Raw genomic sequence first — 97,910 nt, 5'->3', positions numbered from 1 at the left:
AATCAAGCTCATCTACAATCAGAGAACTTAAAGAAGAGATGGAAGAATTATAATAAAAAATTTAACTATGAAAAAACAGTTGTATAGTAAGTTTAGGATTAAGAATTATATTTGTATAACTATAATAGGATTTATTTAATAATCTGTATAGTTATTTTAGGACGGGACAGTAAATAGTAAAACACACTTTTATGACGAGACAGCTTTATGGATAAAGCATAGATAGTGCATGAAAATTACATTTTCTTTTTTAGCAGATTAATTTTTTAATAATTCTGATACTAAGAAGATTTATAAGGTAGTGGCAGGATAAAAGAAGAGAAGCCAATAATAATTAGCTTTAATTAAATATAAAAAATAAAAAGAATAGTATAAGTTAATTTGTACGCATATACATTATGAATTTACTTAAATTTAGGTATTTTTGAAAAAAAAATACGTAAATATGATTCCATTATATTTTGATCCGGGAACGGGCGCTTTGATTGTTCAGTTTTTAGCGGCTGCTGTAGCAGGAGTATTACTGTTTTACAGAACAGTTATGCATAAAATAAAATCTGTTTTTGGAATCAAAAACAAAGCAGAAGATGATTTAATGGATGATACCGATACTAAGGAAGATCAGCAATAAATGGAAAACACAAGAACGACCTCTTCATTTAGAGATCCGTCCGGATATGTTTTTGTAGAAGACGGAAACATTAAAAGAGTAATAAAACCGGTTTATTTCAGTCAATACAAATCTTTAACGGAAAGTTGTTTCTATGATACTCTTTTTGAAAAAAAATATTTAATTCTGCACAAAACAGTTCAGGAAAATCAAAATCAGATCATTATAGAAGCACAAAAGATTCCCTTTGTAACTTATCCTTACGAATGGAGTTTTTTACAATACAAACACGCGGCTTTGCTGACTTTGAAAATCCAAAAGCTGTCTCTGCAAAATAATTTTACGTTAAAAGATGCTTCAGCGTTTAACATCACTTTTCATGAAGGAAAACCTGTTTTTATAGACACCCTGTCTTTTGATTTTTATAAGGAAAACAATCCCTGGCTGGCCTACAAACAGTTTATAATGCACTTTTTAGGTCCTTTAGTCCTGGCAAAATATTTTGGACAGGAGCATTTAAAAATGCTGTCTCAAAACCTTGACGGTCTTTCGTTACAAAAACTATCACTGTTACTGCCTGTCAAAAGCTATTTTAGTCCTACATTATTGACCAACATTCATTTATTGGCTAAATATGATAAGAAATACGAGTCAGATAAAAAAACAGTAAACAATAATTTATCGAAAGCTTCTCAAATTAAACTAATTGACGGTTTGTATGATTACATTCTAAATTTATCGGTTAACGAAAAAACAGAATGGGATCATTATTACAATCAGATCAATTATAATGATGTTGCATATCAATTTAAGAAAGAGTTTGTCAAAGATTGGTTTTTATCTATAAAAGGAAAATCTTTAATTGATATTGGAGGCAATGATGGTACCTTTTCGCGCGAGTTAAAAGAGCAGGCAGAGTTATTAATTGTAGCAGACGTTGACGCTAATGCAGTAGAACAAAATTACAGGCAGGTACTAAAAAATAAAGAAAAAAACATATTACCGCTCGTTGCAGATGTATTAAATCCGGTAGCAAATTATGGTTTTAATAACGCAGAGCGTTTTTCTTTTGTTGATAGAGTGAAAGCGCAAAATCTTGATGCTTGCCTCGCTTTGGCCGTAATTCATCATATTACTTTATCCGGAAATATTCCATTTTCATTTTCGGCTCAGTTTTTCTCGAAAATGGCTTCGAACCTTTTGATTGAATTCCCTACAAGAACAGATTCGTGGGTTCAGTTTTTATTGGACAGTAAAAGAGAATTTTCAGGTCATTTTGATTTTTATAACGAAGAAAATTTCGAAAAAGAATATACTGTTTATTTTGAAATTATAAAGAAAGAGAAAATTGAGTCTTCTGAAAGAATTTTATATAGTTTGAAAACCCGCAATTTATAAAATGAATATAAAAGAGAAATTTGATGGTTTTATAAATAATGATAAAGATTACCCATTTTTGGTTGGTTTTTTATCGGGCTTTTATCCATTAGTTTTTTTTTATTCAAATAACTTTGAAGATATTAATTCATTAAGACATGTGGTTTACTTTTCTTTTTTGTTTTTGATATTGCCATCAATCAGTATATTTTTATTATATCATTTATTCATCCGCTTCAAAAAGTTACAGCTTTACAGAAAACACTTTTTATTTGTTGTAGTTGTTGAATTAACGGCTGCTTATTTTTCACAAGTATATTTTTTAACAATTAAGAAAAAGCTTTTATTAGGATTGTTAGTTTTTGTTTGCTTTATTTCTTTAAAGCTTTATAAGCATTACAAAAAAATTATAGTTTTTATTTTATTACTTTCAGTAATTCCAGTTTTAAAAGTTTCTGAAATAATTTGGGGCAATCTTAGAAATTCTGCTTCATGGCAGCAACAGCCTGATTATATTCTTAATACCAGTTTTAAAAAGAAGCCTAATGTATATTACATTGAGCCAGATGGGTATGCAAGTAACGAAAACCTTAAAGGTATTTTATATCGTTTTGATAATTCAGAGTTTGATGAATGGTTAAAAGAAAAAAAATTTACATTATATAATGATTTTAGAAGTAATTATGAATCGACTTTAACGTCAAACAGTTCTTGCTTTTTCATGAAGCATCATTATTATAATATAAATTCGAATTTTAAATATTCCAGAGATTTAATTACAGGAAAAAATCCGGTTTTAAAAATATTTAAAAAGAATACTTATAAAACATTTTTTTTAACAGAAAGTCCTTATTTACTTGCTAATAGCCCAAATGTTGAGTATGACTATTGTAATTTTAATTCAGACGAAGTTCCTTATTTTAATGTTTTTGAGTCAAAACGAAATCTTTTAAGTGATTTAAAACATCAAATATTAAAAAATAAAGGGACTAATAATTTTTTCTTTATTGAAAAATTTGCACCTAATCATATATCAGTTTATAAACAACAATCTTTGGGTATTGAAAAAGAAAGAATATCTTATATAAAAAGATTGCGAGAAGCAAATAAGTGGTTAAAAGAAACAGTTTCTTTTATTGAAAAAAATGATTCAAATGCTATTATAATCATAGGAGCAGATCATGGTGGTTTTGTTGGATTTTCCCATACTTTAGAAGCTTCAAAAAAAATATCAGATAAAGTTCTTTTAAAATCAATTTTTGGCGCTAAACTCGCGATAAAATGGAATACTTCCCAATATACAGAATATGATTCAAAATTAAAATCATCCGTAAATTTATTCAGGATCTTATTTTCTTTTTTGAGTGAGGACAAGGAATTGCTTAAAAATCTTCAGCCAGATAAAAGTTATAATTTATATCAGCCTAATGACTTCTCTAAAATTTATATAGCAATAGAATGATTTTAGATTTCTTTAGTTTATTGTGAACTCCATATGATTTTCTTAAAGAATAATAATTACCTTTTTTATTGTTTTTTTCAAAAAACAGGTAATTCTGGAGAAAGAAATATTTATCAAGTTCGTCTCTTTAAGAGAAGTAAAGTTGTTAAAATTTAATTATTTTCCCAGATTTTTAAATACTTCTGGGCAATTTTTATATAGTCATGTTCTTTTTCAACAAATGATCGGGCACGTATCCCCATAGCTACTATTTCTTGTGGATTTTCTATTAAAAAAGACAATTCATTGACCAGATAGTCAACGTTAGGAATAGCATTGACACAAACTCTTTCTGATAAATTATAATATTGCGTAAATTCTGTTTCAGCTCCTGTAAAAACTACCTTTCCCTTAGCCATTGCTTCGAGTGCATTATATCCCTGATCACGAGAGGTGCATTGATCTAAAAGAATATGTGATTTGTTATAAAGATTTATATATTCTGGATACGGAATAGTATTTACGATAATTATCTCGACTCTTTCAGCATATTTTTTTTTAATCAATTCCAAAGCCTTTTCAAAGTAAATTATTCCTTTCTGGTGGTAACTATATCGGCCTATTCCAAGAAAAATCACAATTTTATTTTCAATGAATAATTTTTCGAATTTCAGTTTCTTTATATTAACAGGATAGGGTATAAAACCTTTATAAATAGGACTATTTCTGTTTGCTTCGACATAGTCAAAATCAGTTGGTATCAACCCGTTAAAATTAGTTGTGATAAAATTGTGGATCTTAATATGATCTTTGCTGAAATAATCAAAAAACTGTAGATGTTCCTTTAGTTTTGGATTCTGAAAAAAAGGAATCATAAGTGATTTGTAATTTTTATTTTCCATGTAAAATTTTAAAGTCAAATAATCAATGCCTGCAGATAATACAAAACATTTTTTATTCGAATTAAAAATCTTTCTGATAAAAAAATATTCTAAAGATTTAGAAGTTTTAATTGGGGCTTCATTAACAAATTGAACAACATCAAAATTTTTCAATTTTGATAAATGAAGATAAAAGCGAATTCCATATTCGATACCTAATAATTCAAACTTAAATAAACGGAAAAATATTTTTCTCGGAATTATAAAGATTTTTTTTGTTAGAAATTTAGCTTCGTGATCATAATCAACAGGATATGATCTGTAGCCGTTGCTATTTCCAATTAAAGTTACATTATGTCCTAACTCAATTAATGCACTTTTTAAGGAATTATGTAATAAACTATATTCTCCAACAAGTAAAATATTCATTATCATTATATTTGTTGCTAAAATAGTAATAAATGAACAAATTAACTAAGCAAAGACGTATTTGCATTGTTTCTGACCAGCTCGCAGGTGGAGGAGCTGAACGTTGTTCGGCATTGCTTTCTGTTTTCTTTGAAAGAAATAATATAAATGTTTATCATATTATTGTTGTAGATAAGGTCGAATATGAATTTTCGGGAAAACTTATCAATCTTGGAAAGCTAAAGAATAAAAGAAATGATTTTTTTAATAAAATTAAAAGATTTTATATATTGAAAAAGTTCCTTAAAGAGAATAAATTTGATTTTATAATTGACACCAGAGTCAAAAATCATAATTTTCAAGAGGTTTTTATTTCTAAATATATATATTCTTCACCTCTGATACAGATCATTCATAGTTATATGGTTAATTTATATTTTCCAAATATTAAATTTCTGGCAAAATACATTTACAAGCATTGTTATAAAATAGTAACCGTATCTGAAAAAATTAAAGATAAAGTAGAATTTGACTATAAATATCAGAATGTCAAAACAATATATAACCCTGTTGATTTTGATTATATAAACAGGAAATTGATTGATGGTAAAATATTTTCTTCAGATCAATACATTTTGGCTGTTGGAAATATGGGAAATATGGTCAAGCAGTTTGATAAATTGATATATTGTTATTCTAAATCAGATTTGGTAAATAAAAATATAAAATTAATTATTTTAGGAGAAGGGGTTTTCAGATGTGAATTAGAAAAGTATGTCAGGGAAATTAAATTAGAACATTTAATTATATTTAAAGGTAAAATTGATAATCCATTTCCATATTACAAGAATGCTTATTTTACTGTTTTGTCAAGTAAAAACGAAGGATTTCCAAATGTGTTATTAGAATCATTAGCATGTTCTACACCAGTTATAGCATTTGATTGTTTATCTGGGCCTAAAGAAATTATTTTAAATAATGAGAATGGATTACTGGTAGAAAATCAAAATCTTGAAAAATTAACAGAAGCAATTAATTTGTTTGTAGAAAACGAAAAATTATATAATTATTGTAAAAAAAACGCATTCGATAGTATTCAGCAATTTTCTTTAGACAATATAGGAAAACAATGGTTGGATTTAATGAAAATTGATCTTAATTTAAAAAAATGACAATATTAAACAATGTAAAGCATATAAAATTTCCTGTGGTTGAAGATACCAGAGGAAATTTAGCATTTATCCAAAATGATATTTTACCATTTGAAATCAAAAGGATTTATTATCTTTTTGATGTTCCAAGTAATGCTTTTCGAGGAGGACATTCACATATCAATCAGGAGGAGATTTTAGTTGCATTAAGCGGTAGTTTCGAAGTTACAGTTAATGACGGAAATTCTAAAAAATCATTTCTGTTAAATAAACCAAATATTGGATTGCATATTTCAACAGGAATTTGGAGGGAATTAGAAAATTTTTCTTCAGGAGCAGTATGTTTAGTTATTGCTTCAGATGTATTTAAGGAAGAAGATTACATAAGGGATTTTGATGAATTTCGAATGTCTAAAAAATGAAAATTCTATATATAACACCGGATATCAAAAACTCTGGTGGAATTGCGAGGGTTGTTGCTTTAAAAACGAATTATTTAGTTTCAGTTTTGAATTATAAGGTTGATGTTCTGACTGTAAATGACTGTAATGGAGATTTTTTTTATCAATTTGACTCTAAAATACAATGGTTTACGATTGATAAAAGTAAAAATAAAGCCTTGTTTTTGTGGAGATATTTACAGTTAATCAAAAAAACAATTTATGATCAAAAACCCGATATCGTGATTGTTTGTGATGCTGTTTTGTGGATTTTTATACCTTGGATAATAAAGTCTAAAACACCATTAATTTTCGAAACACATGTTTCTGTTAATCTGAAGCAAATACAGAAAAAAGGATTCTTAAATAAGATAAGATCTGAAATTATTTTATTCTTAAAAAGAATTACCTCCAGAAAATTTGACAAATTTATTGTACTAACAGAAAAAGGAGCTAAGGAATGGAAGATTAACAATTCTAAAGTAATTCCAAATCCGGTCAGTTTTATTTCTGAAAGTCAGGCAAGTCTACAAAACAAAAAGGCAATAGCTGTTTGCAGACATAGTTATGAAAAGGGCTTAGACAGATTATTGTTGATCTGGAAAGAAGTACTTAAAAATCATCCAGACTGGATTCTTGATGTATATGGGCAGTGGGATGCGGATTTAAAGTATCAAAAAATAGCAGAGGGAATAAAAATTTCTAATAGTGTAAATTTCATCTCTCCTGTTGCTGATATTGAAAATTGCTACAAGCAGTCATCCGTTTTTTTAATGACTTCACGTTCAGAAGCGTTTCCTATGGTTCTTTTAGAAGCCATGAATTGTGGTTTACCCTGTATAGCTTATGATTGTAGTTCTGGTCCTGGAGAAATTATCGAAAATAACCAAAACGGCTTTCTAATTGAAGATGATAATATTGGTTTATTTGTAGAAAAATTGGAGCTTTTAATGAAAGATAAAGACCTGCGTTTAGAACTTGGTGAAAACGCAAAAAAAACTACAGAACAATTTGAAATTCAGTTAATAATGGATACCTGGATTGCTCTTTTTGAAGATTTAAAGAAAACATCATAATTTTTTTTCAAGCTTAGACATATATCCCAAACGATATAAATCAAAAATATATAATGATGGATTTTTGCCGGCCAGGTTTTTTAGAAAAAGGTATTTGGTCAATTTATGAAATAATACAAGAATAGGAATTAGATTTAATTTCTTAATCTTCGAAAATAATTTAGAAATCCGAACGTAATCTTTTGATATCAGCTTATTATCGATTAAGTATTTTAAAGCGGTTAAGGATTCATTTTCTTTTTTGATGGCAATTTCAAAATCATCCATTCCATAATGGTATACAGGGTTGCCAATATGTTCAATTGTAATGTTTTTTTGCATCAGGTTATACGAAAACAAAGTGTCTTCATGTCTAAGATTGGGTATTGTTTCATTAAACGAAACCTTTTCAAAAACAGATTTATTTATTAAAAAATTGAGTGTTAAGAAACTTAAATAAGGATTTTTTTTTCTTTTTTCGAAGGGTAATGCTTCTCTTCTCTTTCCATAGATCCAACGAAAAAGTTTGTTTCTTTCTGGTTTTTTTTCAGGATATAATAAACCTCCATTAACTGTTTTCTCTTCGTTATTTATACATTGAATGTAAGCTGAGATAAAGTTTTTGTTTTTAGGAAATACATCTGCATCGAGAAAAAGTAACCATTGATAATTTCCTTTTTGAGCCAATAAATTCCGGATTTTACTTCTCCCAATATTAGAGTGTAACATTTCGTAGCGAGAATATTGTAAAGTATTTATTTTTTCATTTTCTAAAATACTTGTATTTGACCCGTCATCAATTACAATAATTTCAAAAATAATCCCTAATTCCATACATTGTTTGTGTAATTCTAAAACCAGATTATAAACATTGTAATTATAGGTCGGAATAAGAATAGACAGCATTAATGAAAACTATTTAGTGATATATTTGTAAAGCAATAAAACATTCAAAAATATGGAATTTATAAATAGAATTGAGCTTGCTGAAATTATTTATAAAAGAGTTAATGATGAAAAAGTTCATCTTTCAAAGCAGTTTGCAGAATCAAAAGAAGCGATAGGCTATTTTTTTCTGGACAATTTGCTTCCTGAAGAAATGGCAGCTGACTTGCATAAAGTTTTTCCTAAACAGGACCAAATGGTTCTCAAAAAGAGCATTAAGGAAGATAAATTTGTTGCAGTTCAAATGAATTTATATAATCCTGTTTTAGAAGAAATTATTTATGCTTTTCAGGATAGAAAAATTGTAGAGCTAATTGGTGAAATTTGTCAAATTAAAGATCCAATTCCAGATGAATTTCTTTATGCCGGAGGGCTTTCTATGATGGGAAACAAACAATTCCTAAATCCGCATTTGGATAATTCACATGATAAAGACCGTGAACGCTGGCGTGTATTGAATTTACTATATTATGTAACTCCCAACTGGAAAGAAGAATATGGAGGTAATCTTGAATTGTGGCCTAATGGTTTGCAAAAAAATCAAATTACAATTCATAGTAAATTCAACAGATTGGCGGTAATGGTTACTCATAATAAATCGTTACATTCAGTTTCACCGGTTGTATATGATGGATTTAGATGCTGCATTTCGAATTATTATTTTTCAAAAACCCCGGTTTTAGCAACGGATAAATTTCACGTAACTTCTTTTAGAGCAAGACCTGAACACAAGTTTACCGATATGCTTTTGAAAATGGATACTTTCTTAAGAATGAATATTAGGAAAATATTCAAAAAAGGTATTAAAGAAAATCCACATGTTTACAAGAAATAATTTAAACAGATCGTTGTACAACTTCAAAAATTCGCTCATCCTCACATTTCAGTGTTTTAGATGGAAATTTCATCAACAAAGCATAATCGTGAGTAGCCATGATAATGGTTTTTCCGTTGGCGTTGATTTTTTTCAATACTTCTAAAACTTCAGAACTTGTTTGAGGATCAAGGTTTCCTGTTGGTTCATCGGCAAGGATAAATTCAGGATCGTTTAACAAAGCTCTTGCAATGGCAACTCTTTGTTGTTCACCTCCGGAAAGCTGATGTGGCATTTTGTTAAGGAAATCTTTCATACCAACCTTATCCAGAACTTCGTCGATTTTATGCTGCATAGCCTCTTTTTCTACCCAGCCTGTTGCTTTAAGTACAAATAACATATTGTCTTTTACAGTTCTGTCCGGAAGTAATTTGAAATCCTGAAACACGATTCCTATTTTACGTCTCAAATACGGAATCTCACTTTCCTTTAAAGCAGCCAAATCAAATTCAACAATATGTCCTTCACCTTCAGAAAGGGGTAAATCACCATACAAAGTTTTCATGAAACTACTTTTTCCGGATCCTGTCTTTCCAATTATGTAGATAAATTCTCCATGTTCAACTTCTAAATTGATATGTGATAAAATTTTTCTTCCTTCCTGAAATATAGTGACATCTTTAAGAGATAGTACGGTTTCTGACATAATAAAATTGATTTGAATGTAAAAGTAATAAGTTAACGGTTGGATTCAAAATAAATTTCAATCATTTAAACAGAAAAAAAATATTAGTAGCCTGTGCACCTCATATTACTTTATCTGTAAACTATCTTATTCTAAACGAATTGGTTTGGATAATTTATAATCAGTATTTTGGGGCTTGTAAAGCTGAAAAAATTAAAAACTTAAAACTTTTGTTCATAATAAAAGCTTAAAACGTTTCGTTATAAACGGTATAAAATGATACATTTGAATACTAAATATAATAAAAATGCGTAAAATTTCCTGGTTCTTTATAATACCATTCGTCCTTTTTTCGGCTATGGTTTCGGCACAAAAATCAGCTATATATACCTACGACTTAAAGGATTTTGATAAAGCACTGGCTTTATATAATGACAAACAATATGCTTCGGCACAGCATATTTTTGAATCTGTAAAAAATCAGGCCGCAACAGAAGAAATTAAATCAGATTGTGCTTATTATATTGCCAATTGTGCGATAAGAACCAATCAGTCAAATGCTGACGAATTAATAGAAAAATTTGTTGAAGATTATCCAACAAGTACCAAACAAAATCAGGCTTACATTGAGGTTGCTCATTATTTCTTCGAACAGGGAGATTATCCAAAGGCACTACAATGGTTTGACAAGGTTGACGAAAGTTACATGAGTAAAACTGATTTGGATAAGTTTAATTTCCAAAAAGGGTATAGTTATTTCAATGCCAAAAAGAAAAAAGAAGCCACAACGTATTTTAACAAAGTAGTAAATTCAGAAGAGTTTGGTTCGCAAGCCAAATATTATTTAGGGTTTATGGCTTATGAAGGCGATGATTACAAAGAAGCCACCAAATATTTTGACGAGGTTTCCGGTGAAGAAAAATACAAGGAAAAGCTTTCGTATTTTCAGGCTGATATGAATTTTAAACTGGGGAATTTTCAAAAAGCAATTGAATTAGGACAAGCTGCAATGGCTAAATCAAATGCTGTTGAAAAATCAGAATTAAATAAAATTATCGGAGAAAGTTATTTCAATTTAAAACAATACGGCAAAGCGATTCCGTTTTTAGAGCAATATGCAGGAAGAAAAGGAAAATGGAATAATACCGATTTCTACCAATTAGGCTATGCTTATTACGAACAAAAAGAATACGAAAAAGCTATTTCACAATTCAATAAAATTATTGAAGGAAAAGATTTTGTGGCGCAGAATGCCTATTATCATTTGGGCTTGGCTTATCTGAACACAGGTAAAAAACAAGAAGCTTTGAATGCGTTTAAAAATGCTTCTGAAATGGATTTTAACGCACAAATTCAGGAAGATGCTGCTTTGAATTATGCTAAATTAAGTTACGAAATTGGGAATGCATACCAGACTGTTCCGGGAATTTTGCTTGATTTCTTAAAAAAATACCCAAACAATTCTAGCCGTTCTGAAGTAGAAAAACTATTGGTCGATTCTTATATTTCGACTAAAAATTACAAAGAAGCTTTGGTGTTACTGGAGAAAAACAGAACTCCGGAAAATAAATTGGCCTATCAAAAAGTACTTTTTTACAGAGGTTTAGAATTATACAACGAATCTAATTATGCTGAGGCTTTAAAAATGTTCAATGGTGCTGTTAAAGAACAAAAGAATCCAGAATTTACTGCCCGTGCCACTTTCTGGAAAGCAGAATCTGAATACGTAACGGATGATTTTAGAAATGCATTATTGAGTTACAAACAATTCGCAGGTTTAGCTGCTGCAAAAACAACTGACGAATATAAAAACATCAATTATAACATTGGGTACACGTATTTTAAACTGAAAGAGTATGATCAGGCAGGAAATTCATTTCAGGCTCAAATTGATAATGCTCCGGGTGATAAAGTTCGTCTGAACGATTCATATTTGCGTTTGGGAGATTGCCGGTTTGTAACTTCTAAATATGCCCAGGCAATGGAAGCATACGGAAAAGCAATCAGTGCAAAAGGTGTTGATGCTGATTATGCACAGTTTCAAAAAGCGATTTCTTATGGGTTCATGTCCAGAAACGACAAGAAAATTGATGAGCTGAATAATTTCCTTCAGATGTATAAAAAATCAGAATATCGTGATGATGTTTTGTTCGAATTAGCAAATACGTATGTAGCAGACAAAAAGAATGACCAGGCTATTAAAACCTACGATCAGCTTATTTCAGAATATAAAAATGGTTTGTTTACTTCAAAATCAATTTTGAGACAAGGTTTGATTTATTACAATTCAGATCGCGACGAACAAGCTTTGACAAAATTCAAAAAAGTAGCTGCTGAGTTCCCAAAAACGCCTGAAGCATTGGAAGCAGTTTCGACAGCGAGATTAATCTATGTTGATTCCGGAAAAGTAGATGAATATGCTACCTGGGTTCGAACGCTGGATTTTGTTTGGGTTACAGATGCAGAATTGGATAATGATACTTATGATGCCGCTTTCAAGCAATACAGTCAAAGTAACAATAAACAGGCAATCATTGGTTTTACAGGTTATGTGAGTAAATTTCCATCAGGATTACATTCTTTGGAAGCTAATTTTTATCTGGCACAATTACTTTATGCAGAAGGTTCAGAAACGAAGTCAGTTGCAAACTATCAATATGTAACCGCGCAGCCAAGAAATGAATTTACTGAGCAGTCACTAAATAAACTGGCTCAGATTTTTCTAAAAGCAAAAGATTGTGACAAGGCGATTCCGGTTTTAGTTCGCTTAAGCGAAGAGTCTGATTCGGCTCAGAATCAAAACTTTGCTCAGGCTAATTTGATGAAATGTTACTATGATAAAAAAGATTATAATAATTCGGTTGTGTACGCTGATAAAGTTTTGCAAAATGCAAAAGCAGATACCAATGTAAAAGCAGATGCACAAATCATTGTTGCACGAGCAGCAATGCAAACTGGTGATGAGGAGAAAGGAAAAGCGGCTTACGCAAAATTGTCAGCAACATCAAAAGGAGAATTAGCAGCTGAGGCTTTGTATTATGATGCTTACTTTAAAACGAAAGAAGGAAAATATGATGCTTCTAATGTATCCGTTCAGAAATTAGCAAAAAACTATTCTGCATATAAATATTACGGAGCGAAGAGCTTAGTTTTAATGGCTAAAAATTTCTACGGTTTAAAAGACAGCTATCAGGCAACTTATATTTTGGATAACGTAATCAATAATTTTACAGATTATCCCGATGTGGTTGAAGAAGCAAAAAGAGAGTTAACCGCAATCAAATTGGAAGAGTCTAAAACCAATTCATCAATTACAAAATAGTTTTATAAGTAAAAAGTAAGATGTTATCTGTAAAAGGAACATAAAGGAAATTACATTTTACATCTCACAAATCACATTTTATAAGTTATGAGTTTACCTTTTTATATAGTTGATGTTTTTACAGATAAAAAATATGCCGGGAATCAATTGGCTGTTTTTTTAGATGCCGGAAATTTAAGTTCAGAAGAAATGCAAAAGATTGCCCGCGAAATTAATTTTGCAGAAAGCACTTTTGTTACTAAGCTTGATAAAGAAAATAATAAAGCAGAAATTAAAATATTTACACCTGCTCATGAAATGCAGTTCGCGGGTCATCCAATAATTGGAACTTCATGGGTTTTGATGAATAAAATATTTGAAAATTCGCCTGAAAATATAAAGTTAAATGTCCCGATTGGACCAATAGCTATTAACCAATCTCAGGATTTGATTTGGTTAAAAGCTGCGCAGCCGAAATTTTGGGATGTATTTTCGAAAGAAGATTTTACATTGTTCAGTAATTTAAAAGTCAGCGATTTTGAGAATCAATTTCCAATTCAGGAAGTTACAACAGGAAGTGCTTTTGTTATGGTTGGATTAAGCAGTAAAAGGGCTCTGGAAAATTTGGTTTTAGATAAAGATAAAACCGATAAATGGCTGAAAAACAATTGTAAAACAGCTCACCAAGGTTTGTATTTTTATTATTTGGAAGGTTCAGAACTATTTAGCAGAATGTTGTATATCGAACACAATCAGTTAGTTGAAGATGCGGCTACAGGAAGCGCAAGTACATGTTTGCAGGCTTATCTTTTAAAAAATCACAAACCTGAATTAGAATTAATCAATTATCAGGGAGATTATATCGGCCGCCCTTCTCAAATTCATTTTAAAGGGAAATTAACCGAAAATGAGTTTGATATTAAAATAGGAGGAAAAGCCCAGTTTGTAGCTAAAGGTGAATGGGAAGCCTGATAATTTAGAAAATTTAAGAATTATAAAATTAGATAATTGTGAAAGTGAAAATGAAAAGTGAAATGTTACCGAGAATTGTTTTTTTACAGTTTACATTTCACACATCACAGTTTACATTTCACAAAAAAGTATAAAATATGAAAATTAATTTCCAGAATAAAACCATCATTTTGATTTTGCTGTTTGTTTTTCAGCTTTCATTTGCCCAAAAGAAAAATGAAAACATTGGAACAGAAACTGTAAACGTGGTAAAACCGTATTCACCAACGATATCAGATGCTAATAAAGTAAAGGAAACTCCTTCGCTGGACGATGAAGGGAATCAGCCAAAAGAAACTATTAAATATAGTATTTTATCAGTTCCTGTAGCTTCTACTTTTACGCCTTCAAAAGGGAAAGCGGCAAATGTTGAGAAATCAAAACAGGAACGTCTGTTTAATAATTATGCAACTGTTGGATTAGGGAATTACAGTACACTGAACGCTGAGTTATTTGTGAATCAGGATTTGGGAAATAACGATTTTGTATCTGGAATGTTACGTCATCATTCGTCACAAGGCGGAATTAAAGATGTGCTTTTGAATGATGAATTTTATGACACGGCATTAAATGTTGGTTATGGTCAAAACAACAGAGATATGTCATGGAATGTGGAGTTAGGATATCAAAATCAAATTTACAACTGGTACGGACTTCCAAAAGATTTTGGTGCGTCTTTGCTTCCTCAGGATCGTTTTGATTTAATAAACAAAATAAACCCTGGACATACATATAACACAATTTCGCTGGGAGGAAATTTTGAATTCAATGAAAGTGTTTTTAGCAAAATAGCAACAAAATTCACACACTTTTCAGACAATCTGTCTTCTTCAGAAAATCGTTTTTACTTAAAACCTACTTTTAAAGTTGATGTAATGGATCATTCAATTAATACGAATGTAGTTATTGACCATGTAAGCGGAAGTTTCGAAAATAATTATTTTAAAACAAATACAGATCCTGTAAAATATAGTCTGACCAATTTTGGAATTGAGCCAAGTTTTGTGGTAAATGAAAACGACTGGACTTTAGAGTTAGGCGCAGGATTATATTATGCACTGGATTCTGAAAATAGCGGAAACAAATTTTATATCTACCCAAAAGTAAATGCTTCATATAAATTGGTTGGAGATTTAATGATTTTCTACACAGGTGTAAATGGAAGTTTAAATCAGAATTCATATGCCGATTTTGTGACTGAAAATCCGTTTTTATCGCCAACTTTAAATATGACACCATCAAGTACTCAATATAATGTTTTTGCAGGTTTGAAAGGTAAACTGGCTAATAATGTAAACTATAATTTGACAGGTTCTTATCTGAATGAAAAAAATAAAGCTTTGTTTAAAAGCAATGATTACACAGAAGATTTTTCAAACGAGAGTTATGCTTACGGAAACTCTTTTGGAGTGGTTTATGAAGACATCAGAACATTTCGTTTCTATGCAGAATTAAAAGCAGATTTCTCTGAAAATGTTACTTTTGGAATCAACGGAACTTTTAATAGTTACAAAACTGATGCGCCAGCAGAAGCCTGGAACTTGCCAACAATGAAATTAAGTTCTAATCTGGATGTAAATATTACCAAACAATGGTATGCTGGATTGAATGTTTTTTATGTGGGTGAACGTAAAGACATGCAGGCTAATTTAGATTTGACGACTGATCCGGCATTGGTTACCTTAAAAAGCTATTTTGATGCCAATGCGCATTTAGGATACAAATTCAGCGAACGTTTGACTTTCTTCCTGAAATTAAATAACATTGGAAATCAGGCTTATGAAAAATGGCTTAACTATCCGGTACAAGGGTTTCAGGTATTAGGCGGTGCGAATTACAAATTTGATTTTTAAGAGAATTCATTAGTATATAAAAAAAAATAGCTTCCTGATCAGGAAGCTATTTTTTTGAATTAAAAAGTTATTATTCCGTAAAAGGAATCGCTACTCTTACTTTATCCCAGCCTAGGTTTAAAATAATTCCTTTGTCTGCTTTTGTAAAAACCATTGAGAAAGCTTCCAAAGACTCAGTTCCTTCTGTTACCGGTACTTTTAATCTTGCTGCATCATTTTCGGCTTTGTAATTATAAGAACCCCAAACATTCAGATCTTTGCTGATGATAACAGTGTAAGAATCTTTTTCAGGAATAGTGAATAAAGTGTATGTTCCTGCTTTAATTTTAGTGTCGCCTAATTTTACATCTTTGTAAAATGTAATTTCTGCAGCTTCATTTGCTCCTGTTCTCCAAACTTTTCCATTTGGAGCCAGTTCGCTTACACTGCGTCCTTTTAGCTGAGGTCTGCTGTAAGTAATTTTCGCAATTTTAGCACTTACTTTATAGTCATTTGGATAAGATGCCGCATCCATTGGACTTTTGTCTAAATCAGGAAACTTTTGAGCATTGACATTTGAAGATAAAAGCATTGTAACTGCAAAAGCAATTGTCGTGATAATTGTTGATTTTTTCATATTGATAGTTGAAATTAATGAGTGTTAAAATTATAGATTGTTTGTCAGAAAATAAAAAACATCGTGTTAATTTTTCTATACTAAAGAAGATCAGTGTAATCTGAGACCACAAAATAAATGAAACATGTTTTGCGGCTGCAAAAAACCTTTGCATCTTTGTGAATTAAAACCTCAATATCTTTAAAAAATGACTTTCAAGCAAAAAATACATTCTCACTATTTACAAATGGTTCAGGACAGAATTGATGTTTTCAAAGATATGATTTCAAACCTGACCAAAGATTCTAAAAATGATGCTAAAGGTTCTGCTGGAGACAAACATGAAACCGCTTTGTCGATGATGCATATCGAGCAGGAAAAACTGACCAATAAATTAAAAGAAGGAATTGCCCAGAAAGCGGTTTTAGATAAAATTGATTCCTCAAAAACAACTGAAAATATTATTTCTGGCAGTCTGGTAAAAGCCAACGGAATTTATTTGTACCTGAGTGTTGCGCTTCCTAAAATTGCAATTGACGGAATAAATGTTATTGCGCTTTCTCCGCAGTCGCCTTTGGGAAATCATTTAATGGGCAATAAAGTTGGGTTTCAGTTTGAAATTAATGGAACAAAGTATTTAATTGAGGAAGTTAATTGATGTCAGAAAATGGATTATTGGTATTTAGTATGTAGTTTTTCATGGTTTGTTGTGGCTTTTACATTTTATAAAATTCATAAACTTTGGTATAAAGATGTAACTGAAAATAATAAGCTATATAAGTTTCAAATACAAGCAGGGAAATTTAAGGCTTGGGCTGGAATTGTAATGTGTGTAATTAGTGGAATAGTTTATTTTTTTAAAGCATTGCCATAAGAATGTTTTAAGGCTTTAATGTCATAAAAAGCATTTTTGGGTACCTATGATTTCCTTGCTTTAAGAATATTTTAATGGTTTTGGAATATTGCTAAATTTACTTTAATAATATTTCGTAAAACTGATGTTTTAAATATCATTTAGGTATAAAATTAAAATTTTTAAGTTTCAGGCATTTTTTTATATTAAAATTTTACATTTAGTATGTAAAATGATATTTTTGATTGATATTTGTAACTGATATTGTTATTTGTGTTTTTCAATTGTAACTAATACTTCATCTTTGCCCTATCAAAATAAAATTAAAAGTTTAAAATATAAAATTATGTGTGGAATTGTATGTGCCTTTGATCTTAAACAAAAAGCCGAAGCGTTAAGACCTCAAGTATTAGAAATGTCTAAAATTATTCGTCACCGCGGACCGGACTGGAGCGGAATTTTCAGCAATGATAAAGCAATTCTTTCTCACGAGCGTTTGGCAATTGTAGATCCGGCTTCAGGAAAACAGCCTTTATTTACCGAAGATAAAAAATTAGTTTTAGCTGCAAATGGTGAAATTTACAACCACAGAGAATTGCGTAAACAATTTGAAGGAAAATATAACTTTCAGACAGAAAGTGACTGTGAAGTTATTTTAGCACTTTATAAAGAAAAAGGACCTCATTTTGTAGACGAAATGAACGGAATCTTTGGATTTGCAATTTATGATGTAGAAAAAGATGAGTATTTTATTGCTCGCGACCATATGGGTATTATTCCATTATACATCGGATGGGATCAGGATGGAACTTTTTATGTAGCTTCAGAATTGAAAGCTTTAGAAGGATATTGTACAAAAATCGAATTATTTCCTCCTGGACATTATATGACAAGCAAAGACGGTGAATTTGTACAATGGTACAAAAGAGACTGGACAGAATATGATGCTGTAAAAGACAACGAAACAAGTATTTCTGCTATTAAAGAAGCTTTAGAAGCAGCGGTTCACAGACAATTAATGAGCGATGTTCCTTACGGAGTTTTACTTTCGGGAGGTTTAGATTCTTCTATTACTTCTGCTGTAGCTAAAAAATTCGCTCAAAAACGTATTGAGTCAGATGATACTACAGATGCATGGTACCCACAGTTGCACTCTTTCTCAGTTGGATTGGAAGGTTCTCCTGATTTAGCAGCTGCTCAGGTTGTCGCAAAACATATTGGGACAATTCACCACGAAATTAAATTTACAATTCAGGAAGGTTTAGATGCTGTTCGTGATGTGATTTACAACCTTGAAACGTATGATGTGACTACGGTAAGAGCTTCGACTCCAATGTGGTTAATGGCAAGAGTTATCAAATCTATGGGGATCAAAATGGTCCTTTCTGGTGAAGGTGCAGATGAGTTATTTGGAGGATATTTATATTTCCACAAAGCGCCAAACGCAAGAGAATTTCACGAAGAAAACGTTCGTAAATTAGGGAAACTTCACATGTACGATTGTTTGCGTGCAAACAAAAGTTTAGCAGCCTGGGGAATAGAAGGTCGTGTTCCGTTCTTAGATAAAGAATTTATGGATGTTGCCATGCGCATCAACCCTCAGGATAAAATGATCAACAAAGAACATCCAATGGAAAAATGGGTTGTTCGTAAAGCTTTCGAAGATATGTTGCCGGAAAGTGTAGCATGGAGACAAAAAGAACAGTTTTCTGATGGAGTAGGCTACAGCTGGATTGATACTTTGAAAGAAGTGGTAGCAGAAGCAGTTTCAGACGAGCAATTAGCAAATGCGAGATTTAAATTTCCATTACAAACACCAACTTCAAAAGAAGAATACTACTATCGTTCAATTTTTACAGAACATTTTCCAAGTGATGCAGCGGCATTATGCGTGCCTCAGGAAGCAAGTGTGGCTTGTAGTACAAAAATTGCTTTGGAGTGGGATGAGGCTTTCAAAAATATGAATGATCCATCTGGAAGAGCGGTTGCAAGTGTACATGATGATGCTTATCAAAAATAATAAAGTTTAATCTAGAACTTAATATTACAGAAAACGTTCTCTCTGAGGGCGTTTTCTTAGTTTATAAAACTTGTTTAAAACGTTTTTTTGTGAGTTTAATTATTTGCAGGTTAAATGTTTATTTGAATTTTTTATATTTGGCTTTCGCCGAAAGAAGAAATTTTGCAGAATCAAGTCAGGAATAAATACATAATTAAAACAGAATAGTATGGGTGGGATATTAGCCGTTATAGGTAAAGGAAAAGACCCGCAACTCGTAAAAGAACTTTCTAAAAGAATGTCGCATCGAGGGGTTGATGATAGTGATTTGCATATTATGGAAAATGGAAGCATTCTGGCCAGTGAACGGATGTCTATTATGGATTTGCATTCAGGTAAACAGCCAATTCAGGGGTCAAAAAGTGCATGGATGGTTCATAATGGAGAAATTTATAACCATCAGGAATTAAGAGAAGGAATTTTAAAACATCATGTATTTAAAACAAAATCAGATTCGGAAGTAATAGTTCATTTATACGAAGAATTTGGTTATGATTTTTGTAATTTACTGGATGGGGATTTCGCATTTGTAGTTGTTGATGGCGATGATTATATTGCCGGAAGAGATCCTGTAGGTGTCAAGCCTTTGTATTATGGACTAGACGAAAGAGGAAGGATTTATTTTTCTTCCGAAATGAAATCAATTGCGGATCAGTGCAGGTCCTTTTCTACTTTTCCCCCGGGACATTATTATACAGCAAAAACGGGTTTTGTGAAATATTATACGCCTGAATATGAGGAGTATGAAAATGCAAATCAATCCCTTGATTTAGATTTGATCAGAGAATCTTTAATTGAATCTACTCGTAAACGTTTAATGGGTAATGTAACTGTAGGAGTTTTGCTTTCAGGAGGTTTGGATTCATCTTTGACTTCGGCTATTGCATCGCGATTATTAGCTGGAAGCAAAGAAAAATTACATTCATTCTCTATAGGTTTAGATGCTGATGCTCCCGATAATATTGCGGCAAGAAAAGCATCGGAATTTCTTGGAACAGAGCACCATGAAATTCATTTTACTGTTGAGCAGGGAGTTGAAATTCTAGAGAAATTAATTTATCACATTGAAACGTATGATATTATCTCAGTTCGTTCGGGTGTACCAATGTATTTGCTCGCTAAAGCAGTAAAAGAAAAAGGTATAAAAGTGATACTTTCGGGAGAAGGTGCAGATGAGGTTTTTGGAGGTCATTTGTATTTTAGAAATGCACCGTCTTCAGAAGAGTTTCAAAAGGAAACGATCGAAAGGGTTCAAAAGCTGTTTACTGCTGATATATTAAGAGCTGATAAATCGACAATGGCGCATAGTTTAGAAGCGAGGGTTCCGTTTTTGGACAAAGATTTTTTAGATGTTGCAATTAGAATTAAAACAGAAGAAAAACAGCCGAAAACATATGAAGCTGTTGAAAAATATATTTTAAGAAAAGCTTTTGATACACCAGAGGATCCCTACTTGCCATCAGAAATTTTATGGAGACAAAAAGAACAATTTTCAGACGGAGTGGGTTATAATTGGGTAGATCAGTTAATCGAATATTGTGCTTCTCAGGTTTCAGATGAACAATTGGCTGGTGCGAGTGTAGAATTTCCGTATAATTCGCCAACAACAAAAGAGGCATATTTGTACAGGTCTGTTTTTCATAAACATTATCCGCAAGTCAGTGCGGCACAAACAGTCAGAAAATGGATTCCGAAGTGGCAGGACAATCTTGATCCAAGCGGAAGGGCTAATGCAGCACACCTAAAAGCAGATGTAGAAATTGCAAAAGCCGGAGTGATTGTTTAGTTATAAAAAATGATTTTAGATTTCAAATTTAAATTTGGAATAGATAATTTGAAAGAAAACCGAAATGACGTTTAATGTTATTTCGGTTTTTTTATGTTATTCCTATTTTAGGAATTTCGAATTTATGAAGTTTGGAATTTTAGGATGCCTTTTAGAATTTATTTTCTGTAATTTTTAATAATTCTGTTAATAACTTAGGTGCTTTAAACAGTATTTTAAGAGGTATATAAATTGCGTTTTCATATATTTGCGTGTTAAGACAATAATTACATTTTTTAGAATAAATTATATGAGCGAAGAAATCAAGAAGAACAATTATTCAGCAGATAGTATTCAGGCATTAGAAGGAATGGAGCACGTAAGAATGCGTCCATCGATGTATATTGGAGATGTAGGAGTTCGAGGGCTGCACCATTTGGTTTATGAAGTTGTGGATAACTCTATTGATGAGGCGATGGGAGGACATTGTGATACAATTGGTGTTGCAATAAACGAAGACGGTTCGGTAACTGTTGAAGACAACGGTCGTGGTATCCCGGTTGATTTACATAAAAAAGAAGGTGTTTCTGCACTTGAGGTTGTAATGACTAAAATTGGTGCAGGAGGTAAATTTGATAAAGATTCTTATAAAGTTTCCGGAGGTTTGCATGGTGTTGGGGTTTCAGTTGTAAATGCACTTTCAGTTCATATGAAATCGACTGTTTTTAGAGAAGGTAAAATCTATGAGCAGGAATATGAGAGAGGAAAATCATTATATCCGGTAAAACAAATCGGAGAAACAGATAAAAGAGGTACGCGTCAGACTTTTTATCCTGATAATACTATTTTTACTCAGACTACAGAGTTTTCTTACGATACATTATCGGCACGTATGCGTGAACTTTCTTTCCTGAATAAAGGAATTACAATCACTTTTACCGATAAAAGAGAAGTGGATGAAAAAGGAGAATTCAGAAGTGAAGTTTTTCATTCAACAGAAGGACTAAAAGAATATATTCGTTATTTAGACGGAAACCGTGAGCCGATTGTTTCGCACGTAATCAGCATGGATCACGAAAAAGGTGAAATTCCGGTTGAAGTCGCCCTGATTTACAATACAAGTTATACGGAGAATATTTTTTCTTACGTAAATAATATCAACACACACGAAGGAGGGACGCATTTACAAGGTTTTAGAAGTGGTTTAACAAGAACCCTTAAAAAATATGCCGATGCTTCCGGGATGTTGGATAAATTGAAATTCGAGATTGCGGGAGATGACTTCCGTGAAGGATTAACAGCTATTATTTCTGTAAAAGTTGCTGAGCCACAATTCGAAGGGCAAACAAAAACTAAGTTAGGAAATAGAGAAGTAGTTTCTCCGGTTTCTCAGGCTGTAGGAGAAATGTTGGAAAATTATTTGGAAGAAAATCCAAATGATGCCCGTATCATTATCCAGAAAGTAATTTTGGCTGCTCAAGCCCGTCACGCTGCGAAAAAAGCACGTGAAATGGTGCAACGTAAAACCGTTATGGGTGGTGGTGGATTGCCGGGGAAATTATCAGATTGTTCTGAGCAGGATCCTGCAAGATGTGAAGTTTATCTTGTCGAGGGAGACTCGGCAGGTGGGACTGCCAAGCAAGGTCGTGATCGTGCTTTTCAGGCGATTTTACCATTACGAGGTAAGATTTTGAATGTTGAAAAAGCAATGCATCATAAAGTGTTCGAAAACGAAGAGATTAGAAATATTTTTACTGCGCTTGGTGTTACTGTGGGAACAGAAGAAGATAGTAAAGCATTGAACCTTTCAAAACTGCGTTACCATAAAGTAATTATCATGTGTGATGCCGATGTCGATGGTAGTCATATTTCTACCTTAATATTAACATTCTTCTTCCGTTTCATGAAAGAATTGATTGAAGAAGGTCACGTTTACATTGCAGCTCCACCTTTGTATTTAGTTAAAAAAGGAAATAAAAAAGAGTATGCATGGAATGATGTTCAGCGTGATCAGGCGAATGAAAGAATGGGTGGAAGTGCCGCTATTCAGCGTTATAAAGGTCTTGGAGAGATGAATGCAGAACAATTATGGGAAACTACAATGGATCCTGATTTCAGAACTCTTCGCCAGGTTAATATTGATAGTTTAGCTGAAGCTGACAGGGTTTTTTCTATGTTAATGGGTGATGAAGTGCCGCCACGTAGAGAATTTATAGAAAAAAATGCAGTTTATGCTAACATTGATGCCTAATAAAATTTAGTTGTAAATTCGTTTAATTGTTTAAATTTACTAAACGATTAAACGAATTTTTTGATTATAAATAAACGAATTAATTAATAACCAATAAAGTATAAAATATGAAAGTTACCATTGTAGGAGCAGGAAATGTTGGAGCCACTTGTGCGGATGTTATTTCTTATAGAGGAATTGCAAGCGAAGTTGTATTGTTGGATATTAAAGAAGGTTTTGCCGAAGGTAAGGCGTTGGATATTATGCAATGTGCCACAAATACAGGTTTTAATACCAAAGTATCTGGGGTGACCAATGACTATTCTAAAACTGCCGGAAGTGATGTAGTCGTAATTACATCAGGAATTCCAAGAAAACCGGGAATGACTCGTGAGGAATTAATTGGTATTAATGCAGGAATTGTAAAAACAGTTGCAGAGAATGTATTAAAGCATTCACCCAATACCATAATAGTTGTAGTTTCTAATCCAATGGATACTATGACCTATTTAGCTTTAAAGTCAACCGGATTGCCTAAGAATAGAATAATTGGTATGGGCGGAGCATTAGACAGTTCGCGTTTCAGAACCTACCTTTCTTTAGCTTTAGATAAACCAGCAAATGATATTTCAGCAATGGTAATTGGAGGGCATGGTGACACCACTATGATTCCGTTAACTCGTCTCGCTTCCTATAATGGGATACCGGTAACGGAATTCCTTTCAGAAGAAGTACTGCAAAAAGTTGCGGCCGATACGATGGTAGGAGGAGCTACGCTTACTGGACTTTTGGGAACATCGGCTTGGTATGCTCCTGGTGCTTCAGTTGCTTTTTTGGTAGATAGTATTTTGAACGATCAAAAGAAAATGATAGCATGCTCTGTTTTTGTAGATGGAGAGTACGGGCAAAAAGATATATGTATTGGAGTACCGTGTATAATTGGTAAAAATGGAGTTGAAGAAATTTTAGACATTCAATTAAATGAGAATGAAAGAGCGCTGTTTGCGAAGAGTGCAGATGCGGTTAGGAGTATGAATGATGCCTTAAAGTCGATTTTAATATAAAGATTTTCGAAAAAAAAGAAAAAGGCTGCACTTTTGCAGTCTTTTTTTTGAGATTAATTAATAAATAAATTGGTTAATCTTTTCGAGAATTATATATTTGCTCGGTTTAAAAAAAATGTGGTAATTCGTGATTTAGTTTTTTAGTTTTTAAAAATCATGTCAGGGCTTATTTTATGGGACTTTAAAACAAAATAAACAATAAAACATAATTAATTTTTAGTAATAATGCAGAATAAAGGACTTATTAAATTTTTCGCAATTCTATTTGCATTGGTAAGTATTTACCAACTTTCTTTCACTTTTGTGGCTAATAATGTCAAAAGTGAAGCTAAGGTTTTAGCAGGAAACAATCCTGATAAAGAATTAAAATATTTGGATTCTATTGGTAAAGAAAAAGTATTGAATCTTGGTTTTACTGATTTTACTTATAATGAAGTAAAAAATAAACAATTAAATAAAGGTCTTGACTTAGAAGGAGGAATCAATGTGATTCTTCAAATTTCTATAAAAGATGTTTTGAAAGGATTGGCTAACAATTCTAAAAACCCTGTATTTAATAAATCATTAGCTGATGCAAGTGCAAATTTAGAAGGAAACAAAACCTATTTAAATAAGTTTTTTGAAGCTTTTGAAGCGAATTCAAACGGAACTACAAAATTAGCCTCGCCAGATATTTTTGCAAACAGAAGTTTACAGGGTGAAGGTGGTATCGATTTTCAAATGTCTGATGCTCAAGCTCAAAAAGTAATTAAAAGAAAAGTTGATGAGTCTGTTGAAAGTGCTTTTAAAGTACTAAGAGAGCGTATCGATAAATTTGGGGTTACTCAGCCAAATGTTCAGAAATTAGGAGAAACAGGAAGAATCTTAGTTGAACTTCCAGGTGCAAAGGATGTTGACAGAATTAAAAAATTATTAGGAGGAAAAGCTCAATTAGAGTTTTGGGAAACTTTTAAAATTGAAGAAATCGGAAACTTTTTAGTAGCTTCTAACGAAGCATTAAAAAAGACTGAAATCAAAAAAACAGAAACTAAAGCTGTTGTTAAAGATTCATTGAATGCTTTATTGACTGATGCTAAAGATTCAGTTGATACTAAAAAAGGAAACAATCCATTATTTGACAAAATGATTGGTCAGGGTGGTGGACCGGTTTTAGGTTATTTTGCGCCAAAAGATACTGCAACTGTTAACGAGTATTTTAAAAGGCCGGAAATTAGAGTTTTATTGGCTGCTGACCAACACAATGCAAAATTTGTGTGGAGCAAACCAACTACTACAAAAGATGCTAAAGGAAAAGATATTGAAGCTGTAGAATTATATGCTTTAAAAGGAAACAGAGATAACGCTCCTGCTATGAGCGGAGGTGTTGTTACGGATGCAAAAGATACTTTTGACCAATTAGGAAAACCAGCTGTTTCTATGCAAATGAACAGTCAGGGAGCTAAAATCTGGGAAGAATTGACAGGAAGGGCTTTTTCTCAAAAAAGTTATATCGCTATTGTTTTGGATAATGTAGTCTATTCTGCACCAGGAGTTACAAGTGGACCAATTGCTGGAGGAAGATCTGAAATTACAGGTTCTTTTGATGTAGCTGAAACTAAAGATTTAGCAAACGTATTAAATGCAGGTAAATTACCAGCTTCTGCAGATATTATTCAATCGACTGTTGTTGGGCCATCTTTAGGACAGGCAGCAATTGATGCGGGAACAATTTCATCTATATTAGGATTCTTATTAGTTTGTTTATGGATGGTATTTTATTATGGTAAAGCTGGTTGGTATGCTAACCTTGCGTTATTGTTAAATTTACTTTTCTTGTTCGGAATTATGGCAAGTTTTGGTTTTGTATTAACATTACCAGGTATTGCAGGTATCGTATTGACATTGGGTACTGCGGTAGATGCGAACATTATTATATTTGAAAGAGCAAAAGAAGAATTACGTGAAGGTAAATCATTATCTGAAGCAGTTACTGCCTCTTACGGATGGCATGGAGCAATGCGTTCTATTATTGATGCAAACGTTACGCACGTTTTAACCGGAGCAATTTTGTTTATTTTTGGAACAGGACCAATCAAAGGTTTTGCTTTAACATTACTTATTGGTATTGTAACGTCATTGTTTACGTCAATCTTTATTGCAAGAATTTTTATTGACAGAAACATTGCCGGAAAAGGTGATTTAACTTTCTCTACAAATATTACTAAAAACTGGTTTACTAATTTTCACTTTGATTTTATTAAAATCAAAAAATTCACTTATATTTTCTCTTCAATTGTAGTGGTAGTAAGTTTAATTTCGATCTTCTTCGTGAATGGATTAGATGAAGGGGTTGACTTTGTTGGAGGAAGAACTTTTCAGGTAAAATTTGAGAAACCTGTAGATGCTACAGTTGTTTCAGATGAATTGTCTGCAGCTTTTGGAACTCCGGTTGAAGCTAAAATTTTAGGTGATGATGATCAATTGAAAATCACAACTAAATATAAAATTAAAGAAGATGGAGTAGCTATTGATGAAGAAGTGAATCAGATATTGTATAAATCATTAGCGAAATATTTCCCTAATGTGACTTATGATAAATTTACCAATACTTTTGACGGTAAAAAAGTTGGAGTTTTACAATCTTCTAAAGTTGGAGCTTCTATCTCTGAAGATATTAAAACAAACTCATATTGGGCGGTTCTTGGAGCGATGGCAGCAATTTTCCTTTACTTAATGGTTTCTTTCCGTAAATGGCAATATTCATTAGGTGCGATTGCAGCTGTAGCGCATGACGTAATCTTTGTATTAGGGATCTACTCTTTATGTTATAAGTTCATGCCTTTCCACATGGAAATGGATCAACACTTTATCGCTGCGATTCTTACCGTTATTGGTTACTCTATGAATGATACTGTAATTGTATTTGACAGAGTTAGAGAGTTTATTGTTGGAAACCGTAAAGGTAGCTTTGAAGATATCGTAAACGCTTCTATTAATACTACATTATCAAGAACATTGAATACTTCATTAATGATGATTATTGTGTTGTTAACGATGTTTATCTTTGGTGGAGAGTCAATTAGAGGATTTATCTTTGCAATGTTAGTAGGTATTGTGGTAGGAACTTACTCTTCGTTATTTATCGCTACACCGGTATTGGTTGATACGATTTCTAAAGATGAGAAACATACAATCGAAGACAAACATAATACTAAAGAATAATTACAAGTTTTAAATTATAGAAAGATCCAACGAAAGTTGGATCTTTTTTTTGTTCTAATTTTATGTGAGAAAGAAATTGTTTAGCTAAATAGTATGAGCGAATAATCCTGATTTATTCTTTTAGAATAAAGAATAGTTGTTTTTTTGTATTTGCGAATAGCTATTTATTTCTGTGTAAAAGCCTTTTTTATAGTTTTTTTGTTTTGTACAGACTTACAGTAAGGTCTTTTGGAAAATAAATTTCTAATCTAGCCCCATGGGAGCGGTATCCTTTTTCTGGCTTTTTTAGCCAGAAAAAGATATAGCGGACAGCAGGACTGAAAGTTATATGATATGATAAATTTCAGCTTCTAAATATAAAGATTAAGAGAGTTAGCAATTGGATAGGAGAGAAGGATAACTATAGGTGTAAAACAAAAAATTGCCCAATACTTAAAACTGTATTGGGCAATTTTATATTGGATTGTTTTTTTAAGATGTTGCTAAAGGATTTCTTTGTGCTCTAATGATAAAGAAAAGCCCAATTATTATAAACGGAATACTCAACCATTGTCCTGTTGAGAAGTATCCTAATTTGTTTTCGAAACCTCCCTGACTTTCTTTTACGAATTCGACAATGAAGCGAACAACAAATAAAAGCACTAAAAATAATCCGAATAAGTATCCTGATTTAAGTCTCGCATTTGTTTTCCAATATAGAAAGTATAAGGTAGCAAATACAAAAATGTAACAAAACGCTTCATACAATTGTGTTGGATGCTTTGCAGGAACCTGAGCTAATAAATCAGCAAATTTTGGATCAGTTGCAATGGTCGTATATGCGTCTTTTGGATTTGCAATTCCAGTAGCTTTTACAGCTTCCGCTTTGCTGATTTTATCGTGAAGAAAACGAATTCCGAACGAGGAAGTAGTTTCGTTACCTATGATTTCAGAATTCATAAAGTTTCCGATACGTACTAATACTGCACCACTGGCAACAGGAATAACAATTCTGTCTAAAATCCATAAAACAGAGCGGTGTAATATTTTTTTATTGTAAAGGTACATGGCAATAATAATTGCAATTGCTGCACCATGACTAGCTAAACCTTGAAAACCTACAAACTCCCAGCCATTGATGAAGCCGAAAAGTGTAGATCCGTTATTTTCCCTAATTGGTAAAAACATCTCTAAAGGATGGTTTCTGAAATAATTATCTTCATCGTAAAAAAGAACTTGTCCCAAGCGGGCGCCAATCAAAGTTGCTAAAACGGTCCAGACAAATAATGAATCCAGTTTGTCAATTGATTCGTTTTCGCGTTCGAAAATCTTTTTCATCAGGAACCAACCTAAAACAAAAGCAATTACGAACATTAAGCTGTAGTAGCGAATCATAAAAAATCCTAAATCGATTCCTTCTGAAGGATTCCAAACGATGTTTAAAGCGTGTGTCATGTAGTATTATAATTTTTAGATACAGTAAAAATAAATATTTAAAGCAGAGTAAGTCTTTATTAAAAGTTAATGTTTGTGCGAACATTTCTTTTCAGGAACCGGATCATAGCCTGTTCTTCCCCATGGATGGCAGCTCAAAATACGTTTGATTCCGAGGTATCCTCCATAAAATAGTCCATGTTTTTGCAAGGCTTCAATCATATAACTTGAACATGTTGGTTCAAATCGGCATGACGCTGGAGTAAATGGCGAAATAGCGTTTTGATAAAAGCGTACTAATAAAACAAATGGAGTTATGACTTTCAATTTATTAGAAATGAATTGGTTTATATCGAAAAGCTGGTGCCCTCTTTTCCGTCTTTTAATTGAATGCCTAAAGTAATTAACTGATCTCTGATTTGATCAGAAAGAGCGAAGTTTTTATCAGCTCTTGCCTGATTTCTCATTCCGATAAGCATGTTTATAACACCTTCTAATTTGTCATTATTACTGTCGGCAGCCTTTTCATCACTTAAGCCTAAAACATCAAAAACGAAAGCATTAATTGCCGTTGAAAATGATTTTAAATCTTCGATAGAAATGGTCTCTTTACCTTCTTTGAGTAAATTAATATAACGAACTCCTTCAAATAATTGTGCAATTAAAATAGGAGTGTTGAAATCATCATTCATTGCGTCGTAGCACAATTGTTTCCATTTATTAAAATCAATAGAACTTACGTTGCCTGCTGAAATTGCTGGCAAAGTATCAAGTGCTTCCATTAATCGTTTATATCCTTTTTCGGCAGCTGTTATGGCGTCATCAGAAAAATCGAGGATACTTCTGTAATGCGCCTGTAACATAAAAAATCTAGTTACCGAAGCAGAAAAGGCTTTGCTTAAAACTGTATTGTCTCCGCTTAAAATTTCTCCCGGCAAAATATTATTTCCGGTTGATTTTGCCATTTTTTTTCCGTTAAGGGTAAGCATATTGGCATGCATCCAGTAATTTACAGGAGACTGACCTGTACAGGCCTCATTTTGGGCGATTTCACATTCGTGGTGTGGAAACTTTAAATCCATTCCGCCACCGTGAATATCAAAGTGATTTCCAAGATATTTGGTGCTCATTGCGGTACATTCCAGATGCCAGCCTGGAAAACCATCGCTCCATGGAGAAGGCCATCTCATGATATGTTCAGGCTCTGCTTTTTTCCAAAGTGCAAAATCCTGTGGATTTCTTTTATCTGATTGTCCATCCAGATCCCGTGTATTAGCCAGCATGTCTTCGATATTTCTGCCGCTTAAAATCCCGTAATTGTTCGTTTCGTTATATTTGACAACATCAAAATAAACGGAACCATTAGCAACATAGCCGATTCCGGTATCAATTATTTTTTTGATGATTTCGATTTGTTCAATAATATGTCCCGTTGCAGTTGGTTCAATACTTGGCGGTAAAAAGTTAAAGGCTTTTAGAATGTCATGAAAATCAACAGTATATCGCTGTACAACCTCCATCGGTTCTAATTGTTCTAAACGTGCTTTTTTGGCAATTTTGTCCTCGCCTTCATCAACGTCATCCACAATATGGCCAACGTCTGTGATATTACGCACATATCTTACTTTGTAATCCAAATGCAAAAAATACCTGAATATAACGTCAAAAGACATAAAAGTCCTCACATTTCCTAAGTGTACATTGCTATAAACTGTAGGGCCGCAAACATACATTCCAACATTTCCTTCATGGATTGGTTTGAAATTTTCTTTTTCACCCGAAAGTGAGTTGTATATTTTTAAGGGTTGTGATGTATATAATGGCATAGTTTTACTGTTTAATCGTTTAATCGTTAATTTGTTTAATTGTGATTATCGGATTTGTTCTTTTGAAAGATAATATTTTTTTAGATTGTTTATTTGATTACAAATTTTTTCAAGTTTTTCGCGACATTGAATGTATTCTTGTTCTGAAATGTAGTTTAAATCTTTTGAAAGAATTAAATGATTTAATGTTTCCATTGCTGAAGAATATGAAATTGTTAAAAAATGAGCCTTGTCTTTATTTGTGTTTCTTGATGTTCCTTCAGCAATATTCGTAGCAATCGAAGAAGAACTTCTCTTTATCTGAGAGGTTATTCCAAATAATTCGTGAGAAGGAAATGCAATTGTCAATCTATAAATTTCTAAAATAAAAACTCGAGAATTTTGCCAGACTTCTAATTTTTCAAAAGAAAAGAGATACATGTTTTTTATTTAATTGTTGATTTGTTTAATCTAAAATTAGACTTGTAATGAAGCGATTAAACAAATTAATGATTTACCGATTAAACTTAAAATTGCGTATCTAACTTAATATAATCTAAAAATTCTCTTTTCGTTTGAGGATCTTTGAATTTTCCACCGAATTCCGAAGTTACGGTACTGCTTTCGATATCTTTAATTCCTCTTGAGTTTACACAAAGATGTTTAGCATCAATGACACAGGCAACATCTTCTGTTCCTAAAGCTTTTTGAAGTTCCTGAACAATCTGCATCGTTAAACGTTCCTGAACCTGAGGTCTTTTTGCATAATATTCTACAATTCGGTTCATTTTAGATAATCCGATAACTCTTCCGCTGGATATATAAGCTACGTGAGCACGTCCGATAATTGGTAATAAGTGGTGTTCGCATGTAGAATAAACAGTAATGTTTTTTTCTACTAACATTTCACCATATTTGTAGTTATTGTCAAAAGTAGAGGCTTTTGGTTGTTTTGCAGGGTTTAAACCTCCAAAAATTTCTTTTACAAACATTTTTGCAACTCTGTTTGGAGTTCCTTTTATGCTGTCATCTGTCAAATCCATTCCAAGTGTCTGCAGAATGTTTTCGACATCTTTTTTTATTTTTTCTATTTTTTCTTCATCAGTGATATCAAAAGCATCCTCTCTTAATGGGTTTTTTGCATTGCTGCTGAAGTGATTGTCACCTATTTCGTCTAAAAAATCTTCGTTATTTATCATTAAAAACTACTATTATAATGTGGTATATCTTTTTAAGGCGGTAAAGATAATTAATAAAAAGGAAACCTTTTCTATCGTTTTTACTATTTAATTACTCCTTTTTGGATATAATCTAAATTAAAACCAAATGTGTGTTTATTAAAAACACAAAAGACAATAACTTAGTCAGTTATTGTCTTTTGCAAGTTTATAATTAGCTCTTATTATTTTTTATTGTAAACAATAAGTGCTTCTTTTAATATGTTAACTGCGGTAATTAAATCTTCTTTATTTAAGACATAAGCAATTCGAACCTGATTTAATCCCATTCCCGGAGTTGAATAAAAACCAGCCGCAGGTGCAACCATTACGGTTTGTCCGTTTAAATCATAACTTTCCAAAAGCCATTGGGCGAAATCTTCAGAATTTTGTATTGGCAATTGTGCAATGCAATAAAATGCTCCTTTAGGTTTGGTTACGATTACGCCATCAATTTTGTTTAGTTCAGTAATCAAAGTATCACGGCGGCTTTTATATTCTGAAATTACTTCATCAAAGTAACTTTGAGGAGTATCTATGGCAGCTTCACAAGCAATTTGTTCAATTGTGGGCGGACTCAAACGTGCCTGAGCAAATTTCATTACCGTTGCTAAAACCTGCTTGTTTTTTGTTACTAAACACCCAATTCTGGCGCCACACATGCTGTAACGTTTAGAAACAGAATCGACCATGATTACATTTTGCTGTACATCATCCAAATTCATTACTGAAAAATGTTCATCATCTCCATCATATAAAAACTCACGATATACTTCATCAGCAATTAAATACAAATCATGCTTTTTTATTAAGCCTGCTAATTGTTTAATTTCTGCTTCAGTATATAAATAACCGGTTGGATTTCCGGGATTGCAAATTAAGATCGCTTTTGTTTTTGTTGTAATCAGTTTTTCAACTTCATCTATACTAGGCAATGCAAATGCACTCTCGATTGTAGAAACAAGAGGCACTACAGTTGCGCTTGTAGAGGATGCAAAGGCATGGTAATTAGCATAAAAAGGTTCCGGAATGATGATTTCATCACCAGGATCTGTAATTGTGGCCAGTGCAAAAAGTAAGGCTTCAGAACCACCAGTAGTTACAATGATGTCTTCTGTGTTAACGTTTACATTTTGGCGTTGGTAAAATTTCGCTAATTTTTTTCTATAACTTTCATATCCCGCTGAAGGGCTGTATTCAATAAGAGTTAAATCAATATTTTTTACCGCCTCGATGGCCACTTCGGGTGTCTTGATATCCGGTTGACCAATGTTTAAATGATACACTTTTTTACCTTGCTTTTTAGCACTATCTGCATAAGGAGCAAGCTTGCGTATCGGTGATTCGGGCATGTTTTTGCCTTTGTGTGAAATTGTTGGCATGAGTTTTATTATTGAAGTGCAAATTTGCATTTTTTTTTCGAATTTAACGTCAACAATACAGGGACTTATAAAAATGTAACAATAATCAATATTTTTAGTAATTTTATAATAAAAAAATGTCAATGAAAAAATATATTCTATTATTTTTTGGTTTTTTGGCATCTTTTGCACTAAAAGCTCAGGATGATTTTTTAATGGAAAAGCACAAAAAGAAAGTTGTAATTCCTTTTAAGCTGATTAATAACCTGGTTTTTATCCCAATAAAGGTTAATGGTATTGAACTGAATTTTTTATTAGATTCGGGTGTCGATGAAACAATTTTATTCAGCATGGAGGATAAAAAAGAGGTTAGTTTTAAAAATATTGAAAAAATTAAACTTCGGGGCCTTGGCAGTGAGGAGGAAATAGAGGGGTTAAAATCTACTAACAATATTCTGGAAACACATGGTTTGAAATCTGCAAATCATTTGGTTTATATTATTCTGGATCAGGGGTTTAATTTGTCTTCCCATATTGGAATTCCGGTTAACGGAATAATTGGGTACAAGTTTTTTAAAAATAATATTGTAGAGGTTAATTATCAAAAGAAAAGAATTTTTGTTCACCAAAATAATGAAAAAATAAGGATTGCTTTAAATAAAAAATTTAAGGCAATCCCCATTACCATTGAAAGATCAAAGCCTTATTTGATGGCATCTGCAATAGTGAAAAATGTAAATATTCCCGCAAAATTACTTGTGGATATTGGAAATAGTGATTCATTCTGGGTTTTTGAAAATGATAAAATAAAGTTACCTGAAAAGAATTTTCCGGATTTTTTAGGAAAAGGATTTAGCGGGGACATTGAGGGGCACAGGGCAAAAATAGATGAATTTTCACTGGCTGATTTTGATTTTAAAAATCCTATTGTTTCTTTTCCCGACTCCAGTTCCATAAAAAATGTAAAAATGGTTGTCAATCGAATAGGTTCTGTTGGTGGCGAAGTTTTAAAACGCTTTACAATTGTTATGGATTATGCAGATAAAAAAATGTATCTGAGAAAAAACAGCAAATTTAATGAGCCTTTCACCTACAATAAAAGCGGAATTTCAATCCAGCATAATGGTCTGCAATGGGTTCAGGAAACGGTACACTTAGAAACGGTTAGGGTAAGTACTTCAAATGATGAAAATTATAATGGCAATAATAAAAATGATTTTAGGTATAAATTTCAATTAAAGCCTATTTATGAAATTGTAAATGTGCGCAAAAAGTCAGCGGCCGAAAAATGTGGTTTGTTAAAAGGAGATATAATTATCAGTATAAATGGAAACAAACCTTATAAGTATACCTTACAACAAATTAATAATCTTTTAAAATCAGAAGATGATATTTGGATTAATTTAGAAGTTGAACGAAATAGTGTATTGTTAAAGTTTCGGTTTCGATTAGAAGATGAATTGTAGTTTTTTACTTGATTTATTTTATTTTTTCGTTTGATAATTAGATAGTTATATTTTTGTTTTTTTTAGATAAGATAGTTTTGTTGAATAATTTAAGTATTTTTAACAAAATTTAATTAGTATATGATTAAAAACTACTTTTCTTTAATTGCTTTTAGCTCTTATCTTCTTATTTTTCTTTTACTTCCTACTAAAAGTTTTGCACAATGTGCGGGTCAGGACTCATTGACTCCTTTTGAAGTTTGTGATATACCCAATGTTAGTAGCCAGACAATAGATTTGTGTCCTTTATTAGGGGTTACTGCAGTTCCGGGCGGTACATGGTCAGATGATGATAATTCAGGAGGTTTAAATGAAACCACAGGAGTTTTAAATGCACAGGTGATTCCTGTTAGTGGTATTTATCACTATACTTATACAGTTACAGGAATCAATGGATGTACAGATAATTCAGCAACTATCGAAGTTATTATTGGCGGATATGCAGGTGTTGCAGAAAGAGCTTCAGCATGTAGTGATGATCATTCATTTAATCTTTTTCAGATATTCAATGCGAATAGTTATTTGAGTCCGCAATCTCGTGGAAATTGGTATGATATAAATGGAACTCCTGTGAATAGTATTGTTGATGCAGAAGTTTTAGGTATTGGAAATCATCAATTTACATATTCTATTGCCGCTATTGGAAATTGTCCAGCTGTTTCTTCAACAGGATTTGTAACTGTTTTTAGATCCCCGGAGCCAGGAAAGCCTTCACAATTAATATTATGTGAGGACAGTGATTTTTCAATATATTCTAATCTGGACTTAAATGACTGGGTTGCTGGTGAAGATTCAGGGGGAACATGGACCGATAATAACGGTACAGGGCAGATTACTTTTATAAAAGATCATAATATAAATGTTCAGCAAATATTTAATAATTATGGTATAGGAGAATATAACTTTACTTATACAGTTTTACCAACAAGTCCGGTGTGTAAAATAGAAACTGCTGTTGTAAGGATTAAAATTGAAAAGAAATACGATTTTACGGGCGCGACTATAGAAGTGAGAAAAGATATTTGCGAGTCTGACATTCAAACTGCAACTTATTCGGTCATATTAAACCAGGGAATTCAGAATATTCCAAATGGTCAATACTATATAGATTATACAGTTTCAGGACCAAATGGAGGTTCACATACAGTATTGTCAACATTTAATAATGGAGTTTTAATTTTTCCTTTAAGCCGGAATTATTTTCGGCAGTCGGGCAGTTTTACCGTATCCATCACAAAAATAAATGAATTTAGCAGTGAAGGCGGCTGTGTAAACATCATTAATAATTTATCAGATGTTTTGCATGTTTATAAAACACCGGTTTTAAACGGGGCGAATTTAACACCGGCTGTGACCTGTCAGAATAAAAGTTCTCAGGCATTAATATCAAATGCTTCCGGATTAGAAGATGGAGCGTATACTATTTTGTATAATGTTGCCGGATCAAACACAGCAACAGCACAAGTCGCTGCCATTAATGTAATAGGGGGAAATGGAAGTTTTACGATTCCTTCCAACTTAAATTCCAATAGTGGCAATTCAGTTATTACAATTACTAATGTTACCAATGCAGCTACTCCTTATTGTACAAATACTGCTAATTTGAGTGGAAATTTAATCATAAATAAACTTCCGGAAGTCCCGAATCTAAAAGTTGAAGTTTTGGATAATTGTTTTAACAAACCTTTTACAGCTTCAGTAACCGGTTTAGGATTACTTACGAATGTTACAGTTTCATATGTATTATCTGGTAGTAATATTGCCACCTCACAAACGGTTACTTTAGTGGTGGTTAATGGAAAAGCAGATTTTGTAATTCCGGCTATTTTATTACCAAATACAGGCTCAACCGCGATTTCGATAATAAATCTGGTAAATAATGATACAACTTGTGATGTGAATTTAACAACAGTTTCAGACGCTTTTGCAATAAATCCTATTCCGATAGCACCTGCTTCTGTTGATCAGCCTTTTTGTAAAGCCGATGGAGCAACTATTGCCAGTTTGGTTCCTAATGGATCTCGGTATAAATGGTATAATTCGGTAACACTTACTACACCTTTGGCTTCTAATTATATTTTAAAATCAGAAGATTATTGGGTAATCGAAACTTCTGCAGCCGGATGTACTTCACCAGCTACGATGATTACGGTAACAGTAAGCAATTTGCCTGCACCGGTTTTAGATACTGACGGTCAAAATTTTTGTGGTTTACAAAATCCTACGATTTCAGATTTGTCTAATAATACAAATGCTTCGTCTACGATAGTCTGGTATGATGCCATAAATAATGGTAATCTGCTATCTTCTACAACACCTCTGACAGATAATACAATTTATTACGGCTTCGATTTTTCTTCAGTAACAGATTGTCATTCTGAAGATCATTTAGAAGTGAAAGTTTCTCTGAGTCATTGTGATGATACTGAATATGAAACATTTTTTATTCCGGATGGTTTTTCGCCAAACGGTGATAATGTAAATGATACTTTTAAAATTCTTAAAATTGATTTTTTATATCCGGATTACAAAATTGAAATTTATAACCGATACGGAAATGTCTTATTCAAAGGAAATAAAAATAAGCCGGATTGGGATGGAAGGAATTCTGAAGGTGGAGGTATGGGTGATGGAATAGCACCAAACGGAGTCTATTTTTATGTTATCCATTTTAATAAAGAGAATAAACCGCCTCAACAAGGCCGTCTTTATTTAAATAGATAATCTTCATTTACATTTAATATATTTCAAATGAAAAAAATAATACTTCTTATAAGCTTCCTTTTTTATATCACATCAGCTTCAGCTCAGCAAGATCCTGAGTACACCCATTATATGTACAATATGAGTGTAGTAAATCCAGCTTACGCTAGCGGTACAGCAGCAATGCTAAATTTAGGAGGCTTATACAGAACACAATGGGTAGGAGCGGTTGGAGCACCAAAAACATTTACTTTTTTTGGACATACTGCTTTAAGCGAAAAGATCGAAGTTGGTGCTTCATTAATTTCGGATGATATTGGTGAAGGTGCGAAAAAAGAAAACAATTTCTATGCAGATTTTGCCTATGTGCTGCAATTAGAAGGCAAAAACAAACTTTCTTTAGGACTAAAAGCCGGATTTACTTCTTTACAGACTAATTTTAATGGATTTCGTTTTACGGATCCGGCAACAGATTTGGCTTTCGCCGAAAATATCAATGTGACTAAGCCAAATATTGGAGCAGGAGCTTATTACTTTACCGACAAGTATTATATCGGATTATCTGTCCCAAATTTATTGAGTTCAAAACACATCGAAGAAAAATCAGGAATAAACGCTTTCGGATCCGAACAAATACACACTTTTTTAACCGCCGGATATGTTTTTCAGATTAATGATGCATTTAAATTAAAACCGGCATTTATGTCCCGATTTGTTTCCGGAGCACCGGTGTCAGTTGATATCACAGCCAATGTTTTGTATAATGACAAGTTTGAAATCGGGGCTGCGTACAGGGTAAATGACGCCGTAAGTGCTTTAATGAATATCAATGTTATACCTTCACTTAGAATAGGATACGCTTATGATTATACGACATCAAATTTAGGACAGTTCAATTCAGGAACTCACGAAATTATGCTACTTTTTGATTTGGATTTATTAGGAAAAGGATATGATAAATCACCAAGATTCTTTTAAAATGAAAAATATGAAAAGATTATTTGTTATTATATTCGTATTTTCTATACAGTTTATAAACGCTCAGGATCAGGATTTGGCCAGAGCCAAACGTTTTTTTGACAGGACCTATTACGCCGAGGCAATTACATTATATGAAAAATTAGCTGAAGAAAAACCTTCTCAGGAGGTTATCAAAAACCTGGCAGATTCGTATTGTTATACCAATGATCTCATAAAAGCCCAGCGTTATTACAGACTTTTACTTAAAAACTATGATAAGGATTTAGACCGAAATTATTATTTCAGATACGCCCAAACCCTCAAAGCTACGGGGAATACGGAAGAAGCCACCGAATTCTTAAAAAAATATTACTCAAAATCTGCCAATAATGATGATTTGGCAAATTTTGAAAAAGACATCAAAACTTTAGAAAATGTTTCTGCAATTGGAAATCGTTTCGAAATAAAAAACTTAGCCATAAATACACCAAATTCAGAGTTTGGAGCAGTAAAATACAATGACAGTCTGGTTTTCGCAGGTGTAAAACTGAAACCTGGATTGTTTGATAAAAAATACAAATGGGATAATGCGACTTATCTGAATTTGGTTGCTGTTCCAATCAAAAATATAAATTCAAAGGATCAGATTACGCATTATTTTTCGAATGAATTAAAAACCGGAATGCATGAGTCGAACGCTGTTTTTACAAAAGACGGCAAAACGATTTATTTTACGCGTAACAATTCTAAAAACGGTACTAAAAGAAAAAATGAAGAAAAAATTTCAAACCTTCAGATTTTTAAAGCCGAATTGGTTAACGGAAAATGGATCAATATAGTTTCGCTTCCTTTTAACAGTGAGAATTACTCTGTTGAGCATCCCGCTTTAAGTGCTGATGAAAAAGTATTGTATTTTGCTTCTGATATGCCGGGAACATTGGGTTCTTTTGATATTTTTTCAGTAAATATAAATCAGGGTGCTTTTGGTACTCCAAAAAACTTAGGCCCTATTATAAATACAGATAAAAGAGAGCAATTCCCTTTTGTTTCAAAAGACAATAAACTTTATTTTTCATCAGATGGGCATTTAGGATATGGATCTCTTGATGTTTTTGTTTCTGAAATTAAAGGAAAAGAATATGACAAGCCTGTCAACGTTGGTATGCCGGTTAATTCTAATTTAGATGATTTTTCATTCTATTTTGATTCAGATACAAAGGAAGGTTATTTTGCATCCAATAGAAAAGGCGGAAAAGGCAATGATGATATTTATGAGTTAAAAGAAATTAAGGAGTTAATTGTTGAAGATTGCAAGCAGTTTATTACAGGAGTAATAACAGATGCTGATACTAAATTAGCCTTAGAAAATGCCACTGTAGAACTTCAGGATTCAGATAAAAAACAATTGAATGTAGTGACAACAACTGCCGACGGAAAATTTAGTTTTACCGTGCCTTGTGAAACTTTCTATACTGTTTTGGCTTCTAAGGAAAATTATGCGAGCAACTCAAAATCGTTAACATCAGGCAAGACCAGAAATACAAATAATGATGCGTCAATGACTTTAAAATCACTAGAAATCATTAAGCAGGAAGAAAAACAGATTGAAGAGAATAAAAGAAAACAGGAACTTATTATAGAAGAAGAAAATAAGAAAAAAGAAGCTTTAGCAGTAATAGCTTTAAAGGAAGCAGACAAAAAAGCTAAAGAAGATAAAATTACTGCTGCACAAGTTAAGAAAAAAGAGAAAGTTGATCAGATCCTGGCTCAGGAAAAAGATGTCGTAAAAGACAAAGACAGGCTGATTATAAAAACGGATCCTATCTATTTTGATTACAATATGTGGTATATCCGAAAAGAATCAAAAGTGGTTTTAGGAAGGGTTGTAGAATTGATGAAGAAATACCCCGGAATGGTAATTGAAATTGGATCACACACCGATTCGAGAGGAAATGCTAAATTCAATGAAGATTTATCTCAAAAAAGGGCAACCTCTACCAGAGAATTTATCATACAATCCGGTATTGATTCTAAAAGGGTTATGGCAAAAGGCTATGGGGAATCTGTTCCAATTATAAAATGTAAAACAGATGATGCCTGTTCAGAAGAAGAACACGAATTGAACAGAAGATCTGAATTTGTCATTAAAAATTTATAGATTTTGAATAATAAATTTAACTAAGAAGCCTTTTCGTTGACTTCTTTTTTATTATTTTTATGGGATAACCATGAAATTAAAAATACTCAATTATGAAAAAGTTAGTTTTATCCTGCCTGATTTTGTCTTTAGCCGGACTGCAAAGCTGTAAAAACGATGAAAAACAAAAAGCAGCTGAAGCAGCAAAAGCCGATGGAGAAAAGATTGTAAGTACACAATGCTATCAGGCAACTTATGAAAATGATATCATTGATTTAAAACTGAATACTTTAAAAAACGGAAAAATTAATGGTAATATGATAATGAAAGTTGTGGATACTCCGGAAAGAACGGGAGAAATTACAGGTGAATTTCATGGAGATACTTTATTTGCAGATTACACTTTTCATGATGCCACAAATAAAAATAATAAATTCAAAAACCCAATGGCATTTTTAAAAAAGGATAAACAACTTATTTTAGGAAACGGAACAATGCAGACTACAATGGGCGTAACGTATCTGGTAAAAGACAAACCGATTGACTTTGAACGTGTAAAATATAAATTTGTTAGTATTGACTGCGTTGATAAATAAAAAATTAAGAGAACAAAAATCCATAAAAAAGCCGTTTCACACTAATGAAACGGCTTTACTATTTTTCGTTGAAATTATTTTTATAAAACTTCACCTTTAATTTTAAGAGCTACTCTTCCGTCAGGGTAATTTACAGCATTGGTTTCAACGGTAATCGTTTTACGGATTGGTCCTGCAGTCATGTTGTATTTTACGTCAATTTTCCCTTTTTTACCAGGTAAAATAGCTGCGCTTGGTTTTGTAACGACTATCGTGCTTAGTGTTGATTGGGCAGAAATTATCGTTAAGGGAGCATCACCTGTATTTGTAAATTCAAAAGATCTGACAGGATTGTCACTTTTTGAAATTTTTCCGTAATCAATAGTGTTATCCTGAGCAGAAAATTCAATTTTAGGACCGTTTTGAGAATAACCCGCTACGCTAAACAGTACGATTACAATAAATTTAATAACATTTTTCATTTTGAAATTGTTTTTAAGATAGGAGTAAATATACTTTCTTTTAATTAATACACAAATTATTATTTCGCTTTTTATAGTGTACTTAATTATTTACTTTTGCTGTCAATTATAATTACAAAAATTGAACCAGTTTTTTTGTTTAACTGTTTAATCGTTTATTTGTTTAATCGTTGAGATTGATTATAAATGATTTTTTTAAACAGAAAATAAGAAAACAAATCAATTTGAAATTCGATGATCAAAACCGATTAAACGGTTAAACAAATTAACGATTAAACAACCCTAGTAAATGACAATTCCAGCACAATTTGACGCTAAGACGATTGAGAGTAAATGGTATGATTACTGGATGAAAAATAACTATTTTCATTCAGAACCAGATCATAGAACACCGTACACCATTGTAATTCCGCCGCCAAACGTCACTGGAGTCCTTCACATGGGACATATGTTGAATAATACGATTCAGGATGTTTTAATTCGTCGTGCTCGTCTTAAAGGTTTCAACGCTTGCTGGGTTCCGGGAACGGATCACGCATCGATTGCTACTGAAGCAAAAGTAGTAGCGAAATTAAAAGCAGAAGGAATCAATAAAAACGATTTGACCCGTGAAGAATTCCTAAAACACGCCTGGGAATGGACTGATAAATACGGAGGAACCATCTTAGAGCAGCTTAAGAAATTAGGCGCTTCATGCGATTGGGAACGTACTAAATTTACAATGGACCCTGATATGTCTGCTTCTGTAATTAAATCGTTTGTTGATTTATATAACAAAGGATTAATTTACAGAGGATACCGAATGGTAAACTGGGATCCGGAAGCGAAAACAACTCTTTCTGACGAAGAAGTTATTTATGAAGAACAACAAGGAAAATTATTTTTCTTAAAATATAAAATCGAAGGTTCGGAAGATTTTCTGACCATTGCTACAACACGTCCGGAAACTATTTTTGGAGATACTGCCATCTGTATCAATCCGAACGATGAGCGTTTTACACATTTAAAAGGTAAAAAAGCGATCGTTCCAATTTGCGGAAGAGTAATCCCGATTATCGAAGACGAATATGTAGATGTAGAATTCGGAACAGGATGTTTGAAAGTAACGCCTGCGCACGATATGAACGATAAAACTTTGGGTGAAAAACACAATCTTGAAATCGTTGATATATTTAATGAAGATGCGACTTTAAATAGTTTCGGATTACATTATCAAGGAAAAGACCGTTTTGTAGTTCGTACAGAAATTGCAAAAGAACTGGAAGAAATTGGAGCTTTGGCGAAGACTGAAATCCATTTGAATAAAGTGGGAACTTCAGAAAGAACCAAAGCAGTAATCGAGCCAAGATTATCTGATCAATGGTTCCTGAAAATGGAAGATTTAGTAAAACCGGCGATTAAATCAGTTTTAGAAACTGGTGATATTAAATTGCATCCAAAACGTTTTGAAAATACGTATGCACACTGGTTAAACAACATCCGTGATTGGAATATTTCCCGTCAGTTATGGTGGGGACAACAAATTCCGGCATATTATTATGGAGACGGAAAAGAAGATTTTGTTGTTGCTGAAAACATCGAAGACGCTTTAGCATTAGCAAAAGAAAAAACCAACAACCAACAACTAACAACCGACAACCTAAAACAAGACGTTGACGCCTTAGATACCTGGTTCTCATCATGGTTATGGCCAATGTCAGTTTTTGGAGGTATAATGGATCCTGAAAGTGCAGACTTCAAATATTATTATCCAACAAATGACTTGGTAACAGGTCCGGATATTTTATTCTTCTGGGTGGCAAGAATGATCATCGCAGGTTACGAATATGCAGGCGAAAAACCATTTACAAACGTATATTTGACTGGTTTGGTTCGTGATAAACAGCGTCGTAAAATGTCTAAATCATTAGGAAATTCTCCTGATCCTTTAGATTTAATTGATGCTTTTGGTGCCGATGGAGTTCGTGTTGGATTGCTTTTAAGTGCTTCTGCAGGAAACGATATTATGTTTGATGAAGAATTATGTAATCAGGGAAAAGGGTTTTCAAACAAAATCTGGAATGCGTTTAAATTGATTAAAGGTTGGGAAGTTTCAGAAACTATTCCCCAGCCGGAATCATCAAAAGTGGCAATCGAATGGTACGAAGCGAAGTTGCAACAAACTTTAGTTGACATTGAAGATAATTTTGAGAAATACAGAATTTCAGATTCATTAATGGCAATCTATAAATTGGTTTGGGATGATTTCTGTTCCTGGTTTTTAGAAATGATCAAACCGGCGTACCAACAGCCAATTGACAGTTTAACTTTTGCGAAAGCGATCGAAATGTTAGAAAGCAATTTGAAGTTATTGCATCCTTTCATGCCTTTCTTAACGGAGGAAATCTGGCAATTAATTGCAGAAAGAACTCCGGAAGAAGCTTTAATCGTTTCAACCTGGCCAGAATTAAAATCTTTCAATGCAAAATTAATTACCGATTTTGAAAATTCTATTGAAGTTATTTCAGGAATTAGAACGATCAGAAAAGACAAAAATATTCCGTTTAAAGATGCAATCGAATTAAAAGGAATCAACAGCGAAAATGTTTCAACTTATTTCGATTCCATTATCACGAAATTAGGAAACGTTTCTGCTTTCGAATATGTTTCTGAAAAAGTAGACGGCGCATTGTCTTTCCGTGTAAAATCAAATGAATATTTCATTCCGATTACTGGAAATATAGATGTCGAAGCTGAAATCAAAAAGCTAACAGAAGAGTTGAATTACACTAAAGGATTCCTGAAATCTGTTGAAGCAAAACTTTCAAACGAGAAATTCGTAAACGGAGCTCCGGAAAAAGTTTTAAATATAGAAAAACAAAAACAGGCCGATGCTTTAGCAAAAATTGCGACAATCGAGCAGAGTCTGGCTGGTTTGAAGTAAGAATCAGTCACATTTTAAAGAAAAAACCCGGAAAGAAATTTTAAATCTGTCCGGGTTAATATTTTTTATGAGTTATTTGTTTTTATTAAGCTCTTCTGCTTTTTGTTCCCAGTTTGCTTCAAGTGCACCGTAGTCGATTGGATTTGCAGGTTTTTGATAGGATAATCTGCCCGATTCAAAAGCCCGGACGAGAATCGTTTCTATCAGATAATCTTCATTGACCTCAAAAGGTTTGTATTCCCTTTTTAAACTAATGTCAAACATATTGGCTGTTGCGTTCGATACGAAGGCCTTAAAACCGCTTTTTAAGGTTTTAACTAACTCATATGTTGTTATTCCGGTTTGTCGGTTGATTAGTTTTACTAAAATCTGGCCTTGTTTTCGCGAAAGCTTTTTTAGTCGGGCTTCAAACTCATTATTAAGATAATCTTCAACAATTTTAAAATATTTTTTCTTTTCGCGACTGGTTTTTAAACGGTCCATACCATTGTTTAGGGCAGTTAATCGGTCTGCTGCCAGTCTTGCATAAGGATAGACTTTATAAACCCTGTTTTGAAGAATCAGGAATTGCTTTTTGGCTTCGGGATCCAGCTTTTCTTTTGAAAGGATAATTTCTGCTAATTCAATAGTGTCATTCAAAATCGAATCATTTTCAGTAAGCGTATAGCCCATTTCACTCTCTTTTGGTGTAATCTGTGCTTTTGCAACAAAAGAAATTAAAAGAAAACATAAAATACAAGTTGTAAATCTCATGGAATATATATTTAAGTGTAAAATTATACATTATATACACAACTGTAATACCAAATTTATAAATTAGCAAAAAAATATTTTTATGAGCACACAATCTATCTTAAAAGATACCTCAATTGCTTTCCTGGAAAGCTACCTAAATAACGCTTCGCCGACAGGTTATGAAAGCGAAGGACAAAAAATCTGGATGAATTATCTGGAGCCTTATGTGGATACTTTTATTACGGATACTTATGGAACGGCCGTTGGTGTTATCAATCCGGATGCTCCATTCAAAGTGGTAATTGAAGGGCATGCTGATGAGATTTCGTGGTATGTAAATTATATTACAGAAGACGGTCTGATATATGTAATTAGAAACGGAGGTTCCGATCACCAGATTGCACCTTCAAAAAGAGTAAATATTCATACCAAAAAAGGAATTGTAAAAGGAATTTTCGGATGGCCGGCAATTCATACACGTTTACGAGATAAAGAGGAAATTCCGAAACTAAGCAATATTTTTATTGATTTAGGTTGTGAAACCAAAGAACAGGTTCTTGAAATGGGTGTTCACGTTGGTTGCGTGATAACTTATCCGGATGAATTCATGATTTTGAACGAAAACAAATTTGTCTGTCGTGCGATTGATAACAGAATGGGAGGTTTCATGATTGCTGAAGTAGCACGTTTGCTGAAAGAGAATAATAAAACGCTTCCGTTTGGTTTGTATATTGTGAATTCTGTTCAGGAAGAAATTGGTCTTCGTGGTGCCGAAATGATTTCACAGCGAATCAAACCAAATATCGCTATTGTGACTGATGTTTGTCATGATACTACAACGCCAATGATTGATAAAAAAGTAGAAGGAGATCTTAAAATAGGTAAAGGTCCGGTTATTGCTTACGCTCCGGCTGTACAAAATAACCTTAGAGAATTAATCGTCGATACTGCCGAGGAGAAAAATATACCGTTTCAGCGTCATGCGACTTCCAGAGCTACAGGAACGGATACTGATGCATTTGCTTACAGCAACGGAGGTGTAGCTTCTGCATTGATTTCACTTCCATTGCGTTATATGCATACGACTGTTGAAATGGTTCACAAAGAAGATGTTGAAAATGTGATTCAGCTGATTTATGAGTCATTACTAAAAATTGAAAATAATGAGACTTTTTCTTATTTTAAATAAGAGATAATTTGTAATGTTAACTTGGTTGTATTGATTTTTGAACTTTAAAAGAAATTTATTAAAAAGAATGAATGAAAAGAACTATAGTAATTTTAATTGTGATGCTCTCAACTTGTGTTTATTCACAAGAATCAAAAGAAAGAAATTGGGGCATAAAAATTAATCCAGTTCAATTAATTGATATCGCTTCATTTCCAACTTTACAATTATCTGTTGAACGAAAAATAAATTACTATTCAAGTTTGAATATTGAAATTGGTTATCAACTTTATGATGTTTCAAATACGGATACCATTTTTTTTAAGGATAAAGGATTTAAAACAAATATCGAAGGACGAATTTATTTGCAAAAACTGTTTAACTCAAGGGTTAAATCTAAACGAAGTGAGTTGTACGCCGGTATTCAGGTATTTTATAGAGAGAATCAGAGAAATAGTTTTATAGAATATGTTCCAATTGATCCAATAAATGAAGATGAATATTTGGATGATTTTGGAGTTAAGAAAACTGCTAAAGGAATTAATTTAACTGTTGGTAATCAATTTTCATTTGCAAGATTTATTTTAGAGCCATTTGTAGTATTTGGCTATATGTATAGAAATACAACCAATACCGACCTTGATTATGATGAAAGTAAACATTCTCTGAGTATGAATCATGCTTTTTTTCTAGGTAGTGATTTAGAAAGTAATTCAGGAAGTATGTTCAATTTTGGACTTGGTTGCAGGGTGGGACTTAGATTTTAAATACACAAAATCTTAGTATGAAGATTGCTATATCAAGAGGGGTTGAGATTTGTTTTTAAGTTTTTTAAACTTGGAATTATTGTGAAAACTGAAATCTTTATATTGCAAAGGCTTGACAGTCAGATTAACTAATAAAAAATAAGCATGAAAATTTTACTGCTCGAAGACGATTTTACTTTATCCAAAGAAATAGCGGTGTTCTTTGCTTCAAAAGAATTCGAGTGTGTTCCTTATTATGATGGTGCATTGCTGTTAAGGAAATATTTTCCGTATGATTATGATCTGATCATTCTCGACATCAATGTTCCCGGTACAAACGGAATCGAAGTTTGTAAAAAAATCAGGGAAGTCGATAAAAAAACGCCTATTATCATGCTGACTGCTTTTAGCGAAATCGAAGACAAACTGGCTTCTTTTGATAGCGGTGCCGATGATTATCTGGTAAAGCCTTTTCATTTTGAAGAATTATTTGCCCGAATTTCTTCTCTTTTAAGAAGAAAAGAAATTCCGCAGCAGGCAGAAGATAAGATTGTGATTCAGAATCTGGAAATTGCAGAATCCGAAATGAAAGTATTTCGCGCAGGCGAAGAAATTAAACTTACGCCTAAAGAATTTAAACTGATTTTGATTTTGGCTCAGGCCAAAGGAAAAGTGCTTTCAAAACAATTCATAGCCGAAAAACTGTGGGATTATCACATAGAAACCAATCAGAATACCATTGAGGTTTATATCAATTTTCTCAGAAAAAAAATCGATAAAGACCATGAAACAAAACTAATCCGTACCAAAATTGGTTACGGATATTATCTAAGCGATCAGGAATGACATTAAAAAACAGGATATCACTTTTAGTAAGTCTGCTCTTTACAATTCTTTTTGGGCTGGCTTCGACCGTGATTTTTGTTTTGTATTCTAATTTCAGAAAAGAAGAATTTCGTGATCGTTTAGAAATAAAAGCGCTTTCAAATATAAAACTTCTTGTAAACGTAAAAGAAGTTGACGACCAGCTTTTAAAAATGATTGACCAGAATTCAATCAATAAATTATACGATGAAAAAACACTTGTTTTCGATTCTAATTTCAAACTCATTTACAGTAGTATTGATGATGCCAAAATTAACTGGTCTGTTAATGATTTGAAGTACCTTAAAAAACATAAAACGTTTTTTAAGCAACAGGGAGATTACGAAGTTTACGGTGTTTTTTATGATACCAAAGACAGGGATTTTTATGCCTTAATATCGGCTACAGATGATTATGGCAAACGAAAATTACTTTTTTTACGGTATACCTTAATTATTTCTTATATCTTTTTCACCTGTATCTGCTGGGTTTTAACCTCTTTAATGGTAAAAAAAGCCATGAATCCGTTAAGTATTTTTCATCAGAAGATTAAAAATATAAACGAGAACAATCTGGATACCCGTGTTGAATCCAAAAGCAATAAAAACGAAATTGATCTGATTGCCAATGAGTTCAATTTTATGATGGACAGAATTGAGGTTTCGTATCAAAAACAAAAAGAATTTACCGCCCACGCTTCTCATGAACTCAGAACTCCTTTGTCGAGAATAACAGCGCAAATTGAAAATACAATTGCCGATTCGGGAACATCCATTAAAGGAAAAATTTTTTTAAACACTATTTTATCAGATGTCAATCATTTGTCAGAACTGATCAACTCTTTATTGATATTATCAAAAATAGACACCAATGTGAACAGCAACGATGAAATTCACAGAATGGATGAAATTCTGTTTTCGTCGATAGAAAATTTAAATAAAACCTTTCCTGATTTTATTATTCTTTTCGAAATAGAAGAAAGTGAGAATCTCGATACTGCTTTAGAAATAAAAGGAAATAAGAACCTTCTGGAAATTGCGTTGAGTAATGTTTTAAAAAATGCCTGTGTTTACTCAGATAACAAACAGGCAATAGTAAAAATTAGTACTCAGGAAAATCATTTGGTCATCTCGGTTTTAAATACCGGAAAAACGCTGAGTGAAAAGGAACAAAAAAATCTTTTCCAGCCTTTTATGCGTGGCGAAAATTCAAAAGGAACTTCCGGTTTCGGACTGGGGTTGCGCATTGTAAACCGGGTTTTAATACTTCATAATGCAAAAATCAGATATAGCGTACCTGTAGAAAAGACCAATTTATTCGAATTGATTTTTCATTAGTAAACCTATTGTATTTAATTAAAAATAAGTGTCAGGCTGAGCGGAGTCGAAGCTCTTTCGAACTTAAAATTCATCAGTTTTTATTTTTTTTAAGCACTTTTTAAGGTGTTTCTTAAGGTTTCTTAAAGTCTCGCAATAGCATATTTGTATCAAATAAAAATGATACAATGAAAAAGTTATTTGCATTATTCCTGCTGATTGCCATGAATCAGATGGTTCTGGCTCAAAAAACAGTCACTTTAGAAGATTGTGAAAGTCAGTTTTTAAAAAACAACCTCTTCCTGTTGGCTTCGCATTACAATATCGATGCCTCAAAAGCGCTGACGATTCAGGCGGGTATCTGGGACAACCCAGTGATTTCCGCAGAACTGAACGCCTACAATCCTGATCGTGATAAATATTTTGATATCGGAAAACAAGGTCAGAAAGTATTTGGCATCGAACAGCTGATTTATCTGGGCGGAAAAAAACGTAATGAAGTAAAATTAGCGAAAACCAATGAACAGCTGGCAGAACTGCAATTCAATGATTTGCTAAGAACACTGAAACTACAATTACGTAAAAGTTTTTATACGGTTTATTACAATTCAAAAAGTCTGGAAACCACAGATAAACAATTGGCTCACATTGAAGATTTAATCAATTCCTATTCAGTTCAGGCGCAAAAAGGGAATATTCCTTTGAAAGATGTTGTTCGTCTGCAGTCGCTTTATCTTAATTTCAAGAACGAGCGAATGGAAGTAGTAAATAACAATGTAGAAGAACAGGCGAATCTGAAATTGCTTATGAATTCTACCGAAGAAATTGTTCCGAATGTTTCAAAAGATGAATTCAGCAAATACTTAAAAACGATTGATTTCGATTTAAAATCTTTTGAAAATGAAGCCATTACTAATAGACCGGATTATCTCGCAAAACAAAAAGAAATCGATGCTAATGAATTAAACGTAAAATGGCAAAAATCGCTTTCCCTTCCGGATATCACTTTAGGAGCCAAATACGATCAGCGAAGCGGCGCTTTTAATAATGAAGCAAATTTAACTGTTGGAATTCCGTTACCGCTTTGGAATCAAAATAAAGGAAATATTAAGTACGCAAAGACCATTCTGGAGCAATCAAAAATTGAAAAGCAGAATTTTGAACTGCAGCTTCAGACTGAAATTACATCCGCCTGGAATAAATGGGACGAATCCCGTAAAAACTATGTGGTGATAAAACCAACCGTAAACTCCGATTTTGAAGCCGTTTACAACGGAATCTTAACCAATTTCCAGAAACGAAACATCAGCTTATTAGAATTTACCGATTTTATGGAAAGCTACAATCAGGCGAATATTCAGGTAAACGAGTTAAAGAAAAAACTCGCGCTGTCTGCTGAAGAATTAAACAGTACAATCAATAAAGACTTATTTTAAAACGAAATAAAATGAAACATAAATTAATTATCGGAATTGCAATTGTGAGTTTATCCATCGCAGGCTGTAAAAAAGAAGTAGAAAATCCGCAGATCAATACCTCTTTTGCTTTAAGCGATAACATGCTGAAATCAACAACAACTGCGGTCGCACAAACACAGCCCGTAACCAACGAATTGAGTTTTTACGGAAAAATCACAGCCGACAACAATAAAATGATTGACGTTTACCCACTGGTAGGGGGAAACGTAATCAAGGTAAATGTAGAGCTTGGCGATTATGTAAAAAAAGGTCAGGTGCTGGCGACTATAAAAAGTACCGATATTGCCGATTTTGAAAAACAATCACTCGATGCCAAAAGTGATTTGCTCGTAGCCAAAAACAACCTAAAAGTGGCCCAGGAATTATTTGACGGTAAACTAAATTCTGAAAGCGATGTACTTCAGGCCAAATCTGAAGTTAACAAAGCGCAGTCGCAATTAAGCAAAGTTCAGGAAACGTATAAAATATATAATATCAAAGCTGGTTCTATTTACGAAGTAACAGCGCCAATCAGTGGTTTTGTGATTCAAAAAAGTATCAATCAGGACATGCTTTTGCGTAACGACCGTTCTGAAAATATCTTTGACATTGCCGAAATAAGCGAAGTCTGGGCTATGGCAAACATTAATGAAATCGACATTAATAAAGTAAAATTAGGAATTGATGCAGATGTAACAACCATAAGCTATCCTGATCAGGTTTTTAAAGGAAAAGTAGATAAAATTTTTAACGTGATTGATCCGGAAACCAAGGCGATGAAGGCAAGGGTTAAATTGCAAAACCCGGGATTTTTACTGAAACCGGATATGAATGCCAACATCAAATTATCTTTTAAAGAAGATAAATCGATGATTGCAATTCCGAGTGACGCTATTGTTTTCGATAAAAGTAAAAACTTCGTCATGATTTTCAAAGACCGAAACAACATCGAAACGAGACAAGTTGAGGTATACCGAGTGGTTGGAAAAACTACCTACATCTCAAGTGGTTTAAAAGAAAATGAAAAAGTCATCACGAATAATCAGCTATTTATTTACCGTGCTTTAAACGAATAAAACATGAACAAATTCATACGAAATATTATTGCTTTTTCGCTCAAGAATAAAGCATTTACCTTTTTTTGGGTGGGATTACTGGCTGTTGCAGGATTTATTTCCTTCAAAAATATGCCCATTGACGCTTTTCCAGATGTAACGAATACCCAGATTATCATCATTACACAATGGAACGGAAAAAGTGCTGAAGAAGTAGAACGTTTTGTGACTTCTCCTATTGAAATTTCCATGAACTCGGTTCAGAAAAAGACCAGTGTGCGAAGTATTACCATGTTTGGATTATCGGTTATCAAAATCATTTTTGATGATGGGGTAGATGATACATTTGCGCGTTTTCAGGTCAATAATTTGCTAAAAAACGTTACGTTGCCTGATGATGTCGAACCCGATGTACAGCCACCTTACGGACCAACAGGGGAAATTTTTAGATATATTGTAAAAAGTGACAGCCGTGACAGTCGTGAATTATTAACCTATCAAAACTGGGTTATCGACAAACAGCTTCGTTCTGTTCCGGGTGTGGCCGATTTGAATGTTTTTGGAGGTCAGACAAAAACGTATGAAGTTGGTGTTGATCCGGTAAAATTGGCAAAATATAATATTACACCGCTTCAGGTTTATAATGCTGTGGATGCCGGAAACTTAAATGTCGGTGGTGATATCATCGAAAAAAACGGACAGGCATTTGTGGTTCGTGGAGTAGGACTTTTAAAATCCCGAAAAGATATTGAAAACATCATTGTGGATCAGGCGGGAGGAAATCCGATTTTAGTAAAAAACGTAGCTTCAGTTTACGAAAGTTCCATGCCAAGAGTAGGACAGACAGGTATTGGAAACAATGATGATGCTGTTGAAGGGATTGTCGTGATGCGTAAAGGTGAAAATGCGCAGGAAACTTTGGCTTTAATTAAAGATAAAATTAAAGACTTAAATGAAAATGTACTGCCGAAAGACATTAAAATAGAAACTTTTTACGATCGTGATAATCTGATGAATTTCACGACAGAAACGGTAATGCATAATTTATTTGAAGGAATTATTCTGGTTACCTGCGTTGTGTTTCTTTTCATGGCCGACTGGAGAACTACTTTTACAGTTTCTATTGTGATTCCGCTTTCTTTATTGTTTGCATTTTTATGTCTGAAAATGATGGGAATGAGCGCCAACCTGCTGAGTCTGGGAGCGGTCGATTTCGGAATTATTATTGACGGTGCGGTGGTAATGGTCGAAGGATTGTTTGTGGTTTTGGATCATCGCGCACATCAATTAGGAATGACGGCTTACAATAAAATTGCAAAAGGGAGTCTGATCAAAAAAACCGGAACAGAAATGGGGAAAGCCATCTTTTTTTCTAAATTAATCATTATTACAGCTTTACTCCCGATATTTTCTTTTCAGAAAGTAGAAGGAAAAATGTTCTCGCCTTTGGCTTTTACGTTAGGTTTTGCCTTAATGGGAGCTTTACTTTTCACTTTGACACTCGTACCGGTTTTGTCACACATTCTTTTAAATAAAAATGTAAAAGAAAAAAACAATCCTTTTGTGAATTTTTGGGACAGAATTGTAGGGAAAGGCTTTGCATGGACATTCAAACACAAAGTAAAATCATTAGTTATTTCAATTTCGATTATTGCTGCAACTTTCTTTTCTGCGTCATTTTTAGGAACCGAATTTTTACCTCAGTTAAATGAGGGAGCTTTGTGGGTAACAGCAGAACTGCCAATGAGTACATCGCTTCCTGAAAGCGTACAGACAGCGGCACTCATCAGAAAAGATCTGGAAACTTTTCCGGAAGTAAAAAAAGTGCTTTCGCAAACGGGTCGAAGCAACGACGGAACAGATCCAAACGGTTTTGGATTTATACAGCTTCAGGTAGATTTAAAACCTAAATCTGAATGGACGCGTAAAATCAATATGGATGAATTAATCAATGAAATGGATGAGAAATTAAAAGTACATCAGGGAATTACCTATAATTATTCACAACCGGTTATTGACAACGTAGCCGAATCTGTAGCCGGGTTCAAAGCTTCAAATGCAGTGAAAATTTACGGAGATGATCTGGATAAACTGGATGAATTATCAAATGAGGTTTTAGCTAAAATCAAAAATATTCCAGGTATAAAAGATGTCGGAATTCTGAGAAATGTTGGTCAGCCTGAAATCAGTGTGATTCTGGATAGAGAAAAAATGGCGGCTTACGGAGTAACTTTGGGAGATGCCCAGGCTGTTTTAGAATTAGCTTTTGGAGGAAAAACAGCAACTCAAAAGTATGAAGACGAAAAGAAATTCGATGTAAGGGTTCGTTTCTCAAAAGAATATAGAAAAGACGAAGAAGATTTGGCCGAATTAAAAGTGCCAACAATCAGCGGCGCCAAAATTCCGTTGAAAGAAATCTGTGATATCAAAACCGTTACCGGCCCGGCTTTCATTTACAGAGACAATACCAAACGATTTATCGGTGTAAAATTCTCTGTTCGTGATCGCGATTTAGGAAGTACAATTGCCGAAGCACAGGAAAAAGTAGCCGAAGTTAAAATGCCTGTGGGTTATACTACAGGATGGACGGGAGAATTCGAAAATCAGGTTCGTGCAAGCGCACGTTTGGCTCAGGTAGTGCCAATTAGTTTAATAGGGATTTTTGTGTTGCTGTTTATCTTATTCGGAAATATTAAGGATTCACTACTCGTTTTGTCTAATGTTCCTTTTGCCATAATTGGAGGAATTATAGCATTGCACTTAACCAGAATGAATTTTGGAATCTCGGCAGGAGTTGGTTTTATTGCCTTACTGGGGATCTGTATTCAAAACGGCGTTATCCTGATATCCGAATTTCATCATAACCTCAAGGCTAAATTTTCTCTCGAAGAATCTATTTTCATGGGTGTAAAAGCCAGAACCAGAGCCGTAGTGATGACAGCCTTAATGGCCTCAATAGGCTTGTTACCGGCAGCAATTTCAACCGGAATTGGTTCTGAGTCACAAAAACCATTAGCCATTGTAATTATTGGGGGATTAATCACTGCAACAGTTTTGACTTTGTTGGTTTTCCCAATTCTGTTCTGGATATTCAATCGTAAAAAGCATGCTCCAATTGAGTAAATAGTAATAGTTGGTTATTTTAATTTGAGAAGAAAAGCATCATTATTTTTTTAATGGTGCTTTTTGCGTTATTTACAAACTCATATTGAAATAAAGGGATATTAATTTTCAGGAGCTGATCCCGCTGTCCCTTATATCTTTTATGGCGAACCCCGCCATAAAAGGATGCCAGTCCCATCGGGGCTAAAACGCCAGTAAAATAAAAACGACCTTCTGCTCAGGAAGGTCGTTTCAATTACTAACTCAAACTCTTATAAAATTTTAGAGATTTTTTCATTTCATATCTTTCAAAATAGCAACTGCTTCTGCAGCATTAGATAATTGTGCATATTTTAAAGCGGTAAATCCTTTTTCATTTTTAACGCCAGGTTTTGCTCCCTGTGCCAATAAGATTTTAATGATTTCAACTTTGTTGTAACGTGCAGCTGTCATTAAAGGTGTCATATCTTCTGAAATTTGATTTACATCAGCTCCGTATTCAATAAATTTCAAAACGATTTGAAGATCACCTTTTAAAATTGCCACATTTAGTGGTGAAGCATCATAAGCCGAAGTTATAACTTTTTTGTCTTTATTAAAAGACTTGAAATTTGAAGCTAAAGAAACATTTGTAAAAGCTACTAAAGCTACTCCTAAGTAAACGATTGATTTTTTCATAATGATTGTTGTTTGTTGATTGATTAATGATGATGATTTTTAATTCTGATGTAAAGGTAATCTAATTTTTGTATTATGTATTGCAAGGTACTATGTTTTAACTAATTCTTAACATTTATTTAATAAGTTGCCCTTGTACACTTTTTTAAAATGTTAAATTACATCTTTCCTATATAGACGATGAATAAGCCAATATGTTACAGAAATAATTAAAAAAAATGAAAAAAATCTTATCAAAAAAACAGATAGTGTAAATCTTAATTTTTTCTTTTTTAACTTTACTATTCTTCAAACTAATAAATACTTTATTAACCACATTAAATTACAAAGCCATGTTCATTATCAAAAGAATTTTAATTGCGCTTATTTTAATTGTATCAATAGTATTAATTACAGCCTATTTTATGCCAAGAGAATATGCTGTTACAAAAGAAATTAAGATTAATAGACCAGCTGATTCGGTTTTTAATTATATCAGATATTTTAAAAATCAAAACGAATTTAGTGTCTGGTCTAAAATTGATCCGAAAATGAAATTGACTTATAGAGGAACAGACGGAACAGTTGGAGCCATTTCGGCATGGGAAAACGATGTAAAGGATGTTGGTGTTGGCGAACAGGAGGTAACAAAAATTATCGAAGGGAAACGAATCGATTTTGCACTGCGTTATAAGAAACCAATGGAGGATACAGCTGTCGCATTTATGTCAACAGAAACTGTTTCCGGTAATCAGACTAAAGTAAAATGGGGAATCAGTGGTGTGATGCCCTATCCAATAAATATTATGCTTCCAATGATGAAAATGGATCAAATGATTGGAAATGATTTACAAAAAGGGCTTTTAAATTTGAAAGCAAAAATGGAAAACTAAATTTTTAGCCACAGATTCTGAATCATATTAATTGATTTAAATCTGTGGCTAAAAATTATCTCAGTTTAAAATTCCTGCGATAAACATTCTTTAAATCTTTTTCAAACAGAGTGTAAGGGTCTTTGTAAAACTGTAGAAAATCAGGAACGCTTATTTGTCCGGGAAAAGGAGCGTAGTAATGTGTTGGGCTCACAGTATCGTTTCTCCAGACCAAAACGTAAGCCAGTTCTAACTTCTCAGATTGTAATGTTTTTAATAAAGTATCAGTCCACCATGTTGCATTTGGAATCGATTCTAAACCTGTTTCGGTAAAAGCGGCCAGTTTTTTCTTTTGGATTGCAACGTCTGAGATTATTTTCAATTTCTTTTTTGCAGCCACAAGATCGTATTTGCCGTCACGTCCAAAATCACCATAATCATCCATTCCAAACAAATCTACAAAATCATCTCCCGGGTATCGCTCCAAATATTCTTCTTCAGAGTTAAATCGGTTATCGGGTGAAAAAGCATAAATGAAATTATGAACATCTAAAGTATCTCTTAAATACGAAACCGTAAATTGCCAGACTGCAATGAAATCTTCACGAGAGGTATATTTTTTCCCCCACCAGAACCAGTCCCCGTCAAACTCATGATAAGGCCTGAAAATCATGGGAGCTAACTTGCCATCTTTTGCTTTTACGGACTTAGCAAAATCAGCGATTGTTTTTAAAATTTCTTTATATTCTTCATGATGTGAACCTCCTGGCTTAATTAAGGAAATCGAAGCAGTCGAGATTCCGTCTTTCCAATAAAAACCTCCTTCAGATGCCGGATTATTAAAATGCCAGGCAACAGTAGTGATTCCGCCACGATCATAAGTATCAATAACATTTTGCTTTAAAATTTCTTTCGTATTTTCAATTCTATCATTTGATTGTCCTGAAAAATCACTAAAATCAATTCCAATAACAGCAGGATGGGAGCCTGTAACTGATTTTACATCTGATTTGTTAGTTTTGCCTGACCACCCATGTCCGTATTCCAGTGCATGCTGATGTCCAAAAAGAATATGCTCTTTTGAAATGGTTTTAAGATTCTGATATAAATTTCGAGTCTCTTCTGTCGCCTTTTTATCAATCTGAGCAAAAAGAAAATGCCCTGCTGTCATAAATAAGAACAGCAAGGCATTTTTTTTATTAGTAATAATATTCATGGTTTAAATAGTTAGTTTAAACCCTAAAATTACTCTTTAGTAGTAAGGTAATCTAATACGTTTTTATCAATACGTTTGTCAATATTATCAATATCAGCCTTTACGAATTTCTCACCTAAAATATTCTCATATAATTCAATATATCTTTCAGAAACAGATTGAATGTAAGCATCTGACATATCCGGAATTTGCTGCCCTTCCTGTCCTTGAAAACCATTTTCTATCAACCAGCGGCGTACAAACTCTTTTGATAATTGTTTTTGCTCTTCTCCTTTATCTTGTCTTTCCTGGTATCCGTCAGCATAAAAATAACGAGATGAATCCGGTGTGTGAATTTCATCAATAAGTACAATTACGCCTTCTTTTGTTTTTCCGAATTCGTATTTGGTGTCAACCAAAATTAAACCACGATCTGCAGCAATTTCAGTTCCTCTTTGAAATAAATCACGGGTAAATTTCTCTAAAACAATATAATCCTCTTCTGTAACAATTCCATTTGATAAAATAGCCTCACGAGAAATATCTTCATCATGAGAACCATTATCTGCTTTTGTAGTTGGCGTTATAATTGGCTCGGGAAATTTATCGTTTTCTTTTAAACCTTCTGGCATTGTTACACCACAAATTTGTCTTTTTCCTGCAGCATATTCACGAGCAGCATGACCTGAAAGATAGCCACGAATTACCATTTCAACTTTAAATGGCTCACATAAATGTCCAACAGCTACATTTGGATCAGGTGTTGCAATTAGCCAATTGGGTACAATATCTTCCGTCAATTCCATGAATTTTGTGGCAATCTGATTTAGTATTTGTCCTTTGTACGGAATTCCCTTTGGCAAAACCACATCAAAAGCCGAAAGTCTGTCGGTTGCAACCATCACCAAAAGTTCGTCGTTAATATTATAAACTTCTCTAACTTTTCCGCGATAAACTGATTTTTGATTCGGGAAATTGAAATTTGTAGTTGTGATTGTATTGCTCATTATCCTTAGTTGTGTTGTTTTTATAAATGCAAATTTAAAACTATTTAAAAGAGCAAACAAATGTTTATTTGTTGATAGTTTATTGTTAATGGTTGATAGTTTTTAGGTCAACTGCATTGCAATCCAAACGATCAACTACCAACCTATTTTTTCAAAAGTGTCGAATTAAATAAATTTAAGATTCTGCTGTATTCATCAATCCACGAATATGTTTCTTTGAATCCGTGTGCTTCAACCGGGAAAGAAGCAAGGCTCCAATTCTTTTTCTCCAATTCAATAAAACGTTGAGACAAACGAACGATGTCTTTATATTCTACGTTATCATCTACCATTCCGTGAAGCATTAATAAATTACCTTTTAAATTGTCTGCATAATAAATAGGAGAACTTTTTTTATACGCTTCAGGATCAGTTTCAGGGAAGTTTAAAATATTACTGGTATATCCGTGATTATAATGTGCCCAGTCTGTCACTGAACGCAATGCAGCTCCCGAAGCAAATTCACCGGGTGTTGTCAGCATTCCCATTAACGTAATAAAGCCACCATATGATCCTCCATAAATTCCTACTCTGTTAGTGTCAATACCGTATTTTTCTACCAAATATTTTTTACCGTCAATATGATCTAATAAGTCCTTCCCTCCCATAAAACGGTAAATTCCGGTTCTGAAATCACGTCCGTAACCGTCACTTCCGCGATAATCAATATCTAGAACGGTGTACCCCAAATCGGTTAACAGATTATGGAACATATATTCTCTGTAATAATTGCTCCAGAAATTATGCGCATTTTGAAGATAACCTGCACCATGAACGAAAATGATAGCTGCTTTATTGGCAATTTCTGCTTTAGGTGTATATAATCTTGCGTTTACCGAAGTTCCGTCCTGTGCTTTAAATGTAATAATTTCCGGCTCTCTCCATTGGTACTTTTTAAAATCCTCAGAGATTGAAGAAGAAATTTGATGTAAACTGGTATTCTTTTTATTGTCGGCAATGTAAAAATCCCAAGGTATGTTTTTATACGAATAACGAACTAAAAGTGACTTTTCGTCTGGAGAAACTACTACCTCATGTGCACCATCTTTTGTCAAAATTGGCTGTAACAAACCATCAGCAACAGCTAATTTATAGAAGTTTCTGTTTCCAGGATGTGTTGTATTTGTTGTTAGATAAAATGTTTTTTTATCTTTTGATAAAGTTACATTCCGTACTTCCCAATTACCTTTTGTTAATTGTGTTTTCTTTTTGGTTTTTAAATTATAGGTGTATAAATGAGAATATCCAGTAACTTCAGATTGAAAATAAATGGTTTCATTATCTGCTAAAAAATCCAATATGCCTGAAGAAAAGGAATAGGATGGAATCCCCGGACCGGCAATCCATGCTTCGTCATGCTGATATTCGATCTCTTCAAAAGTTCCTTTATCTAAGTTTAAATTCACTAGCCATCTGTCTTTATTATCCTGGCTTCTAATCTCAACTACAGCCAACGATCCATCCTGATTATAAACTGGAGACTGGGCAACAATTAATTTATCTTCTTTTGGTTTGTTTTTTAATTTAGTATACGATTCATAATACATTGGAGTATCCTGAATATGACTTAAACTTGAAAAATTCACATAATAAACGGAATCTTTTGCGACAGAATAAATAGCAAATTTGTTTTTTACAAAATTATTGGTTGAAACTTTTTCTTTTGTTTCCGGTGTTTGGTTATAACCGTCAGAAGTTATAAAGACCTCCATTTTTTCTTGTTTGGTTTCTGAGTTTTCAATTAAAATGAAAGTAGCAAAGTTTCCGTTTGGATTAATCTGCAGGCTATATAAATTATCTTTACCATAAAAGTATTCTTTTGCAAAATCCGATTTAAGAGTTTTTTCTTTAGCAAGATTCCATTCCTTTTTAGCTGCTGCATCTCTTATAAACTGAAACAGTTCTTTTTGCTGTGTACTTAAAAAAGACTCTTTTTCAGGTTTTGTTTCTTTTTTATTGCCTTTATTCAAATTTGTAATTTGCAAAAGGGTTCCTTCTTTGGTGTTGTATTTAAAAAGATTGTCTTTTTGTTCAAAAAACAATATTCCTGCCTGAGATCCTAACTGTAAATTAGATATTGGAACAGATTGCTGAATTAATTTTTTAATTGATTTTGAATGAATAGAATAGGAATACAAAGATCCTTTATCAAGGTAATAAACGATATCTGAGCCAGGTTTGGTTTTAAAATCAAGTTGAGAAAAAGCAGCTTCTTTAGGAGTAACAATTTCTGGCTTTGTCATGCCTTTTTGCCAAAAGTATGTACTGGTTCCCAATTCATCTTTAGGATTCCATTCAAAGTAAACTTTTTTACCATCCAATGACCAACGTCCGTTTGTTGGTTGGTTTCCAATAAAAGACTCACCTTTCATTATTTCTTCCAATTTCAGTTTTTGGCTTTGTCCTGAAATCAGGAAAAATAAGAAGATAGGGATAAAAATATTTTTTGTCATTATATTATTTTTTGAGAAAACAAAAATACATTACGAAAGTATTAAAAAATGTTTTTTTTGCGAAATTGTTTGTAATACATCAGTTTAATAAAAAAATCCCTGAATATGTATTTCAGGGATTCTGTATTTTGATAAAAACTTATATTTTAAACTAACCTCCTATAAGTTCTTTGTCCAGTATTTTTGAAGCAATATATCTTGCGACTCCGTCTTCAGCATTGGTTTTTATGACTTCCAGATCTGGCAGGGTTTCTTTTAATAATATAGGTGCATTTCCCATAATTAAACCTTTTCCTGACGCTGATAACATTTGAACATCGTTAAAACCATCACCAAACGAAATAGCTTCCTTTAAAGTAAAACCTCTTTTTTCCAGCACTCTTTCAATCGCTACGGCTTTATCAATAGACTTATCCATAAATTCCAGACAAGTTGGGAGGCTAAAGGCGTGATGTAAATGTTCTGATGAATTCACGAGAATAGCATCTTTTAATTTTACTAATTTTTCATGATCATCACAAGAAAAGAAAATTTTAATGGCTCCAAAATCGTCCAGGGTTTTGTAATCAACCAACTCAGGATGATATTTCAATTCGGACTGAAAAGCATTTAGTTTTTCGCTGACTTTATTTGTCTGCCAAACATTTTCTTTAAATAAAACAACGGTAATCTCAGGATCGATATCAACATTTAAAGCTGCTTTAACAATATCACTATCTAAATTGAACGAAAAAAGTTCTTCTTTTTCAGGCGAATGAATTCTGGCTCCGTTTGAACTTACCAGATAAACCGGAACTTCAAGTGTTTCAATAATCGCCATGGCATCAAGATGATGACGGCCTGTAGCAACAACTATAAGATAATTTTGATTGTGAAGTTCCTGAAAAATGGATTTGGTGTAAGCTGATATTCTGTGTTGAGGGTTGAGCAAGGTTCCGTCTAAGTCACTTACAACAACTTTTATGTTTTTAAGTTTTGCAGTCATATTAAAATCAAGTATTTATGATGTGCAAATTTACGGCTTTAAGCTCAGTTGGGCAAAGTTTAAAGTATTTGAAAGTCTAAAATAAGGCAAGTTTATTATTTATTTAACTATTTCATCAAATCAGTATTTGGTACAATTTAAACTTTTATAAGTCCGGATTTGTATAAATTCAGTACTTTCTGAATGATATTCTCAATTCTTTCCAAAGGTAAATCTTCATCAAAATTCAGCAACATGATTTTCATTCTGGAACAGTTTTACTGAATTAAATGAGGGTCATCAAAATGCTTTCCTTCAACAAGTACGATATAAGATTGTTTCAGTTTTTTATGAATCCATAAATAACAGAACATTTTTCCTTTATAACAAAAAAAAGGCATTCCATATTTGAGAACGTTTGTAATGTCATGATCTTGTCTTAGAATAATTTCTTTTAATGCCAAAAGCGTTCCTTTTAAAGGTTCTTGTTGGTTTAAGTAGAAATCATCTAGTTGTTTCATGTGTTTCTTGGTTTAAGGAGATTCAAAAAAAATATTCGTTTTATACATTTCTGTAAAAGATATGTATAAAACGAATATCAATAAATGTCAAACCACATTTCACGATTTACATCTGACATTTTATAAAATTAATCGTGATTTTCTATTTGTTTATAAGCGTCAATTACCTTTTTAACTAACCTGTGACGTACGATATCTTTATCATCAAGATAAATAATTCCAATTCCGTCCACATCTTTCAGAACCAAAATAGCTTCTTTCAGACCGGAAATAGTTCTGCGTGGCAAATCGACCTGTCCCGGATCTCCCGTAATCATGAATTTTGCATTTTTTCCCATACGTGTCAAAAACATTTTCATTTGTGAATGGGTTGTATTTTGCGCTTCGTCCAGAATTACAAAAGCATTATCTAAAGTACGTCCACGCATAAAAGCCAATGGTGCAATCTGAATAATTCCTTTTAAAATGTAGTCTTCAAGCTTTTCGTTTGGCAGCATATCGCGCAAAGCATCATAAAGAGGCTGCATGTATGGATCCAGTTTTTCTTTCATATCGCCAGGTAAAAAACCAAGATTTTCTCCTGCTTCTACCGCTGGTCGGGTAAGTATGATCCTTTTAACTTCTTTTTCTTTAAGTGCTTTTACGGCCATCGCAACACCTGTATAGGTTTTACCCGTTCCGGCCGGCCCAACTGCAAATACCATATCATTTTTTTTGATGGTATCTACCAATAATTGCTGATTAGGCGTCATAGCTTTTATAATCTTACCGCCAACTCCATGAACTAATATTTTGTCATGATCGTATGATTTTTTTTCATCCTGACCATCCATAATTACGCGTTCAATTACATTATCGTCAATGTTGTTATATCGGGTAAAATGAAGCATCAGCCTTTGAAATCTCTTTTCGAATTCATCTAAAACTTCTTTTTCGCCAAATGCTTTCAAAGTCGTTCCTCTTGCTACTATTTTAAGCTTTGGGTAGTACTTTTTAATGATTTCAAGATGAGTGTCTTGAGCGCCCCAAAAGTCTTTTGGAGCGATGTCTATGAGCTCGATTATTCTTTCGTTCAAATGAGGTAGTTTTAAATTAAAAATAAATCTGTTTTATAAATAGGTGGCTGTCGGGTCTGTTTATATCTTTAAATGCAATTTGTCTTTTCTTCTTTCAATTTGCATTAAGTATTATTAGCTTTGCATTTCTCAAATTTAATGAAAATTAGATTTAAATACTATCAATAGTTATAAACAAAAAGATGTCAATAATTACCCTTACTACCGATTATGGCTTGAAAGATCACTTTGTTGGTTCTTTAAAGGGTAAAATTCTTTCTGAATATTCAGAGGCTCAGATAATTGATATTTCGCATGACATTGATCCATTCAATACTGCCGAAGCAAGTTACGTTATCAGTGCGTCGTATTTAAGTTTTCCAAAAGGAACCGTTCACTTAATTGGAGTCGATATTGAGCGTAATAAAGAGAATCAGCATATTGCCATGCAATGGAACGATCATTACTTTATTTGTGCTGATAACGGAATTTTAAGTATGCTTACGCAGAAAATTGTCCCGCAGAAAATTGTAGAAATCAATATACACGATCGTTTCCCTAGTGAGTTTAGCGATTTGGATATTTTTATTCAGGTTGCCTGTCATATTGCAAAAGGCGGTTTGTTGAATGTTATCGGAAAAGAAATTCCGGAGATTAAAGAAGTAACAGAACTACAGGCCATTGTTTCTGCCGATGGAAATTCACTAAAAGGGTATGTAATTTATATCGACCATTTTGGAAATGTCATAACCAATATTTCTAAAAAACAATTCATGGAAATTTCACGAGGACGTCCCTACGAAATTGAAATGAAACCCAAAAACATAAAAACTATTCTGCCAAATTATTCAGCTATTGCAACTTCAGACAAATATCCAATCAAAACGTATGAAGGCGAAAAACTGGCTATTTTTAATGAAGCTGGTTTTCTGGAAATTGCTATTTTTAGGAGTAATCCTTCAAAAGTAGGTTCTGCAAATAGTTTACTTGGGTTGAATTATCGTGATGTCATTACGGTGAAGTTTTCGTAAAATTTTAAATTTTAGAATACTGGAAACTTGGAATTTAGAATTTCAATATTGGATTTTATTTTTTTTCTTAAAAAGAACAATCAATTTTGGTACTTTTGCGCGTTTGTAATGCTTTTGGATGTTGATGCCAAAATAAATAAACAAATCAACGATTAAACGAATAAACGAATAAACGTTTTTACATGAAATCAATTATTTTACGGGAAATAAAATCCTTTTTTGGCTCTCCGGTTGGCTATTTGGTGATAGCTGTTTTCTTAATCAGTAACGGACTTTTTTTATGGATTTTTGAAGGGGACTACAATATCCTGAATACGGGTTACGCCGATCTGACGCCATTTTTTACTTTAGCGCCATGGATTTTGATTTTCCTGATTCCTGCCGTTACTATGAGAAGTTTTTCTGATGAAAAAAAACAAGGAACTCTTGAATTGCTTTTGACAAAACCGTTGTCAATTTGGGAGATTGTAAACGGTAAGTTTCTTGGGGCTCTTTTTTTGATTATTATGGCAATTGTCCCAACATTCATTTATGTAAAAGTAATTTCGGGCTTAGGCTCTCCGGAAAGTAATATTGATATGGGAAGCACAATTGGTTCATATTTTGGATTGTTGTTTTTGATTGCTTCATATTCTGCGATAGGAATTTTTACTTCCACACTTTCAGAAAATCAAATTGTAGCTTTTATCGTTTCTGTTTTTTTATGTTTTTTCTTTTATTTTGGATTTCAAGGTTTGGCATCGCTGATCCCTGGTTTTTCTGGCTTTATATCTTCACTGGGTATGCAGGATCATTTTAAAAGTATGAGTAGGGGAGTAATCGACACTCGCGATGTAATTTACTTTTTAAGTATTACTGTTTTGTTTTTGTCTTTTACAGTTTATCAATTAAAATCTTTTAAAGCCTAATGAAAGCATCTGCTCAAATAAATATTAAAACATTATGTATAACCATTTTTATTTTGGTTGTTCTGAATGTATTAGCAACTTTGTTTTTTTACCGATTTGACTTAACTAAAGACAAGCGATACACTTTATCTGAAACTTCGTTGCAAATTATAAAACAGGTTAAAAATCCCTTATCGATTAAAATTTACATGCAGGGAGAACTTCCTGCAGATTTCAGACGTTTGCAGCAGGAGACTAAGCAATTACTGGAAGAATTTCAGGCCTATAATCCTAATATTGTCTTCGAATTTGTAAATCCTATGGAAAACGAAGATGAAAGCATGGATTTAATAAAGTCATTGTATCAAAAAGGCCTTACTCCAATAAATATAACTGTTGACGATAAAGGAAAACAATCTCAGGCAATGGTTTTTCCGTGGGCAATTGCAGTTTACAATAATAAGGAGATAAATATCCCTCTGTTAAAAAATAGAATGGGTGCTTCTACAACTCAAAAAGTCATTGGATCCATCCAGCATCTTGAATATTCTATTGCCGATGCTGTCAATAAGATTACTAAAGAAAGACAAAAGAAGATTGCAATCTTAAAAGGAAATGGAGAAATGCGCGAAATTCATCTTGACAAAATGTTGCGACAAATTCATGAAAGCTATTACATTGGACCTTTTACCTTAGATTCTGTTGCTAAAGATCCTAACGGAACCTTAAATGCATTAAAAAAATATGATTTGGCAATTATAGCTAAGCCTACAGAAACTTTTTCTGATGAGGAAAAAGAGGTTTTAGACCAGTTTATAATGAATGGCGGAAAAACATTATGGCTGATAGATCAGGTCGTAGCAGATATGGATAGTCTTTACAATCAGGCGGGTGCAACTCTGGCATACCCAAGAGAGCTTAATCTGAATGATATGTTTTTTAAATACGGATTCAGAATCAATCCGGATTTAGTAAAAGACGAACAGGGAAGTCCAATAAAATTAGCAACCGGGGAGCAGGGAAGTGCTACGCAATATCAGGATTTTATCTGGAAATTTGCTCCAATCGTTTCCCCTGAAAGCAAGCATCCTATTGTGAAAAATTTAGGTGGAATCAAGCTTGATTTTACTAGTCCAATCGATACTCTTAAAAACGGAATTAAAAAAACGGTTCTATTACAGTCGTCACCTTATTCTAAAAAAATCGGAGCGCCTGCTGAAATTAATTTAGAGATTGTCACAGAGCAGACTTCGCCTAAAGATTATCTTAATAAAGGTAATTTAGTGCTTTCTGTTTTATTGGAAGGAAGTTTTCATTCCGCTTTTGAAAACCGCGTTTTGCCTTTCAGAGACAATTCATTTTCGACAAGCGGAAAACCGACCAAAATGATTGTTGTAGCGGATGGAGATATAGCCCGAAACCAATTAGATAAAAACATGCAGCCTGTCGAATTAGGTTACGACCAGCGCTCCGGAAACTTGTACGACAACAAAGATTTTGTAATGAATTGTATCAATTATTTATTAGATGATACCGGACTTATTAACATTAGAAGTAAGGATTTAGATTTGCCGTTATTAGATAAAGAGAAAGTTTATGAAAACTACACACAGACACAATTCTTAACTATCGGACTTCCAATCCTGATTTTGTTGATTTTCGGACTAGCATTTACCTATATTCGAAAAAGAAAATACAGTAAATAGATGTTAATAAAAAAATTGTAAAACTAAGATTGTTTACGATATATTTGTAATCCCTTATTTTAGGTTAAAATTTCTAAAATAGGATCAAAAATTAAAAACAGACAGATGAAATTTATAGTATCGAGTTCGTACTTATTAAAGCAATTACAAGTTTTAGGTAGTGTAATTAACAGCAACAATACGCTGCCTATTTTAGACAACTTCTTATTTGAACTAAATAATAATGAGTTGACAGTTTCGGCATCAGATCTTGAAACCACAATGTCAGCCACATTATCAATCGATTCTAAAAGTAAAGGAAGTGTAGCGGTGCCTGCAAAACTTTTACTTGAAATTTTAAAAACATTTCCAGAACAACCTTTAACTTTTACAGTTGAAGATAATAATACAGTTGAAATTAGTTCAAATTCAGGAAAATATGCATTGGCGTATGCTGCAGGAGAAGAATTTCCAAAATCAGTAAATCTAGAAGATCCATCAGTAACTTTGGTTCCTGCAGATGTATTGGCAACTGCGGTAAGTAAAACTATTTTTGCGGCCGGAAACGATGATTTACGTCCGGTAATGTCTGGAGTCTTCTTCCAGTTTTCACCAGAAGGTTTGACTTTTGTTGCAACAGATGCTCATAAATTGGTAAAATATGCCCGCACAGATGTAAAAGCATCTCAGGTTGCTGATTTTATCATGCCAAAGAAACCTTTAAATATCTTGAAAAGTATTTTAGGAAGTTCTGATGCCGAAGTAAAAATTGAGTATAACGATTCAAATGCGACTTTCTCATTTGATAACTATATATTAATGTGTCGTTTGATTGATGGAAAATACCCAAATTATGAAGCTGTGATTCCAAAAGAAAATCCAAACAAATTAATGATCGATCGTTCCTTGTTTTTAAGTTCCGTTCGTCGTGTTGCAATTTTCTCAAACAAAACAACACATCAAATCCGTTTAAAAATTGCTGGAGCCGAATTAAATGTTTCTGCAGAAGATATTGATTACTCAAATAAGGCAGAAGAAAGATTAACTTGTGATTATCAGGGCGATGATCTTCAAATTGGTTTCAATTCACGTTTTTTAACAGAAATGCTAACTAACTTACAATCGGATATGATTATGCTGGAGATGTCATTGCCGAACAGAGCTGGGATTCTAACGCCGGTTGATGGTTTAGAAGAAGGCGAAACCGTTACAATGTTGGTAATGCCTGTGATGTTAAATAGTTAACATCAAAAGTTCTTTTTGTTACAGGGATCTTTTTTAGTTTCAAATTAAAGACATATCATTGTAAAAAAAAATATCGCTATTAACCAACCATTTTTTATACCTGAAAACCGCAATTCTTAAAAAAGAGTTGCGGTTTTTTATTTTATCTCATTTCTGGTGAAATTTTGAAAAAAATCTCAATGTTTTTCTCTTATTCTTTTCTTAACGGAAAAAACTTCTTGAAATATTTAATTATTTTTGTAATATGAAAATAGAAATTTGGTCGGATATCATGTGTCCGTTTTGTTATATTGGAAAAAGACAATTGGAAAAGGCGTTGGCTGAATTTCCAAATCATGAATTTGAAATTGAATGGAAAAGTTTTCAACTCGATCCATCAATAACTCCTCAGCACAACAAAGACGTTTATACATTTTTAGCAGAGCGCAAAGGTATTTCGCTTGATCAATCAAAAGAAATGCATAAAGGTGTTGTTGAACGTGCTAAAAGTGTTGGTTTAGACTATCACTTTGAAAAAGCAATTGTTTCAAATTCATTAACAGCTCATCGTATTATACATTTGGCTAAAACCAAAAAGTTGGGCGATGAAATGGAAGAGATTTTCTTTAAGGCATATTTTACGGAAGGAAAGGATTTAAATGACGCTTCAACTTTAATAGAACTAGGTAGTCTGGCTGGATTAAATGAAAATGAAGTTCGTGAAGTCGTAGAAAATGAAAAGATGTATTTAAATGATGTAGCAAAGGATATTGCCGAAGCACAGGAAATTGGAGTGCAAGGTGTTCCTTTTTTTGTTTTTGATAGAAAATATGCTATTTCTGGAGCACAGCCTCATGAAACTTTTGTTCAAACAATTAATGAGACTAATAAGTAAAGCATAATACATAATGCAATCTCAAACCCGACAGTTTTCGAAACTTGTCGGGTTTGTTTTTTACACATATATTTAAGGAGGGATTATACTCATAATATATAAGGGGAGTTCTTTGCTAAGTTGAATTCGAAGTGCTTTGATTAGAATTTGAAATTCCAGGATTAGATTTTTCAGGAGCCTGATCCCGCTATTCACTTCAATCTTTTGCTTTTTAAAGTAAAAAGCAAAAGGATTTCCGTTTCTATCGGGGCTATGGCATCAGTTTTCAGAAGAAGTCCTTCTTAATATACATAATATAAAGGAGTTTTTCGCGCCTCTTCAGAAATTATAAAGTGCTTTAAAAGCCGCTTTTGGACTGAAGACCTTAGAAAGGAAAGTTAAAAAAGGCAGGTTTAGCGATAAAAATCTTTGAAAAAAAACCAGAGATCAGATATTGCAGAGTTGTCATAAAACAATCTTTTGTGTTGTGAAGTCCATAAAAACGGCATATTGTGAAATAGAAGAATTGAGAGAAATGTAAATACATACAGAAAATACCTATAAATAATAAAAAAAGAAAAAAGTTAAGTTATCTGTTATGAGTAAGTTAAGAAAAAGAATAAAAAAAGATTGAAATTATGTAAGCAAAAGTCTTGTAAATGTAAATAGATGTGTTACTTTTGCACCCGCAACAGCGAAGGCGTTCATGGAAATACTGGCAAGCAAACGGATTTAAAAGAAAATAAATTTTCTAAAAAAAAGATTCGAAAAAGCTTGTGAGATTTGAAAATGCTTTTTACATTTGCACCCCGCAAAACACGGAAAGTTCATTGAGTTATTGGAAGGAAAATTAGAAAAAGGAAACGAAAAAAAAGTTTCAAAAATTTTTAAATTTTTCTTGCGAGAAATAAAAAGAAGTTTTAGTTTTGCACCCGCTTTGAGAGACAAGCGAAAAACAAAAAGAATTACGTTCGTAGACATATTGAATTGACAGCCGCTTTAACAGAGATGTTAGGGCAAAAGAATAAGAGTAATGGAATCGGAAGATTCGATAATAACCGATAGATACTGATTCGAATAACAATACGATTTGATTCAAATCAAATCAACAATATACGATGAAGAGTTTGATCCTGGCTCAGGATGAACGCTAGCGGCAGGCTTAACACATGCAAGTCGAGGGGTATATTTCTTCGGAGATAGAGACCGGCGCACGGGTGCGTAACGCGTATGCAATCTACCTTTTACAGAGGGATAGCCCAGAGAAATTTGGATTAATACCTCATAGCATTATGAAGTGGCATCACTTTATAATTAAAGTCACAACGGTAAAAGATGAGCATGCGTCCCATTAGCTAGTTGGTAAGGTAACGGCTTACCAAGGCTACGATGGGTAGGGGTCCTGAGAGGGAGATCCCCCACACTGGTACTGAGACACGGACCAGACTCCTACGGGAGGCAGCAGTGAGGAATATTGGACAATGGGCGCAAGCCTGATCCAGCCATGCCGCGTGCAGGATGACGGTCCTATGGATTGTAAACTGCTTTTGTACGAGAAGAAACACTCCTATGTATAGGAGCTTGACGGTATCGTAAGAATAAGGATCGGCTAACTCCGTGCCAGCAGCCGCGGTAATACGGAGGATCCAAGCGTTATCCGGAATCATTGGGTTTAAAGGGTCCGTAGGCGGTTTAGTAAGTCAGTGGTGAAAGCCCATCGCTCAACGGTGGAACGGCCATTGATACTGCTGAACTTGAATTATTAGGAAGTAACTAGAATATGTAGTGTAGCGGTGAAATGCTTAGAGATTACATGGAATACCAATTGCGAAGGCAGGTTACTACTAATGGATTGACGCTGATGGACGAAAGCGTGGGTAGCGAACAGGATTAGATACCCTGGTAGTCCACGCCGTAAACGATGGATACTAGCTGTTGGGGGCAACTTCAGTGGCTAAGCGAAAGTGATAAGTATCCCACCTGGGGAGTACGTTCGCAAGAATGAAACTCAAAGGAATTGACGGGGGCCCGCACAAGCGGTGGAGCATGTGGTTTAATTCGATGATACGCGAGGAACCTTACCAAGGCTTAAATGTAGATTGACCGGTTTGGAAACAGATCTTTCGCAAGACAATTTACAAGGTGCTGCATGGTTGTCGTCAGCTCGTGCCGTGAGGTGTCAGGTTAAGTCCTATAACGAGCGCAACCCCTGTTGTTAGTTGCCAGCGAGTAGTGTCGGGAACTCTAACAAGACTGCCAGTGCAAACTGTGAGGAAGGTGGGGATGACGTCAAATCATCACGGCCCTTACGCCTTGGGCTACACACGTGCTACAATGGCCGGTACAGAGAGCAGCCACTGGGCGACCAGGAGCGAATCTATAAAACCGGTCACAGTTCGGATCGGAGTCTGCAACTCGACTCCGTGAAGCTGGAATCGCTAGTAATCGGATATCAGCCATGATCCGGTGAATACGTTCCCGGGCCTTGTACACACCGCCCGTCAAGCCATGGAAGCTGGGGGTGCCTGAAGTCGGTGACCGCAAGGAGCTGCCTAGGGTAAAACTGGTAACTAGGGCTAAGTCGTAACAAGGTAGCCGTACCGGAAGGTGCGGCTGGAACACCTCCTTTCTAGAGCCTTAGTGTTAGCATTCATGCAAGCTGAGGAAAAAAGATGAAGATCTTGAAAGTTTTGAATTTAAAGATTCAATTACTCTTGCTGTTAATTTAAAAAAAAAATGAAAATTAAGTAAAACAGAGTCTCGTAGCTCAGCTGGTTAGAGTACTACACTGATAATGTAGGGGTCGGCAGTTCGAGTCTGCCCGGGACTACTTTTTTAGAGTTTAGAGTTATAAATTATGAATTATAAGTTATAACAAAAAGGCATAAACTAAAAAAGACTGAATTATTTAAAAAAAAAGGAAATTTTAGAGGTTGAGACCTTATGAGCACTAATTCATAACTCATAACTAATAACTCATCACTAAGAAAATGGGGGATTAGCTCAGCTGGCTAGAGCGCCTGCCTTGCACGCAGGAGGTCAACGGTTCGACTCCGTTATTCTCCACGAAATAATTGACAATTATCAATTGATAATTATTAATTGTTAAAGTTCATTGACATATTGAGATAAGAAATAATAAAAAGTAGAAAGCGTTTTTTGTTATTGTAGTAATGCAAATAACAAAAGACAAAAAAAACGGTCTTAATTAATTTTAAGATTGGTACAATAAGCAAAATAAGGGCGTATGGGGGATGCCTAGGCTCTCAGAGGCGATGAAAGGCGTGATAAGCTGCGAAAAGCTACGGGGATCGGCACACACGAATTGATCCGTAGATACCTGAATGGGGCAACCCACTATGTTGAAGACATAGTACACCGATAGGTGGGCAAACCCGCTGAACTGAAACATCTAAGTAGGCGGAGGAGAAGAAAACAAAAGTGATTCCGTAAGTAGTGGCGAGCGAACGCGGATTAGCCCAAACCAATGTTGTTACGGCAATGTTGGGGTTGTAGGACCACGACATTTTATGTACAAGGAACCGGAAGTTACTGGAAAGTGACACCATAGAGGGTGATAGTCCCGTATGGGTAACAAGTATAATAGATAGTGGTATCCTGAGTAGGGCGGGGCACGTGAAACCCTGTCTGAATTTGGCGGGACCATCCGCTAAGGCTAAATACTCCTGAGAGACCGATAGTGAACCAGTACCGTGAGGGAAAGGTGAAAAGAACCGTGAATAACGGAGTGAAATAGATCCTGAAACCATACGCTTACAAGCGGTCGGAGCCCTTTTGTGGGGTGACGGCGTGCCTTTTGCATAATGAGCCTACGAGTTAACGTTGCTGGCAAGGTTAAGTGGTTAAGCCACGGATCCGTAGCGAAAGCGAGTCTGAATAGGGCGCTTTAGTCAGTAGTGTTAGACGCGAAACCGTGTGATCTACCCATGGGCAGGATGAAGCGCTGGTAACACAGTGTGGAGGTCCGAACCGGTTGACGTTGAAAAGTCTTCGGATGACCTGTGGGTAGGGGTGAAAGGCCAATCAAACTCGGAAATAGCTCGTACTCCCCGAAATGCATTTAGGTGCAGCGCTGGCGATAGTTATATAGAGGTAGAGCTACTGATTGGATGCGGGGGCTTCACCGCCTACCAATTCCTGACAAACTCCGAATGCTATATAATGTTTCCCAGCAGTGAGGGCTTGGGTGCTAAGGTCCAAGTCCGAGAGGGAAAGAACCCAGACCATCAGCTAAGGTCCCCAAATATATGTTAAGTTGAAAGAACGAGGTTTGTCTGCCCAGACAGCTAGGATGTTGGCTTGGAAGCAGCCATTCATTTAAAGAGTGCGTAACAGCTCACTAGTCGAGCGGACGAGCATGGATAATAATCGGGCATAAACATATTACCGAAGCTATGGATTTACAAGCAATTGTAAGTGGTAGGGGAGCATTCCAGCAGGGTTGAAGGTGTATCGTAAGGTATGCTGGACTGGCTGGAAAAGAAAATGTAGGCATAAGTAACGATAATGCGGGCGAGAAACCCGCACACCGAAAAACTAAGGTTTCCACAGCTATGCTAATCAGCTGTGGGTTAGTCTGGTCCTAAGGCGAACCCGAAAGGGACAGTCGATGGCCAACGGGTTAATATTCCCGTACTACTAATTACTGTGATGGGGTGACGGAGTGATGAAAGCGCCGCGAACTGACGGAATAGTTCGTTGAAGTACCTAGCTATATTCTCTATAGGCAAATCCGTAGAGAATGGTGAAATACGATAGTACTCGGAGTCTTCGGACAAAGAGATAGTGCGCCTAAGGGCTTCCAAGAAAAACCTCTAAACTTCAGGTAATTAGTACCAGTACCGTAAACCGACACAGGTAGTTGAGGAGAGAATCCTAAGGTGCTCGAGAGATTCATGGCTAAGGAATTAGGCAAAATAGACCCGTAACTTCGGGAGAAGGGTCGCCCCGAGCAATCGGGGCCGCAGTGAAGAGGTCCAGGCGACTGTTTATCAAAAACACAGGGCTCTGCAAAATCGTAAGATGAAGTATAGGGCCTGACACCTGCCCGGTGCTGGAAGGTTAAGAGGAGATGTTATCTTCGGAGAAGCATTGAATTGAAGCCCCAGTAAACGGCGGCCGTAACTATAACGGTCCTAAGGTAGCGAAATTCCTTGTCGGGTAAGTTCCGACCTGCACGAATGGTGTAACGATCTGGACACTGTCTCAGCCATGAGCTCGGTGAAATTGTAGTAACGGTGAAGATGCCGTTTACCCGCAGTGGGACGAAAAGACCCTGTGCACCTTTACTATAGCTTAGTATTGACCTTGGATAAATGATGTGTAGGATAGGTTGGAGACTATGAAGCGGCGTCGCCAGGCGTTGTGGAGTCATTGTTGAAATACAACCCTTTGTTTATCTGAGGCCTAACCCCGCTTTGTGGGGGACAGTGCTTGGTGGGTAGTTTGACTGGGGTGGTCGCCTCCAAAAGAGTAACGGAGGCTTCTAAAGGTTCCCTCAGTACGCTTGGTAACCGTGCGTAGAGTGCAATGGCATAAGGGAGCTTGACTGAGAGACATACAGGTCGATCAGGTACGAAAGTAGAGCATAGTGATCCGGTGGTTCCGCATGGAAGGGCCATCGCTCAAAGGATAAAAGGTACGCCGGGGATAACAGGCTGATCTCCCCCAAGAGCTCATATCGACGGGGGGGTTTGGCACCTCGATGTCGGCTCGTCACATCCTGGGGCTGGAGAAGGTCCCAAGGGTTGGGCTGTTCGCCCATTAAAGTGGCACGCGAGCTGGGTTCAGAACGTCGTGAGACAGTTCGGTCTCTATCTACTGTGGGCGTTAGAAATTTGAGTGGATCTGATTCTAGTACGAGAGGACCGAATTGGACTAACCTCTAGTGTATCTGTTGTCCCGCCAGGGGCACCGCAGAGTAGCTACGTTGGGAAGGGATAAGCGCTGAAAGCATATAAGCGCGAAACCCACCACAAGATGAGATTTCTTTTAAGGATCGTGGAAGATGACCACGTTGATAGGCTATAGATGTAAAGGCAGTAATGTCATAGTCGAGTAGTACTAATAATCCGTAAGCTTATGTACACCCTTTTCCTTCCGGGCAACCGGGAGGAAGAAACTTTCTAAAAATAGTAAATAAAAGTATTTTTCTTTATCTCAGTATGTTAAGATATTATCCGCACGCGGAAAGTTATGAGTTTTGAGTTATAAGTTATGAGTTGAAAAACTGAAAACTATAAACTATGAACTGAAAACTAATGACCTTAAGGTGGTTATTGCGGCGGGGCTCACCTCTTCCCATCCCGAACAGAGTAGTTAAGCCCGCCTGCGCAGATGGTACTGCATTTTTGTGGGAGAGTATGTCGTCGCCTTTCTTTGAAAACCCTATTCTATATGGATAGGGTTTTTTGTTTTAAATGAGGTACCTTAGCTCAGATGGTAGAGCAATGGACTGAAAATCCATGTGTCCCTGGTTCGATCCCTGGAGGTACCACAACAAATAGCTCGGATGGTGAAATTGGTAGACACGCTGGACTTAAAATCCAGTGGACAGCAATGTCCGTGCGGGTTCAAGTCCCGCTCTGAGTACTGAAACTCCAATTGGCTATGGCTGATTGGAGTTTTTTTGCTTAATGGAATTACTTGCTTAAAAACTGAAGCTTCCCGGTGTCCCTTACTGCGCTAGGGATGCAAGGGGCATCCTTTTGTGGGACTCCTTTTTTCTTTTTAACCAAAACTTTCTTCCGCAAAAGATACAGCGGACAGCACGCCCAATAGGCAAACGCCATAATTATTTTTATATTCCTGTTAAATTAAGGTTAATTTTTGATTTTAAATATGATTTTAGACCATCCTTTTTGCTCTCGAATCTGTATTTTTGTTTTTTAATTTTATAAGTTAACTATGAAAAAAAGTGTTGTATTGTTAATGCTGTTTGTTATTTCAAACCTAATAGCTCAAGAACGTCCCAAGCTAGTTGTAGGAATTGTGGTTGATCAAATGAAAATGGAATATTTATATCGATTTTCAGATGATTTTTCTTCAAACGGATTTAAAAGATTAATGAATAATGGATATACTTTTCAAAATATGCATTATAATTATGTGCCTACATATACAGCTCCGGGCCATGCATCAATTTATACTGGTACTACACCTGCAACACATGGGATTGTAGGAAATGAATGGTTTAGTAGAACACTTGGAAAACAAATGTATTGCACAGATGACGCCTCTGTAAAAACAGTTGGTGACGGAACTGCAGATGAAGGAGAAATGTCTCCAAAAAACCTGCAAAGTACAACCATTACTGACGAAGTTAGAATGGCTACTAATTTTCAGGGAAAAGTTATTGGAATGAGCCTTAAAGATCGTGGTGCCATTTTGCCAGCGGGGCATTTTGCTAATTGGGCTTTTTGGTATAGTAAAACAGGCTCTTTTATTTCAAGTACATTTTATGGAGAAAAATTACCGGAATGGGTATCCGAATTTAATAATGAGAAAAATTATCTGAAATACATAAATAAGGGTTGGAATTTGTATAAACCTGCTTCAACCTATAATGAAAGCCTTCCTGATGATAATCCTTATGAAGGGAAATTATACGGCAGTTTAGCACCTGTTTTTCCATATGATCTTAAAGCGATGTATGAAAAAAATGATGCAGGAATATTGAGATCTACTCCTTTTGGAAATGATTTGCTAGCTGATTTTGCTAAAAAAGCCATTGAAAAAGAAGAGTTAGGAAAAGACAATATTACTGATTTTCTAACAGTGAGTTTCTCGTCTACAGATTATGTTGGACATTTATTAGGGCCACGTTCTATGGAACTTCAGGATACTTATTTACGATTAGACCAAACGATAGCTGATTTTTTAGCTTATCTGGATAAAACAGTTGGGAAAAATAATTATTTACTTTTTTTAACAGCTGATCATGCCGGAGCGGAAAATGTTATTTATTTGAAACACCGTAAATATAATGTCGATAATTATCCATCAAAAGATTTTAGAAAGAGTTTACAGGATTTCTCAGTTAAAACATTTGGAGTAGATTTACTTTTGAATTATTCTAATTTTAATATCTTTTTCAATAAACAAATTATTAAAGACAAAGGTTTAGACTTAGCGAAAGTGAAACAAGAATTTAAAGATTTTTTAATTTCGCTGCCACAGGTTAAAAAAGTATACACTGAGGAAGAAATTTTGGCAAATTCAGGAAACGATTATTATTTGAATTTTGTAGCAAAAGGATATGATGCAACACAGGATGGTGATATAGTTTTAATAGGCAAACCAGGTGTTATAGAATATTTACCAACTGGTACATCACATGGTACAGCTTATACTTATGATACTCACGTACCAGCAATTTTTTATGGATGGCATATTAAAAAAGGAGAATCTTATGATAAAAAAGCTATTACTGAAATTGCACCAACGATTGCTCAAAAAATAAAAGTTACTTTCCCAAATGGAACAGAAGCTAAAGTAATGCAGGAAGTTTTGGATGAAAAATAATATTTTAGATATAAATTTGAACTTGTCTTTTGAGGCAGGTTTTTTATATAAAAAAGGCTTTTCAATTACTGAAAAGCCTTTTTGCTGTGAATTATAAATATTATTTTAGTATAACTATGCGTTGGTTAATACTAATTCTTCATTGAAAGGAAGATTCCATGCTTCGGCAACTCCTTTGTAAAGGATTTTTCCGTTGGCAATGTTCAAGCCTTTTTTCAATTCTTCGTTTTCATTACAAGCTTTTTCCCAGCCTTTATTCGCTAATTGTACTGCATAAGGCAAAGTAGCATTAGTCAAAGCTAAAGTAGATGTATAAGGAACAGCTCCAGGCATATTAGCTACACAATAGTGAACAATATCATCAATAATAAAAGTTGGGTTTTCGTGAGTTGTTGGAGTACAAGTTTCGATACATCCTCCCTGATCTACAGCCACGTCAACGACAACCGTTCCAGGACGCATTAATTTTAGCATGTCTCTTGTTATCAAGTGTGGTGCTTTTGCTCCCGGAATTAAAACCGCTCCAACAATTAAGTCAGCGTCTTTAATAGCTCTTGTAATATTGTAGTGGTTTGACATTTCTGTATTTACGTTTGCCGGCATAATATCATCTAATTGGCGTAAACGCGGTAAACTTAAATCCATAATGGTTACCTGAGCACCTAAACCAGCAGCCATTTTTGCAGCCTGAGTTCCTACAATTCCTCCACCTAAAACTAAAACTTTTGCAGGAGGAACACCAGGTACGCCGCCTAAAAGAATTCCTCTTCCTTTTAATGGTTTTTCAAGATATTTTGCTCCTTGCTGAATCGCCATACGACCTGCAACTTCAGACATTGGAACTAATAATGGTAAACTACGGTCTGTTTTTTCTACAGTTTCGTAAGCTAGACAAACAGCACCTTTTTCAAGCATTGCATGAGTTAATTCTTCTGAAGAAGCAAAATGGAAGTAAGTGAAAAGTAATTGATCTTTTTTGATTAAAGGATATTCAGAAGCAATTGGTTCTTTTACTTTAATGATCATTTCTGCAATCGAATAAACTTCTTCAATTGTTGGTAATACAATTGCACCAGCATCTGCATATTCTTCATCGCCGAAACCACTTCCTAAACCGGCAGTAGACTGAACGTAAATTGTATGCCCGTGTTTTTTCATTTCAGAAACACCGGCAGGAGTTAAAGCTACACGGTTTTCATTATTCTTAATTTCTTTTGGAACACCTATTATCATAATGTTATGTATTTTGTTTTTTTATAGAGTTATGTTACAAATGTATTAATAGAGAATATATTATTGATAATTAGGGTTTAAATAAGAAAATATTATTTTATGTTGTATTTTTACAGAAAATTATTCTTTTTGGATTCCTTTTTATTTCTTTAAAAAGAAAAAATGACTGATTTTAGTTAAATATAGAAAACGTTTTCGTTATGGCTTTAGATGAAATTGATAAAAAAATCTTACGTCTTTTACAGGAAAATGCTCATTACACACTGAAAGACATTGCAAACAAAATAAATTTGTCATTAACACCGGTTCATGATAGAGTTAAACGTCTTGAAAAAGAAGGTGTTATAGAGAAGTATGTTTCAATTTTAAACAAGAAAAAGCTAGGCAATAATCTAACTGTTTATTGTCAGGTAACTTTAACAAAACAGACCTATGATACATCGGAAGGTTTTAACCAGTCGATTTTAAATATGCCTGAAGTTGTTGAGTGCAATTATGTTTCTGGAAATTTTGATTATATGCTGAAAATTATAATTCCGGATATGGAAAGCTATCATTATTTTCATCAAAAGAAATTATCCGTTTTACCTGAAGTCTCCTTAATTAATACTGTTTTTGTAATTTCTGAAGTAAAGAGTACAACTGTACTTCCTATTTAAAATAAAAAACCACCAGAAAAACCCTGATGGTTTAAGAGATGGTTGGTTTTTATATTAATAATAAGTGAATCTTCTAACTTTGGCAATATATTTTGCTAAACGAATGACCTGATGACTATAACCGTATTCATTGTCATACCAAATGTAAAGAATAATATTTTTTCCGTCTTTAGATACAATTGTTGCATTACTGTCATAAATTGCAGGGGCAGAAGTTCCAATAATGTCAGATGAAACGAGTTCATTATTTAATGAATATTTAATTTGTTCTACCAATTCGCCTTCTAAGGCATATTTCTTCATTATTTTATTTACAGCAGTTATTGAGGTTGCTTTTTTGACTTCTAAGTTTACAACTACTAATGATCCGTTTGGGACCGGAACTCTAATAGCATTTGAAGTCAGTTTTCCTTCAAGTGACGGAATTGCTTTTGAAACTGCATTTCCTGCTCCTGTTTCAGTAATAACCATGTTTAAAGCAGCGGCTCTTCCACGGCGGTATTTTTTGTGCATATTGTCAACCAGATTCTGATCGTTTGTGTAGGCATGAATCGTTTCCAGATGGCCTTTTGAAATTCCTAAACTATCTTCAACAACCTTTAAAATAGGAGTTATTGCATTAGTAGTACATGATGCAGACGAAAAAATATCAGTCTGATCAGGATTGTATTCATTATGGTTTACGCCATATACAATATTCGGAACTCCTTTTCCGGGTGCTGTCAATAATACTTTACTGACTCCTTTTGAAATTAAATGTTTTTTTAAAGATTCTTCAGATGTAAAAGCACCGCTGTTGTCAATAACAAGTGCGTCATTAATTCCGTATTGTGTATAATCTATTTCTTCAGGTGAATTTGAATTGATTATGTTTACTGTAGTTCCGTTAATAATCAAAGTATTATTTTTGGAGTCTGCTGTCACTGAGCCCTGAAAATTTCCGTGAATTGAATCATGTCTCAATAAAGAAGCTCTTTTCTCTAAAAGCACTGCATCGATTTTATCCCGGGTTACAATTGCTCTCAGGCGCAACTGATTTCCTTTTCCCGTTTTAGACATTAACTCTCTTGCCAATAAACGTCCAATTCTACCAAAGCCATATAAGACAACATCTTTCGGTTCAATTTCTTTTGCTGATTTGGCTTTTTTAAGTTTATCCATTACAAAATATCTTGCGTCCGGATATTTTTCTTCTTCAAGCTGATATTCATAAGTCAATTTTCCAAGATCTAATTTTGCTGGTGGGAAATCTAATGATAAAATGACTTTTGCAATTTCAACAGAATCAAAAATGCTGATTGGCTTTCCGACAAATTCTCCTGCATATTGATGCAAGTTGATAATGTCACTGACATTTTTATCCAATAATTGATTTTTAAATAAAACCATTTCGATGGATTTGTCATACCATAAATCGCTGATGACTTTAATTAATTCGACTCCGGCTCTTCTTCGGTCGACTTGTAGGGATACTTCTTTTTGGTACAAAGTTTTGTTGTTCATAATTGATTGAATTAAAAAAATAAAACGCTCACTATTTTAAAATTTTGCGCAAAACTACTTATTTCAATCGATTTCGTAACTTGTTTTGGAATTTATTTTTGAAAAATAAAAAAGCCACCTTAATTTTTTAAGATGGCTTTTGGTAATATTTAGTCTCAGTTTAAAACTTTGATGTGACTATTTCTAAATGATAATTCTAAAGATTTCTCCGTTTTTATTAATCATTTCAATTCGGATACTTTGACCTTCATCTTTTTTGTTTAGAAGTTTTGAAACAGTTTCAACATTTGTTGCTTTTATGTTGTCTATGCTTAAAATAATATTCCCCTGCAATTCATTTTGATATTGCATCAAATTCTCATTGGTTATGTTTTTAATTTTTACTCCATAATCAATTTTGAATTTCTTTTTATCAACAGCATCAATATTTTCTAATTCTATTCCTTTAAACTCGGTACTAAAAAACTCATTTTTGCTTAAGGTTACGGGAACCACTTTTGATTTTCCTTCTCGCATGTAAGTCACCTGTACCACATCATTCGGTCTTTTGGTATTGATATAACCGGAAAGATCGGCAAATGTTGAAATATTCTGACTGTCTAATTTTACAATGATGTCACCTTTTGTAAGACCGGCTTTTTGAGCTCCGGATTTAGGGGTAACTTTATTGATGTAAAAACCCTGCGTTTCAGAAATACCCAATTCTTTAGAAGCATTACTATTTAATTCACCGCCTTCAACACCTAAGATTCCTCTTTGTACATTTCCGAATTCCATTATATCTTCAACAATTTTACGGGCATTGTTTGATGGAACTGCAAAAGAATATCCCACATATGATCCAGTCATGGAAGAAATCATAGTATTAATTCCAATTAATTCCCCACGGGTATTAACCAGCGCTCCACCACTGTTTCCAGGGTTTACGGCAGCATCAGTCTGAATAAAGGACTGGATTCCACTAGTGTCAAGATTTCTGGCTTTCGCCGAAACAATCCCGGCTGTAACAGTAGAAGTTAAGTTGTAAGGATTCCCAACTGCCAAAACCCATTCTCCAACTTTTACGCTGTCAGAATTTGCAAAAGCAGTGTATGGAAGTTTTTCGTCAGCATCAATTTTCAATAAAGCAATATCCATTTTAGAGTCTGTTCCAATCAGTTTTGCTTTATATGATTTTTTATTATTTAAGGTAATTTCAATTTCGGTAGCATCCTTAATAACGTGATTATTTGTTACAATGTAACCGTCTTCAGAAATAATAACACCTGAACCAGTTCCAACCTGTTCCTGCTGTTGTTGTCCTCCATAACCGTAGAAAAACTCCAGCATCGGATTACTAACTGTTCTGCGCGAAACATTTTTAACGTGAACAACAGTATGAATTGTTTTATCAGCAGCTTCAGTAAAATCTACTGTTTCGGCAGCCAGACCAACATTTCTGCCAAATGAATTCGGGGCAAGAGTAACAACAGAATTTTCTCTTCCCAAAAAAGAATTGTTGCCATCAAATAATAATTTGTAAGCCCCAAGAGTAGTAGCACCACTCAATAATGATACTAAAAATAAGCTTGAAAATCTTTTCATAATTAGGATTTATGTTTAAGTTACTTATGTAAAATTAATAGAAAAAAATATTTTGAAAAATGGTTTAACGCTCTTTAACATTGATTAACATTTCATTAATTAATACTTCGTACTTTTGTACTTCTAACAACTAAAAAATGCAAATAGAATTTTATAAATATCAGGGTACCGGAAACGATTTTGTAATGATTGATAACCGTTCAGATTTCTTTCCAAAAGAGGATGTAAAACTTGTTGAACGTTTATGTGACAGACGTTTCGGAGTAGGTGCTGACGGACTTATTTTACTGGAAAATGATTCAGAAACCGATTTCAAAATGGTATATTACAACTCAGATGGAAACGAAAGTTCAATGTGTGGGAACGGAGGCCGTTGTCTTGTAGCTTTTGCTAATCAATTAGGCGTTATTGAAAATAAAACCACCTTTATTGCTACAGATGGTTTGCATCATGCAACTGTAAATGATGATTCAATTGTTTCATTGCAGATGATTGATGTTGATGAAGTTCAAAAGAAAGATTCCTATACTTTTTTAAATACCGGTTCGCCCCATCATGTACAAATTGTAGATGATTTGGAGCAGTATAATGTAAAAGAAAACGGAGCAGCAATTCGTTACGGAGAATTGTATGGACAAAAGGGAAGCAATATTAATTTCGTCGAAAAAATCAATGATTCTGAATTTTCACTACGTACTTATGAAAGAGGAGTTGAAGATGAGACTTTAGCTTGTGGTACTGGTGCAACGGCTGTTGCAATTGCCATGAATGCAACAGGGCAAACAGATAAAACTTCAATTGATTTAAATGTTGAAGGAGGAAAACTGGCCGTTTCTTTTGATAAATTAGGAGAACATTTTACGAATGTTTTTTTAATTGGTCCTGCAAAATTTGTTTTTAAAGGAATAATAGAGATTTAATTTCACTATATTAACATCAAAAAAACCTTGAGAAAAATTTTCTGTATTGGATTCTTATTTTTTACGTTATTAAACACGTATGCATGCTTGAATGGCGAAAAATACATCATGAAAAATGGCGGTTATCTTTATATGGATTATGCTGATGCTTTGCCATTTGGACATAATTTTCCTATCAGTAAAAATATGGAGCGTGTTAAATTTGAGCTTGATAGTTTGTATAAAAAAACAAAAGATCTAGATTATTTATCTGATAAAGGATATATTCTGATTATTGAAAAGAGATATGACGAAGCTTTGAAACTCTATTTAAAAATAGAAAAATTAAAACCAAAACGATATTCTACAGCTTCAAACATAGGAACATTGTATGAATTAATGGGAAATAATAAAGAGGCTTTAAAGTGGATCAATAAATCAATTACTATTAATTCTAAATCGCATAATGGTTCCGAATGGCTTCATTCTAGAGTTTTAGAAGCAAAAATAAATGGAGAAAAGTTTCAAAACTCTAAATTTTTATTAAACACAGATTTTGGAAATGAGATAAGACCTATTTCTAAATTGGACACAATTCAACTAAATAAATTAGACAAATCTTTATATTATCAGTTAAATGAAAGGCTATCATTTATTCAGCCAAAAGATAATATAATTGCAATATTGATGTTTGAATTAGGGAATATAAAAATGCTCAAGAGACAATTTAATACTGTAAAGCCAATTCTGGAAAAGGCAAAAGAATACGGTTTAAAAAGTCCGGTTTTAGAAAAAAGATTGATTTATGCAAAACATGTCCTGAATCCTAAGCCAATTTTTAAAAATAGAAACTCGAACGATAGTGGCGAAATAGATTATGTAAGAACATTGCTTTCATTTTTTCTGGCAGTTGTTGCAATCAGTCTTTTGTATTTGATTTTTCTATCAAAATCCGGAAATCAAAAAGTTACAGTGTAATGATAACTCTTAAAGGCAAAAATATTTATCTGCGCGCATTAGAACCTAATGATTTAGAGTTTGTCTATGCGATGGAAAATGATGAAAGTATTTGGGAAGTAAGCAATACGCAAACACCATATAGCCGTTTTTTGGTTCGTCAATACCTTGAAAATGCCCAGCAGGACATTTATGAAGCGAAACAACTGCGTTTGGCAATCTGTCAGGATGAAGATTTTCCGGCTATAGGATTAATTGATTTATTTGAATTTGATCCGAAAAATAATAGGGCAGGAGTTGGTATTGTAATTCAAAATAAGGAAAACCGAAATCAAAATATTGGTTCTGAGGCTTTAGAGTTATTAATTAAGTATTCTTTTTATAATTTGAACTTACATCAATTATATGCAAATATTAGCGTAAGAAATGTAGCAAGTATAGCTCTTTTTACTAAATTTGGCTTTGAGCAAACAGGAATTAAAAAAGATTGGATTTTGCTAAATGGACAATATCAGGACGAAGCAATTTTTCAGTTAATTAACAAACAAATTTAAATTTTAAACTTTGAACTTAAAAAAAATTATCACAATAGTTGCCGTAGCTGTTATTTCAGTTTTAATGATTTACGGATTTATACTTATTAGCAGAATTTTTAGTGCCAATACAAAATTTGAAGAAAAAGAACTTTACGTATATGTTCCTACTGATGCTACTTATGCTGATGTTAAAAAAATATTAGAACCTTATATTAAGAATTTCGATAATTTCGAAATGGTTGCCAGTAAACGCAGTTATCCTGAAAATGTAAAATCAGGGCGTTTTTTACTTAAGAAAGATATGAACAATATTGATTTGGTTCGTGCAATGCGATCTAATGTTCCGGTTAAACTTGCGTTTAATAATCAGGAGCGCTTAGAGAATTTTGCCGGAAGGATAGGTTCACAAATTGAAGCTGATAGTTTGTCATTGTTGAAAGCCATAAAAGATTCTACTTTCTTAAAAGAAAATGGTTTTAATGAAGAGAATGTTTTTGCCATGTTTATTCCAAATACTTATGAAGTATACTGGAATACTTCGGCAATAAAATTCCGTGATAAAATGATTAAGGAATATCACAATTTTTGGACAGACGAAAGAATCGAAAAAGCTAAAAAACAAGGTTTAACCCCAGTTCAGGCAACAATTTTAGCCTCTATTGTACATAAAGAATCAGTTAAAAAAGATGAAAGACCTCGTATCGCGGGTGTTTATTTAAATCGCTTACGCTTAGAAATGCCTTTACAAGCAGATCCAACTGTGATTTATGCCTTAAAATTACGTGACAATAATTTTGATCAGGTTATCAAAAGAGTATTTTACAATGATTTGATTATGAAATCTCCTTATAATACTTACGTGAATATAGGACTTCCTCCCGGACCAATTGCAATGCCGGATATTACTGCTGTTGAAGCGGTTTTAAACCCTGAAAAACACGATTATATTTATTTTTGTGCCAGTATCGATCGTTTTGGTTATCATGAATTTGCCTCAACTTATGAGCAGCACACAATTAATGCAAAAAAATATTCAGACTGGATTGCCGGTCAGGGCGTAACAAGATAGTTTTGAATTTTAGAATTTCCTTTTTCCTATCGGTTTTATTCATTTTGAGTTTTCAGTTTGTTGAAGCACAGACTGAGAATTTTTTAAAGCCTTTAGATACTTTAAATAAAAAGAGACAAAATACAGTTGTTATAACTGAGGCCGCTTTGGCCTCAGTTACTTTAATTGGTTTGAATCAGATTTGGTATGCCGATTATCCGAAATCTAATTTTCATTTTATAAATGATAATGACGAATGGCTCCAAATGGATAAAATAGGCCATCTTTATTCGGCGTATCATTTAGGAAGATTCGGAGCTGAAGCGTTGAATTGGAGTGGTGCAAGTAAAAAAAATCAATTGATTTATGGAGCAGGTGTAGGTTTTGCCTTCCTCACTGCTGTTGAAGTTTTAGATGGATACTCTGCAGAATGGGGTGCATCTTCGGGTGATTTAATTGCTAATGCAACCGGAACTGCTTTATATGTTTCTCAGGAATTACTTTGGAATGAGCAACGAATAACGCCTAAATTTTCCTTCCATACTACTCAATATGCGAATAAAAGATCTGATAAGCTTGGAAGTTCGCTTAATGAACAGATTTTAAAAGACTATAATGGACAGACATATTGGTTATCTGTAAATCTGTATTCTTTTGCTAAAGAAACAAAAATTCCGAAGTGGTTAAATGTAGCTTTTGGATATGGAGCTGATGGAATGTTATCCGGAAACAATAAAAATGAAAATTTCGTTTTAGCTCAAAATCCGGAAAATTTTCGTCAGATTTATCTTTCTTTTGATGTTGATTTAGCTAAAATTAACACAAAATCGCATTTTTTAAAAACTATTTTTTCCGTTTTTAATACCATAAAAATTCCGGCTCCAACTCTCGAATATACCGCCAATAAAGGGCTTAAAGGACATTTGTTTTATTTTTGAGACCATAATTCGCTGATTATCAGTATTGTTTTAAGTTTATTACCTTTGCAACGTAGAAATTTCAAAAAGGTGACAGCGTTTTGAAGAAAAACAATTTATGATAAAGAGATGGTATTTTTATGCGGGTTTAATCGTTATTATTACATTTTTAAGTTTGGGTTTTAAACCCTTTAGTCTGAAAGCCAAACCCTGGTTTATTACAGAAAAAACAGATGGAGCAGAATACTTATTTCCATCGGAAGAAGAGGATGATTATCCTAATATAAGTGTTCCATACACCGGAAACCATTTTATAGGTTTCAAAGAAGCAGTTGCTTTTAAAGAGTCCCAAGGAAAATACCGAAAAGTAAATTCTATTGGCTACATGGGAAAATATCAATTTGGCTCTAAGACTTTAAGATCAGTAGGTATTCACAATGAAAAGGACTTTTTAAAGAATCCTGCTTTACAAGAAAAGGCATTTGTTGCACTGTTATCAAAAAACAAATGGATATTACGTCGTGAAATTGCCAAATATGAAGGTAAGACGATCAATGGCGTAGAAATTACCGAATCAGGGATTTTAGCAGCTGCACATTTAGGTGGTGCAGGTTCAGTAAAAAACTTCTTTAAAAACAATGGTAAAAGACATTTTAGAGATGCTTACGGTACTTCTTTAAGAAGTTACATGAAGGCTTTTGGCGGCTATGATCTCTCTTACATTGAAGCAGATAGTAATGCTACTATTAACGATTAAGAATTTCTATAAAAAAATCCCGAATCTATCGGGATTTTTTTATAGAATAATTCGTTTAATCGATTAATATTTCTAAAATTTTGATTGCTGCTTCACTAATTTTTGTTCCTGGACCAAAAATAGCAATTGCGCCCGCATCAAATAAATATTGATAATCCTGCTTAGGTATAACACCTCCAACAATTACCATAATATCTTCACGACCATGTTTTTTTAGCTCTTCGATAACTTGAGGGACTAATGTTTTGTGACCTGCTGCAAGTGATGAAACACCTAAAATATGAACGTCGTTTTCAATAGCTTGTTTTGCGGCTTCTGCTGGTGTTTGAAACAAAGGGCCAATATCGACATCAAAACCTACATCAGCATAACCTGTTGCTACTACTTTTGCTCCACGGTCATGTCCGTCCTGTCCCATTTTTGCAATCATAATTCTGGGACGCCTTCCTTCTTGTTTTGCAAAAACGTCAGCAAGCTGCTTTGCTTTTTCAAAACCTTCGTCGTTTTTAATTGCTGCACTATACACACCACTAACAGATTTTATTTGAGCCTTGAACCTGCCAAAAATACTTTCGAGGGCATCACTAATTTCGCCTAAAGTTGCTCTGTTTCTGGCACCTTCGATAGCAATTTCCAGTAAATTTCCCTGGCCGGTTTTAGCACAATGAATTAATTTTTCGAGTGATTGGTTAACTTTTTCAGTATTTCGGGTTGCTTTTATTCTTGAAAGACGATCAATTTGTTGTTTGCGAACCATTTGGTTGTCAACATCTAAAATATGTAAAGGATCTTCCTTTTCTAATCTAAATTTATTTACACCTACAATAATATCTTGCCCACTGTCAATTCTTGCTTGCTTTTTCGCAGCAGCTTCTTCAATTCTAAGCTTTGGAATTCCGGTTTCAATGGCTTTCGTCATACCGCCTAATTCTTCTACTTCCTCAATAAGCTTCCAGGTTTTTTCCACCATTTCATTGGTAAGACTCTCAACATAATAACTTCCTGCCCAAGGATCGACCGTTTTGGTAGTTTTGGTTTCTTCCTGTAAAAAAATCTGTGTGTTACGGGCAATTCTTGCTGAAAAGTCTGTTGGTAAGGCAATTGCTTCATCAAGGGCATTGGTGTGTAATGATTGGGTTCCTCCAAAAGCTGCCGCTGAAGCTTCAATACAAGTTCGGGTCACATTATTAAAAGGATCCTGTTCTGTTAAACTCCAGCCGCTTGTCTGGCAATGTGTTCTTAAAACTAATGATTTGTCACTTTTTGGATTAAATTGTTTTACGAGTTTGGCCCAAATCATCCTTCCGGCTCTCATTTTGGCAATTTCCATAAAATGATTCATGCCAATTGCCCAGAAAAATGATAATCTCGGTGCAAATTCATCAATGGTCATACCTGTTGATAATCCGGTTCTGATGTATTCTAAGCCATCAGCAAGAGTGTATGCTAATTCGATATGAGCAGTTGCTCCGGCTTCCTGCATATGATAACCTGAAATTGAAATAGAATTGAACTTTGGCATTTTTTTGCTTGTAAATTCAAAAATATCGGCAATGATTTTCATTGAAGGAGTTGGTGGATAAATGTAAGTATTACGAACCATGAACTCTTTTAAGATATCATTTTGAATTGTTCCTGACAATTTTTCAATTGCTACGCCTTGCTCTTCAGCTGCTACAATATAAAATGCCATAATTGGTAAAACTGCCCCATTCATGGTCATTGAAACTGACATTTCATCCAATGGAATCTGATCAAATAGTACTTTCATGTCTTCGACAGAATCAATGGCAACCCCGGCTTTTCCGACATCCCCAACCACTCTTTCATGATCCGAATCGTAACCTCGATGTGTTGGTAAATCAAAAGCTATGGATAAGCCCTTTTGACCGGCAGCTAAATTTTTTCTGTAAAAAGTATTGCTTTCTTCTGCTGTTGAAAACCCCGCATACTGGCGGATTGTCCAAGGTTTTTGTACATACATAGTTGTATAAGGACCTCGAAGGTTTGGAGGAAAACCTGCGCCAAAATCTAAAAAATCGAATTCCTCAATATCTTTTTCAGAATATTTTTTTTTGATTTCGATTCCTTCTGCTGTAGTAAAGTTATCAATCAGAGATTCTGAATCATGTAATTGTTCATCTGATTCATCACTTTTAACTTTTAACTTAATATGTTTAAGGTCTTTTCTTATCATTGAAATACTCTTTTGAGCAGTTTATCATTACGTTGAAAAATATTATTCGGATTCTAAACGTTCCTGTTCCAGTTTTTCGGCTAATCTTTTTTCAATTATCGGTGTAATCAATGTCTTTCTGGGTTTTATTTTTACAAAGGGAAACAATTCTAAATCGTGTTTCATTTTGTCTTCCGGGTTCGGATATTTATTCGTACCTAATAAAACTTCTTTTTGAGTATCGAATAATTCCTGTTCTTTATTGGCACTTTCCTGAATTTTCTTTTTGATGGTTCCGTCATTCAAAAGTTTTAAAAAACCTCCATTGGCTTCAATGTCTTTAAATAAAGCCAGACTTTTTTCGGCTAGTTGAATGGTTAAACTTTCAATATAATAACTTCCATCAGCGGGATTATCCACTTTGTCAAAATAACTTTCATGTTTTAAAATCAATAATTGATTTCTTGCAATCCGGTCGCCAAATTCATTGTCTTTGTGGTACAAAGAATCGTAAGGCAAATTGGCAACAGTATCTGCTCCTCCTAATATTGCCGACATGCATTCTGTTGTGGTACGAAGCATGTTGACATTGTAATCGTATATGGTTTTATTGCGTTTGGTTGGTGTAACCAATAAATGACATTCTAAATCGGGATTGTATTCGGCTGCAATTAAGTTGAAAAGCATTCGCATTGCACGAAGTTTTGCAATTTCAAAGAAATAATTAGTTCCTACAGCTACCTCAAATACAATTGGTTTCTCTAAATCCGGAAAGCGATTCAGGTATTCGTTTGCATGCGACAGACTGTATGCGATCTGCTGTGTTATATTGGCTCCGGCATTTTGGTAGAGACCTGAGTCAATACTTAATATGTAAAGATTTGCTGTTGCTTTTGAAATTTTTTCGAGTGTTTCAAAATTATTTTTATCAGATGTCGCAAACCAATTTCCTTCTCTGGCTAAATGGCCAATTGGATCTAAATTGCAATAAAAAACAGTTTTTTTTTGAATTGAAATAGTATCCAGTTTTTTTACGAAATCGATTGAAATAAAATTCAAATTAAAGTAAACGATTCGGTTTTCTAAAGGAAGATTTTCTAATAATTTTTGAATGTCGATTTTTTCATTTTGAATGGTAAAACGCAAACTTTCGGCACCTCTTTCAAGGGTGTCTATTGCTTTTTGAATCGATTTTTCAACATCGTAAACAAATATGTTTTGGCAGATTTTAAAATTAGAAGCCTGCGTTTGTATCTGGGAAGTTTTGAAATCTTCATCATAATGGTAAAATGGCTTTACCTGTATATCTTCAGGAGAATTCCAGATTACAGTTTTGTTGTAATCGGCACCGTCCAGTTCAAACTGAATTTTTTGTTTCCATTGTTTGGATGAAATCGGACTAAAATCGTCGAATAGGGTAGTAGCCATTAGTTTTATGTTTATTCTTTTTCCTGAATTGTATCGCCTTCAAATTTAATAATGTATATGTCTTCGCTATCTTTTTTCATAAAGTACTTTTCGCGGGCGTATTTCTCTATTTGTTCAGGATTTTTGAGTTGTTTGATCTGTTCCTGGTCTTTTTTGATTTCTTCCTGATAATAGGTTTTATTGTCTTCAAGTTCGTTAATCTGATTATTTAAAAACCGATGGTCGAAATAAGAATAATTATCTAAAAATAGCATCCAAACTATAAAAAACAGTAAAACCCAAACATATTTATTGCTTAGAAATTTGAACCATTTTTTGTCTTTGTATGGATTTTTCATTTTAATTTATTTTTAACCGATTACTTCTTTTAAGGAGATTTACCTTTTTAGCCCCGATTACTTCACAAAGTTTATTTTTTTATTTGTGTTCAGTGAACTTCGTTTGAGCCGATATCCTTTTTATGGCTTTTTCGGATATAAAAAGATAAAGGGCAAAGCGGAATAGCTCCTTATTTTTATGGAATAAATTTACAATAAAAATTATAAAATACGCTGATTAATTACAGCACGAACTACATCTATTGCTACGGTATTGTATTTATCATTCGGAATAATGATATCGGCAAAAGCTTTCGAAGGTTCGATAAATTGCTCGTGCATCGGTTTTAAGGTGTTTTGATAACGGTTTAAAACTTCGTCAATATCGCGTCCGCGTTCTGAGATATCTCTTTTTAACCGACGGATTAATCTTTCATCAGAATCAGCATGAACGTATATTTTAATGTCAAAAAGTTCCCGTAATTCAGGATTTGTTAAAATCAAAATCCCTTCAACAATCATTACTTTTCTGGGGTGTGTTGATACAGTGTCATCTGTTCTGTTGTGCTGGATAAAAGAGTAAACAGGCTGATCTATGGTTTCGCCTGCTTTTAAGGCTTTAAGATGTTTTACCAGTAATTCGAAATCTATAGCACGAGGATGATCAAAATTGATTAATGCCCTTTCATCAAATGATAAATTGTGGGTTTCTTTATAGTATGAATCCTGAGAAATTACACCCACCTCGGTGCCCGGTAATTCATTCATGATTTGGTGTACTACTGTTGTTTTTCCACTTCCTGTTCCTCCGGCAATTCCAATAATGAGCATAAATTTTGATGTTATAATTTGTTTCGCAAAAATAATAATTTAACTGAATCGCTAAACATTTAATATAATTTAACCATATAAGTAATCTAAGTAAATTTAAACTGGAAAATGTTTAAACAAAATGTTACTTAACTGAATTTATATTGTTTATATGGTGAAAATTATAAAAAAATCCCGAAAGTAAAAACCTTCGGGATTTCGTGCAATCAGTATAGTTTTAATAAAATATTCTGAATTTAGTAAGCACTTGTAATTATTTATTCTTTTTTGCTTTTATCATCATTTCAAGCTGATCCCATAGTTCTTCGGGGATTGCTTCTAATAAGTTGAATTGTCCGGCTCCTTTTAACCATTCTCCACCGTCAATTGTAATTACATCGCCGTTTACATAAGCCGAAAAATCAGAAACTAAATAAGCTGCTAAATTGGCTAATTCCTGATGGTCACCTACACGTTTTAGAGGTACTTTTTTTGCCATATCAAATTTCTCTGCCAAATCTCCCGGTAACAATCTGTCCCATGCACCTTTAGTCGGGAAAGGTCCCGGAGCAATTGCATTAGAACGAATACCGTATTTTGCCCATTCTACAGCCAGACTTCTGGTCATAGCCAAAACCCCTGCTTTTGCTGTCGCACTTGGTACCACATAAGCTGATCCTGTCCAGGCATATGTAGTTACGATATTTAAAATCGTTGCAGATGTTTGTTTAGTGTCAATCCAATGCTTTCCAAAAGCGAGTGTACAGTTTTTAGAACCTTTTAGTACGATATCTATAACAGTGTCAAATGCGTTGGCAGACAGACGTTCTGTTGGAGAAATAAAATTTCCGGCTGCATTATTTAAAAGAACATCTACTTTTCCAAAAGTTTTTAAAACTTCCTGAAGCATGTTTTCGACTTCTTCATAATGACGAACATCACATTGGAGCGGTAAACATTTTCCTCCAGTTTCAGTTTCCAGTTCTGTTGCAGTCGTTTTAAGCTTTTCTAAATCTCTTGAAGTAATCGCTACCTGAGCTCCTAATTCTAAAAAATATTTGGTCATTGCTTTTCCTAAACCGCTTCCACCGCCTGTAACTACAATGACTTTACCTTTTAAAGCATCGTCTCTTAACATTTTATCTGTATAGCTCATACTTTTTTATTTTTACAAAATTAATTAATTTAAATAGGATGCATGCATAATATTGTTATAAATTTTAGAAAAACTTTATATTACGCATATTTTTTTTGCTGCAGATTCGAGTGTGAAGTTATCTTTGGCGAAACAAAAACGTATTAATTTCTTGTCTTTATGGTCAGAATAAAAGGTTGAAATTGGAATTGCGGCAACACCATGATCTGTGATTAGTTTTTTACAAAACGTAACATCATCCTCGTTTGAGATTGAAGCATAGGAAGCAACCTGAAAATAAGTTCCTTCACATGGTTTTAATTCAAATCGGCTGTTTTGAAGGAGTTTTTGAAAATAATCTCTTTTTCCCTGATAGAATTTTCCAAGTATATTGACGTCGACAATATCTAAATATTCGCTTATTGCAAACTGTGAAATGCTGTTAACGCTAAAAACTAAAAACTGATGTACTTTTTTAATTTCTTTCATCAGATATTCAGGGGCAATGGTGTATCCGATTTTCCATCCGGTAATATGAAATGATTTTCCAAAAGAAGAAACCATTATACAGCGGTCTAAAAGGAAACTTTTGGTATGTGCCGAAATATGTTTTTCTTCGAAAGTAATGTATTCATAAACTTCGTCTGATAAAACTATGATGTCAGGATATTTTTCAAGAAGATTTTGTAGCTGAACAAAATCCGCTTCGGTTAGAATTTTCCCTGTTGGATTATGGGGATTGTTGATGATCATCAATTTGCTTTTTGCAGAACAGGCTTTTTCTATCGTTTCCCAATTTGGAGTGTAATCATCATTTAGTGCCACCCGCACTGGTTTGGCTTTGCAAAGTAAAACGGGCGATTCATAAGAGTCGTAACTTGGATCCAGAATAATAACTTCATCGTTTTCTTTTACTAAGGCTAGAATCGTAGTGAAAATTCCCTGAGTTGCTCCGGCTGTAACCAGAAGTTCTGTGTCAGGATTTATAATTCTGTTGTATGAACTCTCAACTAATTTTGCTATTTTATTCATTAATGGCGGATAGCCAGCCATTGGTGTATATTGATGCACATTTTCCTTTGCCAATCTCGCTATGATATCCGTTAGTCTTTCATCAACAGGAAAATTTGGAAATCCCTGCGAAAGATTTATCGCATTATATTCGGCTGCCATTTTTGACATTACAGTAAAGATACTTGTAGTTACGTTTGGGAGTTTACTCATAATTAGATTAAAGAAAAGGCGATAATTATAGTCTTATTTTGGTAAATAAAATACAAGCGAATATAAAGTTCTAACTTCTTTGTTATTTTGTTTTCCAGGTTTCCATTTAGGAGACAATTTTAAAACACGTAAAAGTTCATCTCCTGTACCAAAACCAATGTCGTAGACAATTTTTATATCATTTAAAGTTCCATTCTTTTCAATAACAAAAGTGGCAAATATCTTTCCTTGTAGAGATGGTTGCTTGTTTGGTTTTTTATATTTTTTACTAATAAATTGATGAAACTTAAATGTTCCTCCAGGAAAACTCGGCAGAATTTCTAGTCCGGCAGTATTATAGATATGATTTTCATCAAGAATAATTTCTTCCTTTTTGTAATTTTTTAAGTTGTCTCTTAAATCATCCTGAGACTTCTTAACTTCTTTGTGTTGAGAAAATATATTTTGTATAAAACAAATTAAAATCAGAATCAAAAACTTTTTCATGACAACGAGATTTATAAGTAAACTTACATTTTATGAATAATAAAAATCGTTGGGCGATTATGTAAATCAACTTTCAATTTTTTCCAGTCAGAAATTTTCATTGTTTTAATAAATTCTGTTGGCAGCGTAATATCAGTAGCAATACAAAGATGTGTTGACGGATTTAGAATCTGTAAAAGATCTTCAGCTAATTTGTTGTTTCTGTATGGTGTTTCAATAAAAATCTGAGACTGGTTTTTATCCTGAGATAATTTCTCAAAATGTCTTAAAGCCGATTTCTTTTCGTCTTTATCAATGGGTAAATAACCATTGAAAGTAAAACTCTGGCCGTTCATTCCGGAAGCCATCATGGCTAATAGGATAGAAGATGGACCAACTAAAGGCACGACCTGAATGCCTTTTTCATGTGCCAGTTTTACAATAACAGCTCCAGGATCAGCAACTCCGGGACAGCCGGCTTCGCTCATTAATCCCATATTTTTCCCTTCCAGCAAAGGTTTTATGAAGTCTAAATGTTCGCTCGTTTCAGTTCGTTTGTTAAGTGTAAAAAGAACTAATTCGGATTGTTTTTTCTCTGGTAAAACTGCTTTTATGGATTTTCGGGCAGTTTTTTCGTTCTCAACAATATAATAATCTATAAGTTCAATACTTCTTTTTACGGTTTGTGGCAAAACATCCATGGGGTCACTTTCGCCCATAGTAGTTGGAATTAAATATAATTTTCCCGGAAGTTTCATGTTTTTTAGTATAGATTATAAAATGAAATACTTTTTCAATTAAATGTAGTTATTTAATAATTGAAAAAGTAAGTTAAGAATGTTTTTCGATAAGTTTTTTGGCAATTATTTCTGCAGCTTCATCCAACATTTGATAAACATTGTCGAATCCGTTAACAGCTCCATAATAAGGATCGGGAACGTCAACATTTTCATCGGGAAATAATTCATTAAGAATCAGATTGACTTTGCTCTTTTGTTCAGGAGTTTTGGCAAGGTGAATGATGTCGCGATAATTTGAGTTATCCATAACGTAGATATAGTCAAACTCATCAAAATCAGAAGTCTTGAATTGTCTTCCTTTTTGACCATCAATGCATAAACCATTTTTTTGAGCAACAGCAACAGAACGTTTGTCTGGGGCGTGACCTACATGCCAGGATCCTGTTCCGGCTGAATCAACGATAAAATTTTCTTTTGGTAATTTGGATGCTAAAATACCTTCTGCCAACGGCGATCTACAGATATTTCCCAAACAAACCATTAAAATTTTTACTGGCATGATGCGCGTTTATAGCGTTAATTTTTTATTGATGTCTTCTACAAATTTTTTGAATTGTTTGTCTGTAGAAACTAAGTTATCAACTGTTTTACAAGCATGTAATACAGTAGCATGATCACGATCTCCAATTTGAGAGCCAATGTTTGCTAAAGATGCTTTTGTGAATTTCTTTGCAAAAAACATAGCCAATTGTCTCGCCTGTACCACATGTCTTTTTCTGGTTTTTGACTGAAGAGTTTCAATGTCTAACTGAAAATAATCAGACACAATTTTTTGAATATAATCAATAGAGATTTCTCTCTTTACATTTTTAACGAATTTCTCTACAACGCTTTTAGCTAACTCAATTGTTACTTCTTTTTTATTAAAAGAAGATTGAGCGATTAAGGAAATAATAGCTCCTTCAAGTTCTCTAACATTGGTTTTGATGTTACGGGCAACATATTCAATAATGTCTTCCGGCATTTCAACACCATCACGGTAAAGAATGTTTTTTAAGATTGAAATACGAGTCTCGTAATCCGGCTGATGCAGCTCAGCGGATAATCCCCATTTGAAACGGGATAATAAACGCTGCTCAATATCCTGCATATCAACAGGAGCTTTGTCAGAAGTTAAAATTACCTGTTTTCCGTTTTGGTGTAAATAATTGAAAATATGGAAAAATACATCCTGAGTCCCTGATTTTCCGG

The 97,910-nt window shown here is 33.8% G+C and carries 76 protein-coding genes, 4 tRNA genes and 3 rRNA genes (1 of these 83 cut by a window edge); 51 read left to right on the top strand and 32 right to left on the bottom strand.

From position 1 onward, the window contains the following. Window positions 1-424: 424 nt before the first annotated feature. From JE46_RS15855 to JE46_RS15845, 3 genes are read left to right on the top strand one after another with little or no spacing between them, the layout of a single operon-like run. Window positions 425-631: a hypothetical protein gene (locus JE46_RS15855; RefSeq protein WP_236010824.1), complete on the top strand. Its 207-nt coding sequence runs from the start codon at window positions 425-427 to the stop codon at window positions 629-631. Further along, complete coding sequence (locus JE46_RS15850; RefSeq protein WP_031456256.1) at window positions 632-2,008, top strand: methyltransferase domain-containing protein; 1,377 nt, start codon at window positions 632-634, stop codon at window positions 2,006-2,008. Window position 2,009: 1 nt separating this feature from the next. Then, window positions 2,010-3,449, top strand: coding sequence for a hypothetical protein (locus JE46_RS15845; protein ID WP_031456255.1), 1,440 nt, complete (start codon window positions 2,010-2,012; stop codon window positions 3,447-3,449). Window positions 3,450-3,601: 152 nt separating this feature from the next. Here the strand turns inward: JE46_RS15845 and JE46_RS15840 are convergent, their stop codons facing one another. Beyond that, the gene (locus tag JE46_RS15840) at window positions 3,602-4,738 is read right to left on the bottom strand and encodes a glycosyltransferase family protein (protein ID WP_031456254.1); all 1,137 of its coding nucleotides are present in this window, start codon (window positions 4,736-4,738) and stop codon (window positions 3,602-3,604) included. A 32-nt stretch (window positions 4,739-4,770) separates the two neighbouring features. Here JE46_RS15840 and JE46_RS15835 point away from each other — a divergent pair, with 32 nt between their 5' ends. The 3 genes from JE46_RS15835 to JE46_RS15825 are packed head-to-tail and all read left to right on the top strand — an operon-like array spanning window position 4,771 to window position 7,384. After that, window positions 4,771-5,889, top strand: coding sequence for a glycosyltransferase (locus JE46_RS15835; RefSeq protein WP_031456253.1), 1,119 nt, complete (start codon window positions 4,771-4,773; stop codon window positions 5,887-5,889). Next, on the top strand, window positions 5,886-6,290 hold the full coding sequence (locus JE46_RS15830) for a sugar 3,4-ketoisomerase (protein ID WP_031456252.1): 405 nt from the start codon (window positions 5,886-5,888) through the stop codon (window positions 6,288-6,290). The genes JE46_RS15835 and JE46_RS15830 overlap by 4 nt, the downstream gene beginning before the upstream one ends. Then, window positions 6,287-7,384, top strand: coding sequence for a glycosyltransferase family 4 protein (locus tag JE46_RS15825; protein WP_031456251.1), 1,098 nt, complete (start codon window positions 6,287-6,289; stop codon window positions 7,382-7,384). Before JE46_RS15830 ends, JE46_RS15825 begins: the two co-directional genes overlap by 4 nt. Here the strand turns inward: JE46_RS15825 and JE46_RS15820 are convergent. Next, on the bottom strand, window positions 7,379-8,269 hold the full coding sequence (locus tag JE46_RS15820; RefSeq protein WP_031456250.1) for a glycosyltransferase family 2 protein: 891 nt from the start codon (window positions 8,267-8,269) through the stop codon (window positions 7,379-7,381). The two genes, JE46_RS15825 and JE46_RS15820, sit on opposite strands and share 6 nt — an antisense overlap. 52 nt (window positions 8,270-8,321) lie before the next feature. Between JE46_RS15820 and JE46_RS15815 the strand changes: the two genes are divergently transcribed. Further along, window positions 8,322-9,143 carry a 2OG-Fe(II) oxygenase gene (locus tag JE46_RS15815; protein WP_031456249.1) on the top strand — a complete coding sequence of 274 codons (822 nt, stop codon included), beginning with the start codon at window positions 8,322-8,324 and terminating at the stop codon, window positions 9,141-9,143. A gap of 1 nt (window position 9,144) precedes the next feature. Here JE46_RS15815 and JE46_RS15810 read toward each other — a convergent pair whose 3' ends face one another. Then, on the bottom strand, window positions 9,145-9,828 hold the full coding sequence (locus JE46_RS15810; RefSeq protein WP_031456248.1) for a cell division ATP-binding protein FtsE: 684 nt from the start codon (window positions 9,826-9,828) through the stop codon (window positions 9,145-9,147). Between the two features lie 286 nt (window positions 9,829-10,114). On the opposite strand from JE46_RS15810, the gene JE46_RS15805 reads away from it, so the two are divergent. The 3 genes from JE46_RS15805 to JE46_RS15795 all read left to right on the top strand — a co-directional run bounded on the left by JE46_RS15805 (window position 10,115) and on the right by JE46_RS15795 (window position 15,972). Then, window positions 10,115-13,129: a tetratricopeptide repeat protein gene (locus JE46_RS15805; RefSeq protein ID WP_031456247.1), complete on the top strand. Its 3,015-nt coding sequence runs from the start codon at window positions 10,115-10,117 to the stop codon at window positions 13,127-13,129. Between the two features lie 87 nt (window positions 13,130-13,216). Next, window positions 13,217-14,080 carry a PhzF family phenazine biosynthesis protein gene (locus JE46_RS15800; protein ID WP_031456246.1) on the top strand — a complete coding sequence of 288 codons (864 nt, stop codon included), beginning with the start codon at window positions 13,217-13,219 and terminating at the stop codon, window positions 14,078-14,080. Between the two features lie 137 nt (window positions 14,081-14,217). Next, window positions 14,218-15,972, top strand: a complete 1,755-nt coding sequence (locus JE46_RS15795) for a TonB-dependent receptor (protein ID WP_031456245.1) — start codon at window positions 14,218-14,220, stop codon at window positions 15,970-15,972. 70 nt (window positions 15,973-16,042) lie between these two features. Here JE46_RS15795 and JE46_RS15790 read toward each other — a convergent pair whose 3' ends face one another. Further along, on the bottom strand, window positions 16,043-16,588 hold the full coding sequence (locus JE46_RS15790; RefSeq protein WP_031456244.1) for a DUF2911 domain-containing protein: 546 nt from the start codon (window positions 16,586-16,588) through the stop codon (window positions 16,043-16,045). A 187-nt stretch (window positions 16,589-16,775) separates the two neighbouring features. Between JE46_RS15790 and JE46_RS15785 the strand changes: the two genes are divergently transcribed. The 7 genes from JE46_RS15785 (at window position 16,776) to secDF (ending at window position 27,739) form a co-directional block, all read left to right on the top strand. Next, complete coding sequence (locus tag JE46_RS15785; RefSeq protein WP_031456243.1) at window positions 16,776-17,225, top strand: hypothetical protein; 450 nt, start codon at window positions 16,776-16,778, stop codon at window positions 17,223-17,225. Between the two features lie 9 nt (window positions 17,226-17,234). Then, complete coding sequence (locus tag JE46_RS24275) at window positions 17,235-17,441, top strand: hypothetical protein (protein WP_031456242.1); 207 nt, start codon at window positions 17,235-17,237, stop codon at window positions 17,439-17,441. Between the two features lie 325 nt (window positions 17,442-17,766). Next, window positions 17,767-19,440, top strand: a complete 1,674-nt coding sequence (gene asnB, locus JE46_RS15775; RefSeq protein WP_031456241.1) for an asparagine synthase B — start codon at window positions 17,767-17,769, stop codon at window positions 19,438-19,440. Between the two features lie 208 nt (window positions 19,441-19,648). Then, entirely contained in the window at window positions 19,649-21,265 is a 1,617-nt protein-coding gene (gene asnB, locus JE46_RS15770; protein WP_031456240.1) for an asparagine synthase B, read from the top strand. Window positions 21,266-21,554: 289 nt separating this feature from the next. Then, a complete protein-coding gene (gyrB, locus tag JE46_RS15765) occupies window positions 21,555-23,495 on the top strand; it encodes a DNA topoisomerase (ATP-hydrolyzing) subunit B (protein WP_031456239.1) in 1,941 nt (646 codons plus the stop codon). A 107-nt stretch (window positions 23,496-23,602) separates the two neighbouring features. Then, window positions 23,603-24,538 (top strand): malate dehydrogenase, encoded by a 936-nt coding sequence (mdh, locus tag JE46_RS15760; RefSeq protein WP_031456238.1) that lies wholly within the window; start codon window positions 23,603-23,605, stop codon window positions 24,536-24,538. Window positions 24,539-24,763: 225 nt separating this feature from the next. Continuing rightward, on the top strand, window positions 24,764-27,739 hold the full coding sequence (secDF, locus tag JE46_RS15755; RefSeq protein WP_031456237.1) for a protein translocase subunit SecDF: 2,976 nt from the start codon (window positions 24,764-24,766) through the stop codon (window positions 27,737-27,739). Between the two features lie 471 nt (window positions 27,740-28,210). Here the strand turns inward: secDF and lgt are convergent, their stop codons facing one another. From lgt to JE46_RS15725, 6 genes are all read right to left on the bottom strand, one after another. Next, on the bottom strand, window positions 28,211-29,173 hold the full coding sequence (lgt, locus tag JE46_RS15750; protein WP_031456236.1) for a prolipoprotein diacylglyceryl transferase: 963 nt from the start codon (window positions 29,171-29,173) through the stop codon (window positions 28,211-28,213). 66 nt (window positions 29,174-29,239) lie between these two features. After that, window positions 29,240-29,479 (bottom strand): membrane protein insertion efficiency factor YidD, encoded by a 240-nt coding sequence (yidD, locus tag JE46_RS15745; RefSeq protein ID WP_035136655.1) that lies wholly within the window; start codon window positions 29,477-29,479, stop codon window positions 29,240-29,242. A gap of 20 nt (window positions 29,480-29,499) precedes the next feature. After that, complete coding sequence (gene cysS / locus JE46_RS15740) at window positions 29,500-30,978, bottom strand: cysteine--tRNA ligase (protein WP_031456234.1); 1,479 nt, start codon at window positions 30,976-30,978, stop codon at window positions 29,500-29,502. 45 nt (window positions 30,979-31,023) lie between these two features. Further along, window positions 31,024-31,398 carry a four helix bundle protein gene (locus JE46_RS15735; protein ID WP_031456233.1) on the bottom strand — a complete coding sequence of 125 codons (375 nt, stop codon included), beginning with the start codon at window positions 31,396-31,398 and terminating at the stop codon, window positions 31,024-31,026. An 86-nt stretch (window positions 31,399-31,484) separates the two neighbouring features. After that, window positions 31,485-32,156: a GTP cyclohydrolase I FolE gene (folE, locus tag JE46_RS15730; protein ID WP_031456232.1), complete on the bottom strand. Its 672-nt coding sequence runs from the start codon at window positions 32,154-32,156 to the stop codon at window positions 31,485-31,487. Between the two features lie 203 nt (window positions 32,157-32,359). Beyond that, entirely contained in the window at window positions 32,360-33,556 is a 1,197-nt protein-coding gene (locus tag JE46_RS15725; protein WP_031456231.1) for a pyridoxal phosphate-dependent aminotransferase, read from the bottom strand. Between the two features lie 122 nt (window positions 33,557-33,678). On the opposite strand from JE46_RS15725, the gene JE46_RS15720 reads away from it, so the two are divergent. The 5 genes from JE46_RS15720 (at window position 33,679) to JE46_RS15700 (ending at window position 41,436) form a co-directional block, all read left to right on the top strand. Beyond that, on the top strand, window positions 33,679-35,001 hold the full coding sequence (locus JE46_RS15720) for a PDZ domain-containing protein (RefSeq protein WP_031456230.1): 1,323 nt from the start codon (window positions 33,679-33,681) through the stop codon (window positions 34,999-35,001). Window positions 35,002-35,121: 120 nt separating this feature from the next. Further along, entirely contained in the window at window positions 35,122-37,764 is a 2,643-nt protein-coding gene (locus JE46_RS15715) for a gliding motility-associated C-terminal domain-containing protein (RefSeq protein WP_031456229.1), read from the top strand. A gap of 27 nt (window positions 37,765-37,791) precedes the next feature. Then, entirely contained in the window at window positions 37,792-38,721 is a 930-nt protein-coding gene (locus JE46_RS15710) for a PorP/SprF family type IX secretion system membrane protein (RefSeq protein WP_031456228.1), read from the top strand. 10 nt (window positions 38,722-38,731) lie between these two features. Next, window positions 38,732-40,861, top strand: a complete 2,130-nt coding sequence (locus JE46_RS15705; protein ID WP_051872902.1) for an OmpA family protein — start codon at window positions 38,732-38,734, stop codon at window positions 40,859-40,861. Window positions 40,862-40,953: 92 nt separating this feature from the next. Next, a complete protein-coding gene (locus JE46_RS15700) occupies window positions 40,954-41,436 on the top strand; it encodes a hypothetical protein (protein WP_031456226.1) in 483 nt (160 codons plus the stop codon). Window positions 41,437-41,516: 80 nt separating this feature from the next. Here JE46_RS15700 and JE46_RS15695 read toward each other — a convergent pair whose 3' ends face one another. Beyond that, a complete protein-coding gene (locus JE46_RS15695) occupies window positions 41,517-41,897 on the bottom strand; it encodes a DUF1573 domain-containing protein (RefSeq protein ID WP_031456225.1) in 381 nt (126 codons plus the stop codon). Window positions 41,898-42,186: 289 nt separating this feature from the next. Here JE46_RS15695 and JE46_RS15690 point away from each other — a divergent pair, with 289 nt between their 5' ends. Then, window positions 42,187-44,820, top strand: a complete 2,634-nt coding sequence (locus tag JE46_RS15690; protein ID WP_031456224.1) for a valine--tRNA ligase — start codon at window positions 42,187-42,189, stop codon at window positions 44,818-44,820. Between the two features lie 72 nt (window positions 44,821-44,892). Here JE46_RS15690 and JE46_RS15685 read toward each other — a convergent pair whose 3' ends face one another. Then, entirely contained in the window at window positions 44,893-45,573 is a 681-nt protein-coding gene (locus tag JE46_RS15685; RefSeq protein ID WP_031456223.1) for a DUF4294 domain-containing protein, read from the bottom strand. A gap of 82 nt (window positions 45,574-45,655) precedes the next feature. On the opposite strand from JE46_RS15685, the gene JE46_RS15680 reads away from it, so the two are divergent. From JE46_RS15680 to JE46_RS15650, 7 genes are all read left to right on the top strand, one after another. Continuing rightward, a complete protein-coding gene (locus JE46_RS15680) occupies window positions 45,656-46,744 on the top strand; it encodes a M42 family metallopeptidase (RefSeq protein WP_031456222.1) in 1,089 nt (362 codons plus the stop codon). Window positions 46,745-46,815: 71 nt separating this feature from the next. After that, window positions 46,816-47,490, top strand: a complete 675-nt coding sequence (locus JE46_RS15675; protein WP_031456221.1) for a DUF3575 domain-containing protein — start codon at window positions 46,816-46,818, stop codon at window positions 47,488-47,490. A 144-nt stretch (window positions 47,491-47,634) separates the two neighbouring features. Next, window positions 47,635-48,315, top strand: coding sequence for a response regulator transcription factor (locus tag JE46_RS15670; protein ID WP_031456220.1), 681 nt, complete (start codon window positions 47,635-47,637; stop codon window positions 48,313-48,315). Next, window positions 48,312-49,670: a sensor histidine kinase gene (locus JE46_RS15665; protein WP_031456219.1), complete on the top strand. Its 1,359-nt coding sequence runs from the start codon at window positions 48,312-48,314 to the stop codon at window positions 49,668-49,670. The genes JE46_RS15670 and JE46_RS15665 overlap by 4 nt, the downstream gene beginning before the upstream one ends. 167 nt (window positions 49,671-49,837) lie before the next feature. Beyond that, entirely contained in the window at window positions 49,838-51,085 is a 1,248-nt protein-coding gene (locus tag JE46_RS15660; protein WP_031456218.1) for a TolC family protein, read from the top strand. An 11-nt stretch (window positions 51,086-51,096) separates the two neighbouring features. After that, on the top strand, window positions 51,097-52,182 hold the full coding sequence (locus JE46_RS15655) for an efflux RND transporter periplasmic adaptor subunit (protein ID WP_031456217.1): 1,086 nt from the start codon (window positions 51,097-51,099) through the stop codon (window positions 52,180-52,182). 3 nt (window positions 52,183-52,185) lie between these two features. Further along, window positions 52,186-55,284, top strand: coding sequence for an efflux RND transporter permease subunit (locus JE46_RS15650; RefSeq protein ID WP_031456216.1), 3,099 nt, complete (start codon window positions 52,186-52,188; stop codon window positions 55,282-55,284). 273 nt (window positions 55,285-55,557) lie between these two features. Here JE46_RS15650 and JE46_RS15645 read toward each other — a convergent pair whose 3' ends face one another. Further along, window positions 55,558-55,941 (bottom strand): ankyrin repeat domain-containing protein, encoded by a 384-nt coding sequence (locus JE46_RS15645; RefSeq protein ID WP_031456215.1) that lies wholly within the window; start codon window positions 55,939-55,941, stop codon window positions 55,558-55,560. 332 nt (window positions 55,942-56,273) lie between these two features. Here JE46_RS15645 and JE46_RS15640 point away from each other — a divergent pair, with 332 nt between their 5' ends. Then, on the top strand, window positions 56,274-56,813 hold the full coding sequence (locus JE46_RS15640; protein WP_031456214.1) for an SRPBCC family protein: 540 nt from the start codon (window positions 56,274-56,276) through the stop codon (window positions 56,811-56,813). Between the two features lie 55 nt (window positions 56,814-56,868). Here the strand turns inward: JE46_RS15640 and JE46_RS15635 are convergent, their stop codons facing one another. The 6 genes from JE46_RS15635 to JE46_RS15610 all read right to left on the bottom strand — a co-directional run bounded on the left by JE46_RS15635 (window position 56,869) and on the right by JE46_RS15610 (window position 64,047). Further along, window positions 56,869-58,008: a glycoside hydrolase family 26 protein gene (locus JE46_RS15635; protein ID WP_031456213.1), complete on the bottom strand. Its 1,140-nt coding sequence runs from the start codon at window positions 58,006-58,008 to the stop codon at window positions 56,869-56,871. 29 nt (window positions 58,009-58,037) lie between these two features. Continuing rightward, window positions 58,038-58,994 carry a phosphoribosylaminoimidazolesuccinocarboxamide synthase gene (locus JE46_RS15630; RefSeq protein ID WP_031456212.1) on the bottom strand — a complete coding sequence of 319 codons (957 nt, stop codon included), beginning with the start codon at window positions 58,992-58,994 and terminating at the stop codon, window positions 58,038-58,040. Window positions 58,995-59,137: 143 nt separating this feature from the next. Further along, window positions 59,138-61,486, bottom strand: coding sequence for a S9 family peptidase (locus JE46_RS15625; RefSeq protein WP_031456211.1), 2,349 nt, complete (start codon window positions 61,484-61,486; stop codon window positions 59,138-59,140). Window positions 61,487-61,637: 151 nt separating this feature from the next. Beyond that, window positions 61,638-62,471, bottom strand: a complete 834-nt coding sequence (locus tag JE46_RS15620) for a Cof-type HAD-IIB family hydrolase (RefSeq protein WP_031456210.1) — start codon at window positions 62,469-62,471, stop codon at window positions 61,638-61,640. 257 nt (window positions 62,472-62,728) lie between these two features. Then, window positions 62,729-62,971 (bottom strand): DUF1801 domain-containing protein, encoded by a 243-nt coding sequence (locus tag JE46_RS15615; RefSeq protein WP_236010792.1) that lies wholly within the window; start codon window positions 62,969-62,971, stop codon window positions 62,729-62,731. 128 nt (window positions 62,972-63,099) lie between these two features. Continuing rightward, on the bottom strand, window positions 63,100-64,047 hold the full coding sequence (locus JE46_RS15610) for a PhoH family protein (RefSeq protein WP_031456209.1): 948 nt from the start codon (window positions 64,045-64,047) through the stop codon (window positions 63,100-63,102). A gap of 182 nt (window positions 64,048-64,229) precedes the next feature. Between JE46_RS15610 and JE46_RS15605 the strand changes: the two genes are divergently transcribed. The 13 genes from JE46_RS15605 (at window position 64,230) to pafA (ending at window position 78,271) form a co-directional block, all read left to right on the top strand. Continuing rightward, window positions 64,230-65,057, top strand: coding sequence for an SAM hydrolase/SAM-dependent halogenase family protein (locus JE46_RS15605; RefSeq protein WP_031456208.1), 828 nt, complete (start codon window positions 64,230-64,232; stop codon window positions 65,055-65,057). A gap of 182 nt (window positions 65,058-65,239) precedes the next feature. Next, window positions 65,240-65,965 carry a gliding motility-associated ABC transporter permease subunit GldF gene (gldF, locus tag JE46_RS15600; RefSeq protein ID WP_031456207.1) on the top strand — a complete coding sequence of 242 codons (726 nt, stop codon included), beginning with the start codon at window positions 65,240-65,242 and terminating at the stop codon, window positions 65,963-65,965. After that, entirely contained in the window at window positions 65,965-67,650 is a 1,686-nt protein-coding gene (gldG, locus tag JE46_RS15595; RefSeq protein ID WP_031456206.1) for a gliding motility-associated ABC transporter substrate-binding protein GldG, read from the top strand. The genes gldF and gldG overlap by 1 nt, the downstream gene beginning before the upstream one ends. Window positions 67,651-67,755: 105 nt before the next feature. After that, window positions 67,756-68,874, top strand: a complete 1,119-nt coding sequence (gene dnaN, locus JE46_RS15590; RefSeq protein ID WP_031456205.1) for a DNA polymerase III subunit beta — start codon at window positions 67,756-67,758, stop codon at window positions 68,872-68,874. Window positions 68,875-69,118: 244 nt separating this feature from the next. Further along, a complete protein-coding gene (locus tag JE46_RS15585; RefSeq protein ID WP_031456204.1) occupies window positions 69,119-69,748 on the top strand; it encodes a DsbA family oxidoreductase in 630 nt (209 codons plus the stop codon). Window positions 69,749-70,842: 1,094 nt separating this feature from the next. Then, window positions 70,843-72,356 (top strand): 16S ribosomal RNA (locus tag JE46_RS15580). A gap of 127 nt (window positions 72,357-72,483) precedes the next feature. Continuing rightward, window positions 72,484-72,557, top strand: a tRNA-Ile gene (locus JE46_RS15575). A 162-nt stretch (window positions 72,558-72,719) separates the two neighbouring features. Beyond that, window positions 72,720-72,793 (top strand) — tRNA-Ala (locus tag JE46_RS15570). Between the two features lie 160 nt (window positions 72,794-72,953). Then, window positions 72,954-75,835 (top strand): 23S ribosomal RNA (locus tag JE46_RS15565). Between the two features lie 180 nt (window positions 75,836-76,015). Next, a 5S ribosomal RNA gene (gene rrf, locus JE46_RS15560) occupies window positions 76,016-76,125 on the top strand. The 16S, 23S and 5S rRNA genes sit together here with 4 tRNA genes alongside, the layout of an rRNA operon. A gap of 46 nt (window positions 76,126-76,171) precedes the next feature. Further along, window positions 76,172-76,244 (top strand) — tRNA-Phe (locus JE46_RS15555). 9 nt (window positions 76,245-76,253) lie between these two features. Continuing rightward, window positions 76,254-76,339: transfer RNA gene (locus JE46_RS15550), tRNA-Leu, on the top strand. Between the two features lie 315 nt (window positions 76,340-76,654). Further along, window positions 76,655-78,271, top strand: a complete 1,617-nt coding sequence (gene pafA, locus JE46_RS15545) for an alkaline phosphatase PafA (protein ID WP_031456203.1) — start codon at window positions 76,655-76,657, stop codon at window positions 78,269-78,271. A 114-nt stretch (window positions 78,272-78,385) separates the two neighbouring features. Here pafA and ald read toward each other — a convergent pair whose 3' ends face one another. Further along, on the bottom strand, window positions 78,386-79,504 hold the full coding sequence (ald, locus tag JE46_RS15540; RefSeq protein WP_031456202.1) for an alanine dehydrogenase: 1,119 nt from the start codon (window positions 79,502-79,504) through the stop codon (window positions 78,386-78,388). A gap of 200 nt (window positions 79,505-79,704) precedes the next feature. On the opposite strand from ald, the gene JE46_RS15535 reads away from it, so the two are divergent. After that, window positions 79,705-80,163, top strand: coding sequence for an Lrp/AsnC family transcriptional regulator (locus JE46_RS15535; RefSeq protein WP_031456201.1), 459 nt, complete (start codon window positions 79,705-79,707; stop codon window positions 80,161-80,163). A 54-nt stretch (window positions 80,164-80,217) separates the two neighbouring features. Here JE46_RS15535 and JE46_RS15530 read toward each other — a convergent pair whose 3' ends face one another. Together JE46_RS15530 and JE46_RS15525 are read right to left on the bottom strand one after the other, a co-directional pair. Continuing rightward, entirely contained in the window at window positions 80,218-81,666 is a 1,449-nt protein-coding gene (locus JE46_RS15530) for a glyceraldehyde-3-phosphate dehydrogenase (protein WP_031456200.1), read from the bottom strand. Between the two features lie 183 nt (window positions 81,667-81,849). Further along, entirely contained in the window at window positions 81,850-83,250 is a 1,401-nt protein-coding gene (locus JE46_RS15525) for a trypsin-like peptidase domain-containing protein (RefSeq protein WP_031456199.1), read from the bottom strand. Between the two features lie 137 nt (window positions 83,251-83,387). On the opposite strand from JE46_RS15525, the gene dapF reads away from it, so the two are divergent. The 6 genes from dapF to JE46_RS15495 all read left to right on the top strand — a co-directional run bounded on the left by dapF (window position 83,388) and on the right by JE46_RS15495 (window position 88,364). After that, complete coding sequence (gene dapF, locus JE46_RS15520; RefSeq protein ID WP_031456198.1) at window positions 83,388-84,170, top strand: diaminopimelate epimerase; 783 nt, start codon at window positions 83,388-83,390, stop codon at window positions 84,168-84,170. 87 nt (window positions 84,171-84,257) lie between these two features. Beyond that, entirely contained in the window at window positions 84,258-85,127 is an 870-nt protein-coding gene (locus JE46_RS15515) for a tetratricopeptide repeat protein (RefSeq protein WP_167343443.1), read from the top strand. After that, a complete protein-coding gene (locus tag JE46_RS15510) occupies window positions 85,127-85,660 on the top strand; it encodes a GNAT family N-acetyltransferase (protein ID WP_031456196.1) in 534 nt (177 codons plus the stop codon). The genes JE46_RS15515 and JE46_RS15510 overlap by 1 nt, the downstream gene beginning before the upstream one ends. Before the next feature lie 10 nt (window positions 85,661-85,670). Continuing rightward, window positions 85,671-86,711 (top strand): endolytic transglycosylase MltG, encoded by a 1,041-nt coding sequence (gene mltG, locus JE46_RS15505; protein WP_031456195.1) that lies wholly within the window; start codon window positions 85,671-85,673, stop codon window positions 86,709-86,711. A 2-nt stretch (window positions 86,712-86,713) separates the two neighbouring features. After that, entirely contained in the window at window positions 86,714-87,628 is a 915-nt protein-coding gene (locus JE46_RS15500; RefSeq protein WP_051872900.1) for a DUF2279 domain-containing protein, read from the top strand. A gap of 97 nt (window positions 87,629-87,725) precedes the next feature. Continuing rightward, window positions 87,726-88,364, top strand: a complete 639-nt coding sequence (locus JE46_RS15495; RefSeq protein WP_031456193.1) for a hypothetical protein — start codon at window positions 87,726-87,728, stop codon at window positions 88,362-88,364. Between the two features lie 55 nt (window positions 88,365-88,419). Here JE46_RS15495 and scpA read toward each other — a convergent pair whose 3' ends face one another. From scpA to dnaA, 10 genes are all read right to left on the bottom strand, one after another. Beyond that, window positions 88,420-90,561, bottom strand: coding sequence for a methylmalonyl-CoA mutase (gene scpA / locus JE46_RS15490; RefSeq protein WP_031456192.1), 2,142 nt, complete (start codon window positions 90,559-90,561; stop codon window positions 88,420-88,422). Window positions 90,562-90,603: 42 nt separating this feature from the next. Beyond that, window positions 90,604-91,968, bottom strand: coding sequence for a methylmalonyl-CoA mutase subunit beta (locus JE46_RS15485; protein ID WP_031456191.1), 1,365 nt, complete (start codon window positions 91,966-91,968; stop codon window positions 90,604-90,606). 11 nt (window positions 91,969-91,979) lie between these two features. Next, complete coding sequence (locus tag JE46_RS15480) at window positions 91,980-92,306, bottom strand: FtsB family cell division protein (protein ID WP_031456190.1); 327 nt, start codon at window positions 92,304-92,306, stop codon at window positions 91,980-91,982. Between the two features lie 201 nt (window positions 92,307-92,507). Next, window positions 92,508-93,116: a uridine kinase gene (udk, locus tag JE46_RS15475; protein ID WP_031456189.1), complete on the bottom strand. Its 609-nt coding sequence runs from the start codon at window positions 93,114-93,116 to the stop codon at window positions 92,508-92,510. A 253-nt stretch (window positions 93,117-93,369) separates the two neighbouring features. Beyond that, window positions 93,370-94,251, bottom strand: coding sequence for an SDR family oxidoreductase (locus tag JE46_RS15470; protein ID WP_031456188.1), 882 nt, complete (start codon window positions 94,249-94,251; stop codon window positions 93,370-93,372). 75 nt (window positions 94,252-94,326) lie between these two features. Beyond that, window positions 94,327-95,454 carry a methionine aminotransferase gene (locus tag JE46_RS15465; RefSeq protein ID WP_031456187.1) on the bottom strand — a complete coding sequence of 376 codons (1,128 nt, stop codon included), beginning with the start codon at window positions 95,452-95,454 and terminating at the stop codon, window positions 94,327-94,329. A 33-nt stretch (window positions 95,455-95,487) separates the two neighbouring features. Continuing rightward, window positions 95,488-95,940 (bottom strand): energy transducer TonB, encoded by a 453-nt coding sequence (locus JE46_RS15460; RefSeq protein WP_051872899.1) that lies wholly within the window; start codon window positions 95,938-95,940, stop codon window positions 95,488-95,490. A gap of 23 nt (window positions 95,941-95,963) precedes the next feature. Continuing rightward, window positions 95,964-96,677 (bottom strand): SAM-dependent methyltransferase, encoded by a 714-nt coding sequence (locus tag JE46_RS15455; protein ID WP_031456185.1) that lies wholly within the window; start codon window positions 96,675-96,677, stop codon window positions 95,964-95,966. Window positions 96,678-96,750: 73 nt separating this feature from the next. Beyond that, window positions 96,751-97,218, bottom strand: coding sequence for a low molecular weight protein-tyrosine-phosphatase (locus JE46_RS15450; RefSeq protein WP_031456184.1), 468 nt, complete (start codon window positions 97,216-97,218; stop codon window positions 96,751-96,753). A 9-nt stretch (window positions 97,219-97,227) separates the two neighbouring features. Continuing rightward, window positions 97,228-97,910, bottom strand: partial view of a chromosomal replication initiator protein DnaA gene (gene dnaA / locus JE46_RS15445; protein ID WP_007809948.1) — the final stretch only. Its footprint extends 745 nt past the window's final position; 683 of the gene's 1,428 nt are visible here — the last part of the coding sequence; its start codon lies off the right edge, out of view; it ends in the stop codon at window positions 97,228-97,230.

This window comes from Flavobacterium chungangense LMG 26729, from assembly GCF_000735715.2.
GTDB lineage: Bacteria > Bacteroidota > Bacteroidia > Flavobacteriales > Flavobacteriaceae > Flavobacterium > Flavobacterium chungangense.
The sequence above is the reverse complement of the archived record's forward strand: the minus strand, read 5'-3'. Positions and strand labels throughout refer to the sequence as shown.

Bases quoted from the DNA above. Each gene is read 5' to 3' on its own strand.
- JE46_RS15850 (WP_031456256.1), top strand. From the start codon at position 632: ATGGAAAACACAAGAACGACCTCTTCATTTAGAGATCCGTCCGGATAT.
- JE46_RS15845 (WP_031456255.1), top strand. From the start codon at position 2,010: ATGAATATAAAAGAGAAATTTGATGGTTTTATAAATAATGATAAAGAT.
- JE46_RS15840 (WP_031456254.1), bottom strand. From the start codon at position 4,738: ATGAATATTTTACTTGTTGGAGAATATAGTTTATTACATAATTCCTTA.
- JE46_RS15835 (WP_031456253.1), top strand. From the start codon at position 4,771: ATGAACAAATTAACTAAGCAAAGACGTATTTGCATTGTTTCTGACCAG.
- JE46_RS15830 (WP_031456252.1), top strand. From the start codon at position 5,886: ATGACAATATTAAACAATGTAAAGCATATAAAATTTCCTGTGGTTGAA.
- JE46_RS15825 (WP_031456251.1), top strand. From the start codon at position 6,287: ATGAAAATTCTATATATAACACCGGATATCAAAAACTCTGGTGGAATT.
- JE46_RS15820 (WP_031456250.1), bottom strand. From the start codon at position 8,269: ATGCTGTCTATTCTTATTCCGACCTATAATTACAATGTTTATAATCTG.
- JE46_RS15815 (WP_031456249.1), top strand. From the start codon at position 8,322: ATGGAATTTATAAATAGAATTGAGCTTGCTGAAATTATTTATAAAAGA.
- JE46_RS15810 (WP_031456248.1), bottom strand. From the start codon at position 9,828: ATGTCAGAAACCGTACTATCTCTTAAAGATGTCACTATATTTCAGGAA.
- JE46_RS15805 (WP_031456247.1), top strand. From the start codon at position 10,115: ATGCGTAAAATTTCCTGGTTCTTTATAATACCATTCGTCCTTTTTTCG.
- JE46_RS15800 (WP_031456246.1), top strand. From the start codon at position 13,217: ATGAGTTTACCTTTTTATATAGTTGATGTTTTTACAGATAAAAAATAT.
- JE46_RS15795 (WP_031456245.1), top strand. From the start codon at position 14,218: ATGAAAATTAATTTCCAGAATAAAACCATCATTTTGATTTTGCTGTTT.
- JE46_RS15790 (WP_031456244.1), bottom strand. From the start codon at position 16,588: ATGAAAAAATCAACAATTATCACGACAATTGCTTTTGCAGTTACAATG.
- JE46_RS15785 (WP_031456243.1), top strand. From the start codon at position 16,776: ATGACTTTCAAGCAAAAAATACATTCTCACTATTTACAAATGGTTCAG.
- JE46_RS24275 (WP_031456242.1), top strand. From the start codon at position 17,235: ATGGATTATTGGTATTTAGTATGTAGTTTTTCATGGTTTGTTGTGGCT.
- asnB (WP_031456241.1), top strand. From the start codon at position 17,767: ATGTGTGGAATTGTATGTGCCTTTGATCTTAAACAAAAAGCCGAAGCG.
- asnB (WP_031456240.1), top strand. From the start codon at position 19,649: ATGGGTGGGATATTAGCCGTTATAGGTAAAGGAAAAGACCCGCAACTC.
- gyrB (WP_031456239.1), top strand. From the start codon at position 21,555: ATGAGCGAAGAAATCAAGAAGAACAATTATTCAGCAGATAGTATTCAG.
- mdh (WP_031456238.1), top strand. From the start codon at position 23,603: ATGAAAGTTACCATTGTAGGAGCAGGAAATGTTGGAGCCACTTGTGCG.
- secDF (WP_031456237.1), top strand. From the start codon at position 24,764: ATGCAGAATAAAGGACTTATTAAATTTTTCGCAATTCTATTTGCATTG.
- lgt (WP_031456236.1), bottom strand. From the start codon at position 29,173: ATGACACACGCTTTAAACATCGTTTGGAATCCTTCAGAAGGAATCGAT.
- cysS (WP_031456234.1), bottom strand. From the start codon at position 30,978: ATGCCATTATATACATCACAACCCTTAAAAATATACAACTCACTTTCG.
- JE46_RS15735 (WP_031456233.1), bottom strand. From the start codon at position 31,398: ATGTATCTCTTTTCTTTTGAAAAATTAGAAGTCTGGCAAAATTCTCGA.
- folE (WP_031456232.1), bottom strand. From the start codon at position 32,156: ATGATAAATAACGAAGATTTTTTAGACGAAATAGGTGACAATCACTTC.
- JE46_RS15725 (WP_031456231.1), bottom strand. From the start codon at position 33,556: ATGCCAACAATTTCACACAAAGGCAAAAACATGCCCGAATCACCGATA.
- JE46_RS15720 (WP_031456230.1), top strand. From the start codon at position 33,679: ATGAAAAAATATATTCTATTATTTTTTGGTTTTTTGGCATCTTTTGCA.
- JE46_RS15715 (WP_031456229.1), top strand. From the start codon at position 35,122: ATGATTAAAAACTACTTTTCTTTAATTGCTTTTAGCTCTTATCTTCTT.
- JE46_RS15710 (WP_031456228.1), top strand. From the start codon at position 37,792: ATGAAAAAAATAATACTTCTTATAAGCTTCCTTTTTTATATCACATCA.
- JE46_RS15705 (WP_051872902.1), top strand. From the start codon at position 38,732: ATGAAAAGATTATTTGTTATTATATTCGTATTTTCTATACAGTTTATA.
- JE46_RS15700 (WP_031456226.1), top strand. From the start codon at position 40,954: ATGAAAAAGTTAGTTTTATCCTGCCTGATTTTGTCTTTAGCCGGACTG.
- JE46_RS15695 (WP_031456225.1), bottom strand. From the start codon at position 41,897: ATGAAAAATGTTATTAAATTTATTGTAATCGTACTGTTTAGCGTAGCG.
- JE46_RS15690 (WP_031456224.1), top strand. From the start codon at position 42,187: ATGACAATTCCAGCACAATTTGACGCTAAGACGATTGAGAGTAAATGG.
- JE46_RS15685 (WP_031456223.1), bottom strand. From the start codon at position 45,573: ATGAGATTTACAACTTGTATTTTATGTTTTCTTTTAATTTCTTTTGTT.
- JE46_RS15680 (WP_031456222.1), top strand. From the start codon at position 45,656: ATGAGCACACAATCTATCTTAAAAGATACCTCAATTGCTTTCCTGGAA.
- JE46_RS15675 (WP_031456221.1), top strand. From the start codon at position 46,816: ATGAAAAGAACTATAGTAATTTTAATTGTGATGCTCTCAACTTGTGTT.
- JE46_RS15670 (WP_031456220.1), top strand. From the start codon at position 47,635: ATGAAAATTTTACTGCTCGAAGACGATTTTACTTTATCCAAAGAAATA.
- JE46_RS15665 (WP_031456219.1), top strand. From the start codon at position 48,312: ATGACATTAAAAAACAGGATATCACTTTTAGTAAGTCTGCTCTTTACA.
- JE46_RS15660 (WP_031456218.1), top strand. From the start codon at position 49,838: ATGAAAAAGTTATTTGCATTATTCCTGCTGATTGCCATGAATCAGATG.
- JE46_RS15655 (WP_031456217.1), top strand. From the start codon at position 51,097: ATGAAACATAAATTAATTATCGGAATTGCAATTGTGAGTTTATCCATC.
- JE46_RS15650 (WP_031456216.1), top strand. From the start codon at position 52,186: ATGAACAAATTCATACGAAATATTATTGCTTTTTCGCTCAAGAATAAA.
- JE46_RS15645 (WP_031456215.1), bottom strand. From the start codon at position 55,941: ATGAAAAAATCAATCGTTTACTTAGGAGTAGCTTTAGTAGCTTTTACA.
- JE46_RS15640 (WP_031456214.1), top strand. From the start codon at position 56,274: ATGTTCATTATCAAAAGAATTTTAATTGCGCTTATTTTAATTGTATCA.
- JE46_RS15635 (WP_031456213.1), bottom strand. From the start codon at position 58,008: ATGAATATTATTACTAATAAAAAAAATGCCTTGCTGTTCTTATTTATG.
- JE46_RS15630 (WP_031456212.1), bottom strand. From the start codon at position 58,994: ATGAGCAATACAATCACAACTACAAATTTCAATTTCCCGAATCAAAAA.
- JE46_RS15625 (WP_031456211.1), bottom strand. From the start codon at position 61,486: ATGACAAAAAATATTTTTATCCCTATCTTCTTATTTTTCCTGATTTCA.
- JE46_RS15620 (WP_031456210.1), bottom strand. From the start codon at position 62,471: ATGACTGCAAAACTTAAAAACATAAAAGTTGTTGTAAGTGACTTAGAC.
- JE46_RS15615 (WP_236010792.1), bottom strand. From the start codon at position 62,971: ATGAAACAACTAGATGATTTCTACTTAAACCAACAAGAACCTTTAAAA.
- JE46_RS15605 (WP_031456208.1), top strand. From the start codon at position 64,230: ATGTCAATAATTACCCTTACTACCGATTATGGCTTGAAAGATCACTTT.
- gldF (WP_031456207.1), top strand. From the start codon at position 65,240: ATGAAATCAATTATTTTACGGGAAATAAAATCCTTTTTTGGCTCTCCG.
- gldG (WP_031456206.1), top strand. From the start codon at position 65,965: ATGAAAGCATCTGCTCAAATAAATATTAAAACATTATGTATAACCATT.
- dnaN (WP_031456205.1), top strand. From the start codon at position 67,756: ATGAAATTTATAGTATCGAGTTCGTACTTATTAAAGCAATTACAAGTT.
- JE46_RS15585 (WP_031456204.1), top strand. From the start codon at position 69,119: ATGAAAATAGAAATTTGGTCGGATATCATGTGTCCGTTTTGTTATATT.
- pafA (WP_031456203.1), top strand. From the start codon at position 76,655: ATGAAAAAAAGTGTTGTATTGTTAATGCTGTTTGTTATTTCAAACCTA.
- ald (WP_031456202.1), bottom strand. From the start codon at position 79,504: ATGATAATAGGTGTTCCAAAAGAAATTAAGAATAATGAAAACCGTGTA.
- JE46_RS15535 (WP_031456201.1), top strand. From the start codon at position 79,705: ATGGCTTTAGATGAAATTGATAAAAAAATCTTACGTCTTTTACAGGAA.
- JE46_RS15530 (WP_031456200.1), bottom strand. From the start codon at position 81,666: ATGAACAACAAAACTTTGTACCAAAAAGAAGTATCCCTACAAGTCGAC.
- JE46_RS15525 (WP_031456199.1), bottom strand. From the start codon at position 83,250: ATGAAAAGATTTTCAAGCTTATTTTTAGTATCATTATTGAGTGGTGCT.
- dapF (WP_031456198.1), top strand. From the start codon at position 83,388: ATGCAAATAGAATTTTATAAATATCAGGGTACCGGAAACGATTTTGTA.
- JE46_RS15510 (WP_031456196.1), top strand. From the start codon at position 85,127: ATGATAACTCTTAAAGGCAAAAATATTTATCTGCGCGCATTAGAACCT.
- JE46_RS15495 (WP_031456193.1), top strand. From the start codon at position 87,726: ATGATAAAGAGATGGTATTTTTATGCGGGTTTAATCGTTATTATTACA.
- scpA (WP_031456192.1), bottom strand. From the start codon at position 90,561: ATGATAAGAAAAGACCTTAAACATATTAAGTTAAAAGTTAAAAGTGAT.
- JE46_RS15485 (WP_031456191.1), bottom strand. From the start codon at position 91,968: ATGGCTACTACCCTATTCGACGATTTTAGTCCGATTTCATCCAAACAA.
- JE46_RS15480 (WP_031456190.1), bottom strand. From the start codon at position 92,306: ATGAAAAATCCATACAAAGACAAAAAATGGTTCAAATTTCTAAGCAAT.
- udk (WP_031456189.1), bottom strand. From the start codon at position 93,116: ATGCTCATTATTGGAATTGCCGGAGGAACAGGAAGTGGAAAAACAACA.
- JE46_RS15470 (WP_031456188.1), bottom strand. From the start codon at position 94,251: ATGAGCTATACAGATAAAATGTTAAGAGACGATGCTTTAAAAGGTAAA.
- JE46_RS15465 (WP_031456187.1), bottom strand. From the start codon at position 95,454: ATGAGTAAACTCCCAAACGTAACTACAAGTATCTTTACTGTAATGTCA.
- JE46_RS15460 (WP_051872899.1), bottom strand. From the start codon at position 95,940: ATGAAAAAGTTTTTGATTCTGATTTTAATTTGTTTTATACAAAATATA.
- JE46_RS15455 (WP_031456185.1), bottom strand. From the start codon at position 96,677: ATGAAACTTCCGGGAAAATTATATTTAATTCCAACTACTATGGGCGAA.
- JE46_RS15450 (WP_031456184.1), bottom strand. From the start codon at position 97,218: ATGCCAGTAAAAATTTTAATGGTTTGTTTGGGAAATATCTGTAGATCG.